Source organism: Spongiactinospora sp. 9N601, from assembly GCF_044326295.1.
Taxonomy (GTDB): domain Bacteria; phylum Actinomycetota; class Actinomycetes; order Streptosporangiales; family Streptosporangiaceae; genus Spongiactinospora; species Spongiactinospora gelatinilytica.
The window spans coordinates 332651-447993 of sequence record NZ_JBIRBB010000008.1; the positions used below are offsets into that span (position 1 = coordinate 332651).

The 115343-nt window shown below is 70.5% G+C and carries 107 protein-coding genes and 2 pseudogenes (1 of these 109 cut by a window edge); 57 read left to right on the plus strand and 52 right to left on the minus strand.

All coding sequences use genetic code 11. The features are described 5' to 3' along the window. The 4 genes from ACH34R_RS21505 to ACH34R_RS21520 all read right to left on the minus strand — a co-directional run. On the minus strand, positions 1-92 hold the 5' end (the start) of the coding sequence (locus tag ACH34R_RS21505; RefSeq protein ID WP_397563240.1) for a serine hydrolase domain-containing protein. It extends 1015 nt beyond the left edge of the window; 92 of the gene's 1107 nt are visible here — the first part of the coding sequence; the start codon lies at positions 90-92; its stop codon lies off the left edge, out of view. A 233-nt stretch (positions 93-325) separates the two neighbouring features. Then, a complete protein-coding gene (locus tag ACH34R_RS21510; protein ID WP_397563241.1) occupies positions 326-1021 on the minus strand; it encodes a response regulator in 696 nt (231 codons plus the stop codon). A gap of 14 nt (positions 1022-1035) precedes the next feature. Beyond that, positions 1036-2238, minus strand: a complete 1203-nt coding sequence (locus ACH34R_RS21515; protein WP_397563242.1) for a sensor histidine kinase — start codon at positions 2236-2238, stop codon at positions 1036-1038. A gap of 73 nt (positions 2239-2311) precedes the next feature. Then, complete coding sequence (locus ACH34R_RS21520) at positions 2312-3877, minus strand: PucR family transcriptional regulator (RefSeq protein WP_397563243.1); 1566 nt, start codon at positions 3875-3877, stop codon at positions 2312-2314. A 120-nt stretch (positions 3878-3997) separates the two neighbouring features. Here ACH34R_RS21520 and ACH34R_RS21525 point away from each other — a divergent pair, with 120 nt between their 5' ends. From ACH34R_RS21525 to ACH34R_RS21550, 6 genes are all read left to right on the plus strand, one after another. Beyond that, positions 3998-5083: a DUF917 domain-containing protein gene (locus ACH34R_RS21525; RefSeq protein ID WP_397563244.1), complete on the plus strand. Its 1086-nt coding sequence runs from the start codon at positions 3998-4000 to the stop codon at positions 5081-5083. Further along, complete coding sequence (locus ACH34R_RS21530) at positions 5080-6384, plus strand: hydantoinase/oxoprolinase N-terminal domain-containing protein (protein WP_397563245.1); 1305 nt, start codon at positions 5080-5082, stop codon at positions 6382-6384. Before ACH34R_RS21525 ends, ACH34R_RS21530 begins: the two co-directional genes overlap by 4 nt. A 45-nt stretch (positions 6385-6429) precedes the next feature. Continuing rightward, positions 6430-7989, plus strand: a complete 1560-nt coding sequence (locus ACH34R_RS21535; protein ID WP_397563246.1) for a hydantoinase/oxoprolinase N-terminal domain-containing protein — start codon at positions 6430-6432, stop codon at positions 7987-7989. Between the two features lie 2 nt (positions 7990-7991). Continuing rightward, entirely contained in the window at positions 7992-9071 is a 1080-nt protein-coding gene (locus ACH34R_RS21540) for a DUF917 domain-containing protein (RefSeq protein WP_397563247.1), read from the plus strand. A gap of 121 nt (positions 9072-9192) precedes the next feature. After that, entirely contained in the window at positions 9193-10194 is a 1002-nt protein-coding gene (locus ACH34R_RS21545; RefSeq protein ID WP_397563248.1) for a zinc-dependent alcohol dehydrogenase family protein, read from the plus strand. A gap of 146 nt (positions 10195-10340) precedes the next feature. Further along, a complete protein-coding gene (locus ACH34R_RS21550) occupies positions 10341-11486 on the plus strand; it encodes an esterase-like activity of phytase family protein (protein ID WP_397563249.1) in 1146 nt (381 codons plus the stop codon). 25 nt (positions 11487-11511) lie between these two features. Here the strand turns inward: ACH34R_RS21550 and ACH34R_RS21555 are convergent, their stop codons facing one another. Next, positions 11512-12846 (minus strand): carotenoid oxygenase family protein, encoded by a 1335-nt coding sequence (locus tag ACH34R_RS21555; protein WP_397563250.1) that lies wholly within the window; start codon positions 12844-12846, stop codon positions 11512-11514. Next, a complete protein-coding gene (locus ACH34R_RS21560; protein WP_397563251.1) occupies positions 12843-14096 on the minus strand; it encodes an MFS transporter in 1254 nt (417 codons plus the stop codon). Before ACH34R_RS21560 ends, ACH34R_RS21555 begins: the two co-directional genes overlap by 4 nt. 114 nt (positions 14097-14210) lie before the next feature. Here ACH34R_RS21560 and ACH34R_RS21565 point away from each other — a divergent pair, with 114 nt between their 5' ends. Continuing rightward, positions 14211-16844, plus strand: a complete 2634-nt coding sequence (locus ACH34R_RS21565) for an ATP-binding protein (RefSeq protein ID WP_397563252.1) — start codon at positions 14211-14213, stop codon at positions 16842-16844. A gap of 162 nt (positions 16845-17006) precedes the next feature. Here the strand turns inward: ACH34R_RS21565 and ACH34R_RS21570 are convergent, their stop codons facing one another. Genes ACH34R_RS21570 through ACH34R_RS21585 form a run of 4 tightly spaced genes read right to left on the minus strand, consistent with a single transcriptional unit; the run spans position 17007 to position 19366 of the window. Further along, positions 17007-17459 carry an SRPBCC family protein gene (locus ACH34R_RS21570; RefSeq protein ID WP_397563253.1) on the minus strand — a complete coding sequence of 151 codons (453 nt, stop codon included), beginning with the start codon at positions 17457-17459 and terminating at the stop codon, positions 17007-17009. Continuing rightward, the gene (locus ACH34R_RS21575; protein ID WP_397563254.1) at positions 17456-17698 is read right to left on the minus strand and encodes a hypothetical protein; all 243 of its coding nucleotides are present in this window, start codon (positions 17696-17698) and stop codon (positions 17456-17458) included. Before ACH34R_RS21575 ends, ACH34R_RS21570 begins: the two co-directional genes overlap by 4 nt. 22 nt (positions 17699-17720) lie before the next feature. After that, entirely contained in the window at positions 17721-18554 is an 834-nt protein-coding gene (locus tag ACH34R_RS21580) for an LLM class F420-dependent oxidoreductase (RefSeq protein ID WP_397563255.1), read from the minus strand. After that, positions 18551-19366, minus strand: coding sequence for an SDR family NAD(P)-dependent oxidoreductase (locus ACH34R_RS21585; RefSeq protein ID WP_397563256.1), 816 nt, complete (start codon positions 19364-19366; stop codon positions 18551-18553). Before ACH34R_RS21585 ends, ACH34R_RS21580 begins: the two co-directional genes overlap by 4 nt. Positions 19367-19464: 98 nt before the next feature. Here ACH34R_RS21585 and ACH34R_RS21590 point away from each other — a divergent pair, with 98 nt between their 5' ends. Next, positions 19465-20235 (plus strand): carboxymuconolactone decarboxylase family protein, encoded by a 771-nt coding sequence (locus ACH34R_RS21590; RefSeq protein WP_397563257.1) that lies wholly within the window; start codon positions 19465-19467, stop codon positions 20233-20235. A 47-nt stretch (positions 20236-20282) separates the two neighbouring features. Here ACH34R_RS21590 and ACH34R_RS21595 read toward each other — a convergent pair whose 3' ends face one another. The 11 genes from ACH34R_RS21595 to ACH34R_RS21645 form a co-directional block, all read right to left on the minus strand. Further along, positions 20283-21008, minus strand: coding sequence for an ABC transporter ATP-binding protein (locus ACH34R_RS21595; RefSeq protein ID WP_397563258.1), 726 nt, complete (start codon positions 21006-21008; stop codon positions 20283-20285). After that, a complete protein-coding gene (locus ACH34R_RS21600; RefSeq protein ID WP_397563259.1) occupies positions 21001-22734 on the minus strand; it encodes an ATP-binding cassette domain-containing protein in 1734 nt (577 codons plus the stop codon). Before ACH34R_RS21600 ends, ACH34R_RS21595 begins: the two co-directional genes overlap by 8 nt. A gap of 107 nt (positions 22735-22841) precedes the next feature. Further along, a complete protein-coding gene (locus ACH34R_RS21605; protein WP_397563260.1) occupies positions 22842-23708 on the minus strand; it encodes a branched-chain amino acid ABC transporter permease in 867 nt (288 codons plus the stop codon). A 121-nt stretch (positions 23709-23829) separates the two neighbouring features. After that, positions 23830-25014 carry an ABC transporter substrate-binding protein gene (locus ACH34R_RS21610; RefSeq protein ID WP_397563261.1) on the minus strand — a complete coding sequence of 395 codons (1185 nt, stop codon included), beginning with the start codon at positions 25012-25014 and terminating at the stop codon, positions 23830-23832. A gap of 354 nt (positions 25015-25368) precedes the next feature. Next, positions 25369-26175 carry an IclR family transcriptional regulator gene (locus ACH34R_RS21615; RefSeq protein ID WP_397563262.1) on the minus strand — a complete coding sequence of 269 codons (807 nt, stop codon included), beginning with the start codon at positions 26173-26175 and terminating at the stop codon, positions 25369-25371. Then, the gene (locus tag ACH34R_RS21620; protein ID WP_397563263.1) at positions 26172-26594 is read right to left on the minus strand and encodes a cobalamin B12-binding domain-containing protein; all 423 of its coding nucleotides are present in this window, start codon (positions 26592-26594) and stop codon (positions 26172-26174) included. Before ACH34R_RS21620 ends, ACH34R_RS21615 begins: the two co-directional genes overlap by 4 nt. Further along, positions 26591-28156, minus strand: a complete 1566-nt coding sequence (locus ACH34R_RS21625; protein ID WP_397563264.1) for a methylmalonyl-CoA mutase family protein — start codon at positions 28154-28156, stop codon at positions 26591-26593. The genes ACH34R_RS21620 and ACH34R_RS21625 overlap by 4 nt, the downstream gene beginning before the upstream one ends. A 1-nt stretch (position 28157) precedes the next feature. Beyond that, positions 28158-28598 (minus strand): Zn-ribbon domain-containing OB-fold protein, encoded by a 441-nt coding sequence (locus ACH34R_RS21630; protein ID WP_397563265.1) that lies wholly within the window; start codon positions 28596-28598, stop codon positions 28158-28160. Then, positions 28589-29767 (minus strand): thiolase family protein, encoded by a 1179-nt coding sequence (locus ACH34R_RS21635; protein ID WP_397563266.1) that lies wholly within the window; start codon positions 29765-29767, stop codon positions 28589-28591. The genes ACH34R_RS21630 and ACH34R_RS21635 overlap by 10 nt, the downstream gene beginning before the upstream one ends. Beyond that, positions 29760-31310 (minus strand): AMP-binding protein, encoded by a 1551-nt coding sequence (locus tag ACH34R_RS21640; protein ID WP_397563391.1) that lies wholly within the window; start codon positions 31308-31310, stop codon positions 29760-29762. Before ACH34R_RS21640 ends, ACH34R_RS21635 begins: the two co-directional genes overlap by 8 nt. A 62-nt stretch (positions 31311-31372) precedes the next feature. Continuing rightward, positions 31373-32782, minus strand: coding sequence for an amidase (locus tag ACH34R_RS21645; protein ID WP_397563267.1), 1410 nt, complete (start codon positions 32780-32782; stop codon positions 31373-31375). 73 nt (positions 32783-32855) lie between these two features. Between ACH34R_RS21645 and ACH34R_RS21650 the strand changes: the two genes are divergently transcribed. From ACH34R_RS21650 to ACH34R_RS21670, 5 genes are all read left to right on the plus strand, one after another. Beyond that, entirely contained in the window at positions 32856-33740 is an 885-nt protein-coding gene (locus ACH34R_RS21650; RefSeq protein ID WP_397563268.1) for a carbon-nitrogen hydrolase family protein, read from the plus strand. A gap of 1 nt (position 33741) precedes the next feature. Continuing rightward, complete coding sequence (locus ACH34R_RS21655; protein WP_397563269.1) at positions 33742-34728, plus strand: aldo/keto reductase; 987 nt, start codon at positions 33742-33744, stop codon at positions 34726-34728. 49 nt (positions 34729-34777) lie between these two features. Beyond that, a complete protein-coding gene (locus ACH34R_RS21660) occupies positions 34778-35326 on the plus strand; it encodes a DinB family protein (RefSeq protein ID WP_397563270.1) in 549 nt (182 codons plus the stop codon). Positions 35327-35545: 219 nt separating this feature from the next. Continuing rightward, positions 35546-36430: an ATP-binding cassette domain-containing protein gene (locus tag ACH34R_RS21665; protein WP_397563271.1), complete on the plus strand. Its 885-nt coding sequence runs from the start codon at positions 35546-35548 to the stop codon at positions 36428-36430. Then, positions 36427-38019 (plus strand): ABC transporter permease, encoded by a 1593-nt coding sequence (locus ACH34R_RS21670; protein ID WP_397563272.1) that lies wholly within the window; start codon positions 36427-36429, stop codon positions 38017-38019. The genes ACH34R_RS21665 and ACH34R_RS21670 overlap by 4 nt, the downstream gene beginning before the upstream one ends. Positions 38020-38029: 10 nt before the next feature. On the opposite strand, the gene ACH34R_RS21675 is transcribed toward ACH34R_RS21670, so the two are convergent. Together ACH34R_RS21675 and paaI are read right to left on the minus strand one after the other, a co-directional pair. Next, positions 38030-38194 carry a hypothetical protein gene (locus ACH34R_RS21675; protein WP_397563273.1) on the minus strand — a complete coding sequence of 55 codons (165 nt, stop codon included), beginning with the start codon at positions 38192-38194 and terminating at the stop codon, positions 38030-38032. Positions 38195-38265: 71 nt separating this feature from the next. Continuing rightward, on the minus strand, positions 38266-38649 hold the full coding sequence (gene paaI / locus ACH34R_RS21680; RefSeq protein WP_397563392.1) for a hydroxyphenylacetyl-CoA thioesterase PaaI: 384 nt from the start codon (positions 38647-38649) through the stop codon (positions 38266-38268). A 191-nt stretch (positions 38650-38840) separates the two neighbouring features. Between paaI and ACH34R_RS21685 the strand changes: the two genes are divergently transcribed. Then, positions 38841-40058, plus strand: a complete 1218-nt coding sequence (locus tag ACH34R_RS21685; RefSeq protein WP_397563274.1) for a thiolase family protein — start codon at positions 38841-38843, stop codon at positions 40056-40058. Positions 40059-40111: 53 nt separating this feature from the next. Here the strand turns inward: ACH34R_RS21685 and ACH34R_RS21690 are convergent, their stop codons facing one another. Beyond that, positions 40112-40669, minus strand: a complete 558-nt coding sequence (locus tag ACH34R_RS21690) for a TetR/AcrR family transcriptional regulator (protein WP_397563275.1) — start codon at positions 40667-40669, stop codon at positions 40112-40114. 20 nt (positions 40670-40689) lie between these two features. Here ACH34R_RS21690 and ACH34R_RS21695 point away from each other — a divergent pair, with 20 nt between their 5' ends. Continuing rightward, on the plus strand, positions 40690-41052 hold the full coding sequence (locus tag ACH34R_RS21695) for a pentapeptide repeat-containing protein (RefSeq protein WP_397563276.1): 363 nt from the start codon (positions 40690-40692) through the stop codon (positions 41050-41052). A gap of 54 nt (positions 41053-41106) precedes the next feature. Next, positions 41107-41655 carry a GNAT family N-acetyltransferase gene (locus tag ACH34R_RS21700; RefSeq protein WP_397563277.1) on the plus strand — a complete coding sequence of 183 codons (549 nt, stop codon included), beginning with the start codon at positions 41107-41109 and terminating at the stop codon, positions 41653-41655. A 66-nt stretch (positions 41656-41721) separates the two neighbouring features. Here the strand turns inward: ACH34R_RS21700 and ACH34R_RS21705 are convergent, their stop codons facing one another. From ACH34R_RS21705 to ACH34R_RS21720, 4 genes are all read right to left on the minus strand, one after another. Then, complete coding sequence (locus ACH34R_RS21705; protein WP_397563278.1) at positions 41722-42180, minus strand: dihydrofolate reductase; 459 nt, start codon at positions 42178-42180, stop codon at positions 41722-41724. Then, positions 42177-42974, minus strand: a complete 798-nt coding sequence (locus ACH34R_RS21710) for a thymidylate synthase (RefSeq protein WP_397563279.1) — start codon at positions 42972-42974, stop codon at positions 42177-42179. Before ACH34R_RS21710 ends, ACH34R_RS21705 begins: the two co-directional genes overlap by 4 nt. Positions 42975-43116: 142 nt before the next feature. After that, entirely contained in the window at positions 43117-43266 is a 150-nt protein-coding gene (locus tag ACH34R_RS21715) for a hypothetical protein (protein ID WP_397563280.1), read from the minus strand. Beyond that, a complete protein-coding gene (locus tag ACH34R_RS21720) occupies positions 43263-44243 on the minus strand; it encodes an ABC transporter substrate-binding protein (protein WP_397563281.1) in 981 nt (326 codons plus the stop codon). Before ACH34R_RS21720 ends, ACH34R_RS21715 begins: the two co-directional genes overlap by 4 nt. 124 nt (positions 44244-44367) lie before the next feature. Between ACH34R_RS21720 and ACH34R_RS21725 the strand changes: the two genes are divergently transcribed. Genes ACH34R_RS21725 through ACH34R_RS21735 form a run of 3 tightly spaced genes read left to right on the plus strand, consistent with a single transcriptional unit; the run spans position 44368 to position 48655 of the window. After that, positions 44368-45168, plus strand: coding sequence for a siderophore-interacting protein (locus tag ACH34R_RS21725; protein WP_397563282.1), 801 nt, complete (start codon positions 44368-44370; stop codon positions 45166-45168). A 33-nt stretch (positions 45169-45201) separates the two neighbouring features. Then, entirely contained in the window at positions 45202-46920 is a 1719-nt protein-coding gene (locus ACH34R_RS21730) for an ABC transporter ATP-binding protein (RefSeq protein WP_397563283.1), read from the plus strand. Next, complete coding sequence (locus tag ACH34R_RS21735) at positions 46913-48655, plus strand: ABC transporter ATP-binding protein (protein WP_397563284.1); 1743 nt, start codon at positions 46913-46915, stop codon at positions 48653-48655. Before ACH34R_RS21730 ends, ACH34R_RS21735 begins: the two co-directional genes overlap by 8 nt. Here the strand turns inward: ACH34R_RS21735 and ACH34R_RS21740 are convergent. The 4 genes from ACH34R_RS21740 to ACH34R_RS21755 form a co-directional block, all read right to left on the minus strand. Then, on the minus strand, positions 48619-49704 hold the full coding sequence (locus ACH34R_RS21740) for a FecCD family ABC transporter permease (protein ID WP_397563285.1): 1086 nt from the start codon (positions 49702-49704) through the stop codon (positions 48619-48621). The two genes, ACH34R_RS21735 and ACH34R_RS21740, sit on opposite strands and share 37 nt — an antisense overlap. Then, positions 49701-50756: a FecCD family ABC transporter permease gene (locus tag ACH34R_RS21745; protein WP_397563286.1), complete on the minus strand. Its 1056-nt coding sequence runs from the start codon at positions 50754-50756 to the stop codon at positions 49701-49703. Before ACH34R_RS21745 ends, ACH34R_RS21740 begins: the two co-directional genes overlap by 4 nt. A gap of 558 nt (positions 50757-51314) precedes the next feature. Then, positions 51315-52958 carry an amidase gene (locus ACH34R_RS21750; protein ID WP_397563287.1) on the minus strand — a complete coding sequence of 548 codons (1644 nt, stop codon included), beginning with the start codon at positions 52956-52958 and terminating at the stop codon, positions 51315-51317. Between the two features lie 146 nt (positions 52959-53104). After that, complete coding sequence (locus tag ACH34R_RS21755) at positions 53105-54424, minus strand: helix-turn-helix domain-containing protein (protein ID WP_397563288.1); 1320 nt, start codon at positions 54422-54424, stop codon at positions 53105-53107. Between the two features lie 145 nt (positions 54425-54569). Between ACH34R_RS21755 and ACH34R_RS21760 the strand changes: the two genes are divergently transcribed. Genes ACH34R_RS21760 through ACH34R_RS21770 form a run of 3 tightly spaced genes read left to right on the plus strand, consistent with a single transcriptional unit; the run spans position 54570 to position 58894 of the window. Next, positions 54570-57152: a PEP/pyruvate-binding domain-containing protein gene (locus ACH34R_RS21760; RefSeq protein ID WP_397563289.1), complete on the plus strand. Its 2583-nt coding sequence runs from the start codon at positions 54570-54572 to the stop codon at positions 57150-57152. A 27-nt stretch (positions 57153-57179) separates the two neighbouring features. Beyond that, positions 57180-58151, plus strand: coding sequence for an ABC transporter substrate-binding protein (locus ACH34R_RS21765; RefSeq protein ID WP_397563290.1), 972 nt, complete (start codon positions 57180-57182; stop codon positions 58149-58151). Then, positions 58148-58894 carry a tyrosine-protein phosphatase gene (locus ACH34R_RS21770; protein ID WP_397563291.1) on the plus strand — a complete coding sequence of 249 codons (747 nt, stop codon included), beginning with the start codon at positions 58148-58150 and terminating at the stop codon, positions 58892-58894. The genes ACH34R_RS21765 and ACH34R_RS21770 overlap by 4 nt, the downstream gene beginning before the upstream one ends. A 47-nt stretch (positions 58895-58941) precedes the next feature. Here ACH34R_RS21770 and ACH34R_RS21775 read toward each other — a convergent pair whose 3' ends face one another. Then, positions 58942-59211 (minus strand): hypothetical protein, encoded by a 270-nt coding sequence (locus ACH34R_RS21775; RefSeq protein ID WP_397563292.1) that lies wholly within the window; start codon positions 59209-59211, stop codon positions 58942-58944. 598 nt (positions 59212-59809) lie between these two features. On the opposite strand from ACH34R_RS21775, the gene ACH34R_RS21780 reads away from it, so the two are divergent. Continuing rightward, a complete protein-coding gene (locus ACH34R_RS21780) occupies positions 59810-62350 on the plus strand; it encodes a S8 family serine peptidase (RefSeq protein ID WP_397563293.1) in 2541 nt (846 codons plus the stop codon). 112 nt (positions 62351-62462) lie between these two features. Here ACH34R_RS21780 and ACH34R_RS21785 read toward each other — a convergent pair whose 3' ends face one another. Together ACH34R_RS21785 and ACH34R_RS21790 are read right to left on the minus strand one after the other, a co-directional pair. Then, the gene (locus ACH34R_RS21785) at positions 62463-63497 is read right to left on the minus strand and encodes a hypothetical protein (protein WP_397563294.1); all 1035 of its coding nucleotides are present in this window, start codon (positions 63495-63497) and stop codon (positions 62463-62465) included. Between the two features lie 96 nt (positions 63498-63593). Next, positions 63594-64079 carry a hypothetical protein gene (locus ACH34R_RS21790; RefSeq protein WP_397563295.1) on the minus strand — a complete coding sequence of 162 codons (486 nt, stop codon included), beginning with the start codon at positions 64077-64079 and terminating at the stop codon, positions 63594-63596. 444 nt (positions 64080-64523) lie between these two features. Here ACH34R_RS21790 and ACH34R_RS21795 point away from each other — a divergent pair, with 444 nt between their 5' ends. Continuing rightward, complete coding sequence (locus ACH34R_RS21795) at positions 64524-65120, plus strand: DUF6230 family protein (RefSeq protein WP_397563296.1); 597 nt, start codon at positions 64524-64526, stop codon at positions 65118-65120. A 31-nt stretch (positions 65121-65151) separates the two neighbouring features. Then, positions 65152-65613 (plus strand): DUF6114 domain-containing protein, encoded by a 462-nt coding sequence (locus ACH34R_RS21800; RefSeq protein ID WP_397563297.1) that lies wholly within the window; start codon positions 65152-65154, stop codon positions 65611-65613. 65 nt (positions 65614-65678) lie between these two features. On the opposite strand, the gene ACH34R_RS21805 is transcribed toward ACH34R_RS21800, so the two are convergent. Next, positions 65679-66299: a TetR/AcrR family transcriptional regulator gene (locus ACH34R_RS21805; RefSeq protein WP_397563298.1), complete on the minus strand. Its 621-nt coding sequence runs from the start codon at positions 66297-66299 to the stop codon at positions 65679-65681. 119 nt (positions 66300-66418) lie between these two features. On the opposite strand from ACH34R_RS21805, the gene ACH34R_RS21810 reads away from it, so the two are divergent. Both ACH34R_RS21810 and ACH34R_RS21815 read left to right on the plus strand, forming a co-directional pair. Then, entirely contained in the window at positions 66419-66613 is a 195-nt protein-coding gene (locus tag ACH34R_RS21810; RefSeq protein ID WP_397563299.1) for a hypothetical protein, read from the plus strand. Next, complete coding sequence (locus ACH34R_RS21815) at positions 66610-68220, plus strand: carboxylesterase/lipase family protein (protein WP_397563300.1); 1611 nt, start codon at positions 66610-66612, stop codon at positions 68218-68220. Before ACH34R_RS21810 ends, ACH34R_RS21815 begins: the two co-directional genes overlap by 4 nt. 111 nt (positions 68221-68331) lie before the next feature. On the opposite strand, the gene ACH34R_RS21820 is transcribed toward ACH34R_RS21815, so the two are convergent. Then, a complete protein-coding gene (locus ACH34R_RS21820; RefSeq protein WP_397563301.1) occupies positions 68332-68445 on the minus strand; it encodes a hypothetical protein in 114 nt (37 codons plus the stop codon). Positions 68446-68609: 164 nt separating this feature from the next. On the opposite strand from ACH34R_RS21820, the gene ACH34R_RS21825 reads away from it, so the two are divergent. Further along, entirely contained in the window at positions 68610-68756 is a 147-nt protein-coding gene (locus tag ACH34R_RS21825) for a hypothetical protein (RefSeq protein WP_397563302.1), read from the plus strand. Between the two features lie 258 nt (positions 68757-69014). On the opposite strand, the gene aroQ is transcribed toward ACH34R_RS21825, so the two are convergent. Then, positions 69015-69557 (minus strand): gamma subclass chorismate mutase AroQ, encoded by a 543-nt coding sequence (gene aroQ / locus ACH34R_RS21830; RefSeq protein WP_397563303.1) that lies wholly within the window; start codon positions 69555-69557, stop codon positions 69015-69017. Positions 69558-69867: 310 nt separating this feature from the next. Here aroQ and ACH34R_RS21835 point away from each other — a divergent pair, with 310 nt between their 5' ends. Next, entirely contained in the window at positions 69868-71181 is a 1314-nt protein-coding gene (locus ACH34R_RS21835) for an aspartyl protease family protein (protein WP_397563304.1), read from the plus strand. Between the two features lie 161 nt (positions 71182-71342). Here the strand turns inward: ACH34R_RS21835 and ACH34R_RS21840 are convergent. The 4 genes and pseudogenes from ACH34R_RS21840 to ACH34R_RS21855 form a co-directional block, all read right to left on the minus strand. After that, positions 71343-72298: pseudogene (locus ACH34R_RS21840) on the minus strand (LLM class F420-dependent oxidoreductase); the annotation flags it as partial. 33 nt (positions 72299-72331) lie between these two features. Then, positions 72332-72538: pseudogene (locus ACH34R_RS21845) on the minus strand (AMP-binding protein); the annotation flags it as partial. Between the two features lie 9 nt (positions 72539-72547). Beyond that, positions 72548-72970 carry an AMP-binding protein gene (locus ACH34R_RS21850; RefSeq protein ID WP_397563305.1) on the minus strand — a complete coding sequence of 141 codons (423 nt, stop codon included), beginning with the start codon at positions 72968-72970 and terminating at the stop codon, positions 72548-72550. A 78-nt stretch (positions 72971-73048) separates the two neighbouring features. Next, on the minus strand, positions 73049-73825 hold the full coding sequence (locus ACH34R_RS21855) for an AraC family transcriptional regulator (RefSeq protein ID WP_397563306.1): 777 nt from the start codon (positions 73823-73825) through the stop codon (positions 73049-73051). Positions 73826-74159: 334 nt separating this feature from the next. On the opposite strand from ACH34R_RS21855, the gene ACH34R_RS21860 reads away from it, so the two are divergent. Then, positions 74160-75089: an NADP-dependent oxidoreductase gene (locus ACH34R_RS21860; protein WP_397563307.1), complete on the plus strand. Its 930-nt coding sequence runs from the start codon at positions 74160-74162 to the stop codon at positions 75087-75089. A gap of 218 nt (positions 75090-75307) precedes the next feature. On the opposite strand, the gene ACH34R_RS21865 is transcribed toward ACH34R_RS21860, so the two are convergent. Both ACH34R_RS21865 and ACH34R_RS21870 read right to left on the minus strand, forming a co-directional pair. Then, positions 75308-75910: a hypothetical protein gene (locus ACH34R_RS21865; protein ID WP_397563308.1), complete on the minus strand. Its 603-nt coding sequence runs from the start codon at positions 75908-75910 to the stop codon at positions 75308-75310. A gap of 283 nt (positions 75911-76193) precedes the next feature. Then, on the minus strand, positions 76194-77177 hold the full coding sequence (locus tag ACH34R_RS21870; protein WP_397563309.1) for an AraC family transcriptional regulator: 984 nt from the start codon (positions 77175-77177) through the stop codon (positions 76194-76196). Positions 77178-77264: 87 nt separating this feature from the next. On the opposite strand from ACH34R_RS21870, the gene ACH34R_RS21875 reads away from it, so the two are divergent. Next, complete coding sequence (locus ACH34R_RS21875) at positions 77265-77921, plus strand: GNAT family N-acetyltransferase (protein ID WP_397563310.1); 657 nt, start codon at positions 77265-77267, stop codon at positions 77919-77921. 25 nt (positions 77922-77946) lie between these two features. Here ACH34R_RS21875 and ACH34R_RS21880 read toward each other — a convergent pair whose 3' ends face one another. The 3 genes from ACH34R_RS21880 to ACH34R_RS21890 all read right to left on the minus strand — a co-directional run bounded on the left by ACH34R_RS21880 (position 77947) and on the right by ACH34R_RS21890 (position 82968). Then, positions 77947-79179, minus strand: coding sequence for a cytochrome P450 (locus ACH34R_RS21880; RefSeq protein WP_397563311.1), 1233 nt, complete (start codon positions 79177-79179; stop codon positions 77947-77949). Between the two features lie 135 nt (positions 79180-79314). Continuing rightward, positions 79315-81564, minus strand: a complete 2250-nt coding sequence (locus ACH34R_RS21885; RefSeq protein WP_397563312.1) for an alpha-N-acetylglucosaminidase TIM-barrel domain-containing protein — start codon at positions 81562-81564, stop codon at positions 79315-79317. Between the two features lie 195 nt (positions 81565-81759). Continuing rightward, positions 81760-82968: an ROK family protein gene (locus ACH34R_RS21890; protein ID WP_397563313.1), complete on the minus strand. Its 1209-nt coding sequence runs from the start codon at positions 82966-82968 to the stop codon at positions 81760-81762. Between the two features lie 598 nt (positions 82969-83566). On the opposite strand from ACH34R_RS21890, the gene ACH34R_RS21895 reads away from it, so the two are divergent. From ACH34R_RS21895 to ACH34R_RS21945, 11 genes are all read left to right on the plus strand, one after another. Further along, positions 83567-84889 (plus strand): MFS transporter, encoded by a 1323-nt coding sequence (locus ACH34R_RS21895; protein ID WP_397563314.1) that lies wholly within the window; start codon positions 83567-83569, stop codon positions 84887-84889. Positions 84890-85419: 530 nt separating this feature from the next. Then, complete coding sequence (locus ACH34R_RS21900) at positions 85420-85857, plus strand: hypothetical protein (RefSeq protein WP_397563315.1); 438 nt, start codon at positions 85420-85422, stop codon at positions 85855-85857. Positions 85858-86228: 371 nt separating this feature from the next. Continuing rightward, a complete protein-coding gene (locus tag ACH34R_RS21905) occupies positions 86229-86417 on the plus strand; it encodes a hypothetical protein (protein WP_397563316.1) in 189 nt (62 codons plus the stop codon). Positions 86418-86452: 35 nt separating this feature from the next. Further along, positions 86453-87586: a hypothetical protein gene (locus tag ACH34R_RS21910; protein ID WP_397563317.1), complete on the plus strand. Its 1134-nt coding sequence runs from the start codon at positions 86453-86455 to the stop codon at positions 87584-87586. Next, positions 87583-90039 carry a lantibiotic dehydratase gene (locus ACH34R_RS21915; RefSeq protein WP_397563318.1) on the plus strand — a complete coding sequence of 819 codons (2457 nt, stop codon included), beginning with the start codon at positions 87583-87585 and terminating at the stop codon, positions 90037-90039. The genes ACH34R_RS21910 and ACH34R_RS21915 overlap by 4 nt, the downstream gene beginning before the upstream one ends. A gap of 2 nt (positions 90040-90041) precedes the next feature. Further along, entirely contained in the window at positions 90042-90941 is a 900-nt protein-coding gene (locus ACH34R_RS21920) for a thiopeptide-type bacteriocin biosynthesis protein (protein WP_397563319.1), read from the plus strand. Then, positions 90892-92247 carry a YcaO-like family protein gene (locus ACH34R_RS21925; protein ID WP_397563320.1) on the plus strand — a complete coding sequence of 452 codons (1356 nt, stop codon included), beginning with the start codon at positions 90892-90894 and terminating at the stop codon, positions 92245-92247. The genes ACH34R_RS21920 and ACH34R_RS21925 overlap by 50 nt, the downstream gene beginning before the upstream one ends. Positions 92248-92264: 17 nt before the next feature. Further along, on the plus strand, positions 92265-92927 hold the full coding sequence (locus ACH34R_RS21930) for a hypothetical protein (RefSeq protein WP_397563321.1): 663 nt from the start codon (positions 92265-92267) through the stop codon (positions 92925-92927). Then, positions 92924-94633: a hypothetical protein gene (locus tag ACH34R_RS21935; RefSeq protein WP_397563322.1), complete on the plus strand. Its 1710-nt coding sequence runs from the start codon at positions 92924-92926 to the stop codon at positions 94631-94633. Before ACH34R_RS21930 ends, ACH34R_RS21935 begins: the two co-directional genes overlap by 4 nt. Beyond that, entirely contained in the window at positions 94626-95366 is a 741-nt protein-coding gene (locus ACH34R_RS21940; RefSeq protein ID WP_397563323.1) for a hypothetical protein, read from the plus strand. Before ACH34R_RS21935 ends, ACH34R_RS21940 begins: the two co-directional genes overlap by 8 nt. Positions 95367-96108: 742 nt before the next feature. Beyond that, a complete protein-coding gene (locus tag ACH34R_RS21945; protein ID WP_397563324.1) occupies positions 96109-96420 on the plus strand; it encodes a winged helix-turn-helix domain-containing protein in 312 nt (103 codons plus the stop codon). A gap of 236 nt (positions 96421-96656) precedes the next feature. Here ACH34R_RS21945 and ACH34R_RS21950 read toward each other — a convergent pair whose 3' ends face one another. Next, on the minus strand, positions 96657-98552 hold the full coding sequence (locus ACH34R_RS21950) for a CocE/NonD family hydrolase (protein WP_397563325.1): 1896 nt from the start codon (positions 98550-98552) through the stop codon (positions 96657-96659). 440 nt (positions 98553-98992) lie between these two features. Between ACH34R_RS21950 and ACH34R_RS21955 the strand changes: the two genes are divergently transcribed. Genes ACH34R_RS21955 through ACH34R_RS21965 form a run of 3 tightly spaced genes read left to right on the plus strand, consistent with a single transcriptional unit; the run spans position 98993 to position 100000 of the window. Then, on the plus strand, positions 98993-99319 hold the full coding sequence (locus tag ACH34R_RS21955) for a PadR family transcriptional regulator (protein WP_397563326.1): 327 nt from the start codon (positions 98993-98995) through the stop codon (positions 99317-99319). Continuing rightward, complete coding sequence (locus ACH34R_RS21960; RefSeq protein WP_397563327.1) at positions 99316-99672, plus strand: DUF1048 domain-containing protein; 357 nt, start codon at positions 99316-99318, stop codon at positions 99670-99672. Before ACH34R_RS21955 ends, ACH34R_RS21960 begins: the two co-directional genes overlap by 4 nt. A 1-nt stretch (position 99673) precedes the next feature. Further along, a complete protein-coding gene (locus tag ACH34R_RS21965; RefSeq protein ID WP_397563328.1) occupies positions 99674-100000 on the plus strand; it encodes a DUF1048 domain-containing protein in 327 nt (108 codons plus the stop codon). A gap of 401 nt (positions 100001-100401) precedes the next feature. Here the strand turns inward: ACH34R_RS21965 and ACH34R_RS21970 are convergent, their stop codons facing one another. From ACH34R_RS21970 to ACH34R_RS21980, 3 genes are read right to left on the minus strand one after another with little or no spacing between them, the layout of a single operon-like run. Beyond that, positions 100402-101853 carry an aldehyde dehydrogenase gene (locus tag ACH34R_RS21970; RefSeq protein ID WP_397563329.1) on the minus strand — a complete coding sequence of 484 codons (1452 nt, stop codon included), beginning with the start codon at positions 101851-101853 and terminating at the stop codon, positions 100402-100404. 11 nt (positions 101854-101864) lie between these two features. Next, a complete protein-coding gene (locus tag ACH34R_RS21975; protein ID WP_397563330.1) occupies positions 101865-102710 on the minus strand; it encodes a class I SAM-dependent methyltransferase in 846 nt (281 codons plus the stop codon). 26 nt (positions 102711-102736) lie between these two features. After that, positions 102737-103675: an alpha/beta hydrolase gene (locus ACH34R_RS21980; RefSeq protein WP_397563331.1), complete on the minus strand. Its 939-nt coding sequence runs from the start codon at positions 103673-103675 to the stop codon at positions 102737-102739. A 147-nt stretch (positions 103676-103822) separates the two neighbouring features. On the opposite strand from ACH34R_RS21980, the gene ACH34R_RS21985 reads away from it, so the two are divergent. The 11 genes from ACH34R_RS21985 to ACH34R_RS22035 all read left to right on the plus strand — a co-directional run bounded on the left by ACH34R_RS21985 (position 103823) and on the right by ACH34R_RS22035 (position 113824). Beyond that, positions 103823-104410, plus strand: coding sequence for a TetR/AcrR family transcriptional regulator (locus ACH34R_RS21985; protein WP_397563332.1), 588 nt, complete (start codon positions 103823-103825; stop codon positions 104408-104410). A gap of 13 nt (positions 104411-104423) precedes the next feature. After that, the gene (locus tag ACH34R_RS21990; RefSeq protein ID WP_397563333.1) at positions 104424-105179 is read left to right on the plus strand and encodes an SDR family NAD(P)-dependent oxidoreductase; all 756 of its coding nucleotides are present in this window, start codon (positions 104424-104426) and stop codon (positions 105177-105179) included. A gap of 48 nt (positions 105180-105227) precedes the next feature. Beyond that, positions 105228-105746: a MarR family winged helix-turn-helix transcriptional regulator gene (locus ACH34R_RS21995; protein ID WP_397563334.1), complete on the plus strand. Its 519-nt coding sequence runs from the start codon at positions 105228-105230 to the stop codon at positions 105744-105746. A gap of 150 nt (positions 105747-105896) precedes the next feature. Then, on the plus strand, positions 105897-106688 hold the full coding sequence (locus ACH34R_RS22000) for an SDR family NAD(P)-dependent oxidoreductase (RefSeq protein WP_397563335.1): 792 nt from the start codon (positions 105897-105899) through the stop codon (positions 106686-106688). Then, a complete protein-coding gene (locus ACH34R_RS22005; RefSeq protein ID WP_397563336.1) occupies positions 106685-107833 on the plus strand; it encodes a thiolase family protein in 1149 nt (382 codons plus the stop codon). The genes ACH34R_RS22000 and ACH34R_RS22005 overlap by 4 nt, the downstream gene beginning before the upstream one ends. Further along, positions 107820-109139 (plus strand): OB-fold domain-containing protein, encoded by a 1320-nt coding sequence (locus tag ACH34R_RS22010; RefSeq protein ID WP_397563337.1) that lies wholly within the window; start codon positions 107820-107822, stop codon positions 109137-109139. Before ACH34R_RS22005 ends, ACH34R_RS22010 begins: the two co-directional genes overlap by 14 nt. Next, on the plus strand, positions 109121-110296 hold the full coding sequence (locus ACH34R_RS22015) for an acetyl-CoA acetyltransferase (RefSeq protein ID WP_397563338.1): 1176 nt from the start codon (positions 109121-109123) through the stop codon (positions 110294-110296). The genes ACH34R_RS22010 and ACH34R_RS22015 overlap by 19 nt, the downstream gene beginning before the upstream one ends. Before the next feature lie 25 nt (positions 110297-110321). Then, positions 110322-111860 (plus strand): AMP-binding protein, encoded by a 1539-nt coding sequence (locus tag ACH34R_RS22020; protein WP_397563339.1) that lies wholly within the window; start codon positions 110322-110324, stop codon positions 111858-111860. 26 nt (positions 111861-111886) lie between these two features. Then, a complete protein-coding gene (locus ACH34R_RS22025) occupies positions 111887-112732 on the plus strand; it encodes an SDR family NAD(P)-dependent oxidoreductase (protein ID WP_397563340.1) in 846 nt (281 codons plus the stop codon). A gap of 19 nt (positions 112733-112751) precedes the next feature. Further along, positions 112752-113279 (plus strand): cupin domain-containing protein, encoded by a 528-nt coding sequence (locus tag ACH34R_RS22030; RefSeq protein WP_397563341.1) that lies wholly within the window; start codon positions 112752-112754, stop codon positions 113277-113279. Next, positions 113276-113824, plus strand: a complete 549-nt coding sequence (locus ACH34R_RS22035; RefSeq protein WP_397563342.1) for a TetR/AcrR family transcriptional regulator — start codon at positions 113276-113278, stop codon at positions 113822-113824. The genes ACH34R_RS22030 and ACH34R_RS22035 overlap by 4 nt, the downstream gene beginning before the upstream one ends. Before the next feature lie 171 nt (positions 113825-113995). On the opposite strand, the gene ACH34R_RS22040 is transcribed toward ACH34R_RS22035, so the two are convergent. Then, on the minus strand, positions 113996-114130 hold the full coding sequence (locus tag ACH34R_RS22040) for a hypothetical protein (RefSeq protein WP_397563343.1): 135 nt from the start codon (positions 114128-114130) through the stop codon (positions 113996-113998). Between the two features lie 671 nt (positions 114131-114801). Here ACH34R_RS22040 and ACH34R_RS22045 point away from each other — a divergent pair. Further along, the gene (locus tag ACH34R_RS22045; protein ID WP_397563344.1) at positions 114802-115272 is read left to right on the plus strand and encodes a hypothetical protein; all 471 of its coding nucleotides are present in this window, start codon (positions 114802-114804) and stop codon (positions 115270-115272) included. Positions 115273-115343 lie beyond the last annotated feature (71 nt).

Here is a 115343-nt window from a genome sequence, read left to right on the forward strand (position 1 = left end):
GTCGCCGCCGACGCCCCCGGCGCCACTCCGGCCGACATCGTCCCCACAGCCGCGGTCACTGCCAGCACCGCGGCGAGTCTTGTCATCTTCATGCCCTCAGTGTGTCGATGACCTGCCCAAATCCGCCTCGTGCCGGAGGACGCACCCGCTCCTCCCCCAGGGCCATCCGATTTTCGCGGCCTCAGCCCAGGATGCGATGCGGTCCGCGGAAGGCCGGCGCCCCGGGAAAGCGGCGGAAGTGCCCGGGCATCGAGGTCGAGGCGACCACCGCCCCGGCGAGAGGCGGTCGCGGATCATCCTGCCGTGCCATCGCCGCCGCCGCGCCCTACGCCCTGGGGCGTACCTCCCCGGCGCGCACGACGCCGTTCTCGTAGGCGGCGATCACGAGCTGGGCCCGGTCGCGCACGCCCAGCTTGGCCATCAGATGCCGGATGTGGGTCTTCACGGTGGCCAGGCTGATCCCGAGCCGGATCGCGATCTCGGGGTTGGCCAGTCCGCGCGCGATGAGCACCAGGACGTCGTGCTCCCGCCCGGTGACGCCGGTCAGGTCGGTCTCCGGCACGCCGGGGTCGTGCGGCGCGTGCCGGGCGAAGTGGGCGATCAGCCGCCGGGTCACCGTGGGGGCCAGCAGGGCCTCGCCCGCGGCCACCACGCGCAGCGCGTCGAGCAGGGCGTCGGGGCGGGTGTCCTTGAGCAGGAAGCCGCCGGCCCCGGCCCGGAGCGCGGCGTACACGTACTCGTCCAGGTCGAAGGTCGTGAGGATGAGGACCTTCACGGCGGCGGTGGCGGCGTCGGCGCGGATCAGCCTGGTGGCCTCAAGACCGTCGATATCGGACATGCGGATGTCCATCAGCACGATGTCGGGCCGAAGCCGCCTGGCCAGCTCGACGGTCTCGCGCCCGGTGCCCGCCTCCCCGACCGTCTCCATGTCGGGGGCGCTGTCGATGAGCATGCGGAAACCGACGCGCAGCAGGTGCTGGTCGTCGGCGATGAGCACCCGGTACGGCCTGCCGTTCGCCATCTGTGCTTCCACTCTCATCGTGGGCCGCCCGACGCGCCGCGGCCACTCTCCTCGGTCTGGGCGGACGGTGGCGGCGCGTCGCGGGGCCAGGCGGGCAGCCGGGCCTCCACCAGGAAGCCACCGCCCGGTCGCGGTCCGGCCGACAGCGTCCCGCCGTACAGGGCGGCGCGCTCCCGCATCCCGGCCAGCCCGTGGCCGCCGCCACCGCGCCCGGGGCTTGCGGGCAGGGCCGGCCCGCCCTCGTCGGCCACCGTGACCACCACCTCGCCGGGGTCGCCGCGGGCGACCTCGACGCGGCATCTGACCGGACCCGCGTGTTTCATGACATTGGTCAGCGACTCCTGGACGATCCGGTACACGGCCATCCCCACGCCGTCCGACACCGTGAGCTCCTCGTCCAGGTGCGCCTCCACCTCGGCGCCGCCCGCCCGCGCCGCCGCCACGAGACCCGCGATCGCGCCGAGCCCCGGCGCCGGATCTCCGCCGGGAGCCCGCTCCTCCGGTCCGTCCGCCTCCGGGCCGACGCGCAGCACGCCGAGGAGGTGGCGCATCTCCGCGAGGGCGGCGTGGCCGGTCTCCTCGATCAGCGTGAGCGCCCGGCGGGTCTCGTCGGGCCGCGACTCCGCCAGGTGGTTGGCGATGGCGGCCCGCGTGGTGATCAAGCTCATGCTGTGGGCGACACTGTCGTGCAGGTCGCGGGCGATGCGCAGCCGCTCCTCGGCGACGGCCCGCCGGGCCCTCAGGGCCGCGCGGCCACGCTGCTCGCGTGCGGCCACGCCGAGGCTCCAGGAGAAGCCCCCGAGCAGCCAGGCGAACGCGACCGGTAGGGCCGCCTCCTCCCACGTCGGCCAGCCGACCCCGTGCAGCACCATCACGGCCAGTGCGGCGACGAGGCCGACGACCGCGCGCCGCCGGGACTCCAGCGACGCCACGGTGTACAGGGCCAGGGCCGACGCGAGGTACGTCTCGCCCACCTTCATCAGCGCCCCGACGGCGGCGGCGGCCAGCACCACGCCGAGGACCGGCCATGGCCACAGCCTGCGCGCCGCGACGGGCAGCCAGACCGCGAAGATCACCGCGGCCACCGCGAACCTGCCGTCCAGCAGCGCCGGCCAGGCCAGGCCGACGCCGAACAACAACACCGCCACGGCGACGTCCACGGCCAGCCAGTGCCCAGGCCGCCATCGGCGCTCGATCGGCGATCGCTCCTCGTCCACCTCTGGACCTTATCCACCCGCGGAGCCTCCCAGAAGCGAGCGCACACGCTCGACCAGGCACCTTGCCGTGGGCCTAGGGTGCCAGCCGCAGGGCGAGGCGCAGGGCGAGCCGGTCCCCGGGGTCGTCGAGGTCGACATCGAGCAGGGACCGGATCCGTTGCAGCCGCTGGATCACGGTGTTGCGGTGAATGTGGAGTACGGTCGCGGTCTTGGAGACGTTCGACTCGTTGTCGAGGAACGTCCGCAGGGTCACGATGAGCTGGCCCGCCGGGTCCGCGGCGCGGATCGGGTCGGTCAGGCTCGCGACGACGTCACGTGCGGCGCCGTCGGGGAGCCAGGTCCGTACCAGGCGGTTCGCGGTCATCGTGGCGGAGCGTTGCACGACCGCCCGCCCCTGCTGTGACTCGGCGAACGCCAGCGCGTGCCGGGCGTCGTCGAGCGAGAGGGCGATCCCACCCGGGCCCTCGTGCGGGTCGCCGATCCCGGCGCGCAGCCGGAGCCGGGGGTACCCCCGGGCGACCTCCTCCAGCGCCGCCCGGACGCCATCGGCCAGCAGCGCGAGCTGTTCCGTGCCCGGCGCCGCGGTGGTCGTCGTCCAGAAGACGACCGCCTGCCCGGTGTCGACGGGCTGGGCGGGCACCGAGTTGGCGTGCAGGGCCTGGGTGAGCGATCGCGCGAGGGCCGCCGACGGCAGGTCGGCGAGGCCGCTGCCGGCTCGTACCTGCACGGCGACATGCCAGCCCACCAACTGCCAGCCGAGGGCCGCGGCGCGTTCGATGTCGGCGAGCCCCACGTCGTCACCCTTGCGGAGCAGCTCGTCCAGCAGGACGCCGGCCTCCCGGTTCTCCCGCTCGTAGGCCAGCGAGGTCTGCGCGAGATGCGCCGAGAACGCCAGGGACGCGATTCGCAACGACGTGAGGATGTGCCCGGACGGCACGTCCAGGCCGTGCGGCACCCGCGCGCCGAGCCACAGGCGAGGCGGGCCCGTCGCCAGCGGGAACGCGGCGACGGCCACGACGCTCTCCCGCGTCCCGCCCTCCACGACCGCCCCCCGGAAGCCGGCCTGCCTGCCGAACGAGTGCAGCGCGCGGGCCAGGTCGTCGGCGGGCGCCAGCACGGGACCGGCGATCGGGTGACCGTCGAGGCCGATCAGGGCGACGGGGAACGCGATCACCTGTGCGAGGCGGTCCACCAGTTCGCCGACATCGCGGGCCGGGCGCAGCATGACCTCGCTCACCCGGCGGACCACCCCCGCCCCCACGAGCTCCGGATTCTGGACGAGCTGCTCGATGTCCGACCGCAACCGCCTGGGGTCGAGCCCGGGCTCGCGCCAGAGCGCGATCTGGAACCGGTCCGCCAGCCGTCGCGTGGGCGAGGGCAGGTCGCCGCTGCCCGCGTCCACGACCACGCAGCTCACGCGGACGGCCGCCGCGCGGCGCAGCAGCAGGTCCAGTGCGACATCACCGCTCGCCGCGACCTCCCTGGGCACGATGACGAGCGAGCCCGGTCGCTGTGTCTCGATCTCCTCGATCCGGAAGACGATGGCGACGGAGCCGACGGGCCGCCGCAACGCGGCATCACCGCCGCTCAAGGTGTCGCGGACGTCCGGCGAGGCGAACGTCTCGACGATCGCGCGCACGTTCACCATGGTGCTACCCCCGGCATAGTGCCCAGTGTCTCGGAAAACTATAGGCACCTTGCACAATGACGGCGTGCATCTGGTAAGCGATGCTTCCACACAAGCTAAGGAGAGCCGGCCATGAGATTCACGGCTGATGACATCGCCCCTATGGCGCGCGGCGCCGCGGTCCTCGGCGGAGGCGGAGCCGGTGACCCGTTCATCGCCGAGGTGATGCTCGGTGAGGTGCTCCGCGACAGGGGGCCGATCGAGGTCATCGGCCCGGACGAACTCGACGACGACGCCGACGTCGCCCCTCTCGCCCTCATGGGCTCCCCGCACGCGCTGTCGGAGAAGCTGCTCGGCACCGCCGAACTGCCGATCCTCTTCTCCGGCAACGCGCTCAGAAGCCGGCCGCCGGCGGCGGTGATGCCCTATGAGATGGCGGGCATGAACGCGCTGTATCCGCTCGCCGCCGCGGCGCTGCTGGAAGTGCCATGCGTCGACGGTGATTTCGCCGGGCGTGGTGTGCCGAGCCTCGACCTGGTGACGCTCGAACTCGATGACGCGCAGCCCGACGCCTACATCCTGTGCGATCCCAACCGCCGTACCGTGACGATCCAGAAGTCGGGCGCGCTGTCCGCCGAGCGGCTGGTGCGTCCGGTCGTCGAGACCATGGGCTGGCTCGCGGTGCTGAGCACCTCTTCCCTCAGCGCCGAGTTCTGCCGGGCCCATGTACTCCGCGGCTCGGTCAGCCGGTGCCTCGAACTCGGCCGCGTCTTCGGCCGCCTGTCGGCGCTCGGCGAAGCGGAGGCCGCGGCGGTGCTCGCGGGCTGCGGCGGGGCCGTCATCGGCAGCGGCGTCATCACCGACCGCCTGTCCTTCTCCGACGCGCTCGGCCCCCGCTCCTCGCTGGCGATCGAGTCCGACGACGTCACCGAGGCGCCGCTCCGGGTCGAGCTGCGAAACGAGTTCCACCTCGCCGTCCGGGCGGGCGAGATCCTTGCCGCGGCGCCGGACATCCTGCTCGTCGCGGACCGGGACACCTGGCACCCGCTGTCGACGGAGGACGCCACTCCGGGCCGCGACGTCCATGTCATCGCCCTGCCGGCCGACGACCGCTGGCGTTCGGAGCGGGGCCTTCGGCTAGCGGGCCCGAGGGCGCTCGGCTACGGGGTCGACTACGTCGACTTCTCGACCGCGGCGCAGGCAGGTGCCGCGCGATGAGCGCCGTTCACCGTTCCATGCCGCTCCGCCTCGGGATCTCCGTCGCCGGGCCGCTGGTCACCGCCGTGGTCATCGACGACCGGGACCACATCGTCTCGGTCGGGACGTCGGACGACGGAGCCCTCGCCACCGCCGTCGCAGCGGCCCTCGAACCGGTCGGCCCCGGCGCGATCGGGCCGGTCATGCTCGCGACGACCGCCTTCGCCGACCTGCTCGAAGAGCACCGGACCATCGGCCGGGTCGCGGTGCTCCGGATCGGCGCGACGCCGACGACCGCGGTGCCGCCGTTCGCCGGGTGGCCGCGAGCCGTCGCGGAGCGGGTCGCCGGCCCCTGGCTCACCACCGGGGGCGGCACCGACATCGACGGTTCCGTCAACGGCGAACTGGACGCCGATGCCATCCGCGCGTTCGCCGGGCGCTGCCGCGACGACTGCGACGCCATCGCCGTCTCGGGGTCCTTCTCCTACCTCGACGATGGGCCCGAGCGGGCCGCGGCAGCCCTGATCGCGGATGCCCTGGGCACGGAGGTCTCGATCACGCTGAGCCACGAGGTCGGCGGATTCGGGCTGCTCGAACGCGAGAACGCCGCCATCCTCAACGCCGCGCTCAGCGGGCATGCCCGGGGCATGCCGGCCGGGCTGCGGTCGGCGCTTGGCGAAACCGGTCTCGAAACCGAGCCGTTCCTCGCGCGCAGCGACGGCACCCTCGTCTCCGCGTCGCGCGCGTCGGCCCTGCCCGTCCATCTCGTCGCGGGACGCCTGGCGACGTCCGTGCAGGGGCGCGCCCGGCTGGCCGGGACCACCGACGCCATCGTCGTGGACGGCGACGGCCGGAGCCTGAACGCCGGGGTAATGCGCCACGGGCGCCTGGTACTCGAACCGGCTTCGACGCTCGCGGGTGTGCGCACGAACCAGCCGATGCCGCTCGGTTTCCCCAAGCCCGCGCCCATGACCGAGGACCGGCTCATCGGCAGGCTCCGCCGCCGCGTCGGCGACCTGCCCGTGCTCGGCCCGCCGGCGTCCGCCCCGGGGGTCGCGTCCGCCGTGGGCGCGGCGCTGGCCGCCGTCTCGGCGAGCGTGTGGAGCTTCGCCGGGGCCGAGGGCGATCGGGCGGTACGGCTCGCGGAATGCGAGCGGCGGGCGATCGACGAGGCGATCCTCGCCGGCGCCGACCCGTCCGACACGGAAATCCGCCAGGTCGTCGACACCCAGGTGACCTACATGTCCGGCGGGCCCCTCCGGCTGTTCGTCCAGGCGGCCGGCCGCCCGTTCCACCCGATCGCCGAGTACCACGAGACGTGAACCACCCAGGGCCGTAGGGGCCCATGAACCAACAGGAGGATCAACGTGCCGCTGCGCGTCGGAATCGATGTCGGTGGGACCAACACCGACGCAGTCGTCCTCGATGGGAGCCGGGTCGTCGCCGCCACGAAGGCCCCGACGTCGGAGGATGTGACGTCGGGCATCCTCACCGCGCTCAGCGAGGTGCGGAAGGCGGTGGCCGTTGACGACGTCGCCTCGGTCTTCATCGGCACCACGCACTTCATCAACGCGATCGCGCAGGGTCGTGACCTGGAACGCGTCGCGGCGGTACGGCTCGCCACGCCGCCCCAGTCCCTGATGCCGATGATCGACTGGCCCGACCGGCTGCGCGAGGTCGTCGACGGGGGCACCTTCGTGTGCGCCGGTGGAGCGCAGTTCGACGGCACGCCGCTCAACGAACTCGACGAGGCGGGCCTGCGCGAGATCGCACGGCGGATCGCCGCCTCCGGCGTCCGGAACATCGCCCTGAGCTCGGTCTTCTCGACGGTCAACCCGGACCCGGAGACGCGCGCGGAGGAGATCCTGCGCGAGGAACTGCCGGGCGCGTCGATCACCCGCTCCACGCTCGTCGGCAGGGTCGGACTCCTCGAACGCGAGAACGCGACGATCCTGAACGCCGCGCTCCTCGACCTGGCGGGCCGGGTGATCGACGGCCTGGAGGAGGTCGTCGCCGGCGTCGGCATCACGGCCCCGATCCTGCTGTCGCAGAACGACGGCACGGTCATGACCCTCGATCGGGCACGCCGGTTCCCCATCTTCACGATCGCGTCCGGGCCGACCAACTCGATGCGGGGAGCGGCGCTCCTGACGGGCCTGGACCACGGGGTGGTCATCGACGTCGGCGGGACCACCTCGGACATCGGAATGCTCCAGCACGGCTTCCCCCGGGAGTCGACCGTGGCGATGAGCCTGGCCGGCGTGCGGAGCAACTTCCGGATGCCCGACGTCCTGTCCATGCCCCTCGGCGGCGGCACGAAGGTCACCGGCGACGGGGCGGTGGTCGGCCCGGAGAGCGTCGGCTTCCGCATCATGTCCGAGGCGCGGGTGTTCGGCGGCGACACGCTCACGTTCACGGATGTCGCGGTCGCGGGCGGCGCGGCCCCGATCGGAGATGCCACTGCGGTCTGCGGCCTCCCCGCCGCCACCGTCCGCCGCGCACTGGACATCGTGACCGATCGGCTGACAGGGGCCATCGACAAGGCCAAGCTGACGGCCGGGGACACCCCCGTGATCGTGGTCGGAGGCGGCGGGCCGCTCCTCGCCGCCCTCCCCGGTTTCGCGGACGTCATCATCCCGGAGCACGCGGGCGTCGCGAACGCCGTCGGCGCCGCCTTCGCGGAGGCGGGCGGCGAGGTGGACCGGGTTTACACGCTCGACGGGACGACCCGTGCGGCCGCACTCGAAACCGCCAAGGCCGAGGCGGTGGAACGCGCCGTCGCGGCGGGCGCCGACCCGCGGTCCGTGCGGATCATCGACGCCGAGGACGTCCCGCTCACGCACCTGCCGGGGGGCATGGCGGTGCGCATCAAGGTGAAGGCCGTCGGCCCGTTCCGCGACCTCGTCACGACCCCGGAAGGACGCTGACCATGCGACTCATCGACGAATCGGCCCTCGCCGACATCACCCTCGGCTCGACGGTGCTCGGATCCGGCGGAGGAGGCGACCCGTACATCGGCATGCTGCTGGCCCGCGAGGCGATCCGGCGGCACGGCCCGGTCCCGCTCGTCGACGTGGAGGAGGTTCCCGACGACGCGAACGTGGCCTTCATCGCCGGGCTGGGCGCCCCGGGCGTCCTCATCGAGAAGCTTCCGCGCGCGGACGAGTACGTGCGGGTGCTCCGGGAGCTCGAACGGTTCACCGGGCGGACGTACGGCTACGTCTGCGCGGCCGAGGCGGGCGGGCTCAACGCGGTGACGCCGTTCACCACCGCGGCGGCGGCGGGCGTGCCGATCGTCGACGCCGACGGGATGGGCCGGGCCTTCCCCGAGCTGCAACTGGTCACGCCGACGCTCTACGGTGGCCGCGCCACTCCGATGGTCATGGCCGACGAGCACGGCAACATCATGTACCTCACCAGCGCGACGAACGCCTGGTCGGAAGCGTACGCCCGGGCGGCCGTGGTGGCGAGCGGGGCGAACGCCGCCACGGCGCTGTACCCGATGACCGGGGCCGAGGCGAAGGAGCGCCTCGTCCACGGCGCGATCTCGCTCGCCGAAGACCTCGGCCGGACGATCCGGGAGGCACGTGCCGCGCACACCTCCCCCGTGGCGGCCGTGCTCGCCAAGCAGCGGGGCGTGCTGCTGTTCACCGGCAAGGTGGAGGAGGTCGAGCGGCGCAACGAGCGAGGCTGGACGATCGGGAAGGCCCATCTGAGCGGACTCGACGAGTACCGCGGGCGCCGGATGACCGTGCACTTCCAAAACGAGAACCTCGCCGCCGAGCGCGACGGGCAGGTGGTCGCCACCAGCCCCGACCTCATCATGTCGATGGAGATCGACACCGGCGAGCCGATACCGGCCGAGGAGATCCGGTACGGCTACCGCGTCGCGGTCGTCGGACTGCCCTGCGACCCCCGCTGGCGGACCGAGGCGGGCATCGAACTCGCCGGACCGCGCCACTTCGGCTACGACATGGAGTATCGCCCGGTCGAGGAGATGTCGCGATGACACGGACGGTGGGGTGCGCGTCCGCCGGGCCGTCATCCGCACATGACTCCGAGAAAGGAACAAAGGAGTACATCATGCCCAAAGCACCGGACTTCCGCGTCGAGAGAGAGATCGTCTAGTCATGCGCGCCCTCATGTTCGATCGCACCGGCGACGGCGACGAGTCCGAGCTCGGCCTCGTCATCCGCGATATCGAAGCTCCGAAGCCCGGTCCCGGCGAAGTCGCCATCCGGGTGTCCGCTTACGGCCTGAACCAGGCCGACATCCTGCTGATGAACAACCGTCACTACACGCGTTCGGATCTGCCGATGCGGCTCGGGTACGAGGCGAGCGGCGTCGTCACGGCGGCCGGGCCGGGCGTGACGCGCTTCGCGGTCGGCGACCGGGTGAGCACGGTCCCGAACATCGACGGCCCGTACTCGTGCGCCAACGAGTACGCGCTGGCCCGCGAGGAGTTCACGACGCCATGGCCGGAGGGCTGGTCGGCAGCCGAGGCGGCGGGCTTTTGGATGCAGTACCTGACGGCGTACTACCCGATGAAGGAGATCTTCCCGGTCGCGGAAGGCGACTGGGCGCTGATCACGGCGGCGTCCGGCGGCACAGGTCTCGGCGCGATCCGGATCGCGAAGCTCCTCGGCGCCCGGGTCATCGCGACCACGCGCACCTCGGTGAAACGCGATTTCCTCATGGAGCAGGGCGCGGACGCCACGATCGCGACGGCGGAGGAGGACGTCACCGCGGCGATCATGTCGATCACCGGCGGAGAGGGCGTCCGGCTCGTCTCGGACGGCGTGGGCGGCGGGTTCGTCGCCGAGTACGTTGAGGCGCTCGCCTTCAACGGGATCGCGTACGTCCACGGGGGCCTGTCGGGAACCAACGACGTGAGCTTCCCGATCCTGGCGCTCGTGCACCGCAGGGCGGGCCTGTACGGGTACTCGCTGATCAACGAGCTGCGCGACCCCGAATCCCTCCGGCGCGGGATCGGCTTCGTCACCGAGCGGATCGCCGGCGGGTCACTCGGCCGCCCGGTCATCGACCGGGTGTTCCCGCTGGAGGAGGCGGCCTCCGCGTACGAACGAATGAAGGCCGGCCGGCAGCGTGGAAAGATCGTGGTCACGCTCTGACGGGCACATGCCTGTTCCTCACGCGACACAACACCATCTCGGATGCAGATAGTCATGGATCGAACACCCTCGGCTACAACTGAGGGTGTTCGCCTGCGCGGCCCAGCAGGCCGGCCCCCGCGTTCTCCCCGGCACAAGGAGAAGACATGAGCATCCGAGCGACAACCCGGCAGACCGCGGCGTTCGTCATCGCGATCCCGCTCGCGTTGGCGACGACCGCGGCCACCGCCCCCTCGCTCGACGTCTCCACCCAGTTCGCCATCACCCGCCTGCTCGGCGAGCAGACGATCCCCTACGGCACGAAGCTGGAGGACACCGACGTGGGCTCGTTGTCCGGGCTCGACTTCGATCCGGCCACCGGCACGTGGTACTTCCTCGCCGATGACCATTGGAGCAAGCAGGCCCCGCGCTTCTACACCGGCTCGTTGACGATCGACCCCCAGGCCGAGGCGTTCACCGGCGTCAAGCTCACCAAGCACACCTGGCTGAAGCAGCACGACGGCTCCGACTACCCGAAATACGGCGAGAAGGAATCACCCGATCCGGAGTCGATCCGCTACGACCCGGCCACCAAGCGACTGCTGTGGGCCAGCGAAGCCCACCAGCCCTCGGCCCACAACCCGAACGCGCTGTCCCAGCCCGCCGTCCACTGGATGACCCCGGACGGCAAGGAAGACCTCAACGGCAAGCCGGTCATCCCCGGCAACCTCCTCCTGGGCACCGGCAACACGAAGGGAACCCCGTCCAACGGCGGCTTCGAGGCGCTGACCCTCACCCCTACCGGCATCGCCGCGATGATCGAGCACCCGGCCTACCAGGACGGGGTGATCAACGAGAAGCAGGGCGGCCCGCTCCGCCTGACGATCTGGAAGCGCGACGGCACGGCCAAGGCCCAGTACGCCTACCCGGCCGAGAAGCAGCCCACCGACAAGCCCGGCGACGGTGACAGCGGCGTCTCGGAGATCCTGGCCATCGATGACACCCGCTTCCTGGCGCTGGAACGTTCCTACACCAAGAGCACGAAAAACTTCAGAAACCGGCTGTACGAGTTCGACATCACCGGCGCGGACGACATCCTGAAGCGCGACGGCCTGAGCACCGGTGGCGCCTACAAGCCGGTCACCAAGCGCCTGGTGCACGTCTTCGATGTGAACGAGAACCTCGAAGCGCTGGCCTTCGGCCCCAAGCTGAACAGCGGCGAGTGCACCCTGATCGTCGGCGCGGACAACAACTTCCGCGAGGAGCAGAGGAGCCTGTTCCTGGCCTACGCCGCCACGGGCTGCGCTTCGTGAGGGCCGCCTGGCCGATGGAAGTCGATCACTTCTGATCCTCGATCCAGTGGCCGTGGATGCCCGAGGGCACCCTGCGGGGCAGTTCCACGGCGGCGATGGTGCTGAGGTCGGTGGCATCGAGGACGAGCAGCTCGGAGGCGTCGGCCTTGAGGTCGCTGACGATGGTCATCAGGTAGCCGTCGTCCTCGGCCGTGCCGTTCGCGGCGGGCGCGAACACGGCTTCGCCGGGCATCCGCCCCTCGCCGTGGGCCAGCAACATCCGCTCACCCCTCTGGTTGTCGAACTTGAACGTGTGGTAGCCGGTGAGCCCGGCGCCGGGGAAGGCGATGGCGTAGCTGTAGCGGTTGACCGCGCCGGTGCGGGCGTCGTTGATGGACGGGAACTCGATGGTGAGCTGGTCCAGGGCCTGGCCGGTGGCCTTGCCGGTGGCCGGGTCCATGATCCAGCGATGCAGGGTCGAGCCGGTGACGGGGCCGGTGCCGTACCCGGGCGAGCCGACCCACCACTTCCACGAGCTCCCCCAGGACGCCTGGTCGAAGCGCGGCCCTTCGAGCACCACCCGGCCTCGGGCGTCGACGTAGGAGTTGGTGACGTGCAGAATCGCGGCGTGGTCGTCCAGGTCGAACCACGTGATCTCGCCGGCCCCGTCGCGCGGCAGGACACCGATGCGGAACGGCACGTCGTCGTGCCAGCGGTACGGGATGCCCGAGCGCTCGGCGTGGTCGAAGACGACCGGGGAGTTGATGAAGACGGCGTGCTCGCCGGTGATGGCGAAGTCGTGCATCAGCGACGGCCCGGAGCCGTCCACCACCTGGGAGCGGACGATCTCTCCCGAGGCGTCGGCGACGTAGTAGGTCAGGTAGGGCGGGAGGGGGCTGTAGCCGAAGAAGTGCAGTTCGCCGGTGACCGGGTCCTCCTTGGGGTGCGCGGTCATCGCGCTGGTCAGCTTGCCGCCGAAGTCGTACGCGCCGATGGTGTCGAGTTCGGCGCCGACCTCCCAGGGCAGGTTGGCCTCCTGCAGGGCCAGGTAGCGGCCTCCGTGGAAGATGATGCTGGTGGCCGCGGCGCTGACCGCGAGCTCCGTCCCGGTGAAGGGCACGCCGTCCAGGTAGGGGGTCTTCACCCAGCGGTTGCGGTACCACTCGGCGCGGCCGTCGGCCAGCCGCACGCCGTGGAGCATGCCTTCGCCTCGGAACCAGTGGCTGGGGGTGATGCCGGGCTTGGGATTGTGGCCGTTGCGGAAGTAGCGGCCGTTCAGCTCGGGCGGCAGGGTGCCGCGGACCTTCAGCTCCGTCGCGGTGATCTCGTCCGCCATAGGGGTGTAGTGACCGGTGATGTACGGCTTGGCGAGGTCGGTCATTTCTGCAGCGCCTTTCCGGCTAGGAGGAGGGAGATGACGGCGCAGGCCAGGAACGGCCCGCCGTACGGTGGAAGCAGGGTCAGGAAGGACAGGCCGACGGCCCCGCCGACCTGCCTGGTGGCGTTCATCAGCCCACCTGCCAGGCCGCTGTCCGCGGCCGGCACCCCTGCGGCCGAGGCCGCCGTGAGCTCGACGAAGGCCACGCCGAGTCCCGCGCCGATGAGCATCGTGGCGGCGATCAGCGGAACCAGGCCGGACGGCGTGCTGGACAGCCAGGCCAGCCCTCCGGCCAGCAGCGCCAGTCCGGCCGGCAGGACGTACCGGCCGCGCAGCCTGGGGGTGACCCAGGACACGAGAGTGATCATCAAAGCCAGCGGGAGCTGGGTGAGCCCGGCTTCCATGGGTGTGTAGCCCAGTTCTCGCTGCTGATAGAGGGGCAGGAAATAGAACAGCCCCAGCCAGACCGCGCCGAGCAGGGCCATCAGCACGTTGGGGAGCAGGACGATCTTCATCCGGGCCGGCAGCAGCGGATCGGATGAACGTCGCTGGGTCATGACGAACACGCCCAGCAGCACCAGCCCCGCCAGGGCTGCGGGCCAGAAACCCGAAACGCCTTGGCTCAGCGCGACCAGGCCCGCGGTCACCGTGATCGAACCCACCACGTCCAGGCGTCCGCCGCGCGGCTTGTCGGGCGCCACCAGGAACCAGGTGGCCACCAGTACGAGCACGGTGATCGGGACCAGCACCGAGAACACCGAGCGCCAGCCGTACAGGCCGGTGAGCAGTCCGCTGAGCAGGACCCCGGCCGCTCCGCCGGCGCCGGAGACCGCGCCCCAGACCCCGAGCGCGGTGCCGCGCGCGGGCGGGTCCGGATACAACGTCAGGACCAGCGCCAGCGCGGTCGGGGCCAGCAGCGCCGCGCCCACTCCCTGAGCGGCCCGCGCCACTATCAGTACGATGGCGTCGGGCGCGAGCGCGGCGGCCAGCGAGGCGGCGGCGAACAGCGCGGTACCGGAGAGGAAGACGCGGCGCAGGCCCAGGACGTCGCCGGCGCGGCCACCGAGCAGCAGGAGCGCGCCGAACGGCAGCACGTAGGCGTTGATCACCCAGGACAGGCCGGCGTCGGAGAGGTCGAGCCCGGTACGGATCTGCGGGAGGGCCACATTGACGATCGAGGTGCTCAAGACCACGAGGAACTGCGCCGTGGCCAGGACCGCGAGCGGCGTCCGTGTGGTGGTCCGTGTCTTCACGCCCATCACGTTCGCAGCGGAGCCGCGCCTTCGCATCGGTGGTTCTTACCTATATGTCTGCGCGGTCCAGGGCTCAGGGTCGCGACCTGCGGCGGGCAGATGATCGTGACCCGGATGAACGCGCTCGTGGGGCGCCGGAACGAGATCGCCCGGTTCGACGCCCTGCTGGAGGCCGCCAAGAAGGGCCGGGGCGGTGCCTTGGTGCTGCGTGGCGAGCCGGGCATCGGTAAGAGTGCCCTGGCGAGCCAGGTCGCGCAGAGCGCGAACGGCTTCCTGGTGATGCGCGCGTCGGGGGCCGAATTCGAGATGGAGCTTCCGTTCGCCGCTCTGCACCAACTGTGCGCGCCGATCCTGGGGCACATGACGGCGATGCCCGCGCCGTATCGCAGGGCGCTTGAGGTCGCCTTCGGCCTGGATTCCGGCGTTCCTGATCCGCTGCGCGTGGGGGTCGCGACCCTGAGTCTGCTGGCCGAGGCCGCGCGCGACCGCCCCGTCCTGTGTGTGATCGACGACGCCCACTGGCTGGACCGCGCTTCGGCCACGACCCTGGCGTTCCTGGCCCGCCGGGTCTCCGCCGAGCGGATCGCCGTGGTGTTCGCCGCCCGCGAAGACGGGCCGCAGCTCGGTGACCTGCCCGTCCTCACCCTCGGCGGGCTGAACGAGAGCGACGCCCGCGCGCTCCTGGCCGGCGCGATCCGGGGGCCGCTGGACGCCCGGGTGCGCGATCGCATACTGGCCGAGTCCCGCGGCAACCCGCTGGCGCTGCTCGAACTGCCCAGGACCGCGGGCCTGGCGGGCCTGGCGGGCGGCTTCGACCTGCCGGGTCCCGGTGTGATCGAGCAGAGCTTCCGCGCCCGGTTGCAGGCCCTGCCGCCGCACGCCCGGCTGCTGGTCACGATCGCCGCGGCCGAGCCGCTCGGGGACGCCGGCCTGTTGTGGCGGGCCGCCGGGCTGCTCGGCCTCGATCCGTCGGCCGGCGCCCAGGCCGCGTCGCTGGTCGAGTTCGGTACTCGGATCCGCTTCAGCCACCCTCTGGCGCGCTCCGCTGCTTACGAGACCGCTTCGCCGGAGGATCGCCGGCGCGCTCACCGGGCTCTGGCCACGGTCACCGACCCGGTGGCCGATCCTGACCGGCGGGCCTGGCATCGCGCGCGGGCCGCGGCCGGGCCGGATGAGGAGATCGCGGCCGAGCTCGAAGGTTCCGCCACCCGCGCCGAGGCTCGCGGCGGGATCGCGGCCGCCGCGGCCTTCCTTGAGCGCTCCGCGGCGCTCACGCTGGTGCCCGAGCTGCGCGCCGAGCGGATGATCGCGGCGGCGCAGGCGAAGCTGTCGGTGGGTGAATTCGACGCCGCCGCCGAGCTGATATCCGCCGTGCGGTCAGGTGATCCGCGGCAGGCCGCCCGTATCGACCTGCTGCGCGGCAGGCTCTCTTTTGCCCGCCATCGGGGTGGCGAGACCCCCGCGACACCGGTGCTCAGCGCGGCCTCCCGGCTGGCCGAAGTCGATCCCGCCTGGTCACGGGCGTGCTTCCTGGACGCGTTCGAGATGGGCGTCCTGGCCGGTGACCTCGGCCAGGTGGTGGCGGCGGCACAGACCGCCCCACCGGCGGCCGAGCCCCCCACCGGCTCCGACATCGTCCTGGACAGCCTGGTCGAGATGTTCACCAGGGGGCACGAGGCCGCCGCGCGCCGCCTGGGGCCGATCGTCGGAAGCGATGACGAGGTGTGGGCCGGGCGGCCGTCCCTGGGCTTCGTGCTGGCCGGCGAGCTGTGGGATTCCGGCGCCATGTACGGCATCGCCTCCCGGACCGTCGCCGCGGGGCGGGACTCGGGTTCCTTCCACCTGCTGCCCATCGGGCTGGCGATGCTGGCCACCGTCACCGTCCACAAGGGCGACTTCGGCGCCGCGATGGAGATGATCTCCGAGGAGGAGGCGATCGCCGAGGCGACCGGCGCGGCCCCCCTCATCTACCCGCGCATCCACCTCGCGGCGCTGCGAGGCCGCCGGGAGGAGGCCCTGAAGCTGTTCGCCTCGGTCCCGGAGCACATGACCCTCAGCGTGCAGTGGGCAACGGCCGTACTCCACAACGGGCTTGCCGACTACCAGGCCGCGGGCGAGGCCGCGCGGCTGGCGATCGCGCGCGGGTACGTCGGCCTGTCTGCGCTCGCGCTCCCCGAGCTGGTGGAGGCGGCCATGCGCGGCGGGCACGTGGCGGAGGCGCGGGCCGCGCTCGCCGCCCTGGGCGAGCGAGCGCGGGCGGGGCGGCGGCCCTGGGGGCTGGGCGTGGAGGCGTACGCACGGGCCCTGGTCACCGGCGACGAGAAGTGCTACGAGCAGGCCGTCGACCTCCTCGACGGTTGCTCGATGGCGATCTACGGGGCGCGGGCGTACCTGCTCTATGGCGAGTGGCTGCGGCGGCAGGGGCGGCGACGCGAGGCCAGGAACCGGCTGCGGACGGCACACGAGATGTTCGCTGATCTCGGGGCGGAGGCGTTCGCCGAGCGCGCCGCGGGCGAGCTGCGCGCCACCGGCGAGCACGCGCGCAGCCGTACGGCGCAGGCATCGGACCGGCTCACGATGCAGGAGGTGCACATCGCCCGCATGGTCGCGGAGGGCGCGACCTCCAAGGAGGTGGCCGCCAAGCTGTTCCTCAGCCCCCGTACGGTGGACGCGCATCTGCGCAACATCTTCCGCAAGCTGGGGATCACCTCACGCAAGCAACTCCGCGGCCTCCCGGGGATCCGCTAGCCACCGGGTGACGGCGCTCCTGGTCTGGGACGCCGACCTGGCTCGCACGTTCGACGAGGTGCGCGGCCGGGGGGAAGCGAGCCGCTGACCTCGTGAGCTGGAGTCCGCGCTCTCCGAATCCGGCGCCCACGCACCATGGCGAGCGAGGCCCGCCGGGGCGCGCTATGGCCGTGGCTCGGGCCCGAGGTGGCGGGCGATGTCCATCTCCCACGACCGCAGGAAGTCCCGATAACCCTCGGCGAACTCACGCAGTGGGCCCTGGCCCTCCGGCGTGAGCGCGGTGAGTTCGTACGTGACCTGTACCGTGCTGCCGCCCCGCCCATCCGCGTCCAGCTCGACGGTGACGGTCCCGGCGCGGGAGCCGGGCGTCACCCTGGCGTACGAGACGCGCCGTCCAGGATCGCGCGCGATCACCGTCCAGATGGTCGGCTCGTCGTGCGCGCCGGTCTCGAAGACCGTGCCGGGTGCGGAGTCGTCGCCGGTCTCCGCCGCGAAACGGGGCCGCCATCCGGCCACCCAAGGCTCCTCGCCGCGCGGCGTGAACAGCGTGAACGCCGCCTCGGGCGGCAGTGCGACCGCCGGCCGCCCGGTGAGCGTGTACTGCGCGCCGCTCATCGCTCGGTCAGCCGGTGCGCGTCGGCGGATGTCAGCGTCAAGCCGTAGACGGCCTTGAGCTGCTCGATCTTGGCCAGGGTCTCGGGCGTGAAAGGCGCCTTGCCGTCGAAGGAGTGCAGCGCGATGCCCTCCACCAGGTCCCCGAGCGAGACGTCCAGGTACTCGGCCAGCCCCTTGAGCACCTTGAGCACGTTCTTCTCAAGCCGCAGACCCGTCTGAGCGCGTTCGACTGTTACCATGGTAACAATGTACAGCCAATCGTCAGCCGAACCGCGCGATGGCGTCCGTGACCTGGTCCAGAAAGCGCAGGGTGTCTGACGAGGCATCGGCGGACGGAGCCAGCGTGAAGGTGACACCTTCGACGTCGATCGCGGCGAAACGCTCGATCTCGGCCGCGTCGGGCCGAAGGCCGCAGACGGTGACGGTGATCGTTCGGCCCTGATCGGCCAGCCGGGCCCGGGTGCGGCTGATCTCCTCAGGTGCGGTCCTGACCCGCGGCAGCCACCCGTCGCCGAACCGGAGCAGTCGCCGTACGGCCGGGCGGCTCTCGCCGCCGATGAGGATCGGTGGGTGCGGGCGCTGCACCGGCTTCGGCCACGAGAAGATCGGATCGAAGTCCACGAAGTCACCATGAAACTCCGCCTGGTCGTGGGTCCAGATCTCCTTCAGTGCCGCGAGTTTCTCGTCGAGCACCGCGCCACGCCGCTCCGGTGGAATCCCGTGGTTGCGCGTCTCCTCCTTGTTCCACCCGACGCCGACGCCGAGTACCACCCGGCCGTCGCTGACCCGGTCGAGGGTGGCCACCTCCTTGGCGAGATGGATGACGTCTCGCTGGGCGGCGAGCGTGATCGCGGTCCCCAAGAGCAACCGCGATGTCGCCGTGGCCGCGGCGGCCAGGCCGACGAATGGATCGTAGGTCCGGTAGTAGTGCGGCGGAAGCTCCGGCCCTCCCGCCCATGGCGTCTCGCGGCGGACCGGGATGTGCGAATGCTCGGTGACCAGCAGTGTGTCGAGGCCACGCTCCTCGACGGCGCGGGCCAGAGCCGCGGGGTGCATGGTCTGGTCGGTGATGAAGGTGTCGATGCCGAATCTCACTGCGCTCCCCCGTCGTGCGCGGGCTGTTCGTCGGGATGGGCGTCCCGCCCGAACCACGGATTGCCCGCCAGGAGACCACCGTCGACCGGCAGCGTGGCGCCGGTGATCCAGCTCGCTTCGTCCGAGGCCAGGAACAGGACCGCGGCCGCTATTTCCTCGACCTCGCCGATCCGGCCGGTCGGGTACCAGTGCGCGAGCCGTTCCAGGATGTCCGGGTGGCGTTGCCGCCGTAGCTCCCATGCCTCGGTGGCGAACGTCCCCGGGATCACCACGTTCGATCGGATGCCGTGCCGGGCGTACTCGACGGCGATGCTGCGGCTCAGCGACTCCAGGCCGGCCTTGGCCGCGCTGTACGCTGATGCGCCCACATATGTGTGGGCGTTGACCGTGGACAGGCTGACGATCACGCCGCGCCGTCGTTCCAGCATCGCCGGCAGTACGGCGCGGGCGCAGAGAAAGGCGCCCTTGAGAATGACGTCCACGTCACGCGTCCAGTCGTCCAGGTCGGCCTCCAGGATCGAGTCCGGGCACGACGTGAACGCGTTGTTGATGAGGATGTCCGGATCGCCGAAAGCCTTGGAGACCGTCTCGGCCATGGCCTGGACCTGATCCGGTCGCCGTACGTCAACGGTGATCGCCAGCGCTTCGCCGCCGGCGGCGGTGATCGCGGCGGCGACGGACTCCGCCATGTCACGATCTCGATCGGCCACCGCGACCCGAGCGCCTTCCTTGGCCAGGCTGCGCGCTATGGCGCCGCCGAGGCCGTGGCCTCCGCCACCGGTCACGATCGCGGTCCGGTCCAGGAACCTCATCGCACGCCCCTTTCCTGGTCTTGTCGCACTATGGCGGCATGGATATCATGCTACGAAATATGCATACTGCACAATGAAATAGGCTGGTGGATCTTGGTGTGAGCAGGACGACTGCGATCGACAACGACGACCCCGGCGAGGCGGCGGCCGCCCTTCGATCACGTTGCCGTGCGGCGCTCGGCTCATGGGACGCGCGTCTGGACGCGGTCATCGAGCGAGACCCCGGTTACGCCGGCGCCTTCGTCGCGCTGGCCGAGGAAGCGGCGACCGGCCCGCTCGGCGCTCAGGCGAAAACGCTGGTGCTGCTGGCCTGCGACGCCGCGATGACCTACCGCAACCGCGATTCGCTGCCCGCCCGGATCCAGGGCGCGCTCGACGCCGGCGTCCCGCCGGAAGGCGTGCTCGAAGTACTGGAACTGGTCAGCGTGCTGGGCGTGCACGCCCTGAACGTCGGCCTGCCGATCGCACTGGAGGAATACGCCGACGGGGAGCGTCCCGAGTCGCCGCCCGCCCTCCAGTCCCGGGTCCGGGAGCGATTCGAGCGGCTGCGCGGCTACTGGGACGCCGGGTGGCAACCCGTGCTCGCGCACGCGCCGGGCTTTCTCGACCGGTACGCCGACTTCAGCGCGGCATCCGCGCGGCACGGTGCGCTGGACGCCAAGACCCGCGAGCTGGTCCTGGTCGCGATCGACGCGTCCAGCACGCACATGTACGCGCCCGGTGTCCGGATTCACGTGCGCAACGCGCGCGCCCACGGAGCGACCTTCGATGAGGTCGTACAGGTGCTCCGGCTGGTCAGCCTGCTGGGCGTCGAATCGTGCCTGCTCGGGGTCCCGCTGCTGGACGCCGCGGACCGGGCGGTCGATTGACGATCTCTCCATCGCGCCGCGCCTGCCTGGGGCCTGCCCGTCGTCGATCAGTCCGCGGCCTGCTCGACGACGCCGAGGTAGGCCGCCCGGACCCGATCGTCGCTGGACAACTCCTGCGCCGACCCCTGGATGACCACTGAGCCCGCCTCCAGCACATAGCCCCGGGAGGCCAGTTCCAGCGCTGCCGCCGCGTTCTGCTCGACCAGGCCGATGGCGATGCCCCGCTGGTTGATCTCCCCGACCACCCTCATCACCGTCTGCACCAGCAGCGGAGCCAGCCCCAGCGAGGGCTCGTCGAGCAACAGCAGCCGGGGCTTGGCCATCAAGGCCCGCCCGATCGCCACCATCTGCTGTTCACCGCCGCTGAGCGACCCGGCGTACACCGTCCGCTTCTTCTTGAGCGCCGGGAAGATTTCGAGGACCTCGTCGATCTGGGCGGCGATGGCCGAGCGGCGGATCTTGCGGGAGTACGCGCCGAGCATCAGGTTCTCCCGCACGCTCATCTGCGGGAACAGGTGCCTGCCCTCCGGGCAGAGCACCAGGCCGCGGCGTACGATCCGGGCGGCCGACAACCCGTGGATCCGTTCGCCCTCGAACCGGATCTCCCCGCCTCGTATCGGGGTGAGCCCCGCGATGGCCTGGATCAGTGTGGACTTGCCGGCCCCGTTGGCGCCCAGGACCGTCACCGCCTCGCCCTGCTCGATGGACAAGGACACGCCCGTGAGCACGGTGCTGTTGCCGTAACCTGCGGTGATACCGCTGACCTCAAGCATTCTTGGTCCCCAGGTAGGCCGAGATCACCCGTGGATCATTGACGATCTGGTCCGGTGAGCCCTCGGCGATCAACTGCCCTGAATCCAGTACGTACACATGGCTGCACAACGACATCAGGACGCGCATCTTGTGTTCGACCAGCAGGATCACCATGCCCTGGTCCCGAAGCCATTCGAGCAGCCGCATCAGCCGGGGCGTCTCCGACTCGCGAAGCCCGGCGAACGGTTCGTCCAGGAGCAGCATCCGCGGACGTACGGCCAGCGCCATGCCGACGCCGACCAGCTTCTGCTCCTCGATGGACAGGCCGCTCACCACCTCGTTGGCCTTCGCGCGCAGGCCGGTGAGGTCGAGGATCGTGTTCAGGAAGCCGTCGTCCGGATCCGCGGACCGAGACCCCCGTGCAGAGCGATGCAGGTAAGCGGCCGTGACCAGGTTCTGCAACACCGTCTCGTCGTTGAGCAGCCGGTTGGTCTGGAACGTACGGCCGATGCCCAGCCGCGCCCGCTCGTGTACCGCCAGCCGCCGCAGATCCCGCCCGGCGAAACTCGCGGTTCCCGACCACCCTCCGACCACGCCGGAGATCAGGCCGAACAGGGTGCTCTTGCCCGCGCCGTTGGGGCCGATCACGCCGATGATCTCCCCTTCGCGGGCGACCAGCGAGACATCGCTCACCGCGGTCACTCCACCGTACTTCTTGGTGAGGGAGCGGGCCTCGAACAACACCTTGCCCGGCCCGGCCGTCCCGCCGCGATCCGCCGGGCTCAGGTGGGGCAACGCCACGGGACCGAGACCGGCCGCGACCTCGGGTACCTCGGCGGGCTCGGGTCCACGCCGGCGGGCCGCCACCCGGGACCAGGCGCGGGCGACACTGCCGACGACGCCGCCCCGGAAGAACAGGAGGACCAGGAAGACGATGCCGCTGAAGATCAGGGTCTGGTAGAGCTCGGTGAACCGGAACGCCTCCGTCACCCCGACGACCAGGGCCACCCCGACCAGCGGTCCGGCCAGTGTCGCCGACCCTCCGATGATCACGTAGACCAGGAGGTTGAAGCCCTCCATGATGCTGGCACTGCTGGGGGTGATGTAGGAGATCCAGCTCGCGAACAACGGCCCGGCCAGCCCGACGATCGCCGCGCTCACCGTGAACGCCTTCAGTTTCGTGGCGACGACGTTGATGCCGAGCGACGCCGCGAGTACCTCGTCGGCGTGGATGGCACGGAGGTTGCGTCCGAGCGTCGACCGGGTGAGCAGGAACATCGCGACCAGCACCGCGGTCAGCACGATCAGGCTCAGGTAGAACAGCGAGATCGTCGAGTCGAACCCGGGTGGCGTGGGAATGGCGTAGATTCCGCTCGCCCCGTTGGTCAGGCTCGTCCACTGGGTGATCACCACGACCGTGACCGCGGCGAACGCCAGACTGCTGACGGAGAAGTAGTGTCCCCTGCTGCGCATCGTGATCCCGGCCAGCAGCAGCCCGGCGAGGGTGGTGACCCCGACCCCGGCGAGCGCCGCCCACCAGTAGCCGACACCGTACTTGGTGGTGAGGATGACCAGGGTGTAGGCACCGACGGTGAGCAGCGCGGCGTGCGCGACGGACACCAGGCCGAGGTGGCCGAGGACGAGGTCCAGGCCGTAGGCCGCGATCGCATAGATGAGGATCAGGGTCATGACGCCGACCTCGTACCGCCCCTGGATGACCAGCGGCAGCAGCGCGCAGACGGCCACGATCGGAACGATGATCAGCCATTCCCGGCGACCGGGCTCGCGCGATCTCAATCCGGCGCTCAAGCCGCTTGCGGCACGGGTCAGGACGGCTTTACTCATTACGGACATCACCGCACCAATACGCTCTTCGTAAACAGCCCGTTGGGCCGTACCATCAGGGCAATGATCAAGAAGATGAAGGCGTATGCGTCCGCGAAGCCCAGGCTCAGGTAGCTCGCCCCGAAGCTCTCGGCGATGCCCAGCAGAAGCGCGGCACTGATCGCGCCGAGGCTGCTGCGCATGCCGGCCAGCACGATGACGATCAAGCCCTTGATCAGGATGGCGTCGCCCATGGTCGGGTAGACCAGGTACATCGGCCCCAGGAGGGCACCGGCCACACCGGCCATGCAACTACCGAGCAGCATGGCGATCAGGGCCGTCTTCGCGGGCGAGATGCCCACGATCTCGGCCCCGCGCCGGTCCTCCAGCGTCGCCCGCATGGCTCGGCCGCCCCTCGTTCCCCGGAGGTAGGCGTGCAATGCGGCGATCAGGACGAGCGCCACGACCCCGGCCAGCAGCCGTTGCTCGGTCATCCTGATACCGGCGAAATCCAGGATTTGTGACTCGTACGGGCTCGGCAGCTTACGGAAATCGGCGGTGAAAAGGAGCTGCACCGTTATCTGGGTCGCGGTGAGAAGCACCAGTGCGCCGATGAATCCGCTCAGCAGGGGGCGGGGGGTGTTGCGCAGCCATCGGTAGACGGCGAGTTCGCTCACCACGCCCAGCAACCCGGCGGCCAGCGCGGCGGCGACGACCGCGATCCAATAGTGCAGGCCCAGGCTTTCGGCGACGAAATAGCCCGCGTATCCGCCGACCATGATTCGGCCGCCCAGGGCGAAGTCGGGAATCTCAAGAATCCCGAAGATGAGCAACAGGCAGGATGCGACGAGAGCGTAGATCGCTCCGAGCGCCAGCCCATTCGCGAGGACTTGCATACGTGTTACCCGATCCACTCGGCGAGGTGAGACGCGTGCTCGGTGTGGGGCGCCGTGCCGGGGATGCCCCACATCGTCGCGGCACTGCCGGTACGCGGGGCGAAGGCCGGCGGGAGGGGCACTATTTCTGGCCGCCCAGCGGGTCGAACGACTGACCATCCGGTTTGGTCTGGGCCAGATAGGTCGTCATTTCTATGTCGCCGGTTTCCGGGAAGTACTTGGTGATTCCCAGGATGTTGGGTTGCAGAGTCTGCAGGGCGGGTTCCAGCGCCGCGTGCACCTTGGCGGAATCAGTTGTGGTGCCCGCGGTGCTCACCGCCTTGGCGAACCACTCGACCCCGAAGTAGCCGAACTCGAAAATCTGCTGCTCGATGGCCGACTTGTACTTCTCGTCGCTGTACTTCTTGTGGAAGGCCCCGACCACCGGGATGCTGTCGAAGGCGTTTGTCTTCACCGTGGCGATATTGCTGCCGATGATTTCGCTGTTGCCCATGTACTTGGTCATTCCGGTGCCACCGGCGCACACCGCGTTGATGAACGTCCCCTTGAAGCCCAGGTGGCGAGCCTGATCCATGACCAAGGCCGCCGACTGGCAGACCGTGGTGATGGCTATCGCGTCCGGATTGCCGCGCAGCAGACTGGTGAGCTGGCTGGTGAGGTCCGTCGTCACGGTGTCATAGGAGGCGGTGCCGGTAATGGTGCCGCCGCCCGCTTTCCACGCCTTGGAGAAGGCTTCGGTGAACGCCGGCCCGAAGTCGCTGCCGACCTCCATGATCGCGACCGACTTCAGCGTGAGCTTTTCCTTCTTGGCGTATTCGCCGACCAGCCGGGCCAGGTCCGGGATCTGCCGTTCGAGATTGTAAGTGGAACGCACCACCAGTTTGTTGCCCTGCGATGTGAACGCCGGCGTCTGGGAGGTGGACATAAGGATGAAGTCGTCCTTCTGATTGAAGCCCATCAGCGGGAACGACGACTGGGTGGCCGGCGTGTAGATCATCAGTGATTCGCTGAGCTTCTGTCCGCAGGAAACGGACTTGGACGGCACGAACTGGTCGTCGCAGACGGTCGCCTGCACCTTGTGACGTTTTCCGTTGACGAGGATTCCGCCGCTCTTGTTGATCTCGTTCTCGGCGGCCTGCACGCCGAGCCAGAAACCGCTTCCGTAAGCCGCCGCGTTGCCGGTCAGCGGAGTGATGATCCCGATCTTGATCGGTTCGTCGTTTCCGGCGCTCCCACCACCGCCGCAGGCGGTGAGCGAACCGAGGAGGCTGAGGACCAGACCGTAGCCGATCGCGCGTTTCTTCATATGGGGGGCCTTCCTGGTGAGTCAGCGGCTCAAAGGCGATCCTTCAAGAAAACGGGAGCCCGACTCGGCAACCGATCGTTTCACGATATGACCCCGCCGTTTCATTGTCAACGTTTCAGCCGCCTGGAGAGCCCATGCCGTTAGCCCATATTTCATGATCGTTATAACGGGGCCGGATCGCCGCTCACTGGCGTGTTCACGCAGGCGGGGGCCGACTCTCGTTGACTCAGGTAACGCCGTTTCCGGCGAACGGCGCAGGCCCACCAGCGCGCGGCGGCGAACCGGCCGCCATCCGGTTCCATACCGTGAACCGGCAGTCTCAGCCGCCAGGGGGTGGAGCCTCCCTACAGGCGGTCAGCGGGTGCGGATGCGCTTGGAGATGTCCTCGCCGGTGCGGGCCACCAGCCGTTCGAACTCACGGCGGCGGTCGTCGTTGACGCGCGACGCGGGGCAGAGCACGCTCAGGGCCGCGACCACATGGCCGCGATCGTCGAACACCGGCGCGCTGACGCCCACCGCGCCGACGACCCGCTCCCCCGCGCTGTACGCCGTCCCGCGCCGGCGTACGGAATCGAGCTCCTGGCGCAGCACCTCAAGGTCGGTGATCGTGCTCGGCGTCATCGGCCGCAGATCGACGGTGCGAAGCACATCTTCCAGCTCGTCGGAGGGCAGGAACGCCAGCAGCACCTTGCCGGCCGATCCGATGTGGATGCCCGTGGCCACGCCCAGCCCGGCGGTGTAGCGGATCGGTTGCGGGCTCGGCAGCTCCTCGATGCACATCCGGGACAGGCCCGCGCGCACGTGCACCGTGATCGTCTCGCCGGTGGCGGCGCGCAGCGCCTTCAGGTCGGTGTCCGCGTCGAACGGGAATCCGGCCCGAAGATCGATGAGGCCGGACATCATGTGGAAGCAGCCAGGACCGAGCCGGTACTCGCCGTTCGACGCCTGCAGCACCATGCCCTTGTTCTTCAAGGTCGTCAGGATGCGGTAGGTGGTGGCCTTGGACAGCAGGGCCGCCGAGCTGATCTCGCTCAACTGCCCGGGCCCGTCACCGAGCGCCATCAGGATGTCCACAGCCCGCGCGACCGATCGGACAGGGGCGACACTCTGCCCCTCGGCCCCCGTCGAGGACGACTCTTCGTCGATTTCGTCCACGTTCACCCCGTCCACGCTCCCCTGCCATCCTGTCCTGCCGCGACGAAGGCGGCTACCACATCCTCGGTGGCAGAGCCGGGACCAAAGTAGCGGTACACACCCGCGTCGAGCATCCTACTGATCTCGTCCGGTTCGTCGATCCCACCCGCGATCACCGGGATGTCCCCGGCGTCGCTCGCGCGCAGCCTGCCGACCAGCCCCGTGGTGAAGTATCCCAGACCGCCGCTGAGGCAGCTCACGCCGATGACGTCGGCGTCCTCCGCGATGGCGGTCGCGACGATGACATCGTTGGGCACCCGCTTGCCCAGGTACACCACCTCGAACCCGCCGTCCCTCAGCGCCCTGGCGATCAGGTTGACGCCCACGTCGTGCCCGTCCAGGCCCACCTTGGCCAGGACCACCCGGAGCGGCCGGGCGGCGGTCACCGGGCGAACCCCCGGCCGGTGGCCTCGATGATCTCCTGCCCGGTGGCCCCGGCCCGCAACGCCGCGACGGTCGGCGGAACCAGGTTGTCCGTGGTGGCGGCCGCGGCCTGCACCTGGTCCAGCGCCGCGCGCACGAGTCGTTGATCACGATCGCGGCGGTGCGCGATCACCCGTTCCCGGGCGGTCTTCTCGACCTGCGCGAAGTCGATCTCACCGGTGCTGTTACCGCCGAACAGCTTCGGACCGTGCGCGCTGCGCAGCATGTTGGCCCCCACCATCGCCCGCTCGCCCCGGGCCAGTTGACGTTGCCGGGTGCCGCGCAGCTCGTCGATGCGGGCGCTGATGTAGCCGTCGTGCAACGCCCCCAGGCCGCCGCCATGATCGTCGATGCGCTGTAGTTCGGCCGTTATGCCCGCCGCGACGTACTCGTCCAGGTGGGCGAGCTTGTGGCTGCCCGCGAGCGGGTCCACGCTGGCCATCGCACCGTGCTCGTAGGCCACGACCTGCATGGTGCGCAACGCCAGCGCCGCCGCGTCGACGGACGGGATGCGCAGCGCCTCGTCGTAGCCGCTGGCGCACAGGTAGTCGACCCCGCCGAGCATCGAACCGAGCACGCTCAGGGTGATCCGGGGGACGTTGACCAGCGGCTCGTCCGCCGACTCCAGCCCGTGCGCGTAGCCCATCAAGGTCATCGCCGGCTGCTCGCGGACCGGCAGGCCGTAGCGCTGTTCGACCAGCTCGGCCCAGACCGTCCGGGCGGTGCGGAACAACGCCGCGGAGACGTAGAGGTCGCTTCGCTCGTTGAGGAAGAACATCATGTGCGTGAGCGCGTCACGTACCGTGTACCCGCGCCCGACCAGCTCGTCCAGGTAGACCTGCGCGTTGGCGAAGGCCATCGCGGTCGCGACGACAGGCCCGGCGCCGGCGACGTCGAGGTGGTTGGAGCACACGGTCAGCGCGGCGCCGGGCAACCGGTTGTCGATGGCGAAGGCGACGCAGTCGCAGGCGATGCGCACCGCCTGTTCCGGCGTGAAGATCTCCGTGCCGCGCGCGGTGAACTCCTTGAGCGGGTCGTTCTGCATGACCAGGCGCACATGGCCCGCGCCCGCATCGGTGAGCACACTGTGCACCATGCCGAGCCCGATGTGCCCGATCGAGTTGGCCAGCAGCCCGACGCTGTCCACCCGGCCGAAGTCCAGCCGGGAGCAGATCTCGGCGAAGTCCGCCAATGTCGTGCAGGAGACCCCGGCACGGCCGACCTGGGCGTGGGCAAGCTCGTGGTCGGGATCGAAGCCGAGCTGGGCGGGCAGGTCCGCGGCCAGCAGGAACGATTCGGCTCCCAGGTCCTGGAGGATCGCCAGCCGCCGGGCCGTCATGTCCGGGGTGCCCAGCCCGGAGTAGACCATGAACCGCGGACGATAGGGCCCGGGGTCGGCGGCGAGCCGGTCGGCCCACTGATCCAATGCGGCCGATCCGCCGCTGCCGTACCTGCGCCGGATCGGCACCTCGCCGTCGTTGGCCCGGGTCAGCACCTCGTCGAGGCGTGCCTTGCCGTCGTCCATGTCAGCCGCCCGTTTCGTCCGACGATACCCTCGTTTCATCTTGCCGTTCGCCGGTCGGCTCCTGCAAGCCCGCGGGTGTGAACCAGTACCGGTCCGCGCTCACCTGCACGATCACCGGACAGGGCAGAGCCTCCGCGTCGTCCAGGCCGAGGATCTGGCCGAACACCACCGGACCGTCGTCGAGCCGTACCTGGCCCAGCATGTAAGGGGCCTCCAGCCCGGGACGGGACACCGTCACGAGGGTGCAGCTCACCAGCGTGCCCGCGCGGGCGAAGGTACCGAGTCGCACGTCGGCGCCACCACAGCGATGACAAACCGCGCGGGCCGGCCACGCCGTGGCGCCGCAGTCCGCGCAGCGGCCCCCGACCAGTGCGCCCGCCGCGAGATCGAAGCGCGGGCGCTCGCCGGTCGGGGCGCGGTCGAGCGCATCTGCTAGGTCCATCGTTGCGTCCGTTCCAGGAGGTGTACGTTGACCGCGGCCGATTCGCCCTCCAGCCAGCCGCCGCTGTTCTGCGCCAGCGCGATGCGCGGCCGGTGAACCTGCCGCTCGCCGGCCTCGCCGCGCAACTGCCAGGTCAGCTCGGCCAACTGGCCGAGCCCGGTGGCCCCGACCGGATGCCCGCGCGAGGCCAGCCCGCCGCTGGGATTGATCGGCAGGCGGCCGTCCAGGGCGGTCGCGCCACTGCGGAAGAAGCGGGCCCCGTCGCCTGGCGGGCAGAAGCCCAGTTGCTCGGCGTAGAGGAGTTCGGCCGGCGCCATGGCATCGTGCACCTCGGCGACATCGACGTCGCCGGGGCCGGCTCCCGCCTGTTCGTAGGCGCGTTGCGCGCACAGGGTCGCACCCGACGGGCCGCCTGCCGGGTCCAGAGTGAAGCCGGACGTGGATGCCGAGGCCAGGACGCGTACCGTCGGGCGTCCGGGCTGCGGCAGCGCCCCGCCGCGGGCCAGCACCACGGCCGCCGCGCCGTCGCAGATCGAACTGCACATCAGCAGGGTGAGTGGGTCGGCGATGGTGCGCGACTCCAGGACCTGGTCCGCGGTGACCTGGACCCGATGCTGGGCGTACGGGTTGCGAGCGCCGTTCGCGTGACTCTTCACCGAGACGTCGGCCAGGTCCTGCCGGGTGATCGACCCGTCGGCGAGCCGTACCCGCAGCCGCATCCCGTACACCGCCGTGAACTGGATGCCCAGACCGGCGACGACGTCGAGGTCGGCGGCCGACTCCAGCGCGTCCAGCGTGCGGGAACGGTCGGCGACGAACATCTTCTCGAACCCGATGGCCAGTACGACGTCGGCCGCGCCGGACCGGATCGCCATGACCGCCTGGGCGAACGCGGTCGAGCCACCCGCGCAGGCGTTCTCGACGTTGACGACCGGCACGCCCTCGATGCCGATCTCGCGCAGCACGGTCTGCCCGCGGACCATCTCCTGGCCCTGCAACATGCCGGCCATCGCGTTGGACGAGTACACCATCTGCACACCCTGCGGCCCGATGCCGGCGTCGAGCAGCGCGCGCAGCCCGGCGACCCGGGCCAGATCCTTGAGGGACCTGCCGGAATGCCGGCCGAACGGGTGCATGCCCACACCGGCGACCACCACGTCCTCAGCCATGGGCCGACTCCGTCGGCTGGCCGGGCCCGTCCAGGGCCGCGCGGATGGCGTTGCGGTCCACCTTGCCATAGGCGTTGCGCGGAATGCGCGGCCAGACCGCCACCCGTCGCGGCACGCGGATCCCCAGCCGCGGCCGGGCGAAGGCCAGCAGCTCATCGACGTCGAGCCGGGCGCCGGCGGACGGGCGTACCACCGCGGTCACCGCCTCCCCCCAGCGCTCGTCCGGCATGCCCAGCACCACGACCTCCTCCACGTCCTGGAAGGCCGCCAGTACGTCCTCGACCTCACGAGGCGCCACGTTGAACCCTCCCGTATTGATCATTTCGTCGCGGCGCCCGCGCAGGTACACGAAGCCGCGTTCGTCGGCGATCGCGAGGTCCTTGGTGCGCAGCCAGCCGTCGCGCAGCACCTCGCCGGTCTCGGCCGGCTTGCCGTGGTAGCCGCTCATCAGATGCTTGCCACGCACGTAGACCTCGCCCAGGTCACCGGGGGCGACGGGGGCTCCATCGCCGTCGCGGATCTCCACCGCGACGCTGAGCCAGGGCCGACCGGCCGACAGGCGCGCCGACGGGTCGAGGTGATCGCGTTTTTGCAGGCAGGTGATGGTGACCGGCGCCTCGGACTGGCCGTAGTCCTGCACGAGTGTGGGGCCGAAGCGCTCCATCGCGAGGTTCAGCAGCGCGGGGGCGATGCCGGACGCGCCGTACACGATGGACTGAAACCCCCAGCCCGCGACGCGCCCGGCGGCAGGCTCGGCGGCCAGAATGGCCTCAAGCATGGTGGGCACGGCTTTCAGGGTGCGCATGGCCGGGTTCTGCGAGAGGTGCCACACCTGTTCGGGATCGAATTGCCGCATGACGTACACGCCCGCGCCGGCCATCAGGTACGGCAGCACGAAGTACCCGGCGCCGTGGGAGATGGGCTGGGTGAGCAGGATCTGCTCGTCGGGGGCGACCGGGCCGACCTCAAGGAGCAGGTTGAGGGCGACCTCCCGGATCGCCCGGTGGGAGAGCATGACCCCCTTGGGGCGGCCGGTGGTGCCGGAGGTGTAGGAGATCCAGGCGATGCCCTCAGGATCGGGGTCGCGGACCCGGGCGTCCGAGGGCGCGTCCGCGACGAGTGAATCGATGCTGTGCCCGCCGCCCGGCCCGTCGGCGACGGCGTCGAAGGCGATGGGCAGCACGCCCGACTCCTCGGCCAGCGCCGCGGCGTGCTCGGCGAACTCGGCCGAATAGAACAGCGCGGCCAGGCCGGCGTCCGCGGCCATGTACCGGAAGTCCTCCAGATGCAGCCGCGCGTTGAGCGCGACGCGCACCCTCCGGCCGAGTGCCAGGGCGACGTCCGCCTCTACGTATTCCGTACGGTTCCCGGACAGGATGCCGACCGCTGCGCCAGGCGGGACGCCCAAGCGGTCCAGCCCGTTCGCCAGGCATTCGCCTCGCCGGATGAGCTGCGCGTGGGTGCGGACGGTCCGGCCGTCGTCGACCGCAAGCGCGTCCGGGTACATCCGGGCGGCTCTGCGCAGTAGGTACGCGATGTCCAGGACGGCCCCCTCGTTTCATTGTGCAGTCTGGCGATTTCGCATAACGATACTGGCGAGTCCGCTCAGGCACAATCGCCGGTCGCGCCCGCCGTGGAGCCAAGCGCCTCCTCGACCGCGGCGCCGACGGCCAGTACCAGGTCCTCCGCGTGCCGGGCCCCGACGATCTGCAACCCCACCGGCAGGCCACGAGAGGTCAGCCCGGCGGGGACGCTGAGCGCCGGTTGCTGTGACAGGCTGAACGGCAAGGTGAAGGGCGTCCACTCCGGCCAACCGCGCGCGGCGCCGCCCGGCGGCACGTCGTGGCCCGCCGCGAACGGCTCGATCGGCACCGTCGGGGTGAGCAGCACGTCGTACTCGCGGTGGAACGCGCCCATCGCGGTACCGATGTCGAGCGCGGCCCGGCGCGCGGCGAGATAGTCGGCGACCGAGTAGCGGGAGCCCGCTTCGATCAGCTCCGCCAGACCTCGATCGATGCCGTGCGGCGAACCGCCCAGTTGCGAATGCAGCAGCGGCGTCATGCCGGTGGACCACAGCACGGTGAAGACGTCCAGCGGGTCGGAGAACGGCGGATCGACCGCCCGGATCTCGACGCCCGCCTCGCCCAGCGCGGTCACCGCGGCCTCGACCACCTTCGCGACCTCGGGCTCGACCTGGGCGTACCCCAGCGTGGCGGAGTAGGCGGCGCGCAGCCCGCGCACCGGGCGCCGCATCCCGGCACGGTAGGAGCCGGTGGGCGGCGGCATCGCGTTCGGGTCGCGGTCGTCGGGGGCGGCCAGAACGTCGAGCAGGGCGGCGACGTCGCCGACGGCCCGCGCCATCGGCCCGGCGCACCCGAGCCGGTCGAGGTCGCTGACCGGGTAGAGGGGGATGCGTCCGTAGGTCGGCTTGAGGCCGACCACCCCGCAGAACGCGGCGGGAATGCGGGTCGAGCCCGCGGCGTCGGTCGCCACCGAGAGCGTTCCCATCCCGGCGGCGAGGGCGGCGCCACTGCCGCCGCTGGATCCCCCCGCGGTCAGGCCGGGATCGATCGGATTCCTGGTCACCCCGTCGATGGGGTTGTCGGTGACCGCCTTCCACCCGAACTCCGGAGTGGTGGTCTTCCCCAGCAGCACGGCGCCCGCCTCGCGCAACCGCGCCGCGACCGGGCTGTCCACCGTCCACGGCTGGTCGGGGTCGACGCGCGGGGAGCCGCGCCGGGTCGGCCAGCCGGCGGTGAGGAACAGGTCCTTGATCGATGCCGGCACTCCGTCCAACGGGCCGAGTGCCGCGCCGTGCCGCCATCGCCGGTGGGACGCTTCGGCCTGGGCGAGTGCGCCGTCCTCGTCCACCAGGCAGTAGGCGCGCAGCGCCGGGTTGTCCTGCCTGATGCGTTCGAGCGCGGCCCGCGTCACGTCGATGGGGCTCACCCGGCCGCTGCGATAGGCCGCGGCCAAGGTGTCGGCCGAGGCACGCACCACCTCTTCGGGCTGCATCGGCGCCTCCTCCCACTAGACCACTAGATGAAATGAAGGTATCGCGATATGGTTTTTTGAAGAAGGGGGTGCAGTGAAGGAGAACGTTCAGGTCTCGCTCGTGCAGTTCAGCAGCGAAATGCTCGCGCCGGAGCGCAACGCCGAGCGGATGGCGGAGCTGGTGCTCGCCGAAGCGAGCGGGCACCGCGCCGAACTGGTGGTCTTCCCCGAACTGAGCAACACCGGATACGTGCAGTCGGCACGCGACGACGACTATGCCCGCCGCCTCTACGCCGCCTCCGAGACGGTGCCCGGTCCGACCACGGAACGGCTGGCCGCCGCGGCCCGGCGGTCCGGAGCGCACGTGGTGGCCGGGATCTCGCAGCGGCACCCGCGGATCCCCGATCTGCTGTACAACGCGGCCGTGCTCATCGATCCGGACGGCGAGATCGCCGGGGTGCAGCACAAGGTGCACGCCTGCCGGGACGAGAAGGAGTACTACGTGCCCGGCGACCGCGTCGCCACCTACCCCACCTCGCTCGGCCGGATCGGGCTGCAACTCTGCTACGACGTGCGGTTTCCCGAACTGGCCCGTGTCCAGGCGCTCGACGGCGCCGAGATCATCCTGTCGCTGTGGGCGGCCGCCGTACAGCCGGGCCGGGTCCCCGAGGGCAGCATCATCGCCCGGTGCGAGACCCGGGCGATGGAGAACGCGCTGTTCTTCGCCGGCTGCAACCGGACCGGCACCGACAACGGCCAGGTCTTCTTCGGGCACAGCGCCATCGCCGGCCCGGATGGCGGCACCCTCGCCGCTTCGGCCAGCGACCGTGAGGAGAGCATCCGCGCCACCCTGGTGGCCGAGCGGCTCTCGGCACAGCGCCGGTACCTGACCCTGTTCCGCGACCGCCGGCCGGAGCTGTACGCACCGATCACCGCGCCGTTGTCGGACCCTGCCACGACCCTGACCGGGACGACCTGACATGATCATGCCGCTGCGACGCGTCGGCCCTCTCGAAGTCAGCGCCCTCGGCCTGGGCTGCATGGCGATGAGCGACTACTACGGCGCCCACGACGAATCCGAATCCCTCGCCACCGTCCACCGCGCGCTGGACCTCGGTGTGACCTTGCTCGACACCGCCGACGCGTACGGGTCGGGCGCGAACGAGGAACTGGTCGGCCGGGCGATCAAGGGCCGCCGCGACCAGGTCGTGCTCGCCACCAAGTTCGGCGTGGTCCGGCACGGCGGCCGGACGACCGGCGTCTGCGGCCGGCCCGACTACGTCCGCTCGGCCTGCGAGGCATCGCTCAGACGCCTCGGCGTCGAGCACATCGACCTGTACCAGCAGCATCGGGTGGACCCGGCCGTACCGATCGAGGACACCGTCGGCGCCCTCGCCGGCCTCGTGGCCGAGGGCAAGGTGCGCCACATCGGCCTCTCGGAGGCCTCCGCGGAGACGATCCGCCGCGCCCACTCGATCCACCCGATCACCACGCTGCAGAACGAATGGTCCCTGTGGTCGCGCGACATCGAAGACGACCAACTTGGAGTGTGCCGCGAGCTGGGCATCGGCATAACGCCCTATTCGCCCCTGGGCCGCGGTTTCCTCACCGGCAAATACCGGTCGGTCGGCGATTTCGACGGCGACGACTTCCGCCGGGTGGCCCAGCCCCGCTTCGCCGAAGAGAATCTGCGGCACAACCTGGCGATCGTCGATGCCCTCACCGAGCAGGCGACACGCCTCGGCATCACCCCGGCCCAGCTCGCCCTGGCCTGGCTGCTCGCCCAGGGCGAGGACGTGGTACCGATCCAGGGCGCGACCACCCGCCCCCACCTCGAAGAGAACCTGACTGCGGCCACGATCACCCTCACCCCCGCCGACATCACAGCCGCCGCCGACGCCGCCCCGGCCGACGCCATCCACGGCGAACGCTACGCACCGGACCGCATGAAGCTACTGGACGATTGAGCGCCACGCGCCTGCCGACCCGCGCCCGGGTTTGCCTAGGGTCACTCCCATGACCGAGCTTGATCGCATTCGCTGGCAGTTCGACATGTCCTGGTCGTTGCTGACCCTGCATCTGGACAAGGTCACCGACGGAGAGGCCCTATGGGAACCGGCCGCCAACTGCTGGACCGTACGCCCCCGGCCTGACGGGACCTGGGCCGCCGACTTCGCCCTGGAAGAACCCGATCCGATCCCCGTGCCGACGATCGGCTGGGTGATGTGGCACATCGGATTGTGGTGGACCGAGACCCACTCCGCCTGCTTCGGCGGCGGCGGGTCCGGCTGGTCGGCGGCGGCTGCGGCGACGCCGTGGCCCGGCACCGCCGGTGCGGCGGTGACCTGGCTGACCGGCTGCCATGACCGCTGGAGTGCCGCGTTGCGGTCGCTGACCGGCGACGACCTCGATTCGACCGAGCGCAGCGCCTGGTTCGGCGACGGCGGCCTGTCGCTCGGGCACGTACTCGCGTGGGTGAACGTCGAACTCACGAAGAACGCGGCCGAGATCGGCAACCTCCGCCTTCTGCACGTCAACCGGGCTTGGCCACCCGGGCGGGCATAGCCGTTGTGCCCTGTCTGTGGCTCCGCTACCTCGCGTGACCCGCCGAAGGAGCGCGGGCGCATCAGCACTGCTCGCCTCAGTGGCCATCTGGTCAACGGCTCGGCAAGAAGGCGTCAGGAAACGTATGGCATGGCGGCTCCGCCGCTGTTACCGTCGATCCAGGAGCGCCGGGAAGTCTGGTCGGCAACGTCATATCGATCTTGGCTTCAGGGGGCGCCCATGCCTGCCGTGCTCATCAGTGGCCTGGTCAAGCGCTACGGCAAGGTCCGCGCGCTGGACGGGCTCGACCTCACCGTACGCACCGGCGAGGTGCACGGATTCCTCGGCCCGAACGGCTCGGGCAAGACCACCACCCTGCGCATCCTGCTCGGCCTGCTGCGCGCCGACGAGGGACGAGCCGTGCTGCTCGGCGGTGACCCCTACCGAGACGCGGTGGAACTGCACCGGCGGCTGGCGTACGTGCCCGGCGATGTCGTCCTGTGGCCCACCCTGTCCGGGGGCGAGGCCATCGACCTGCTCGGGCGGCTGCGCGGCGGCCTCGACCCGCGCCGCAAGGCCACCCTGCTGGAACGCTTCGCCCTGGACCCCACCCGCAAGGGCCGCACCTACTCCACGGGCAACCGCCAGAAGGTGGCCCTGATCGCCGCCCTGGCCTCCGACGTCGAACTGCTCATGCTCGACGAGCCCACCTCCGGGCTCGATCCGCTCATGGAGGCGGTCTTCCGCGAGACCGTCCGCGAAGAGCGCGCGGCGGGCCGTACGGTCCTGCTGTCCAGCCACATCCTGTCGGAGGTGGAGGCCCTCTGCGACCGGGTCACCATCATCCGCGACGGGCGCGCGGTCGAGAGCGGCACGCTCGCCGAGCTGCGCCACCTCACCCGCACCTCGATCAGCGCCGAACTCGACCGGGTCCCCGGCGATCTGGCACGGCTGGAGGGCGTGCACGACCTCACGGCCGACGGCTCGCGGGTCCGGTTCCACATCGACACCGAACACCTGGACAAGGCGCTGAAGCTGCTGACGGAGTCCGGGGTACGCGGGCTGACGTGCCGGCCGCCCACGCTGGAGGAGCTGTTCCTGCGGCACTACGAGGCCGGGCGATGACCGGCACGCTGACGCTGGCGCGGCTGGCGCTGCGCCGGGAGCGCGTACCCGTGCTCGCCTGGATCGCCGTCATCAGCATGATGGTCGTGGCCGGCGCCTCGGCGATCGCCGAGCTGTACCCGCAGGCGGCCCAGCGCCTCGCGCTCGGGGTCACCGTCGGTTCCACGCCCGCGTTACAGGCGCTGACCGGGCCCGTCTTCGATCCCACCTCGGTGGGCGGGCTGACCGCCTGGCGGGTGACCACGATGGCCTCGGTGCTGGCCGCGCTGATGAGCATCCTCATCGTGACCCGGCACACCCGGGCCGAGGAGGAGGCGGGCAGGGCCGAGCTGGTCGGAGCCTGCCCGGTCGGCCGGCACGCGATGCCCGCCGCGGCGGTGCTCATGGCCGCGGGCGCCAACCTGCTGACCGGCGTGCTCATCACGCTCGGACTCGCCGGGCAGGGACTGCCCACCGCCGGCGCGCTCGCCTTCGGCGCGGCGGTGAGCGGGGCCGGGTGGACCTTCACCGGGGTCGCCATCGTCGCGGGCCAACTGACGGCGCACGCCCGTACGGCCAACGCCATCGCGGTCGCGACCCTGGGCGCGGCCTTCCTGCTGCGCGCCCTCGGCGACGCGGCGCGGATCGAAGCGCTGTCCTGGCTGTCCCCGCTCGGCTGGGCCCAGCGGGTACGCGCCTTCGCCGGCGAACGCTGGTGGGTGGTGGCCCTGTTCGCGGCGAGCGGCCTGATCCTGGTCGCGGCGGCGGCCCTGCTGGCCAGGCGACGCGACCTGGGGGCGGGGTTCGTCGTTCCGCGTCCGGGCCCGCACGAGGCCGCCGCCTGGCTGCAGAGCCCGGTCGCGCTGGCCTGGCGGCTGCAACGCGGGACCCTGCTGGGCTGGACGGCGGCATTCGCCGTCGCGGGCGCGCTGTTCGGCGTCCTGGCCCACAGTGTCGGCGACGTCGTACGCGACAACCCGCAACTGGCCGACCTGCTCTCCCGGATGGGCGGCGGGGCCGATGTGATGACCGATACGTTCCTGGCCGCCGAGCTGGGCGTACTCGGCCTGGTCGCGGGCGGCTACGCCGTCCAGGCCACGCTGCGATTGCACGGCGAGGAGTCCGCGATCCGCGCCGACCCCGTGCTGGCCACTGCCGTCCCCCGCCGGCGCTGGGCCGCCGGCCACCTGGGCATCGCGCTGGCCGGCAGCGCCGCCGTGCTGGCCGTCGCCGGCCTGGCCGCCGGGCTCGGCCACGGCATCGTGATCGGCGACCCGGCCGGGCAGGTTCTGCGGCTGCTGGGCGCCGCACTCGTCCAGGTGCCCGCCACCTGGACCTTGGCCGGGATCGCCATGCTGCTGTTCGGGCTGCTCCCCCGGCTGACCGGGCTCGCCTGGACCGCGCTGATCACCTTCGCCCTGCTCGGTCAGCTCGGCGAACTACTGCGGCTGGATGACTGGATCCAGGGCCTGTCGCCCTTCGCCCATGTGCCACCGGCCCTGACCGGACCGGTGGACCCGGCCCCGCTGCTGGGGCTCGGCGCTGTCACCACGGCGCTCGCCGTGGCCGGGCTCCTCGCCTTCCAGCGGCGCGACCTGCGCGGAAACTGACAGTGCGCGCTCAGGCGGCGATCCGGGCTGGCCTGCCGATGATGTGCGGATACAGGCCGATGTAGCGGGCGAAGTCGTCCGCCGTGAAGAACCGGCCCGTGCAGAACTCGGTGTCGTTGACATCCTGGTAGTAGGGCAGGTCGTCGTTGACGGCGAGCAGCGCGCGGGTGTGCACGGTGGTGGGGCGGCCGGGTGAACCAACCCATCCCGAGGATAGGGCACGCCGGCCGAACCGCCCGCGACGGGCTACGTAGGGGGCCGCTCGGCGACGCGGCTTCGTCCGCGGAACTCGGCGATCACTGCGTCGTCGCCCTCGCGGCGGACGGTGACGTCGTAGATGCCGTTGCGGCCGAACCGGGTGCGCTCCTCCGCGTACGCGACCAGCACGTCGCCGAGCCGGGCGGGGGCGACGAAGGAGATCTCCGCCCCCGCGGCGACGGTCACGGGCCCGTGGCTGTTACAGGCGCAGGCGAACGTGGTGTCGGCGAGCAGGAAGACGTAGCCGCCGTGCGCGATCCCATGCCCGTTCACCATCGTTTCGCCGATCGTCATCCGGGCCCGCGCGCGCCCCTCCCCCGCCTCGGCCACTTCGATGCCGAGCGCGCCGGACGCCTTGTCGGCGTCGAGCATCCGCGCGACCGGGGCGGCGATGTCCTTCGTGGCACGATTCACGCTCTCCCACCTTGCTTACTTACCGAATGGTTGGTTATTAATGTGATGCCAAGTAAAGCAGCCGCCCGCGGGCGGTCAAAGCCGCACAGGTGACGCCAGAACGCGTCGCCCGCCGTCACGCACGGCGCTCCCATCGTCTCGGAGGTCTCATGCAGGTGTTTCTCGTCGACGGGGTGCGCACCCCGCAGGGCCGCTACGGCGGCGCGCTCGCCCAGGTCCGCCCCGACGACCTGGCCGGGCTGGTGGTGGCCGGGGCGGTACGGCGCGCGGGCGTACCCGCGGACGCGGTGGACGAGGTGATCCTCGGAGCCGCCAACCAGGCGGGTGAGGACAACCGCAACATCGCCAGGATGGCCGTGCTGCTCGCGGGGCTGCCGGACGAGGTGCCCGGCCACACGGTCAACCGGCTGTGCGCGAGCGGGCTGACCGCGGTCGCGAACGCGGCGCAGGCGATCCGTGCGGGCGAGGCCGACGTCGTCGTGGCGGGCGGCGTGGAGTCGATGACCCGTGCGCCGTGGGTGCTCGCCAAGCCCGGCACCCCGTGGGCCAGGCCGGGAGAGGTCAGTGACACCGCTCTGGGCTGGCGGTTCACCAACCCGGAATTCGCCCGGGCCGATCGCGAGGTCCCCGCGGGCGCGGGCCCGGAGACCCGCAAGATCACGCTGTCGATGGGCGAGACGGCCGAGGAGGTCGCCGCGCTCGACGGGATCACGCGTGCGGAGTCCGACGCGTACGCGCTGCGCAGCCACATGCGCGCGATCGACGCGATCGACGCGGGCCGCTTCGCGCCGGAGGTCGTGCCCGTCCCCGTGGGCGACGGCGAGGTGGCCGTCGACGAAGGGCCGCGCCGCGGCACCACGGCCGAGCGGCTGGCCGCCCTGAAGCCGGTCTTCCGCGCGGGCGGGATCGTCACCGCGGGCTCATCATCGTCGCTGTCGGACGGCGCGGCGGCGCTCGTGCTGGCGAGCGAGGACGCGGTACACCGCCACGGACTCACGCCACGGGCGCGCGTGGTGACGAGCGCCGCGGCCGGTGTCGCGCCGAACCTCATGGGCCTCGGGCCCGTACCGGCGACCCATAAGGTCCTCGGCCGCGCGGGATGGAGCATCGACGATCTGGACGCCGTCGAGCTGAACGAGGCCTTCGCCGCGCAGAGCCTCGCCGTCATCCGCAGGCTGAAACTGCCCGAGGAGATCGTCAACGCCGAGGGCGGCGCGATCGCGCTCGGACATCCCCTCGGATGCTCGGGCGCGCGCATCCTGGTGACCCTGCTCGGCCGGCTGGAGCGCACAGGCGGCGCCCGCGGCCTGGCGACACTGTGCGTCGGCGTGGGCCAGGGCGTTTCCATGCTGGTGGAACGCGTGTGATGGCGATCGGGCGCCATTCCGAGTCCGCACCCGGCCAGCCTCCGCCGCCGACGTCACTGCCGAGGAGGGTCCTCTGTGGCGGCCTGCGTACGCAGAACGCGGGACAGCAGGGCCTCTTCAAGGTCACGAAGGGGGAAGCTCGCATCTTCGGCGGCCAGGGACAGGCCGCCGCGGATGCCGGCGAGCAGGAGTAGGCGGTCGCCCTCGGGGTCGGGCGAACGGCAATCCCGCAGGGCCTGGTCCAGGGAGTCGAGGAGGTCGGCCGATTCCTCATCGGCCTGGGCGGCGCGCAGCACTTCGACCTCCTTGGGAGAGGCGTCCAGGCCCAGCAGCGCCGACCGGACCAGCAGGCGCAATGTGGTGGCCGGTTCCGCGTCACGGTGGGCGGCCAGTGCGGCCCGGGTCCGGTCGCGCCAGCCGTTGGCCACGTCCAGGAGCAGGCCGTCCTTGCTGCCGAAGTAGTGCGAGGGCAGCCCACCGGCCACTCCGGCCCGCGCGGCGACCTGCCGCAGGGTGGTGGCGTGGTAGCCCTGCTCGGCCATCAGCAGCACCGCCGCCTTGCGGATGCGGGCGCGGGTCCGGCCCGCCCACCACCAGCACCGTCGGCACATCGCGATGGCAGGCCGAGCGGTTGGACGGCGAGCGGTTCGACAAGGTCTTGTTCGTCGATGTCGACATGAGGGAACTGGCCGACCGCGGGGCCGTCTTCAACGAGTGCACCTTCCGTGGCGTGCGCTTCAACGTGTCCTCACATGAGAACGCCGCGTTCATCAACTGCACGTTCATCCGCTGTTCGTTCTTCGACGCGGTCTTCAGGGACTGCAAGCTCATCGGCGGCATGTTCGACGGCTGTACCTACGGCCTGCTGACGGTCGAGGGCGGCGCGGTCATCGACCCCGCGCAGGCCACCGTGCTCGTCACCGCACTGGGCATGCGGGTGCGCCCCGAAGCGGACGACGAACCGGGGGTACCCCGCCCTGCGGCCCGCGGTTGAAGGCGACCGCCCACCGTGCGGCGGTCACATCACCACAGGTCCTAACGTTGGTCCATGTCCCACATGCCATCACGGGTCGAACTGCGCCCACTCACCCTCTCCGACCAGGACGAGTTCTGCTCGCTCGCGCAGGCCAGCACCGAGCTGCACCTGCCATGGATGCGGTTGCCCGCGACCGCGGAGGAGTTCCAGAACTGGATGCGCCGCTTCGACGATGGCACCGACCTGGGCTTTCTCATCCGTGTCCGGGAGACCGGCGCAGCCGCCGGCATGGTCAACATCAACTCGATCATCCGGGGCCGCTACCAGGGCGCGTCCCTCGGCTACGCGGCCTTCGCCCCGTTCGCAGGACAGGGGTACATGACCGACGGGCTCACCGTCGCCCTGCGGCACGCCTTCACCGACCTGCGGCTCCACCGGCTGGAGGCCAACATTCAGCCAGAGAACAGAGCGTCCCTGGCCCTGGCCCGGCGCCTGGGCTTCCGTTACGAGGGACTGTCGCCCGCCTACCTCTACATCGACGGCGCCTGGCGCGACCATGAACGCTGGTCCATCACCGCACCGAACCCATGGAAACCTGATCCTTCCCTTCCCGAGGTGTGAGCCCTCATGACGCCATCGCCGGCCCGCTCGGCAGGTTCCGGCCGCGACCGCTGAGGCCGGCCGGCCTCAGTCCCAGGTCAGGAACCGATAGTGCAGCCCGGTCGAAGACTCCTGCCACGCCCCCACGGAGTCCGGTGAGCGTCCAACCTCGGGGGCGCGCGTGTCACCTTCGAAGGACTCCTCGATCTCGGTGACGACGATTCGGTCCGCGATGGGCAGTGTCGCCCGATACACGGTCGCGCCACCGATCACCCACACGTCCTCGGACGCCGCGGCGAGCGCCTGCTTCAGGTCGGGGAACGTCTCCACGCCCTCCTGCGGCGTGCGCGACAGCACAAGATTTCGCCTGCCCGGCAGCGGCCGGAACTGCGGCGGCAACGACTCCCACGTAAGGCGGCCCATGAGCACGGTCGTGCCCGCGGTCAGGGAGCGGAAGTGCTTCAGGTCCTCCGGCAGGTGCCACGGCAGCATGCCGTCGCGGCCGATGACGCCGTTCGCCGACTGCGCCCAGACCAGCCCGATCACACCGCCACCTGTGCCCTGATGGCAGGGTGCGGGTGATAGCCGTCGAGGGTGATGTGCTCGTAGGTGTAGTCGAACAGGCTGCCCGCCGGCTTCAGGCCCAGCCTGGGGAACGGCCGCGCCTCGCGTGCGAGCTGCGTGCGGACCTGCTCCTCGTGATTGTCGTAGATGTGACAGTCGCCCCCGGTCCAGACGAAGTCACCGACGTCAAGGCCCACCTGCTCGGCGATCATGTGCGTCAGCAGGGCGTAGCTCGCGATATTGAACGGCACGCCGAGGAACAGGTCCGCGCTTCGCTGGTAGAGCTGGCAGGACAGCTTGCCCTCGGCGACGTAGAACTGGAAGAACGCGTGGCAGGGCGGCAGCGCCATCCGCGGGATGTCGGCGACGTTCCACGCGGACACGATGATCCGCCGAGAGTCGGGATTCTCGCGCAGCGTGCGCAGCACCTCGCTGATCTGGTCGACATGCCCGCCGTCCGGGGTCGGCCACGACCGCCACTGCACGCCATAGATCGGGCCGAGATCACCGTCCGGCGCCGCCCACTCGTCCCAGATCGTGACGCCATTGTCCCGGAGCCACGTCACGTTCGCGTCGCCGCGGAGGAACCACAGCAGCTCATAGGCGATCGAGCGGAAGTGGACCTTCTTCGTCGTGATCAGCGGAAAGCCGTCGGACAGCCGGTAGCGCAACTGGTGGCCGAAGATCGACCGCGTCCCCGTACCGGTGCGGTCCTCCTTACGGGCGCCCGTGTCGAGCACGTGGCGGAGCAGATCTTCGTACTGCGTGTCCGGCATGCCCGCAAGCCTAACCAAGGGGCCCGGAGTGCCCGGCCACCGCGGTCAGGAGTTCGCCGGCCGCCGGCACCTGAACGCTGATCGTCGCCCCCGACCCGGAGATCCTTGTCCGCGGCCCCTCCGCCTGGGGGCAGAACCATGATCAGGTGCCGCTCAGCCGACCGGCCGCCTCCTGCACCGGGCGGGCGATCACCTTCATCACCTTCACCCGCCTGCCCGGTGGGCAGAACGTGAAGCCCACCATGCGGCCTGCCTGCGGTTCGCCGCCGAGGGGACGGCGGGGAGCGTTCACAGTTTCTTGAGCGCGGCCTCGATCTCGTCCACCGCGCCGAGCGCGAAGGTGTAGGAGGCGATGATGTAGTGCTTCACCGGGAAGGCGCGGCCCGCCTTCACCGCGGGCACGTCCTTCCACAGCTCGTTCTTCAGCAGTTCTTGGGTGGGCGGCGTGGCCGTGCCCTCGAACTGGCCCGCGTACAGCACCACCGTGCAGTCGTTGAGGACGTCGAGTTCTTCGTAGCTCTTCTCGACGAAGCCGGACTCATCGGCGGGAATGCCCGCGCCGATCTTCAGGCCGAGGTCGCGCATCACCGTCAGGAGCGGCGAGCCCAGGTACACCTTGCCGCCCTGCCCGCCGCTGAGCGAGACCCAGGTCGAGCCCTCGATCTGCTTGCGGTAGGTGGCCGACACCTCCTCAAGGCGCGCCTGATACCTCTGCTTGGCGGCGGTGAGCCGGTCCTCCCGGTTCACCGCTTTGGCGATCTTGGCGATCTGCTGGTGCCAGAGCGCGCCGCTGTCGGCCCAGTTGAAGAACGCCACCGGGGCGATGGTGGCGAGCGGCGTGGTCTTGTCCTTGTAGAACTGGTCCAGGATCAGGTCGGGCTTGAGGGCGGCGATGGCCTGGGCGTTGGGCGCCCCGGCGGCGCCGATGGTCTTGACGTCCTTGAGCCGCTCGTACGCGGCGGCGGGCATCAGGGTCTTCTGGGCCGTACCGTCCGGCACTCCCACGGGGACCAATCCGAGGTCGAGCAGCATCAGGGCGTCGTAGTTGACGGTCGCGATCACCCGCTCGGGATGCTCGGGAACGGTGACCGTGCCGTTGTCGGTGGCGATCTGCCGACCCACGGCCTTACCGGCGCCACCGGCCTCGGCGGTGTCCCCCTGCCCGCTCACGCCGCACGCGGTCAGTCCGAGAGTGGCCGCCGCGGCGGCGACCCCGCCCAGGAAGCCTCTGCGGCCGAGGGTGGCCGGCATGGCGTCCGGATATGGCATGTCCCGTCTCCTCCGTAGGGGTCGGGTACGTGGCGCACCCGCAACGATGGTTAGGCTTGCCTAACTTATAGCCCCCATGCGGACCGCCGGCCGATCGGGGCCCTAGTAGCGAGGAGATCACGAGATGAGCGGGCCAATCGCCGGACGCGCCCCCCACGGCCGCAATCCGGGACGGCTTCACGTCACCACGGTGCACGCGGTGCGTCACCTCACCCCCCGAATGGTCCGCATCACCTTCGCCGAGCCCGGCCTCGGCGGGTTACTCAGCAACGGCACCGACCAGCACGTGGCGCTGTACTTCTACGAGCCGCACGTCACCCTGCCGCGCCCCTTCACCACCGAGGCGGCGCGTGACCTGCTCCCGGTCGCCCGGCCGCGGCTTCGCCGCTACACCATCCGTCACCACCGCCCCGACCTCGGCGAGGTCGACATGGACTTCGTCCTGCACGGCGGCGACCAGCTCGCCTCCGGCTGGGCCGCCCGGGCCCGCCCCGGCGACGAGGCCATCTGGTTCGGTCCCAGCCCGGCGTACCCGCTCGATCCCGAGGTGTGCTGGAGCGTCCTGCTCGGCGACGAGACGGCGATCCCGGCCATCGCCGTCATCCTTTCGGAACTGCCCGCCGGGCACCCGGTGACCGTACTGCTCGAAGTCGCCGACCCGGACGAGGAACTCCCCCTCCCCACCGCCGCCGACGCCCAGGTGACGTGGCTGCACCGCCGGGGCCGGCCCGCCGGGCGGCTACTGGCCGAGCACGCCATGGAGCTGCCGCTGCCCCCCGGGCGCGGGCGGATCTGGGGCGGCGCGGAGCGCGAGGTCATCCGCGGACTGCGGCGTCACTTCATCGAGGGGCGGGGGGTGGACCGCGCCGACACCCGTCTCACGGCCTACTGGACGAAGGGCGTGACCCAGGACAGCGAGGTCTGACCCGCCCACTCCCCCCTCACCCGAAAGGGACGCATGCCCACCACCCACCGGCCCGCCCGGCCCGCGAACCCGCCCCGCACGGCCGACGGGCTTCGTCTCCTCGCCGGTTCGGTACGCCACCGGGCCGGGCCGCTCGTCCTCGCCCTCATCAGCGGCCTGGTGTACCAGGTCGCGCTGATCGCGATGCCGTGGTTCATCGAGAACGCCGTGGACCGGGGCATCGTGAACGGCGGGCACGGCGCCCTGTGGGGCTGGGCCTCCGCGGTCGTGGCCGCCGGTGTCCTCGCCGCGCTGGCGGAGATGGCGCTCGGCTGGTTCTCCACCGTCTCCGGCACCTTGGAGGGGAACCGCCTCTACCTTGCGCTCGCGGACCGCGTGGCCGCGCTCGACGGCCACGTCCTGGACCGCTTCGGGGAGGGCGACCTCGGCATGCGCGGCACCCGCGACGTGGATCTGGTGCGCACCTGGCTGATGGGTTTCCCGTCCCTGGTCACCGGCGTCGCCGGATTCGTGCTGATGGTCGCCGCGATCGTGCGGCTGGATCCGCTGCTCGCGCTGGTCTGCCTGCTGTGCCTGCCGTTCCTGGTGTTCATCAACACCTACTGGTTCCCCAGGCGGTTCGGCGCCGCGAGCGCGGCGTTGTCGGCCGCCCACGGCGGCCGGGCCGACGCGGTCGAGGAACTGCTCTCCGCCAGCGTGGCGGTACGCGGTATCGGCGGCGAGGCCGCCCTGGTACGCCGGCACGACGCCCGTAGCGCGGAGGTCACCACCCACACCCTCGCCACCGCGCGGATCTCCGCGAACTGGGCGGCCCTGTCCCCGTTCGTCCCCGCCCTCGCCGTCGGCGCGGGCCTCGCCTTCGGCGGGCTCGCGGTGCTTCGCGGCACGATGTCCGTGGGCGGCATCGTCGCCTTCACCGGCTGGATGGGCATGCTCGTGATGTGGGTCGGCGTGCTCACCATGCGCCTGGGCCAGTTGAGCCAGGCCACCACCGCCGCCCGCAGGCTCCAGGAACTGCTGCTGCCCATGCCCGGCGAACGGGCCTCAGGCCGGACCGTCGCGCTCCCTGAAAGCGGCGTCCTGTCCGCCGAAGGCGTCGGCGTGCTCGCCGGGGGACGTACCGTGCTCCCGCCGATCGACCTCAGCGTCAGCCCCGGCGAGTTCCTCGCCGTCACCGGGCCCATGGCCTCCGGGAAGACCACCCTTCTGCGCGTACTCGGGCATCTGACCCACCCGCAGCAGGGCACGGTCCGTTTCGGCGGCGTCCCGCTCGACGACGCGGACCCCGGCCAGGTGCATCGGCGCATCGGTTTCGTCCCGCAGCGCCCGGTCACCATCAGCGGCACCATCGCCGACAACCTGGGGCTCGGCGCGGACCACACCGACGACGACCTGCACGCGGCGCTGCACGTCGCCGCGCTGGACGACCATGTCCGCTCGCTCCCCGATGGACTGCGCACGGAGGTCGGCGAAGGCGGCACCACCCTGTCCGGCGGCCAGCTCCAGCGGCTCGCCCTGGCCCGGGCGCTGCTGCGCCAGCCCGCCGTCCTGCTCCTCGACGACGTGACGTCCGCCGTGGACGCCACGACGGAACGGCTCATCGTCGAGCGCCTGCGCGCCTGGGCGGGAGCGACCGCCGTGGTCTGCGCCACGCACCGCCCCGCCCTCTTGGAGGCCGCCGACCGAATACTGGCGTTGCCGGACACGGCGGCGCCGGTCGGCGAGGAAGCGCGGGTGGCGTCCGGTGGCTGAACAGCGGCGGCTGTCGCCGTCCCCCGACCAGCGCCGCGTCCTGCGCCGCGCCTGGCCGCACGCCCGCGGGCACCGCGGCCGGATCGCGGTCGCACTGGCCGTCAGCGCCGCCGCCACCCTGACCACCGTCGCGGTGCCCGCCGTCGTCGGCGCCGGAGTGGACCGGCTGCTCGAAGGCGACGAGGGCGGGCTGCTGGCCGCCGCGGGCGGCCTGGTGGCGCTCGCGCTGCTGCGGCTGGTGCTGTTCCGGCAGTCGGAGATCCTGCTGACCGCCACCGGTGAACGGGTGGTGCGCCACCTGCGCGACCTCGCCGTCCGGGGCCTGTCCCGGGCGCCGCTGCGGTTCCTGGAGGCGCACCCGGCGGGCGACCTGCTGCGGCGTACCACGACCGAGATCGCCGACCTGGCCTCCTTCGTACGCGGCCAGCTTCCCGACGTGCTGAACGTGGCCGGCTACCTGGTCTTCACCTTCGTGCTGCTGCTCAGCCGGTCCTGGCAGCTCTCCTTGATGTTGCTGGTGGTCTACGTCCCCGCGATCCTGTGGGTCGTGAGCCGGTTCAAAAAGGCCGCGCCACCGGCGTTCGCCGCGGAGGCGACCGCCGCCGGCCAGGTCGCGGCCGGCTACCACGAGCTGGTCCGGGCCGGCGAACTGCTGCGCACCGGGGGCGGGACGGAGTTCTGGCGGCGGCGGTTCCTGCGCCAGAATGACGAGCGCTATCACGCGGCGCGGCGCACGCAGCGCAGCCTGTTCATCATCAGCCTGTCCCGGGTGGTGCAGGGGATCACGACGGCCGCGCTCCTCGGCCTCGGCGGGCTGCTCGCCTCCGGCCGCGTGGTCAGCGTCGGTGTCGTGGTGCTGTTCGTGCTGGCGACGCGCCAGCTCTTCGACTCCGCGACGCAGGCGTCCAACCTGGTGGGCCAGGTACAGCAGACCTTGACGGGCCTGGCCCGGCTCCTCGACCTGCTGGCCGCCACGGACGCGGACCCCCGGCGGGCCGCGGCCCCGAGCGCGCCGGCGCGTACGGCGGAGCGCGGCACGCTGGAGGCGCACGACGTGCACTACGCGTACGTCAACGGCGTGGAGGTGCTGCACGGCGTCTCGTTGCGGGTGACGCCCGGGGAGCGCGTCGGGCTGGTGGGCCCGACCGGCGCCGGGAAGACCACCCTCGCCAAACTCCTCGCCGGTCTCTACACCCCGGACCGCGGCCAGGTCCGCTACGACGGCGTGGACCTGCGCGAACTGGACCCGCTTGAGCTGCGCCGCCGCGTCGTGCTCGTGCCGCAGCGCGTCCACATGATCGCGGGCACCCTCCTGGACAACCTCGGCCTCGTCCCCGGCGACCCCGATGACCGGGCGATCCGCCGCGCCGTGGGCGACCTCGGCCTGACCGGCTGGGCGGACGGGCTCACCGGCGGGCTCGGTACCGAACTCGGCCGTGACCGAGCCCGCCTGTCGGCGGGCGAACTCCAGCTCGTCGGCCTCGTCCGGGCCGCGCTGCTCGACCCTGCCGTGCTCGTGCTGGACGAGGCCACCGCCGACCTCGACCCGGACACCGCGCACCGGCTCGAAACCGCGCTGGACCGGCTGCACGCGGACCGCACCCTGATCGTCATCGCGCACCGGGAGTCGACGATCCGGCGCCTGCCCAGGGTCGTACGGCTCGACGCGGGCGCCGCCGAGGCCCGTCCCGCCGAGCCTCAGCGGCGCCTGCGGAACAACATCCAGGCCAGGTAGCCGCCGCCGAGCACCGCCGTCGTCACCCCCACGGGAAGCTGCGCGTCGCGCTGGTTCTCCGCCACCAGGCTCAGCCAGGAGAAGACGTTCATGGCCTGGTTCGACACGACGTGGGCCGCCAGCAGCAACGCGGCCCCCATCGCGCCCGCCGCGGTCACGCCCACACCGGGGCCACGGGTCAGCATCAAGGCGAGCTGGGGCGCGACGAGCGCGACGAAAGGGATCGGCCCGGCGCTGGCCACCGCGACCCCGGCCAGGGCCACGCCCAGCAGGATCAGCCCCACCCGGGCCCGGTCCACCTCCACGCCGAGCGCCCTGGCCGCGTCGTCGCCCATCTCCAGCATGCGCAGTTGACGTCCCAGCAGGACGGCGATCGGGAACAGTACGGCGAGGAACACCGCGATGGTCTGCACAGAGCCCCAGGAGCGGCCGTGCAGGGTGCCGATCAGCCAGATGTGCGCGTCCTGTGCGAGGTGCAGGCGGGAGCGGGTGAGCAGGTAGGAGTTGACCGAACCGAGCATCGCGGTGACGCCCAGGCCGATCAGCACCAGCCGGACCCCGTGCGGGCCGCCCTTGCTGGACAGCGCGAACACCAGCGTGGCCGTCGCCAGCCCGCCCCCGATGGCGCCCGCCGCGGTCAGCGCCGCGCCGCCGCCGAGGACGATCGCCGTGATCGCGCCGGTCGCGGCTCCGCTGTTGAACCCGATGACGTCCGGGCTGGCCAGCGGGTTTCTGGACACGCTCTGGAAGATGCAGCCGCTGATGCCCAGCGCGCACCCGACGAGCAGTGCCAGTACGGCCTGCGGCAGCCGTTCGTGGTTCACGAAGTGGACGGCGAGCCGGTCGCCGGTGCCGTAGAACAGCGCACGCGCGACCTCCGCGGGGCCGACCGCGTAGGCGCCCGTGCACAGGCTCACCACCACCAGCAGGAGGATCACCGTCACCGCCGCCGCGCACACCGCGATGGCGCGGCGGTACACCCGAAACGACAGCCCCGCCCAGCGAAGCGTCCCGGGAGCGGCGGGCCGGGTCGCCCGGGAGGCCGTCACAGCGCCACGTCCTTGCGCCGGCGCACCATGGCGATGAAGAACGGCGCGCCGATCAGCGCCGTCACGGCTCCGACCTCCAGTTCGCCCTCGGGGAGCACGACGCGGCCGACGATGTCCGCGGCGAGCATCAGGATGGGGGCCAGGAGCATGCAGTACGGCAGCGCCCAGCGCAGGTCGGGCCCGGTCAGCCAGCGCGATATGAGGGGCACCACGAGCCCGACGAAGCCGATCGGGCCCGCCGCCGCGGTGGCCGCGCCGCACAGCAGGGTGACCACCGCGACCGTCCACGCGCGGGTGCGGGCGACGTGTACGCCGAGGCCCCGGCCCATCTCCTCGCCGAGCGCCAGGGAGTTGAGGGGCCGGGCGAGCAGCAGGGCCCCGAGGAGACCGGCGAGCACGAACGGCACCAGTTCCAGGACGAGTTCGGGACGGCGGCCCGCCAGCGAGCCGACCATCCAGAAGCGCAGGTACTCGTAGGTCGCGGCGTCGAACACCGTGAGCCCGGCGATGACGCCGCCCAGGCCGGCGCTGACGGCGGCCCCGGCTAGCGCGAGCCGTACCGGCGTGGGCCCGGCCCGGCCGGACGCCCCGAGGACGTAGACCACCACCCCGGCGACGGCGGCGCCGAGGAAGGAGAACCAGACCAGCGACAGGAAGTCGCCGAGCCCGATGACGCCGATGGCGAAGACCACCGCGGCCGAGGCCCCCGCGTTCACTCCCAAGATCCCAGGGTCGGCCAGCGGATTGCGGGTGAGGGTCTGCATGAGGGTGCCCGCGACGCCGAGCCCCGCGCCCACCAGCAGACCCACCAGCGTGCGCGGGAGCCGCAACTGGCGGACGACGTTGGCGACATGCGAGCCATCGTCGCGCCACAGCGCGTGCCAGACCTGCCCCAGGGAGGTGTCCTTGGTACCGATCCAGACGCTCAGCAGGACCAGTCCGCACAGGACGCCCCCGGCCACGAGCAGCCCGCCGCCGCGCAGCAGCGCACGCACGGCGGGCCGGCCCGCTTCCGGGGCGACACGGGCGGGGGCACGTCCGGTCGTGTGCATGACGACCCTTCACTCGGCCTACGTTAGGTAAAGCTAACCTTATTTACCGCGGCCGGCTGATCCATCCCCGCCCCCAGGCGCGACGGTTCGACTTCCCGGGCGACGCTGACTTCCTGGAAGACCTGGAGGCCCGGCGGCAACGCAGCGCCGAGCTGTCCTATGACCATCTGCGCGCGCACGTGGCCCAGTACTGGCACTCCTATCGTGAGCACCTGCCCGAGATGGTGGTGATCTTCCAGGCGTCGATGGCCGACCAGGCGTTCTTCGCGCGCTGGCGGAAGTTGCGCGACGTCGCACGGCGGGCGGCACGAACGAGCCCGCCTGCCCGGGCGTCTCGATCGGCCCTGCCTCCTCCAGCTCCCGGTAGACCCGGCCGACCGTGTTGACGGCCAAGCCGAGGTCGGCCACGGAGCGCGGGCTTGCGGCCAGGCTCAGGACCAGGTAGGCCACCGCGGCGGCGCGCCACGCATCCACCATCGACACCGGCCTGGCCGCCTCGTCCGTACGCGCCTTGCCCTGGAGCTCCTTCGGCGGCGTACGTATCGACGGGCTGCTCCGTCAGTTCAGAGGTGGGGTGCTCGTCGGTGGCCGGCGGTGGTGGGTGGCTTGCTGGTAGTCGAACCCGAGCCCGAGCAGGGTCGGCTCGCTGAACGGCCGTCCCAGTAGCTCGACTCCCACCGGCATGCCGTCGGGTGTGAACCCGGCCGGGATCGTCAGGGCGGGGAACCCGGTGTTGGCGGCGAGGAAGCAGATCCTGAGTCCCTCCTGAGGTTGCCCGATCAGCGCGGCCTGCTGTGAGACCGCTGGGTAGACCAGTGCGTCCAGGTCGTTGTTCTTCAGCAGCTCGTGGAGCAGCCGTTGCGCCTCCGCGCGCCGGGCCAGCCGCTGGTGGTAGGCGTCCTGCGGGCCGGTCGAGGTGCCCAGCCGCTCCTTGAGCCGCTTCAGTACCGTGGGCGTGACCTGGCCGGAGGTGACGATGTCGGCCAGGGTCACGATGTCGGCCGGTGGCTCCAGCCGGGCCAGTGAGCGCGGGAATCGTGTGCCCGGCGTCGCCAGGTAGCGGTTGAGGTCGCGTTCGGTCTCGTCGGCGAACACGCTGGAGGCGTCCACCGCCGCCATCAGCGCGGGTTGGGCCGGCAGATCGACGATGGTCGCGCCCTGCGCGGCCATGTCCTCGGCGGCGGCCCGGACCAGCGCCGTCGTCACCTGCGCGGGCCCTGACGTGCTCAGGTAGTCGGTGAACACGCCGATGCGGGCGTTGACCAGAGCGGTGTCGTCCAGTGCGGCGGTGTAGGTACGGGGTATGCGTCCGATGGACGCCTGGGTGGACGGGTCGTCCGGGTCGTATCCGGCGGTGGCGTCCAGGATCAGTGCGATGTCGCTGACCGATTTGGCCATGGGGCCGCCGACGTCCTGGGTGTCGGAGAGAGGCGCGATGCCGTCGCGGCTGGACAGGCCCTGGCTCGGCCGCAACCCGACCAGGCTGTTGTGCGCCGCCGGGCTGCGGATGGAGCCGCAGGTGTCCGAGCCCAGACCGGCCGCGCCGAAGCCGGCCGCGATGCCGGCGCCCGTGCCGCCGCTGGAGCCGCCCGGGTTGCGGGTCTGGTCGTAGGGGTTGCGGGTCTGGCCGCCGAGCGAGCTGATGGTCTCGACGCCGGAGGCGAACTCGTGCAGGTTGGTCTTGGCCACGATGATCGCGCCGGCCGCGCGCAGCCGCGCCACCTGCTCGGCGTCATCGGCAGGACGCCAGCGCCTCAGCGCCACCGAGCCGCTGGAGGTGGGCATGTCCTCGGTGTCGTAGTTGTCCTTGATCAGGAGCGGGATGCCGTGCAGCGGGCCTCGGACACTCCCCCGCCGGCGTTCGGCGTCGAGCCGGGCGGCATCGGCGATCGCCGTCCGATCCTCGCGAATGACCGCATTGACACCCGGCTGGCCGGCATACGCCTGCTCGTAGGCATCGATGCGGGCCTGGTACGCCTTGACCAGTTGGACCGAGGTGACCCGGCCGCTCGCCAGTAGTTCGCCCAGCTTGGTGGCGTCCAGGTCCACGACCCACCTGGCGATGTCGGCCGGTGCCGCCCGGGTGCCTGCGTCGCCGAGCGCGGCACCACCACCCGTCGCCGAGCCGAGCGCCGTCAGGACGACGACACCGGCCGCCAAGGCCGCTGCTCGGATGTGCCGGTTCCGCCTTCGTCCTGCCACATCGGCCTCCTCGGCACCGATCGGCGCCTCGACGTACAGCACGCGAGATGTGTGCTCGGCCCTGGAGAGCGTGAACGGCCGCTGACCGGGTCGCCTAGATTATGGCTCGCGGTGCCGGTGGCGGCTACCCACCGGAGGGGGCCGCGTCATTTGAGCCACGTCTCGACGCGTGAAGCCACCATCGCCCGGAAGTCGGGACACTCTTCGAGTGGCTCATGCGTGCACGTGAGCAGGTGGCTCAAGTACGTTCGGGCGGCGTTGAGCCGTTCGGCCTGCTCGTTGATGGCGTCGATCCGGTCTCGCACGGTGTGGTGCCAGTTCTTCCTCTCGTGTTCGGTGAGGACGGTCGCGATGTCGTCGATCGTCAGCATTCCGGTCTCGCGCCACAACTGGACCAGCGCGATCCGGCGGATCTGAGCGGCGTCGTAGAAGCGCTGCCCTTGCAGGCGGTGCGGGGTGACAAGCCCTTGGCGTTCCCAGTAGTGCAGGGTCGAGAACGGGATGGCGAAGCCGTCGGCGACGGTCCGGATCGGGACGATCTCCCCGTGGTCCGGCCTTGGGGGCGCTACCGGAGCAGGGGGCTGGTCGACCCAGACGAAACCTCGGCAGGCGGCGCGGATCTCGCGGCAGGCGGCCTGCCCTTCGATGAGGCCGAACCAGGTCTCGGCAAGGCCGGTCCACCGGTGTGCCGGAACAACGTGCACCCGGATGCGGGGGTACGCCGCCGCCCAGACGCGGATCTCGCGCGCCTGCTCAGGTTCGAGCGCAACGCACAACACGAGCCTGCCGCCGGCCTCCGGACGGGCGTGCGCGACGCGTTCGAGGAAGTCGAGGAGCCCGCTGCCCTGATGAGGCGTCGCGACCGGCCCTTCCGAAGTGCTCCGCAGCGCGGCCAGGAGGGCCGCGACACCGGTCCTGTGCGGGCCCGCCGACTCTCCGGCATCATCCTCCGCCCGCAGCACGATCGCGTTCCCGGACGGGCCGAGGTAGAGCCCGGCGACGTCGGTGATCCTCGCCACCAGTTCGGGGCTCGTGGCGAAGGTGAAACTTCCCGGGCCATGGGGGCGGACACCGGCCGCGTGCCACGCGCGTGCCACGGTCGCGGATCCGATGCCGAGGTGGGCCGCGAGCCGCCGGCTCGACCAGTGCGTGACGCCCAGGTCGGCGGGCGGTGGCCGCAGCGTCGCCGCGATGATCGCGTCATGGTCGACCTCGCGCGGCCGGCCCTGCCGGGGCCTGTCCTCCAGCCCGGTCAGCCCTGATCTCTCGTAGTGCCCGCGCCACTTGACGACGGTCTTCCGGGTCACGCCGAGCCGATCGGCGATGGCGGTGTTCGTCACCCCGTCGGCCGCCATCAGGATGATCTCGGCCCGTTGCGAGATCCGCGTGGGAATGCCAGGGGCGCCGGTCAAGGACGCCAGCCGTGCTCGATCGCCCTCACGCAGTACCAAGGCAGCGGCAGCCATGCCCCGACCCTCCGATCGTCGCCCGTGTAGTGACTAATGAGACGTACTTGGGAATTGCACTCAACCCAAGTTGAGAAGTAAGGCTTGGCTAACCATACCCGTGACGGTTGCGCACGGGCATTTTCGACGTCTTGGAGGGTGCGGTGTGTTGACAACCGGCGGCGTGATGGGCGCAAAGGCCCCCGCGCCTGATCACGGTCAAGGTGAGCCGGTCGGCCTGGGCTCGGTCGATGCCGACATGTTCGACCTGGTCGGCGGGAAGGCGGTCGGCCTCGGAGTGATGATGGCGGCCGGGTTCCCGGTGCCCGACGGGTTCTGCATCCCGACGTCCGCGTACCGGAAGTCCGTACCGCTCGATGACGTCCTGGACGAGTTCGACCGAGCCACCTCGGACGACGACCTGGTAAGGCTCGCCGGCGACGCACGCCGGCGGATCATGAGCTCACCGGTGTCACCAGAACTCGACGAGGCCGTCACGGCCGCCTATCGGCTGCTGGGCGAAGAGAAGGACGCGGCCGTCGCGGTGCGCTCGTCCGCCACGACCGAGGACCTGCCCGAGGCGAGCTTCGCCGGGCAGCACGACACCTACCTCGGCATCAGCGGGGTCGACGACGTGATGGACGCGGTCCGCCGGTGCTGGGCATCGCTGTGGTCCGACCGCGCGGTGCTGTACCGGGCGGCGAACGGCGTCGGCCAGCGCGACGCCGAGATCGCGGTGATCGTTCAGCTCATGGTCGACGCCCGGCAGGCGGGTGTCCTGTTCACCGTGGAACCGACGACGGAGCGGCGCACCGAAATGGTGGTCGAGGCGGTCGCGGGTCTCGGTGAGGGCGTGGTCTCCGGCACCGCCCGGCCGGACCAGTACCGGATCGGCCCGGGAGCCGCCACCGTCCACGGTTCCGGCGGGCTGGGGCGCGGGCAGCTCAGGGAGTTGTGGGCACTGGGCCGATGCCTGGAGGAGTTCTTCGGCTCACCGCAGGACGTCGAATGGGCGTACGACGCCTCCGGGCGGCTGTGGATCACCCAGTCCCGGCCGATCACCACGCTCTTCCCGGTGCCCGAGGCGGCTCAGGAGCAGCCACGGGTGTACTGGTCGCTCAACGCCTACCAGGGCCTGACCCAGCCGTTCACGCCGATGGGCGCGCACATGATCCGGCTGCGGCAGATGTCCTTCCAGCCGGGGCTCGCCGGGTCCGGCATCGCCGCCCGGATCCCCGGCGTGCACGGCTGGCTGTACTGGGACGTCACCGACGGTGCGTACAGCGAAAGCCGGCGCGCCCGGCTGGCTCACCTCATCGACGCCTTCACCGCCCCCGCCGGACGGGCGCTGCTCGACCACGCGGACGAACTGCGTCCGTCCTCGGGGATCGACCCGCTAGCCTTCGCCCCGCCCCGCAAGATCAGCGAAAGCCGGTCACGCACCCTCTTCGCGCTCGCCTTCCCCAAGCTCGCGCGGGCGAGCATCGTGGCCCGGTCGGAGAAACTGGTGCGACGGTACGCCGGTCCGGCGCGGGCGAGCGCGGAAGAACGGCTCGACTTCGTCGAAGCGGTCGCGGCCAAGGTCGCCCGCATCGAGCTGGACCTGCCGCACGAGCACGCCGGCCGGCGCGCGGCCGAGATCGGCGCGCGGCTCCTGTCCGGGGTGGCCGACCAGGCCGAGATCCACGCCGTCTTTCGCGGAGTTCCCGGAAACCCCACCACCGAGATGGACCTCGCCCTGTGGCGGCTGTCCCGCCGCATCCGCGACGACGCCGACTCCGTGGCGCTGTTCGCCGAGCTGCCGCCTGCGGAACTGGCCGTCAGGTACGCGAACGGGACCCTTCCGGACGTGATCCAGCAAGGACTGGCCCGATTCCTGCGAACGTACGGGACCCGGGTCCGCGCGGAGATCGACCTCGGAGTCCCCCGCTGGTCGGACGATCCCGAGCCGGTCTTCACGATGCTCGCCAACTACCTGCTGACCACCGACCCCGCCCAGGACGCCGAACGCCACTTCACCGACGCGGCCGGCGCGGCGGAGAAGCTGATCGGCGAACTCGGCCGGCGACTGCCCCGGTGGCACTTCCCGCGTGCCATGGCGGCCAGGTTCATGCTCCGCCGCTCCCGTGCGCTGCGCGGGCTGCGTGAGCACGGAAAGGTCTACCTCATGCGCGGATTCGCCCACGTCCGCGAACAGCTCCTGCTCATCGGCGAGGATCTGGTACGGCATGATCGGCTCGCCCGGCCCGAGGATGTGATGTTCCTCGTCCCTGCCGAACTGCGCTCGGGGCTGCGCGGCGAGGACCTCCGAGCCACCGTGGTCGAGCGGCGGGCGCGTTACGAGCGAGAGTGCAAGCGGCCACGGGTACCGTCGCTGGTCCTGTCCGACGGCCGGGCCCTCGAACCCCGCGGACGACCCGCCGAGGCCGGCAGGACCCTCCGCGGCCTGGCCGCCGCGACGGGCGTCGTGACGGCCACCGCGCGCATCGTCCACGATCCGAACACGGCGCGGCTCCGGCCCGGCGAGATCCTGGTCGTCGCCTCCACCGACCCCGGCTGGACCCCGCTGTTCCTCACCGCCGGGGCGCTGGTGTCGGAGACGGGCGGCCTCACCTCGCACGGGACCACGGTCGCGCGGGAGTACGGCATCCCCGCCGTCGTCGGCGTCAGTGACGCGACGCGCGCCATCCGCACCGGCGACACGATCACCGTCGACGGCTCGGCCGGCACCGTCTCCATCCACGACTGATCACCACGACTGAACGGAACGACCCCGGTGGACAACACGATAACGACGAGATCCGGCCCGGCCGGCGCCATGTCGCGAGCCCGGTTCGTGCGGGGTGCCGGCGCGCTGACGGCCGCCTTCGCGCTCGGCGCCTGCGGCTCGACCGCCCCGCGGGCGAACCCGGGCACGCCCCGGGTCGTCTCTCTCGGCTACATCAAGGACACCGACGCCGCGCTGGCCGTGGGTGTGACCCCCATCGCGATGCCCAGGCCGAGCGAACTCCGGGAACCGGAGCCGTGGACCCGGGCCGCGATCGCGGCGCTGGGCGGGAGCCGCCCGGAGTATCTCAAGGTCGACACCGAGCTGCCGATCGAACACGTCGCCGCCCTGCGACCCGACCTGATCCTGGCCACCGGCTACTACTCCATCGCCAAGTTCCAGGAGCGGCTTGCGCAGGTCGCCGAAGTGGTCCTGCCCGTGGCCGGCCCCAACCTCGATCCCTGGCAGGACACCGCGGTACGGATCGGGCGCGCACTCCATCGAGAGGCGGCCGCCGCACAGCAGGTCGCCGAGACGGAGACCGCGGTGGGACGGGCTCGCGACATGTATCCCCGGCTGGCCGGCAAGACGTTCACCTTCAGCTCCTACAGCGCCACCGGCGGCTTTTGGACGAAGAGTTCTTCCGAGGACGTCATCGCCCGCGGGCTGGCCGCCTATGGGATGAGCCTCGCCCCCGCCGTGGCCCGGCTGCCCCCGTCCGAGGTGCGGGGCATGTCCCCGGTCAGCAACGAGCTGGTCGATGTCCTCGACGCCGATGTGACCATCGTCGTCGCGCAGTCCGAGGAGGAGCGGCGCGCCTACGAGACCGGGCCGCTGTTCGCCGGCCTCCGCTCGGTACGCCGAGGGTCCTACCTGCCCATCGACCCGGCCGACGGCAAAGCGCTGGCCTTCCCCTCCGTGCTCTCCGTACGCCATGCGGCCGGCAACGTCATCCCCCGGCTCGCGGCGGCGATCCGATGACCCCCGCCGACGCGCACCGGCCGGCGCTGCAAGGCGCCGACAACTTCAGGGACGTCGGCCGCCCGGCCGGGTTCGGCCCGCGCCCCGGGCGGCTGTACCGCAGCGGCACCCTACAGGCGATCACCCGGCACGACACCCGCGTGCTGGCCGGGGAACTGGGCATCACGGCCGTACTGGACCTCCGGACGGCGGAGGAGAGCACCACCTACGGACGGCCCGTGCTCGGCCCCGCCACGCGCTACGCGAACGTGCCGTTGCACGACATCCACGAACTTCCACACGACACCGGAGATCTTCTCGGGCGCATCTACCGCGAGCACCTCAGGAACGACCCGAACCTTCCCGTCGCCCTGGATCTGCTGGCCATGTTCCTCTCCCACGGGCCCACGATCGTTCACTGTGCCGCGGGCAAGGACCGAACCGGAATGGTGACCGCCCTCGCCCTCGGGCTCGCCGGAGCGTCGCGCGACTTCATCGTCCACGACTACATGCTGAGCGGGCCCGAGATGCCCCGCGTTGTGAAGAGACTCCGGCGCCTGCCCCGATATCGCCACAACATGGAACGGCTGCCCGCGTCGATCTACGAATGCCGCAGATCCTCGATGCTGATGCTCCTCGACTCCATCGAGACCGAGTACGGGTCCTTCCACGGCTGGGCCCGCTCGGCGGGCCTCTCCCACATGACGGTGACGGCGCTGCGGGCCGCGCTCATGCCGGAACCGAGGATAGCTCACGGTGAGTGAGGGACCTCCGGCGCGGTCTCGGGGCGGCGGCGGGACGACGAAGAGCTTCAAAAAATCGGGTGTGACCATTCTCCGATGAGTGTGGTCTCAATCCATCGCCGCTCGAATCGATGCTCCACATCGATACTGAACAGGGAGTCTTTCGAGGTGGCCAGAAACGTCATCCCATCGGTCATCTCATCGAGCGATCCGGCCGCCAGAGCCGGCAGACCTCCAAGCGGCGCTCGCATGAAACCGACATCCGCGTGATCCATCATCAAGCAGAAACAGTCGCCCATTCCGGGGGTGGAGGCGGCGCGCCGGAGCACGTCTCTCAAGGCGGCGGAGTCGCTCCACGCTTGGATCACCCGATCGGGGTCACGCCCCATTTGGATGCATCGCGTACGCGGGTTCCACTTCAGGTCAGCGGCTGGACCAAATGGGTCTTCGACGACCACACCGCCCGGTCATCGGTGGTGAGCACCAGCTTGAACCGGTCGCCGCCACTCGCCAGGACCGAGCCGGCCATCGGCGGCGGTGGCGGTCGAGGCGGTGGACGCGGAAGCCTGGGCCGGTTGTGTCAGTGCGCCGGCGGCCACCGGGTCGGCGAGCAGCGAGCCTGCCACGATGGCGATCGCGGCCTTCTTGTTGATCGCCGGTCAGCCGCTTCTGGCCGTTCCTCGCGTTCGCCGATATGCGCAATCCGCCGGTACGGCCATCGCGGATTTACGACCTGACGGCGAGTAGGTGGAAACCCGGCCGCCATCCCGAAGTCCGCCCAGCTCCCGGCCCCGTTTCACACCCGACCTGACCGGCTCGCGTTTCGGTGCCCAAACTCTTTGTCAAACCGGACCCCTTGCTTTTTCCGCGCTCCTTCTTCACCCTTCTCGGCAGAGGCATGAAGATCACGCTCACCCATGGCGAGAAGGAGAACGCGTGCCGACCACCTTCACCCGGCGTGCGGTCCTCGCGAGGATCGCCGCCATCATGTGCCTGTTACTCCCGAGCGGCCTGCTGTCCCCCGGCATGGCCCAGGCCGCCCCCGGGCCCAGTAAGATCGACAAGACCGTCCAGGCCCGGCTCGACACGGCCGGCAAGGCCACCTTCCTGGTCTATCTGAAGGGCGACGCCGATCTCGGGCCCGCCCGGCGGGCCGTCGCCAAGGCCGACAAGGCGACGCTGGTCTACCGGGCCAAGACCGAGCGGGCCGCCGCCTCCCAGGCGAACCTGCGCAGGCTGCTGAAGTCCGAGCACGCCGACTTCACCGCGTACTGGATCGTCAACGCCGTGAGCGTGACCGCCGACAGCGAGCTGACGGCCGAGATCGCCAAGCTGCCCGAGGTGGAGCGCATCACGCCCATCGCCCTCCTCCCGCTGCCCAAGCCCATGCCCGGCCGGGCCAGGCCGCAGGTCAACGCCGTCGAATGGAACGTCGAACGGACCAACGCCCCCCGCGTCTGGAACGAGCTCGACGACCGCGGGGAGGGTGTCGTGGTGGCCACCGTCGACACCGGCGTCCAGTTCGACCACCCGGCCCTGGCCGCCTCCTACCGCGGCAAGAACGCGAACGGCACGCTGACCCACGACTACAACTGGTTCGACGCCGTCAACAACTGCCCGGACACCGCCGTGCCGTGCGACAGGACCGGTCATGGCACGCACGTCACCGGCACCATGACCGGTGCGAACGGCATCGGCGTGGCGCCCGGCGCGCGCTGGATCGCCGCCAGGGGCTGTGTGACCCGCGGCTGCTACCTCGACGACGTGCTCGCCGCGGGCCAGTGGATACTCGCCCCGACCGACCTGAAGGGCGCCGGCCCGCGCCCCGACCTGGCCCCGGACATCGTGAACAACTCGTGGGGCGGCCGGGGGGAGGACGACTTCTACAAGGAGATCGTGGACGCCTGGATCGCGGCCGGGATCTTCCCCGTGTTCGCCAACGGCAACGAGGGCTATCGGTGCAACACCTCCGGCAACCCCGGCAACTACCCGCAGAGCTACAGCGTGGGCGCGTTCGACACGAACAACGTGGCGGCCGAATGGTCCGGCAAAGGCCCGGGCGAGAACGGCGAGCTCAAGCCGAACATCGCCGCCCCGGGAGTGGACGTGCGCTCCTCCCTCCCGGACGGCAAGTACGAAGTCAACAGCGGCACCTCCATGGCCGCGCCGCACGTCGCGGCCACCGTGGCGCTGATCTGGTCGTACGCGCCGGCACTGAAGAACAAGGTCGCCGCCACCCGGCAGGTGCTCGACGGCAGCGCGGCAGACGTGAACGACACCAGTTGCGGTGGCACCGCGGCCGACAACAACGTCTGGGGCGAGGGCCGGCTCGACGCCTACGCCGCCGTGAAGGCCGCGTACCGCGGCCCGGTCGGCGACCTGCGCGGCACCGTCACCTCGGGCGGCACGCCCGTGCCCGACGCGAAGATGACCATGCGCGGCCCGATCCCGCACACCCTGGTGAGCGGTGCGGACGGCACGTTCGCCGTACCGCGCCTGCCGGTCGGCGATTACCAGATCAGCCTGGCGAAGTTCGGTTACGACACGACCACCGTGAACGTCACGATCAGCGCCGGCCAGAGCACCACCGCCGACATCGTGTTCCCGCGCCGGCCCACGACCGTGGTGTCGGGGACCATCGCCGTGGCGGGCGAGCCCGAGCCCGGCGCGACGGTCGAGGCCGTGGGCACACCGGTCAGCACGGTGGCCGACACCTCCGGCCGGTACCAAGTGACAGTGCCGCAGGGCTCCTACACCCTGCGGGTCGTGGGGACCTTACGCTGCTCGGGCAGCACGAACGTGCCCCTCACCGCGACCGGCGCGGCTATGACCAAGGACATCGCCCTGCCGCGGCGCAGCGACGGTTTCGGCTACACCTGCGCGCACGGCCCGCGCGAGTACGTGGCCGGCACCGAAAAACTGGAACTGACCGGCGACGATGCCGGCGCGCAGGTCACCCTGCCCTTCAGCATCCCGTTCTACGGCAAGGACACCAGCAAGGCGTGGATCACCACGAACGGATACCTCACCCTCGACTCCGCTTCGCGCGCCGAATACAACAACGCGATCCCGGATGCCTGGGAGCCGAACAATGGCGTCTACCCGAACTGGGCCAATCTCATCGTGGACACCCATGGCGGGGTTTACACGGGGGTCACCGGCACCGCGCCGCACCGCAAGTTCGTCGTCGAATGGCGCAACGTGGTCATCCCTGACGAGTTCAGGTCGCGGACATCGTTCTCGGCGCTGCTCGGCGAGGACGGTTCGATCGGCTTCCGCTACAAGGACATCAACTGGTACGGCGAAGAGGGCGTCAAGGCCACGATCGGCATCGAGAACGCCGACGGCACCGACGCGCTGATGTATTCCTACAGAGAGCCGGTCCTCTCCAACGGACACGGTGTGGACATCACCGCGAGCACGCCCGGGCCGGCCGGCGGCGTGGTCACCAGCGGTGCCAAAGCCCCGACCGGTTAGCCGGCCATGGCGGCACCGGCGTGGCACCGGCCGCCTACGCCGTCACCGCGGACCAGGGCCGGCCCGGTGTGAGCCCGGCAGGCCCTGTGCCGCACGGCCGGGGGAACGCTCCTCAACCGGCGGCCAGCCATTGCGGGGTGCCGTCCCCGTCGAGCAGGACGAGTTCGCCCGCGCTGGTGTACGCCGCGGACAGTACTCCAGGATGCCTGGCCACGACCCGCCCCGCCTGGTCCACCACCTCGGCCGCCGTGCCGTACGTCAGCACGAAGCGTGTGCCGGACGGATGGGCTCTGACCTGTGCTTCGGCAGCGATGTCGCGGGCCCAGGTCTGGGCGCCGGTGGCGTCCAGACCACGGATCGCCGTGTGCGGCGCACCCGCCTGGTCCCGCCATCGGGCCAGGACGACGGCACCCGAGCGGCCCGCGGCGCACTCGCCGGTCACCGCGAGGTCCGTCGTGATCGTGATCGTACGGGTACGGTCCAGCAGCAGCGCGGGCCGCTCCCCGACGATCACGGCCAGTTCGCCGTCACCGGCCGTACACGCTCCCCACGCCGCGCCCACCGGCACCCGGGCCTGCAAGGGCCGCCATCCGCGCTGATCACGCCGGAACCACAGCGCCTTGCCCGCGATCACCGCGAGGGCCAGCGTACGCTGCGGGTTCTCGGCCCAGGCGACCTCGGCGGCCGAGGGCACGGCGAGGCTGGTCGGGGCGGCGCCGGTGCGCAGGAGACGCAGCCGCCCCGCGCCGTCCCGCGGGCCTTCGGCGATGACGGCGTCGGTGGCGGAGCGCGCGCTCAGCACCCGGTAGATCGGCGAACCCGGGCCGGGGAACGCCTGCACGCCCGCGGGGCCCGGTCGCCGGGGAGAGGGGTGCGGGGGTTCCCACGCGCCGGAGAAGACGGCATCGGGGCAGCGGCTCAGGCAGATCGCCGTCGATCCCTGCTCGTAGGCGACGGTGTCCCGCCAGGTACGCAGGCCCGTCCGGGCGACCCCGCTGAAGGAACGCTCACGCGGGTCGAGCACGATGACGCCCTCGGGGGACGCGGCGACCAGTTCGGGGCCGGGACCCTGCTCGCGCGCCTTCTCTCCCGGAGAGCAGGCGCAGATCGCGAGGATGAGGGCGAGGACGGTCAGCGCGGATCTCATCGGGGCCTTCCCTGGGTGGAAACCGTGGGGCCTGCGCATGTGCGGTGATGGCGGGGCTCATCGCCGTCCGCCATCACCGCCGTCAGCGCGCTTTCGTCACGCGCTGTTCGTCCGGCCGTGGCAGCGCGGGTCGGACCCGCTGCGGTCGAACACGAACGTGAAGTCGGCGTGGACCTTCGCCCGGCGCGGTACGGCTTCGTTCAGCGAGACCCCGCCGGTTCCGCGCCGCACGTTGTCACGGGACTGCCAGCGCCAGAGCGTCCTGTCCGGCCGGAGGTTGAGGTGCTCACGGAGTCTCAGCGTGACGTTGTTCTTGTTCCGGAGCCCAGGACCGGCCAGGTTCCAGTTCATCCGGTTGAAGATGTCGTACCTGCCGCGTGTGTAGTAGTAGGCCTTGAGGTTGCCGTAGTTGCCGCGGCGCGCCCGGCAACTTCCGCTGAGGTTGAAGGCGGCGGCGGAGACCGAGACGCCGTCCGTGGTGCCCCCGTTGGCCGTGCCGCCGCCGAGCGCGGCGGCCGGTGTGCCGGTCGCCAGGGCCACACCGGATACGGCGGCGGCCAGGGCGAGCGAGATGCGTGTCACATGCATGAATTCCTGCCTTCCGAATGGATGGACCGCGCGGTCGCGATGATTTCTTCAGGCGAGCTGCCATGGCCCGCCGCAAAGGCCCCCGATACCGCCGGCGGTCGAGCGAGAACAAGGTTCCCCGCTTGTTCACGTGCACCCCGAGGGGTTCGTCAGCCATATTGCCCCTCGGCGGATTGACCACCAATCCCCTATCTCGGCTTTTCAAAGCGGCCTGTTCGGATGCCGGGATCGACAGCGCGCATCCCTGCCGATCGGTCCAGGGCGGGTGTCTCCGGCTTTCGGCAAATTTGTCCAGGGGCAAGCCATGAGTGCCGCGGCGTACGGCGTGTACGCCGACGAACGCCGCAGACCTGCCGCATGCTCGGCAACAGAGCGGACTGTGACCGCCTGTGAGAGAGTCACCGGGCCCCGCGGGGCAGACGTGAAGGGAAGCGCATCATGGCCGAACAGGGATGCGTGCGCTGGAAGCGCTTCGGCCTGATCCTCGTTCCCGTCGCGGCGATCACCTCCCTGCTGATCGGCGCCATGGCGCAAGGAGTCATCGGCGCCACCTTCGTGGTGTCCGGCAACAGCTTCAAACTCTTCGCCAAGGAACTGCGCGGCCAGGGCTTCACCCTGGCCGGCGGCCTGGACCGCACCAGGAAGGGCCGGGTCATCCCGGTCATCGTGTCCGGTATCCGGCGTGCCGCGGTCACCGAACTGTGCACGAGCACGCTGGTGCGAACGCCCATGGGCACGGTGACGATGCGGCTCACCGGCGGCCGGGGCGGCAACGAGGTGGACATCGACAACCTGGTGCTCGACGTGCAGGAGGGACAGACCGCCGCCTCCATCCGCGACCTTGAGCTGGGCCGGGACGCCGGCACCCTGGACCAGGTACCGGGCGGCGGCGGGCCGGCCGGCACCTTCGGCAGCCAGGCCAGAGTGGTCACCCTGCGCAACGTGAGGCTGGGCGCGTGGGCCGTGACGGCCGCGACGTTCAGCCTGCCCGACCTCGACCTCAGGGTGCTGCGCGGCGCGCACGAGTGCTACTGAAGCGCGGTGCGAGACGAAGGGGCGGTAGATCATGAAGTCATGGCGGCGTTCCCGGCCGTTCTGGGGCGGACTGTTCATCGTGGCGGCGGGCATGGAGCTGATGTCCATCCCGCTCGCGCTCGACGCACTGCTCGCGGCGGTCATCTTCGGCACGGTGGGAGCCGGCTATCTCATCGCCATCGCCCTGATCATCGCGGGGGTGCTCATCTGGCTGCAGCCCGGCCAGCGGGTCTTCCTCGGCCTGATCGCGGTGCTGCTGTCACTGGCGTCCTTCGTCTACTCCAATCTCGGCGGCTTCCTGCTCGGCATGGCCCTCGGCCTGCTGGGCGGCATGCTGACGGTGGCCTGGACCCCGGTCAGCCGGCCCGCCGGCCGCCTCGACACGGTCACGGTGCGAGGCGTCCTGTCCGCGGCCCGGTCCTTCGCCTCGCGCCTGAGCGCGGTGCGCTGGAGGACGGCCATCGCCACACTGCGGCCCCGGTCATGGCGGTGAGCTTCGCGCTGACGGCCACCGGGACGCGGCCGGGATGACCAAAGGCCATGGACAGGTCCGGGGGCTCATGAGGCGGTGGTGGAGAGCCGGTCGAGGTACTCGTCCAGGATGGCGAGTGCCGTCTGCGGGTCGCGGTGCCCGATGAGCACCTGCATGCCCAAGCCCTCGGCCAGTGCGAACAGCGCCGCCGCCGTCCGTTCGGGATCCAGGCCGGCGGGCATCTCGCCGGCGTCCTGGGCGTGACGGATGAGCAGGACCAGCACGTCGTACAGGGAGTCGTAGCCCGCACGCAGATGGTCGGCCAGCTTCGGGCTCACCAGCGAGCGGGCGGTGAACGCGGTCGCGATGCGCAGTTCGGCGCGGCGCTGGTCGTCGGCGGGCACCAGTTCGGCCAGGATGTCGCGCAACACCGCGCGCGGTGGCTGCTCCCCCTGGCCGAGGCTCTGCCGTACCCTCTCGGTTCCGCGCTCGCTGATGTAGTCAAGCGCGAACAGCAGGATCTCATCCTTGCTGCGGAAATAGTGCTGGACGGCGCCCAGCGAGACCTCCGCGCGGGCCGCGACGTCACGCAGGCTCACCGCGTCGAGCCCGTGGAGGTCGATGATCGCCAGCAGTGCCTCCGCGATCTGCCGCCGCCGCTCCTCGTGCCGGGCCCCCAGCCCTCGCGTACGACTGCCCTTGCTCACAACACTCTCCCACATATCGATACAACTGACTTGTTCTGCTACGCTCAACCACGATATGACCGTACAGACGTATTGATTTACGTCCTCGGGGTGCCCCGAGAGATCGGAGGATGCACGTCATGATGATCGTAGGTGCGCTGCTGGCGATCCAGGGCTTCGGCAACGCCCTGACCAGGTGGCTCTGGGGGACCGACTGGGGACTGCTGGCGGTGGCCGAGCGCAGCGCCGACCTGCCCCCGTGGACCGGGGCGGCCGTGGGCCTGCTCGGCCTCGTACTGGCCGCGGCGGCCCGGCTGAAGGGCCGCCGCGCGTGAACGGCCGGTGCTGGGTGGCGCTGGCCGCCTGCGTCGCGCAACTGATCTCGGCCGCGCCCGCCGCGGCGGCCGTCCATCAGGACGCGCTGGTCCGCACGGATCTCGGCTGGGTGAAAGGCGCCCAGGCTAGCGACCACCGCGTCTTCCGCGGCATTCCCTACGCCGCCGCCCCCACCGGCGACCGGCGCTGGCGCTCGCCCGCGCCCGCCCGGCCATGGCCCGGTGTCCGCGACGCCGCCGAACCGGGCCCGCGCTGCGCCCAGCCCGCGACCCCGGGAGGGCCGACCGGCGCGTCGGAGGACTGCCTCTACCTCGATGTCACCGTCCCCGGCACCGCCAACGGGCGCAAACCGGTGATGGTGTGGCTGCACGGCGGAGGATTCGTCGAGGGCGCCGGCAGCGACTTCGACGCCCGCCACCTGGCCACGGCCGGGGACGTCATCGTCGTCACCGTCAACTACCGGCTGGGCGTCTTCGGGCTGTTCGCACATCCCGGTCTGGCCGGCTCCGGCGGCTTCGCCCTGGAAGACCAGCAGGCCGCCCTGCGCTGGGTGCGCCGCAACGCCACCGCGTTCGGCGGCGATCCCGGCAACATCACGCTGTTCGGGGAGTCCGCCGGAGGCAAGAGCGTCTGCGCGCACCTCGCGTCACCGGGGGCGGCCGGCCTCTTCCAGCGCGCGATCATGCAGAGCGCCCCCTGCACCGGTACCGTGCCGGCCGGCACCATGTTCCCCGGCGTGCCCGCCTTCCGTCAGTGGCCGTCCGTCGCCGACCGGCAGCCCGACGGCGCTCGCCTGGCCGCCGGCCTCGGCTGCGGCGACCCGGCGACCGCCCTCACCTGCCTGCGCCGGGTGCCTACCGAGCGCCTGCTGCCGCTGCACGACCAGTTCATCACTCCCGCGGTCGGCAGCCAGGTGCTTCCGCGAGATCCCGAACGTGCCCTGGCCACCGGCAGATTCCACCGCGTACCGGTCATCTCGGGCACCACGCGCGACGAGATGCGCTACATGGTCGCCCTTTTCTACGAGTTGCCCGGCACACCGATCACCGCCCGGACCTACGCGCGACTGCTGCGGCGCGCGTTCGGCGCGCGGGCCGGCCGCGTCGCCCGCCGTTACCCCCTGGACCGGTACGCCTCCCCGGGGCTGGCCTGGGCGACGCTGACCACCGACGTGGTGTTCGCCTGCCCGACGTACGAGCGGAACCGGAGTATCGCCCAGTGGGTTCGCACGTACGCGTTCGAGTTCGCCGGGGACGACGTCACGACCAAGATCCCGAACTCGGACTTCCCACTCGGCTCCGCACACGGCGCGGAACTGGCGTACCTCTTCCCCGTACCCGGGCTCGACGCCCGCCGGCGGCGGCTGTCCGCGACCATGATCGGATACTGGACTGCGTTCGCCCGCACCGGCGACCCCAACGCGCCCGGCCTGCCCCGCTGGCAGACCTTCGCCCCAGCCCGCCCCAGCACGCAGTCGCTGGCGGCCCCGCCCGACCCGACGGGGCCGATCAACGTCGCCGCCGACCACCGGTGCGCGTTCTGGGCCAAAGAGCTCAGCCCTGCGACTGTCGTCCAGATACGCCGACGACTCGCCGACGAGCCCTGATGAACCGCTCCCGGCTGTGCGCACCGCCCGTACGCCGGGCAGTTCGACGCCGCCTGCGGCGGCACCGGGCGCGTCGAGCGCATGATGTCGGAGGCCCTCTCAAACCACGGACTAGTCCGCGGGTGTGACCCAGTCCACGAGCTGGATCACCACGCCGTTGGGGTCGGTGACCTGAAACAGCCGCTCTCCCCATGGGTCCACGCGCAGCGGCATGGTGATGGCCACGCCGGCCGCCCGCCAGGTAGATCAAGGCCAGAGCTTCGAGCCGGTTTTGAGCACCATCGTCAATGACGAATGGCGACGCCACCGGGGCGGTGTACTACAGTTCCGTGCGCCCACCTGGCTGACGGCCCCCGTGCTCGCCTGGTTGACAGCTCATTTCGCGCCCGTTGCGCGTGGAATTTGCGGCGCACTCCGACCCCGAGACCGAGGAGCCGCGTGAGGTCTGCCGGGACACCCTGGCGGAAGCACGACGGTTGGGCGTCTCGGTACCGCGGCTGGAGGCGGCGGTACCGAGCTTCGCCCGCGACGGGTAGTAACCCTTGAGTTCCTGGTGGCTCTTTTCGTCAATCCGTGAGATCGCGCGCAAGCTTGGCCGTGCGTCCGGCATCGCGCCGCCGAACCGAGCATTCAGGACCACCTGCACCAGCAGGGCCACGGCGAGGTGGCCGCGCTGTGCCGGTGGCCGCGGAACTGGGCGCCACGCCGGCGAGCGAACGCATCGGAATCGTGGTCGCCGCGGCGTGGTACGGGCGTTGCGCCTCGCCTGCCCGGCTCAACGAACCAGCCGCCGCTCATGAGCAGACTGTCCGCATCGCCGGAACAAGCGCGTCTTCATGTACTTCGTCCAGGTGGTGCACCACGATCGCGGACCGTTCCGCCAGCTTCGCCTGCACCTCGCAGCTCACTGCGGGACGACGCAGCCGTTCGGTTTCCCGCAACTCCACCAGCAGCTCCGTGGTGAGCCGGTCGAGTCGCTGCCGCACGTCGGTGAGGAGGTCGGGCCGTTCGTCAGGCACCTCGTCCGGATGCCGCATCCACCGCGCGTACAACCCACGCTGAACGGCCTTGTTCGCCTCGATCTGTGCCCGGAAGAACCGTACCGCGGACTCTGGATCGAGCCCCATCGCCGCCGACCGGGCCCGCACGCCTTCCAGGACCTGCCGCTCACGCACGGGATCGTCGATCGGCCGCGGCGTCCCGAACTTCGCAGCCGCCACCAGATCGCCGACCCGCATCCGTCGCACCATCAGGTCTGTCAGCTCGCCCAATGGCCCCATCGAGCCACCCGGCATCAGCGCCAGCGCCAGCGCGAGGGCCAATGCCTCTACCCGCATGGCTGTCGATGGTAGACCCGCTTGAGACCCTCCCAGGCCCGCGTCGCAGCACCCGCGAGCCGTCCGACTGTGACACAACCATGACACGGCGCGAACGAAGTGGGGACGCCGCCAGACGACAGTGGACGGGTCGACCGGCGGGCGAGTTGCAGAGCGGCTGCGAAGCGATCCGGACGCCCGCATCGGGACGACGCCGTACGGCCCGGCGGCCCCGGCACCACAGCGTCGCCATCGAGCGGGGCCGAGACGAACCGGCCGGAGCTGCTGGGACGAAACGTTACGACAAAGGCGATCGTGAAAAGGAGAAGGCGTGGCTAAAGACGGAAAGTGGGACCGGCGTTCGCTGTTTCGGGGCGCCGCCGTGGTGGCCGGCGCCGCCGTGGCCGCCCCGCTGGTGGGCAAGGCGGCCACGGCGCTGGCCGACAGTGGTGACGCCGACGCCCTGTTCAAGGCCGGCGAGTTCGAACAGGCCGCCCGCGCGTACGAGGAGATCCTGAGAAAGGACCCTGCGAACCTGCACGCGGCCCGCCAGCGCGGCTATGTCGGACTGTTGTCCAATCGGTTCGCCGACGCCGAGAAATACCTCAAGATGGCCTTTGAGCTGGCACCCGACGACAAGGAAACCAACACGTTTCTGGGCGACTGCTACATCCGGCAGGACAAACTCGCCCTCTCCGCACCACATTGGCAGGCAGCGGGCGAGAGCGGCTACGCCAAGTGGTTCGCGGCGGTCAGCGGTGAGCCATATCAGGTCCACGGTGACATCGCGCGGGTGCCGTGGAAGCAGATGGACCCGATGCCGCTGGTAGAGGCCTCGGTCAACGGCGGGCCGGCGAAACGCTTCACCTTCTACACCGGCGCCCCGAATCTGAGCCTGCGCGCGTCGGTGGCCAAGGAGGCCGGGCTGAGCCCCGTCGTCAGTGAGAAGACCGAGTTCGAGGGCACCATCATATGGGTGCACTTCGGAGTGCTGGACTCCTTCAAGCTGGGCGATATCGAACTGCGCAATGTCCCGGTCGCCTGGTCGGCGACGGAGTCGGGCGGAGATGTCGGCACCGACAGCGACGGAATGATCGGTATGTGGGTCTTCTACCACTTGCTGACCACCTTCGACTACGCGGGCCGGTCGCTGATCCTGCGCCGCCGGACCCCCGAGGTGGCCAGAAAGGTACGCGCCGACGCTGTACGGGCGGGCGCCACCCCCCTGCCTCTGTGGCTGGCCCGTGACCACAACATGCACAGCCTGGGCAGCATCGCCGGGTCCGGCCTGCGGGTGGTGGGCGTGAACTTCGGCGGATTCGGCGAGACCGCCGCGGGCCTTCTGGGAGAAACGGCCAAGCGGTTGCGGGTCCGCACCGACTACGACCGCCCGATCGAGACATTCGCCCACAGCCATCCGACCGTCACCTACCCCTGCTACCCGAAGGAGATCCGCCTCGGCGACGCCGTCGCCAAGGAGGTCTACTGCGAAACGGACCCCAGCCACCCGGTCAACGTGCCCTGGCCCCACGGGACAGGGATCGACACGATCGGCCACTTCCCCCACAGCTTCTTCAAGCCCTACAACGCCACCGTCGACTTCACCGACATGAACCTCTACATCGCCCGCGGGAAGGCGGCCTGATCTTCGCGCCCGCACGGGTGCCATAGGAACCGCCTGGCGTACCGGACGTGCCCTGGAGGCGGAATGTGTCGGGGCTGTACCGATGTTCCTCAACCCCCGATTCCACCGCCTCCGGCGTACGTGACCCGCCGACGCACCCCGTACGCCGGGTCCGGCAGGCGTCAGGCCACCCACTCCTTGAGCCGGCGCACGAGCCCGGCGGGGTCGTCGCCGGCCGGGGTCACCTGGAGGTTGGTCACACCAGACTCGCGGAATGCCTCGATCCGCTCCTTGACGTACGACGCGGGGCCGACGAGGTTCACCTGCTCCAGCAGTTCGAGCGGGACCTTGGCCTCGGCCTCCTTCTTCTTGCCGTCAAGATAGAGGTCCTGAATTTCCTTGGCCTCCGCCTCGTAGCCGTACCGGCAGGCGAGGTCGTTGTAGAAGTTCCTGCCACGGGCGCCCATGCCGCCGATGTACAGGGCGAACATCGGCCGCGCGAAGTCGAGCATCCCCTTCACGTCCTCGCCGACCGCGACGATGCCGCCGGCCACGACCTCCAGCGGCGCCAGGTCCTCGGGGCGCTCGGCGGCACCAGCGGCAAGCGGGCCGCCCCAAACCTTGGCGGCGCCCTCGGGAGAGTAGAGGAACGGCAGCCAGCCGTCGGCGTACGCCGCCGCGCTTTCAACCGACCTGGGTCCCAGCGCGGCGACGTAGAGCGGGACCGAGGAGCGTTCCGGCTTGGCCGGCATCTTCAGCGGCCTGCCCAGGCCGGTGCCCTGGCCGGCGGGGAGGGGAAGCTGGAAGGAGTGGCCGCTGTACTCGATCACCTCGCGGCGCAGGGCGCACGGATGATCTTCACGGTCTCCTTCGTCCGGCCGACCGGCCTGGTGTAGGGCAGGCCGTGCCAGCCCTCGACCACCTGCGGGCCAGAGGCACCGAGACCGATGATGGCGCGACCGCCGGTGACGTTGTCCAGGCCGGCCGCGGTCTGCGCGAGCAGGGCCGGGATGCGGGAGTAGACGTTGAGGATCGCCGAGCCGATCTCCACGGTCGAGGTGCGGGCCGCGAGGTAGCCCATCAGGGTCGGTGAGTCGAAGCCGTACCCCTCGGCGACCCAGACCGTATCGAGCCCGGCGGCGTGGGTGAGCGGAGCCGAGGCCAGGTACCGCGGCAGGCGCGGATGCTCGAAGTCGGCCAGGTGCGCGTAGACCATCTGCACCATCGACCGGTGCGGCTGCATCACGCCCTTGGGTCTCCCGGTCGTCCCCCCGGTGGACTGCAACCATGCGACGTCCGCCTCGGTGGCCGGGCCGGCGTCAAGAGGCCGAGCCCCGTGGGACTCGCCCTCGGGCAGGCCGCCCGCGGCCGAGATCACCAGCAGGTCTCACAGCGAGCCGGCCTCCGCGAGAACGTGGCGGCCGTGCTCCTCCAGGGGCTCGGTCACCACCAGCACCGTGGCCTCCGCATCCGCGCAGACGACGATGTGGTCCTCGACCGAGGCCAGGGCCTGAAGGCCGGTGAAGCGCCCGCCCAAAAGGTACGTCGCGGCCTGGACGATCCACGACTCGGGCATGTTCGGGCTGAGCATCGTGACACCCGCTCCGAGCCCCACCCCGCGGCGGGCCAGCGCGGTCGTGTACTGCGAGACGAGACCTTCGACCTGAGCGTAGGTCAGTCGCCGATCACCGGCGACGAAGGCCTCGGACGAGCGGTGCCGGGTGAGGGCCTGCACGATCAGGTCGCCCAGCGTCGCCCCCGAGGAGGCCGCGGAAGCGGGAGCGCGCTGCACGTTGACGGGCTGAGACATGCCTCAACGATGGGTGTTGCACGACGGACGTGCCACCGATGTCCCGCCGGAAACTACGGGTAACCCGCCACGCTGACGCTAGTCGTGAGCCGCGCGCGCCATCGCGCGGTAACGACCGGGAGTCTGGCCGACGAGATCGGTGAAGGCTTCGATGAAGCTGCTCGGGTTCGACCAGCCCAGTCGCGTCGCCGTGTCGGTGACGGAGGCGCCTTCGCAGAGTTCGATCAGTGCCCGCTGAATACGCAGCAGCGTACGCCACTGATGAAAGCTCATCGACAGGTCGCCGCTGAACAGACGGCTGAGGGTTCGTTCGCTCGAACCGGTTCTGCGCCCAAGCTCCGCCAGCGTCGCCGGGCAGGCCGGGTCGGCGTGCAGCAGGTCGGTGACGGCCTTGAGGCGGGTGTCGCCCGGCTCCGGGAGGCGCAGTGATTCCTGCGGGGCGCGGGCGAGTTCCGCGATGACGACCTCCAGCAGCAGACGGGCGCGGGGGCCGTCGGCCGGGTCGTGGTCGCTGATCAGCGCCAGGTACGCCTCGCGCAACAGCGCACTGGCCATGAACACCGAGGGCTCCGCAGGCAGTCGCCCGGCCAGTGCCGCCGTAACCCGGAGCAGCCGGACGTCGGTCTCGCCGTACGAGCGACCGCTGTGCACATAGCAGGGTGGCACCCAGGTGATGCGGTTCGCCGGCGCCACCCATGTGCCGACCTGGGTCACAGTGACCAGTGCTCCGGAGACGGCGTACCTGAGCTGGCCGAAGTCATGGAAGTGCGCGGCGATGTCCTCGCCGTGGGCCATGGGCTCGCAGACCGGCGAATCGTCGGTCCAGAACACCGGCTCGTGGACAAGTCCGGTCATGGGCACTCACCCTAACCCGCGTTCGCGGGCTCTGGGCATGGCCGCCGGGGCCGAGCGTCGCCGGCAATACGGGGGCTCAGGCCCATCAGGGCCGGAGCTTGTGGCCCCGACATGTTGGCGGGTTATCGGAATATTCTGGCGTGACACCGGTGGTACGCCTGAGTCATGGCGTTCATCGTTGAGGTAGGTCGCATCGGATGAATCTCGAGGGTGCGATCGACTCGACCAGCTCGCCATGGCGTGCCAGGCCCTTGCCAAGGCCGTAGAGCACGACCATCGTGCTGGCCTATCGGAAAAGCAGGTCCCCTTCCCACACCCCGAAACCAGGAGAGTCGTGCGAGCCATCACCCAGCATGCATTCGGCGGCCCAGAGGTCCTCACCATCGTGGACGTGCCCGAGCCCCGCGCCCTTCCGACGGAGGTCCTCGTCCGGGTCAAGGCGATCGGGCTGAACCCTCTGGAACCGCGCCTGCGCGCCGGCGAATTCCCGCTGCTCGGCCGGCCGCCGTTCATCCTCGGCTGGGACATCAGCGGCGTGGTCGAGGCGGCGCCGCAGACGTGGCGGTTCAGGGCCGGCGATGAGGTGTTCGGGATGCCGATGTTCCCTCGGGCCGCCAACGCGTACGCCGAGATCGTGGCGGCGCCCGCACTGCACCTGGCGCGCAAGCCGGCGTCGCTCTCACACGTCGAGGCGTCGGCGTTGCCGGTGGTCGGCCTGACGGCGTGGCAGGGCCTCGTCGACCTCGGCCGTGTGACCGAGGGCGACCGCGTCCTGGTCCATGGCGGTGGCGGCGGGGTCGGCCATGTCGCGATCCAGATCGCGAAATCGCTCGGCGCGCACGTGATCGCAACCGCCGGCGGGAGCAAGCGGGAGTTCGTCGAGGGGATCGGCGCAGACGAGGTCGTCGACTACACGGCGGTCGACTTCACCGAGGTGGTCAGCGACATCGACATGGTCCTCGACACGCTCGGCGGCGACACCGCCGAGCGCTCGCTCAAAGTGCTCCGCCCGGGGGGTCACCTCGTGACGGCGGTCGCCGACGAGGACACGGAACTCGCCGCCAGGTTCGAGGCGGCCGGCATGCACTTCAGCGGCATCGCGGTCGACCCCGATCCGGTCGCCCTGCGACGCCTCGTCGAACTCGTCGAACAGGGCAGGCTCCGGGTCCATGTGCAGGAGACCTTCCCGTTCGAGCGCATCGCCGACGCACACCGGCTGATCGAGAACGGTCACCTCCAGGGCAAGGTCGTCCTCACCGTCTGATCCTGCGGCCACGGCGCCGAATCGATCAGGCGTTGGCCACGAGGTCTCCAAGGGCAAGGTCTCCCGCATCTACGCCGATCTGGATGAGTCTGCGGGAGCTTCCACACCCGACGCCTGGATCACACGAGGTCGGCGCCGACAGATGCCCCGGCCTGGACATCGGCGATGGCGAAAGCGAGGTGCCGAGCCCCCACCCATGCCGGCCAAGCGCCTCGGTGTCATTCGGCCGGCTGATACTCCTGCCCCTTCCAACGCAACGTCACCTCGGCGGTGACGCCTTCAGCACAGCTTGGGTCGCACGAATTCTCATAACGAGTGATCGTGTATCTGCCGTCTGCGCCGGGACCGACGAGCTTTGCGTTGTAATAGGCGAACTTCCCGCCCGAGTAGTGGTCGTCCGGGTTGCTCCAGCCGATGTCCTCGAATCCGCCCGCGTTGGGCACGAGCGCCAGCACCCCGTCGTAGCGCCCGGGATTGTAGATCACGAAGGTGTTCTTGGTGGCGTCGGTCGCAGGGTCGGCGAAGCGCAGGGATTTTTCGTCGTGGACGTCCACGTCGGTGGAGGCCAGTACGTTCCCGCCGCCAGTGACGGCCGCGACGCACCCGCTGGGCTCCTGGGAGGCCGGCCGCCGGACCAGGAACACACGGACCGCCCCGAGATTCGGATGCTGGATGTCACGGTGATCGAGCACCTTGCCGGCACACCGCGCGGCAGTGGGCGGGCTCGATGGAAAGGAGGCGGCCGAGGACGGAGAGGCGGCGGGCGATGCCGCCGCCCGGGTGGAGTCGCCTGTGCCGCCGCATCCGCTGACGAAGACCACCGCAAAAGCCGAGACCAGCAGCGCGGTCCGAGCCTTGGCCGATCCGGGTCGACGCCAAAGGCCCTGTCGACGTGGACATGGGGATTTGCTGGGAGGCATGGCATTTCCCTCCGCGTCGAAGTGGACCGATCATCGGGTTGAACAGCTCTGGACTCTACCGCCCGTGGGGTCCGCACGGGGACGAATGCGGGTCGGCTCCGCCAGCGGACCGGCACCGGACCGCCGCCGTACCGCCGCCGGTAGGAGCGAGGCGCGGGCGGGGGAATCGTGCTCCCGGAAGTGATCATCCTTTCAGGAACTCCATGGCCCACTTCCTGTCGGGGAGGTGCTCGTGGCTCGGCGCTCCTCCTTGCCCCGCGTGGAGGAGTGCACGGTGGGCCTTCGGTGTGGTCTGCTTCACCTCGCGAAATCGCCGGTTGAAGTTCGAGAGGTTGCCGAAGCCGCATCTCGACGCGATGGTCGCGATCGGCAGGTCCGTGTCGTGCAGGAGGCGGCATGCGGCGTTGAGCCGCACGACGGTGATGAACCGGGTAAGGGTGAATCCGGTCGACCGGGAGAAGAGCCGGCTGGTGGCGCTCGGGTTCATTTGCACGGCGTCGGCGATGTCCTGGAGGGTGATCTGCGAGCGGTAGTGTTCGTACACGTACGCCACGATCGTCTCGATCCGGCGCGCGCCGGCCGTGTCGGGCGCGGACTGGCCGGGGGCGAGCCGGACGTAGGGTCCGCGGCTGAGGGCGACGAGGATGTCCAGCAGCGCGACGGTCTTCTCCGCGGGCGCGAGGTCATCGAGGGTCGCCAGCGCGGGCGGCACCTCGGCGAATCGGAGTCCATCGGCCGAGGCTTCCAGGAGCGCGGCCACATCGGCGAACACCGGCTGATCGAAGAATCCTGCGCCGAGAACGTCCCTCGTGAACTGCACGACGATCGCCTCGACCGGCCCGCCTTCGGGGATCGATGCGTACGTGTGGGCCAGATGGGGACCGATAAGTACAAGGTCGCCAGGCTCGTACTGCTCGATCGAGTCTCCGATGAGCCGGGTGCCTGCTCCGCGCACGATGTACGTCAGCTCGAATTCGGGATGGGCGTGGCTGCTGCGCAGCGGGAGCCAGGGCACCCGAAGCCGGAAGTACCGCCAGCCGAGCGGGTAGAGCGGCTCAAGGTGCTCGTAGACGACCGGCATCCACGCCCTCCTTGATTGGCAAAAATCGTACCGATTCCGACAAACCACAGCGTTGTCGCAAGACCTCGGATCCTCGACGCTGAACACACGGTGGTCCATGGATGCATAGGACGCTACCCGGCTCGCACCGCGATCACCCAGTTGCTCCCCTCACCAGAAAGGTCGGCAATGGTCATGAACGACATCGAACAAGCAGGGCCCAGCAGGGGGGACGGGCTGACGATCCGCCCGTACCGGCCGGCCGATCGCGATGATGTGGCGAACGTCTGCCTCCGTACGGGGGCGAGCGGCGCCGACGCGACGGGGATGTACTCCGACGACACGCTCATCGCCGACGTGGCCGCACTGCCGTACCTGGAGTTCGCGCCTGATCTCGCATTCGTCGTCGACGACGGGGAACACGCCCTCGGCTATGTCATCGGCGTCGCCGACACCGCCGCGTTCATCACCTGGTGGGAACGGAACTGGGCACCCGGGTTCGCGGAGAGGCATCCGGAACCGGGTCCCCCGACCGGCCATACGCCCGCGATCAGCGAGGAACTGCTCGTCTGGGTGGGACTGCATCCCGAGGTGACCCGTATCCCCGAGATCGCCGACTACCCGGCGCACCTGCACATCAACCTCCTGCCCGAGTTGCAGGGCCGGGGCTTCGGCAGGCGTCTGGTCGACACGTTCCGCGGGGCGCTCGCCGAGCGCGGGGTGCCGGCGCTGTACCTCGGCGTCGACTCCTCGAACACGGGGGCATTGGCGTTCTACACTCGCCTCGGCTTCCACGAGCTGGGATCGAGCACCCCGGAACATCCGCTGCTCGGCATCGCAACGACATCGTGACGCCGGCGAGCCGCAGCCGCCTTGCTCACCCCCGTTCGGATCGCCGGTCCCAGGCGACGCGGACGGTCCCCGGCGCGTAGGTCGGCAGGTCGCCGGCGAACGCCATCGGCGCCTGCTGTTCGGCCTCGACCAGGCGCAGTGCCGGCAGGCGCGCCAGCAGTAGGGTGATCGCTTCGGCGATCACCACACGAGCGAGCTGCTGTCCGATGCACGCGTGAACGCCATGGCCGAAGGCGAGGTGGCCGGACGCCTCACGCGTGACATCAAAGGTGTCCGGGTCGGGGAACCGCTCGCCGTCGCGGCTGGCGGCCACTGTGGACACCCAGACCGGTTCGCCCTTGCGGAAGTCGATCCCCTCCAGGGTCAGGTCCTCCGCCACGGTTCGCGGGTGGGTCGAGACGAACATCGCGTGGAACCGCACGAACTCCTCGACCGCGGCGGGGATGCGCTCGGGCTCGCGCCGCAAGGTCTCCAGTTGGCCGGGATCCGACAGGAGCGACACCATGATCGTTCCGATCATGTACGCGATCGCGTCGCGCCCCGAGCCCATCAGCACCGTGACGATTCCCAGCCGCTCGGGGCCGGTGAGCTCCGAGCGCAGGAGGTCGCTGATCGTGTCCTCACCGAGGTCGGACGCCTTCAGGTCGAGTACGTCGGCCGCGAACTCCATCATGTCGCCGAACCTCAGTTCCTCGGTGGCGAAGATGGCGGTGAATTCCTCGACCTTGGCGTCCGGGATGCCCAGGACCCGGCAGTGGGCGAAGACCGAAACCGGGACGGCGAAATCCTCGAACAGATCGGCGGTGGGCCCGGCGGCGAGAATCTCGTCGAGTCGCCGTTCGATGAACTCGCCGATCGCCGGCCGTTGCCCCCGCACCGCGCGGACCGAGAAGCGCCCGACCGCTGCCCGGCGGATCCTCGTGTGCTGCGGCGGGTCGAGGCCCAGGACGTTGCCGACCATCAGGGCGTGCACCCGCTCCGCGTCGATCGGCTTCCCCATCGGCAGCGGTGTGGGTCCCAGCGGGGTCCGCCGGTCGGACATGCTGAAGCGGGGGTCCTGGAGCACCTGGCGGGCCAGGTCGTAACCGGTGACGAACCACCCGATGTTCCCGTCCTCGGCGGTGAGCCGGGTCGCCGGTGCCTCGGCACGCCACTGCGCGAACTGCGGGGAGGGCTGGAACGGGGTACCGTCCCTGGGCATCACCGGCGGATGCTGGTATGGACATCCCATGTCCTGGGTGTTCAGATGCGTCGTCATGGGGTGAAGCGCCTTTCTCCGATATCCGGTGCCCCGGACGTGAACTGTGCCGCGCGGTGCGGAATGCGCGCAGTCCGGGGCGTAGCGGATTCCAGCTTGATCTCCGGCTCCGAAAAGGGCCTGTTTCCGCTCGGCCTATTTCGCCGAGGTGAGCCGTTCGGCGATCTCCAGAACTGCCTGCGCGGCCGTCTTCAGCTCGCCGTGCGGGCGGCTCGGGTACCGGGTGCCGCCCTGGATCCACTGGTCGGCGAACCGGTACCAGTCGATGGGCGTCGTGGCTTCCCCGGTGAGGACGTTGCGGATCTGCGCCAGCCAGGCGGTCCACCGGGAGCGGTAGTAGTCGCCGACCAGGCCCGCCCAGCCGCGGTTCCCGTAGTCGACCAGGAAGGTGGAGTCCTCGTAGCCCCAGGACGTCAGCAGCCGCTTGGCTTCCTCCGCGAGGTAGGTGCTCTCCTCCGCCGTCGAACCCCATGCGCGGGCGTCGTCCAGCCATCGCCCGAGCAGGAAATGCTCATTGGTGCGCAGAACCGCTTCCTGGGCGTCGATCAACTCCAGGTACTCGGCCACGCGCTCGTCGTAGGAACCGAGGTCCTTCGCCTCGGCCGCCTCGGCGATCGCCCGCAGTCCCGCGCGGGCGGCGTCGTCGGCCACCTGGCGGGCGACATCGGCGAGGTCGTACGCGAACCCCGTGGTGTGCAGGGAATCGGCGGCGGCCAGCAGCTCCCGCAGGGCGGGGATGAGTGCGCCCTCTGAGTAGGGCAGCGCACGCGGCCCCACCATGCTCGCCTGGTTGGCCCGCAGGCTGGGGATGGCCGCGATCACCGAATCGGTACTCCCGTACGGCATGGCGAAGGTCCCCAGCGAAGGATCGGCGACCTCCATCGCCGCGAACGGTCCCCCCGCGACGGGCTCTTTGCCGGCGTCGGTCACGTCGACCGCGTTGCCCGCCATGGCCTGCTGCGACTCGGCCGGAGTGGCGTCCGTGCCGTCGTGCCGCCACGGCCCGTAAGCGGTCTCGATCAGGGTCTGCCATGCGGCCCGCGCGTGCTCGTCGGCAGCGCCGTACCGGGCGGTCGTCCACTCGTCGAGCCACGGGCCGATCTGGATTTCGCCGTCGGCCCACGCGAGGTCGCTGAACAGATCCCACAGCACCGGGTTGTTCCCGACGCCTTCGGCCATATTGGTCAGACCGGCCAGACTGGACGGTTCGCCGTCCACGGCCCAGCGCTTCGGCGTGGCGGCGACCGCCGCCACGTCTCCGTACAACACCGTCCGGCCACCGTAATTCGGCAGGATGCCCAGCGCCCACTTCGCGTCCAGGAAGCCGCCGTCGGCGTCGGCGGCCTCACCGGTCAGGTCGAGCACGAGCACCTGGGACAGGTCGATCGCCTCAAGCAGTTCCCGGCGAGGGTTGCCGATCCAGGCTTGCAGCACCCACTTCGATTCCGGGTCGGCGGCGATCATGGCCCGCTGCACCCCGCGCGCGGCTTCCGCGAGGTCGACCCCGCCGGTCGTTCCGCCCTCGTGCAGCAGGTCCACCGCCCACATCCCGCTGGCACCGAACGCGGATCGTTGCGCCGCGTAGAACGTCTCGGCGACCGCGGCGTACGCGTCCGAGGTCGTGTCGAGCCAGTCCGGCCGCTCCGGGCCGGCGACGTCCAAGAACCAGAGCCCTTGCGGCACCACCCGGGCGCCTTCGTTGCGCTCACCGAACTTCGGCGGGACGGCGCCGCTGAAACCCGGGAAGATCGGAGTGATATCCAGCTCGCGCATTCGCTGGACGACCCTGCGGGCCAGCTCGACACGCTTCTCGACCAGCGTGCGTGTCGTGCCCTTGCCGAAGCTCTGGATGCTGTTCAGCCACAGCCACGGCTGGTGCGACGGCGGCCCGAGCCATCGGAGGACCTCTTCCTCCGTGTACCCGAACCGGGTGAACGTCTCCAGGTAGGCGACTTCCTGGCCGAGCGTGATGTGTGCGGCATTGACCCCGCTCGCGGCGAGCAGATCCAGTTCGGCTTCCCACTGCGCCCAGTCGAAGTACGGCGTCGTGTACCCCGACACCGTGAGGTTGTAGGCGACGCGCAGGCCGAGCCGTGCCCGCCGCTCGACCACCACGTCCGCGGGAAGATCACCGGCAACCGGACGAGTGCCGAACCGCGACACATGGGCCACTCCGGTCCGGCGGGCGAACGCGGCGTACCCCGCGATGGCCGCCCCCGCACCCGAGGCGGTGACATGCAGGTCCCCATCGGCGGCCCAGGCCCGAAACCCGTCGCCGATACCGGGATCGACGATCACGTGGATGCGGTCGGCGGTGAGACCGCTGAGTCGCCGGATGGCCGCAGTGGCGCTTGTGGTCGCCGTGTGCGCGGATACGTCGTTCACCGAGGTTTTCTCCTATCGAGGATGGGTCGTGGCCCAGTGGGAGCGCCCACCTCAACCCTCACGGTCGGCGACATTGTGAACAACGCCCTCGATGACGGGTTCCGATACTCCTTTTGCCCGGGAGACGTGCCGACCGGCGAGGAAATGGCCAGCGAGGCGGTCGCGACTCACTCCACGGCGAGCCGCCTGTTCACGTCAGCCGGAGAAAGCGGTACTTCCGCTCGCGACGAGCTTGTCGATGGCGTCCACGTGCAGCGTGCGGTCGAGGATCAGGTCGACGCCGCCGAGGATCTCGGCGTCGGCACCGGCGGTGCCGACCCGCACGTCGAGCGCATCGGTGACCACGGGAAGACACTGCTGGAACACCGCGCCGCGGATCGCGGCGACGAACGGCGGTACCACCGAAAGCTGCCCGCCGAAGGTGATCAGGTCCGGGTTGAGGAAGTTGACGACGTAGGACAACACCTCGCCGATCAGCCCACCGGCCTCGCGAAGCAGTTCGATCGTGCGCGCGTCGCCGGCGCTGGCGAGGGTGACGAGGTCGGTGGTCTCGCCGATGTCGTACCCCTCCTGCCGGAGCCGGGCGACGACCGCCGCGCCTCCGGCGACCGACTCCAGGCAGTCCGGAGTGCCGCACCAGCAGTGGATCGCCGAACGACCGGACGAACGGGAGTGGCTGACCTCGCCGGCGGCGCCGCTCGCGCCCGGATACAACCTTCCGTCGACGACGACCCCGGAACCGATCCGGCTGCCGACCTTTATTCCGAGCATGTGCCGCAGGCCGGGCGCGACGGTGCGGAATTCTCCGAGAGCCAGCAGGTTCGCGTCGTTTTCGATCGCCACCGGGAGCTCGGTGTGCTGCTTGATCAAGTCGTAGAGGTTCTGCTGGTCCCAGCCCGGGAGCTGGGCCGAGGACGTCACGGTGCCCAGCCGGGAGTCGATCGGAGCCGGCACGCCCAGCGTCATCCCGCGCACAGAGCCAACGTCAATGCGCGCGTCACCGAGCGCGATCAGGGTCCGTTCCCAGATAGCGCGCATCGCCGCGCCCGGACCGAGTGTCACGTCGATCGGGCATTCGGTCACCTGCAGCAGCCGCCCGACCAGGTCGGCGATCGCGAGGCGGAAGTGGTGCGTGCCGAGCGCGACCGAGACGACCGCGCCGGCGTCTCCCCGCACGCGCAGCGAGCGCGGCTGCCTGCCACCGGTGGCTCGGCCGCTCGTGGTCTCCTCGACGAGGCCGGCCGCGATGAGAGAATCCACCCGCAGCGAGACGGTGGACGGTGCGAGCGCGGTGTGCCGGGAGATCTCCCGCCGGGTGTTGGCGGTCCCGCGACGGATGAGGTCGAACACGGATCCGATCGACGCAGGCGGTTCGATCCGCGGCGAGCGTTGACGGTCGGTCATCCCCTCACCCTAGTTGCCGACCGGGCTTTGGATGAAAATCGGCCATAAATCAGCGAGCGATGGAAGATGCCGTGCCGACGCGGCCACAGCGACATGACCGCCGGTTCCGGCGTCCGCTGGACCGAGGCCAGGAGCAGGGCGCCCAGTTGTCCCGCTGCGGGTCCGGTCACGAATCCCTCGAATCCGCCGCGGGCACCGCCATGGCAACCGCTCCGCCTCGTCCGCGCCCGCGGCGGAGACGGCAGTGCTGCGCCGGCGGTCGATGCGATCGGCGTTCATCGCCCCCGCGCCGAGTGGCCTGAGTCCACCGGAACGCTGCTCCCGGCGCCCGATCTCGGACGCGAAGGCGTATCTCTCCAGGCACGATGGCCACCGCACCCCGCGACGTGAATCGGCTGCCGCCGCCCGGGAGTCGAGTTCGATGGTGACCGGCGTCCACGATGCCAGGCTCCGCCGCCTCGATTCGATTGGCCGAAAATCGAACTTCTATGTTCGCACTTTGGAGGTTATAGTGCGATTCTCATGCGAACGGTGCCCGGCCCGCGGCTCGGTGGATGACCACCACGACGGAACGGCCCTCGATCCCGGAGGTGTGTTCGTGACCACCCCCCATGCCCCTCGACAGGACGAACTGCTCGCCGACGCCCCCGCCCGGGAGGTCCGAGTCTGGCCGATCCTGCTTGCGATGTTCGTACTCAACGTCTTCGCCTACGCGGCGATCGTCGGGGCTCTCCAGGTCCTGCTCCCCACGCAGGTGCGGCTCATCGCCGGCGACGGCGCCCCGTCCGCGCTCGCTCTGATCACCGGTATCGCGGCGATCGCCTCGTTCGCCGTGCCGCCGTTCATCGGGATCCTGTCCGATCGCACCCGGAGCCGGTGGGGCAGAAGGGCGCCATGGATCTTCTTCGGCGGCCTCGGCACCGCCGGCTCACTGATGATGCTCGGCTCGGCCGGAACCGTCGCCGGACTCGTCGTCGGCTGGTTCCTGATGCAGGCGCTGGTGAACATCGGGCTCAACGTCATCCTCGCGGCTATTCCCGACCGGATTCCCGCGCACCGGCACGGGCTCGCGAGCACCGTCCAGGGGCTCGGGTTGCCTGTCGGCGCCATCGCCGGGGTGCAGATCGGTGCCTACTTCGTCGATTCGATCTTCGCCGGGTACCTGGTCCTGGCCATTATGGTGCCGCTCGCCTCACTGGTGAGCGCCTGGCTCACGCGCGAGGCGCGCAGCGTCGCGACGGAGGTCCGCGAGCGGCGGCCGGTGTTCACCGAACTGCGCCAGACGTTCGCCAGCCTGCGGTTCCGTGACTACCGCTGGGTCTTCATCTCCCGAGCCGTGCTCTACCTCGGCTTTGCCATGATCAACAGCTTCGGCCTCTACATCATGCAGGATTACATCGAGCTGCCGTCCGGGATGACCGCCGCGCAGGCGGTCGCGATCGGCTCGTCGTTCCTGCTCCCGCTCACCGTGGTCGCCACCGCCATCGCCGGGCCGCTGGTCGACCGGTTCAAGCACCATCGGATGTTCGTACTCGGGTCCGGGCTGGCCAGCGCGGCGTCGATGCTGATCCCGTTCGTGTGGCCGACGTGGACCGCTTCGCTGATCAGCGGTGCCATCAGCGCCTTCGCCATGGGGCTGTACCTGGGCGTCGACCTGGCGCTGGCGACGCTGGTCCTGCCCACGGACGGCGACACCGGCCGCGACCTCGGCGTGTTCCACATCGCGATCACCGCGCCGCAGGTCGTCGCCCCGTTCCTCGCCGCGATGGTCGTCAGCTCCCTCGGCGGCTACTCCCCCCTGTACCTGATCAGCGGAGCGATCTCGCTCATCGGGGCCGCCGCGGTACTGCGCGTTCGCAGCAACGCCACCACGGCGGCCACCGAACGGGCACCCAGGCTGCTCCCCTCAGACGCGACCTGACCTGACGGTCACAACAGCGCGGCTCACTCCCTCCGGCGACAGGCGGTACCTGTCGCCCGGCATGGCACTCTCCGCGCCAGTGGACGGCCCCGTACGGTTGACCTCGATGAGCCGCCGGCTCGGGTTGTACCCGTGCTCCCAACGGAACCGCCCCCCACCCAAACGTGTCCGGACGTTCCGTGTGACCGCCGGTCACACGGATGATCACCACGTGACCACAAGGCACACCAAAAGAGGACAAACCCTTCGGCCCCAAAGCCGGCAACGCCGACGGCAAGGACGCCGGGGACGGGGTACCGTCGCCCGGCAGGCACGCGTAGCCCAAGAAGGACGAGGACAAGAAGTAGCCCCGTGGCCCCCTTCATCGGCCGGCGGATCGACGGCATGATCGCCGACCTCCCCGACCCCCTCAGCCCGCAGGTGCAGGCAGCGCTACGCGCCGTACCACGCCACCTGTTCGTGCCCCTGATCGCTGTCGCCGACGAGTCGCCCCGCCACGTCATCGGCCGCGACACCGACCCAGACGAGTGGTGGCGCACCGTCTACACCAACGTGCCGATCATCACCCAACCGGACGACGGCGCCTCCCCGCCGGCCGGCGGCATCGGGCGGGCCACGTCCTCCACTTCCACACCTGGTACCTCACCTACCTGCTCGACCCGCGCATCGTGTGGCAGGCACCTCCAGGGGCGCACCTGGCCATCGCCGCCATCACCGGATTGCGCTCCTACGCCGAGGAAGACGACCCCGACACCCCGGGCCGGTGGGTGGCCACCCGGTCCGCGCCCGGCGATGTCGGCGAGTTCGCCACCTATCAGGTCGGCGACCGACCGCTGTGGGACGAAGTCGTTGACGCCTACCGCCGGTGGGTGGCATGGGGCGAACCCGGCCGGGACCGGTCCGGGATGACCGTCACCCCGGACGGGCAGCAGGTGTGGCTGGACACACCTCAGCAGGTAATCGGCTAAGGGACTGCGGCCCACGGCCACGGGCGCGGTCCATGCTCACCGCCCAGGCACGATCAGCCACAAGATCACGTCCTCGTGCCGGACCGGGTTCGGTACGCCTTCGCGAAAACCCGGTACAGCGGCTGGTGCATCGGAGCCGTGAACGGCCACCGGGCCGACCGGGAACAACCGGAGAACTGTCCGCCGTCAGGTGCGACCGCCTCGGCAAATCATTTGATCTCCCCGATTCATTTAGTTTCCAGGGAGCAACCATTTTCCCCTTTTTGAATATGTGATCCACGTCACATTGCGTTTGTCTTCACCCCGCTAATCGGCGCATGCGATAGTCGCAGCGTCACAGGGAATGGCAATACCGAAAGAAGGGATTCACCATGCAGGATCACGGCATCGCGCCGGATTTCGCCGCGGATTTCGAGCTCTTCGCTCGCGAGCTGTCGGGTGACGAGATGGAGGCCGGCCGCTCGTTCGGTTCCAGCCTGAGCAGCGCCTTCACCTTCTCCACCGGCACCTGCAGCAGCGCGGGCACCGTCTCCACCGCAGGTTCCTCCGCCACCGGCTGAGCTTGAGGAACTGAAAGAGGGGAGGTCCCAGTCCGATGCCGCACCCCAATGCCGCATCCGGTTTGGTGGATGACGAGCAGCCGGCCTGGGATCTCCCGGTCGCCTTCGCCGCAGAGGTGGAAATCGTCCCCGGAGACAATTCCGGTGTGCTGTTGTACAGGAAGGACACCGGGCGGTATTTCCAGCTCGGCCGCAGCTCGCGGATGTTCGTCCCGCATTTACAAAAGGGCACCACTCCGCGCTTTCTGATTCAGCGGGTCTCCGATCTGTTCCAGGTCCAGGAGTCCGCCGCGGCGCGTACGGTCACGAGATTCCTGTCGGAGATCCGTGAGATGGGGCTGCTCGATGTCCCTCCCCCGGCGAAAGGCCTGCGTGGGCGGGTCGCACGGGCTCTGGCGGAGATACCCATGGGGCGGCTCGTGCTGGTGCGTGATTCCTCGCCACCGGCGGCCTCCGGCAGACAGGCGGCATGGGGGAGCCCGGCGCGGATCGCCGCAGGAGCCTTTGTGGGCGTGATCGCCCTGCTGGCGGTCGGCGTGGCCGTACTGGCGGCGACCCGGCTGCTCGACGTCAGGGCCCTCGGGGGCGCCTCGATCGCCATCCCGCTGATCCTGTTGCTCCATCTGACGATGCATGAGGCCGGCCACTGGCTGGCCTGCCGATACTACGGGGTGACGGTTCCCGAGGCGGGAATCGCCTTCTGGTTCTGGATCCTGCCCCGGCCCTATGTCGATCGTTCACACGCCTACCGGCTCAACCGCCGTACACCGCTCATCATCATCACCACGTCGGGGATCGTCATCGACGCGCTGAACGCCGGCATAGCGGGAGCCCTGGCCTTCGCCGCGGACGACCCCACACTCCGCGCGCTGGCCGCGGCGGTCGCGTACATCCTGCTGATGACCCTCGCGAACGACATCAACCCGTTGTTGCCCAGCGACGGGCTGCACGCGATCGAGGCGGCGACCGGTCAGCACGCGTTCCGTCGCAGGGCGATCCAGTACCTGCTCACCCTCGTGCTCCGTCTTCCGTCATCGCATCACCACGAGTTCGCCGGCGGCAGGCTTCGCCTGCTGTACCTCGGATACGGCGTGCTGTCCCTCGCCTACCTGGCCGCCGTGGCCTTGCTCGTCGCTCGTCTCGTCGCATCGGTGGGGGGATTGGAATGAGATTCCGGGAATCCGCGACCATCGCGCCCTTCGTCCTCGTGCGCTTCTCCGGATACGCGGCGACGGGGCCGCACCGGCTCCGGGCGGACCGCGCGGTGGCCGGGCTGGACGAGGTTCGCGAGTGCAGGCTCCAGTTGGCGGCGCTCACGGACCCACTGTCCGACGCTCTGTACGAACTCGTGCCCACGCTGCCCGCCGAGGAGCGCCGCGCGGCGGTCGGTCTCCGGAGGGATGTGCACAATGGCCGCGTCCCGCGCATCTCCGAGGAGGCGCGAAACCGGATAACGGCCCGGCTCGCTCCGGACATGCGGCTGACGCTGGCACGATGGCTGGCAGTCCTCGAACGCTCCGAGGCCGCCATGACGGCCTACACGGAGATCTTCGAAACGGAGCTCGCCGAGGCCGAAGCCGAGCTGATCGAGCAGGCCGGCACGGATGAGATGATCAAGGCCCTCTCCCTCGCCGCGCCGGAGGTCACGGCCGCCGTCCTGCGGGGAGATCCGGACCGTACGGCGGCCAAGGCGAGGCGGAAACTGGTCCGCACGCTCTTCAACTACTTCGTGCGGGCGACGGTCAAGACGAGCCCGCTCGGCTGGTTCAGCCCGGTGGCGGTGTGCTCGATCGGCGGCGAAGGCCCCGAAGGCAGCGCCGAAGGCGGTTCCTACCAAGCGGTCGCGTCCCTGCCGCAGGCCCTCTACCTGCGGCTCCTCCAGCGCTTCTGCGCCCACGAGTCCGCCGGCCGCCACCTGCGCTTCCACCCCGTCCGGCGGCTGAACGGCACCCACATGGTGCGGGCCGGCTACCTGCACACACGCACCAACAGCTTCTTCTGGCGCGAGGATCTCCTGACGGATCTGACCGCCCACCGCGAACAGGCACGCACGGTGCCCCACGGCATGTCCGGTGACCAGGTACTCGCCGCACTGCACCGGGACGACTCGGAGGCGTCCTGGTCCCGGGTGGCCCGGCTGACCGACTCGGGACTCCTCCGGCTGGAGTCGGCGTGGGCTCCGGGCGTCTACGACGCGCACCACGCGATGACGGCGCTGGCCGAGTCGCCCGGCGTGACGGATGCGATGGGCACGGAGGTGGCCGGCGCGCTGCGTGACCTGGGAGAGGGCATGCGCCGCATGTCCGAGGCGGCGCCCCGGAGCCGCGCGGCTCTCGCCTCGCGGATCACGCGCCGGGCCGCGGAGCTCGACGAGGCCACCGCCACCGCCACGGCGCCACGCGTCCCCGACCTGGCCGTGCGCGAGGACGTCGTCAGGAACGAACCCCTGCCCGCGTTGCCCGCATGGGTCGAGAACGCCTTGTCCGGCTACGGCCGACGGCTGTCGTCCCGCATGAGCGTCCTGCCGCAGTACGCGAGCACGCTCGAGTTCTGGCGACGGCACATCGCGCCGGGCCACGACTGCCTCCCGCTGCCGGCGTTCCTCTCCCGCTACATGACCACGCCCGGCCCTCATCTGCGGCACAACGCCGACGTCCGGTTGCCCGGCACTCCGGACCTCGGCATCGGCATGGGGCCCTCGATGCTCCGGCCCGCCTTCGCGATCCTGTTCCAGCTCGCCACCCTGGAAGACCAGGAACAGGTGATCGTCCTCAACCAGATCATGGACGGCAGTGGAGGCGTGACCGCCCGTTTCCGCGGACTGCTCGCCCCCCGCTTCCTCGAAGACCCGCTCCGGAGGTGGCTCGACCACCTGGTGCCGGAGGGTTCGCGGCCTCTGGAACTCCCCGTGTCCTCGGACTGGAACCCCGTCCAGGCGCGCTGCGCGGGCCGTACCCGCGCGCTCGACATAGGCGGCGGACTGGTCCCCGCGGGAGAGCCGGTGCCGCTGGACCGGTTGCGGATCCGGCTGGACGAACGCTCGGGAACGCTGGTCGTGGAGGACGAGCACGGCCCGGTCGTCCCCTTCTACTCCGGTCTCGTTCCCCGCCGCATGCTGAACGGGCCCGCCAACCTGCTGTCCACCATCGCCAGCCCCTGGTACTGCGCGGCTCCCGAGGTGTGGGGAACCGCCTCCCTGTTGCTCCGCCTCGAACGGCCGGCCGGGGTGGTGCACACACCCCGCGCACGCGTCGGCGCCGTGGTCACCCGTAGGGCGCACTGGACGGTGAGCGCGGCAGAGCTGCTGGCCGAGGTGAGGGCGCCCACCCCGGCCCTGACGTTCGCCGCCTACCGTGACTGGGCGCGGGCCCATGGGGTCGCGGACGAGCTGTTCGTCCGCCGGGGAACCACGGAGCCCGATCTGTTCGCCAAGTCCCGCAAGCCGCTCTGGCTGTCCGGCGACGTGCCCCTCTCGGTCTCGGGCCTCCTGGACTCGCTCTCGGCGAAGGAGATCCTCATCATGGAGGAAGCCCTCCCCCGGCCCGGCGCGGACTCACCCGTGATCGACGGACATCCGCGCACCGCGGAGTACGTCGCGCACCTGAGCTGGGACGGGTGCTGAGCATGCGTTCCTGGCTCTACTGCGCGATATATCCCGGCACCTTCGATCGGCTCGACGGCGTGATCCAGGAGCTGGTGGCGGGGACACGCGGCCTGGCCGAGACCGGAACCGAGCGGAACCGCTGGTTCTACCTCCGGTTCTTCGACGTCGGCGGCCCGCACGTCAGGCTGCGCGTCCAGGGGCCGGCCGGGCTGCTGGACGAGGTCCACGCCGACCTCGTCAGCCGCTTTCCCGACTTCCTGCGCAAGGCTCAGACGGATTCCGGCATCCCGGCCGCGACCGTGCCGGGCACGTCTCCCACCGACTACTGGGAGGCCGTCGACTTCCGGCTTTACGAGCCCGAGCTGCGCCGTTACGGAGGCGCCGAGGGCGTCCGGGTGGCCGAGGACAATTTCATGATCTCCAGTGCGATCGCGCTGCGGGCGGTCAGCGAGGGCCTCGATCACCTCCAGCGCCAGGCTCTCGCCGCGCTGACGATGGAGAACGCCCTCCGGCACTGCCTGCCCGGCGCAGAGGAGCAGTTCTGGTCCAAGTACCTCTGGTACTGGACGGGCAGGGACGAACCCTTCGCACCCGCCGGCCGTACGGCAGCGGCGGCGTCGGCCGCCCGCCTGGCGCCCGCCATCGACGCCGCCGGCGACGATCTCCCACCGCCCCTCGTTGCGGACGCCGACAGGTACGGCGGCGCGATCCGGGCGACCGCCTCGGAGGCGATCGCCGCCGGTGTGCCGCTCACCACCTGGCAGTGGGTGTTCCACCTGCTTCACCTGCACAACAACCGGCTGGGAATCACGCCGGGTGACGAAGCCGTACTCGCCGCCCTGCTGGGTGGAACACCGAAGGAGAATGCCGATGCGAGTGAGCAGCGATCCGATGGCCGACCCACCGCCGACCACCGTTGAGGACGCGCTGCGGCGGCTGGATCCGCTCATCGACGCCCGCGGCTCCCTGATCAACCTCGTCACCCGGATTCCGATGACCACCGGACGGCAGCGCTTCCCGGTGTACAGCGCGGGCCTGGGCGATCCCGGGGCGATCCTGCCCGGCACGGCGAACGCGCGTGGGCTCATGAAGTGGGCCGCCCTGGACGGCGCGGGCAGCGGGCTCGTCGAGGAGACCGCCCGGCTGACCGCCACGGTCGAGACGATCGAACGCTACTCCAGTTGCCTGTGGGACTCGGAGCAGTTCCGGTGGGCCAGCGCGCGCTCCCTCGGGGACGAGGCACTGGACCTGAGCCGGGTGCCACGGTGCTCCGAGTCCGAGCTGGCCTCCCCCGCATGCCCGGTCCTGGCCCCCGACCTGGACGCGCCGATGCGCTGGGTGCGCGGTGTGGACCTGGCCACCGGGGAACCTCGATGGGTGCCGGCGGTCATGGTCTACCTGCACATCCCCGTCGTGAGCCGCGGCGAACGGTTCTGGCTGCCCATCTCGACGGGCACGGCGGCGCACTTCGACTACGACAGCGCGCTGCTGGGCGCCGTGCTCGAGTGTGTCGAGCGGGACGGCATCGCGCTCACCTGGCTGCAGCGGCTGGCACTGCCCAGGATCGAGATCGACGTCTCCGACCCGGAACTGGACCAGGCGCTGGAGGTCTCCGCCCGGTCCGGCCTGCGGACCTTCTTCTTCGACGCGACGACCGACCTGGGCATTCCGACGGTCTACAGCGTGGACATAGATCCCCAGGCGACGAAGGTGCGCACCTACGTGATGTGCGCCACGGAGCTCGATCCCCGGCGTGCCGTGCTCAAGGTGATGCGCGAGTCGTCCTCCGGACGGCTGGCCATGCAGTACAAGAAGCCGCACGACAAACCGCTGGACGACTACATCGACGTGTTCGACGGCGCGGTTCACATGGCGGCGGCGGAACGTGAGCACGCATTCGACTTCCTCCTGGACTCCCCGCACCGCCGGCGGCTCTCCGACCTCGCCCCGGCGGTCCCGGACTCCCCGGCCGAGCGCCTGTCGTGGGTGGTGGGCAGGCTCCGGGACGCCGGGTGCACGGTCTACGCCGTGGACATCACCTCCGACGAGGCCCGGGCGACGGGTCTGCGCGTGGTGCGGGTCATCGTCCCCGAACTCGTCCCGCTGAGCTTCTCCTACCGTGCGCGATTCCTGGGCACCGCCAGGCTCTACACGGCCCCCGAGCGCATGGGCCTGCCGGCGCACGCCGAGCCCGACCTCAACCCGTGGCCACAACCCTTCGCCTGACCAGTCCGGAGAAAGAGATGAACACGACACATGTCATCGCCGTCGGGCCGTTCGCGGCCGATGTGGCCACGGTGCTCCAGCGCCGGGAGGTGGACGGCGAGCCGACTCTCTTCGCCCAGGGGCACGGCGTACTGAGCGGCCTTCTGCCACCGGCGGACACGTACGTGCTCCTGACCTCGCGGCACGACTCGAAGCTGGTGGCGGAGGTCGGCGATCTGGTCTGGAGGTGGGGCGCGTCCTTCGTCCCCGTGGTGCACGAGACACGCTGGCTCAGGGCCGGTCCCCTGATCCTCCCCGGAGAGACCGGCGCGTGTGCCGAATGCTTCGAACGCCGGTCCATACAGCATTCGACCATCGGCAAGACCATGTCCGACCTGCACGCCTTCTACGCCGGGGACCCCGCGGGGCCTGGCGGCCATCTGCCCTCCCAGGTGCTTTCGGCCGCCGGGCTGGCGCAATGGGGCCTGGCCACGCTGCGCCGCGGCGACCCCGGGACGCACGGCGCCCACCGGGCCGTGAATCTGGCGAAGGCCCAGTTCTTGCAGGGGCGGACGGTGGGGGTGCACGGATGCACCCGCTGCTACCCCGCCTCGACGTCGATCTCACGGCAGGACCGCTCGTGGCGCGGTCTCGCCGACCATCTCACTGGTGCGGGTACCGGGTCGAAGGGGGACATGTGAACACCGAAAGCACCATGGACTCACGGCATATCGCCGCCGCCATCGCCCGGGACCCGCAGCTGTCGCTTCCTGACCACCTCAAGGTCGTGGACGGGCTCGTGATCGCGGAGGTGCGCAAGGGCGAACTGCTCGTCGAGGGCACCGCCAAGCCCCAGCTCTTCAGCGGCCGGCACGTCGCATTCGTACGGCGGCTGCTTCCCCTGCTGGACGGGCGGCGATCCGCGGCGGAGGTGGCCGAGTCGCTCGGCCTTCCCTCGGTGGACATCGTCAAGACGGCACTTTCGCTGCTGTACTCCTGCGGCATGCTGGAGCAGGGTCCGACGCCCGAGGAGACGCACGCGCTGGAGCGCACTTCCGTGCCCGCGAACGTGCTCGGCTACCTGAGCAGGAATGTGGACTCCACCCGCAACAATCCCTCCGGTGTACACGCCGCCCTGAAGCTGGCGCGGCAGCCGGTCGTGGTCGCGGGTCCCCCCGGCACACTGCGATCGACCCTGGTACGGGCGGTCGGCGAGTGCGGCGTGACATCGGCGCGGGAGGCGGAGGTACCGCTCGGCCCCGCCCCGCTGCCGTCCGCTCCGATCGCCGTCGTGATCGACGACGGCACGCTGGACCTGGACCGATTGACCGCCTTCGACGCATCGGTGCGAGCGAGCGGCGGACGCTGGTTCCTCGTCTCCATGACCGGCTCGGGCGCCGTGATCAGCCCGCTCTTCGAGAACGGCTGGTCCGGCTGCCTGCCGTGTTATCGCGCGCAGCATCCGCTGCCGCGATCGGACGACGCCGCGGCGATTCCCGCCTGGCAGGAGGACCTGCTGGCCGGAATGGTGGGCGGTGAGGTGTGCCGGCTGGCGACAGGAGTGGAGCCGCTGTACGACGAGTCGGCCGTCACGATCATCGACTTCGCCGCCTGGACGGCCGAGGTCGAGACCTTCGTCCAGCTTCCCGGCTGCGCGGCCTGCCGGCCGGGCACCGAGCCGATCGAGCGGGACGACCTGATCGCGGTCGCCTTCGAACACGAGGTCACCCTGCCGCCTCGCCGGTACATCCCGCCCGGCGCACACCAGAACCACTACAGTGCCTCGAACATCGAACTCCACTTCTTCGACCGCCCGCGTGACTGGCAGCCGATCGACGCCGCCGGCGAGGCGGGCTCGGAACTGAAGGCGCTGCTGGAGTACTCCTTCGGCATCCGCGAGTTCATTCCCGCGACGGCGTCACGGGGAGCCACCCGTCGCCGCTGGGCTCCCACAGGCGGCAACATGGGCTCCCAGACCGCCTACCTGCTCCCCCTGGAATCCAACCGGGCGCGGCTGGAACCGGTGGTGCACGTCTACGATTCGGTGGCCAACCTCCTGCTGCGAAGCGGGATCGCGGTGCCCGCGAAGCGGCTCGCCGACGCCGTCCCGGGTGCCGGGGCCCTGGCGGACGCCGTGCTGGTCCTGGTCGGTGACAGCCTGAAGTTGGAGAACAAGTACCAGAGCCTGGGATATCGGATCGCCAACCTGGACTCCGGCGTCGCCACCTGGCAGCTTGCGTTCCAGGCCGCGCATCTCGGCTGGACGGTCAACGCGCTCGCCGAGTGGGACGACGGCCGGCTGGTCGACCTGCTCGACCTCGATTCCCGGCAAACGCCCGTCACCACCGTGCTCACGCTCCGCCGTACGAGCGGCGGTCCTGAACGAGAGGGCACCGCCCATGACTAGCTGGACTCCCGGTTACCGGCCGCAGGAGATCGTGAACGACCTCATCACGCGGACACATCGCGCGGGCGCGACCGGCCGGGCACGGCGGTGGGACCCTCCTGCGGAGCGAGCCCACGAGCACCGCCTTCCCCCGGCGAGCCCGACCACGGTCGACCCGATGACCGTACTGGCCCTGCGCCAGGCCACCCGCTTCTATCGTCCGACCGGCATCGACCAGGCCACGATGGCCGGAGTCCTGCAGGCTCCGTCCTCGGCGCGGGCGGCTCTGAGCACGGCGGAAACCGTCCCTCATGTCCAGATCCTGGCCGCCGCCTACCGGGTGGAGGGCCTGCGGCCCGGACTCTATGACGTGGACGCCGCCGGCACGCAGGCCACCTTCCTTGTCGACCTTCCTCCCGCCCGCGAGTGGCTGCTGCAGGACGAGTTCGCCAACGCGCCCCTCGTGACCGTGGTCACCTGCGATCTTCCCGCCGTCGCGGCGGCCGGCGCCCATGCCCACAGGATGGTCATGCACCAGGCGGGAGTGGCCGCGCACAGCATGTGGCTGGCCGCGGGCGGGCGCGGGCTCTCCGGGTCCATCTTCGGCGGGCTGGTTCCCTGGGGCATGCCGCTGTCCGGTTTCCGGCCGGGCGGCACCCGAAGCCCGCTCCTGGCGTTCGCCTGTGGTTTCCCCATGTCCGACCCGGCCATCAGCCCCTGGGGTACAGCGGGCGGGTGGACGGGAGGCTCCTGAACCTGTCGTCACGCCCCTCGGGACGGCAGAAACCTTCATCCCTACTTTCTCAGAGGTGGTCATGAAATACGCCCTCGTAGCGCTCCTAGCCCTCGGATCGTCGTTGGTCGCGGGCCCTGCCCATGCGAATTCCCCGATCAATTCATCTCCATCGGTCATCGTGTCCGATGAGATGCCGTGGCCGCCGCCCTTGCCGTGGCCCAAGACGCCTCGTTGCCCGGAACAGGCTCCGGCCGGCGCGACCTTCGTCGGTTTCGTCCAACCGCCGTACGGCCTCGGCTATGACCTCTACAAGTCGCAGCGGGAGGATGGTTCCACGATTTATCACCGGGTCTACTGCAGGCCATAAATCGTCGGTCGGGTCGCGAAGCCCGCTCCGTCGTTCACGGCCATCGCCTCCTTCGGGCTCGATGTCACGATCACGAAGGATCAGGCGATGGCCGTCCTCGTGTCTCAGTGCCATGCCCCTTCGGCGGGTTCGGCACACCCGAGACGGATCGCCCGGTCCCTACCCGTGCGACGTTGGTCGAGGCTGTTCGAGGGCCGTCCGGGACAGTTCGGGACAGCCGAAAATCTTGGTTCTGCCGCCCTGATCCCCTTCAATGAGGATCGTTCGTGTCGCAGGGTTCTGCGCACTGCCCGCGTGGCGGATCCGCCCGTCCCTGCGTCAGAACTCCGGATCATTCCGGATCGCCTCCAAGGCATCTGTACGTATCAGTTCGGATGAAAGTAGGATCTTCCAGTGAGCGGCCCTGTCGCACATCCCCGCCTAGAACTCGACGCCGTGATCCATCCGCCCATTCGCTTCTCGGTCCTTGCGATTCTTTCCAGAAGCAGAACATTAGAGTTCGGCAAGATGCGCGATGCGGTCGCCGTCAGCGCGGGTGCGTTATCGAAGCATATGAAATCACTGGAGCTGGCCGGCTACATTCAGGTTCAGAAAGGATATGTGGGCAGGCGGCCACGCACCTGGCTCGCCATAACACAGCCGGGGCTTGACGCGTTCGAACGGCACGCGGCAGCCCTGCTGGCGATCTCGCGAGGACAGTCCTGAGCGAAGGACCGTCCTGTGAAAAGGCGAGCCCGTAGGGACATACCGCATCCCGGCGGGCGAGGAACACCGCTTCGTGGACATCACCGAGGATCTGGCACTGCTGGTCGTGTCCGGCCCGGCCTGCGACTCGCGCGTGGACTCCCGGTCCTGACAGGTGCCGGCGACTGATGCCCGAGACGTCATGCGTATGGCCGCGGCCACCCGGGCCGCGACCGTACGGATGATCGGCTTTGCTGTTATCTGATGGACTTGCCGTTGACCAGTGGCAGTGAAATCGACGTGCCGGTCAGCTCGACGGTGACCTTGGCCCCGGTGCCGGGTTCGACGTCGGTGCCGGAGCCGGAGCCGCTCTCATCGAGGTTGAAGTCGTCATTGGTTCCGGTCAGTACCAGGCCCAGCCGGTGCCCCGCCTTGAACTCGTAGTCCTGCGGCAGCATCGACCAGGTGATCTGGTATGACTTGTCCGGCGTCAGGGGGGTCTGGCGGCTGAGCGACTTGTGGTTCTGGGCGTCCAGGATCGCTCGGGTGACCACGTTGAAGCCGGAGGTCGCCGTGTTGTCGACGGCCTTGAAGTAGCAGCCGTCGTCATCGGCCGTGCTCTCGCCGACGCAGTCCTCGCCGCCGATGATCTTGAGACCTTCCCCGGACGCGGCACCGCGTTCGCGGTGGTTGATCCGGGTGTCGGTGCCGTAGTCGACGAGCAGGGCGCCCAGGTTGGCGGTCGGCTTGTCCAGCTTGAGGCGCAGGCTCACCGACGGTGTCCCGGACAACCGGACCGCGTTCTTCAACGGCGGGGTCAGGAATGCCAACCGGTGCCGGTTGGGGGTGGCGGGATCGGTCGCCATCGCGATCTCGGTCTGGGCGATGTCGAGGTAGCCGCCGGTGCCGGGCGACGGCTTGCGGCCCAGGGAGCCGTCCTGCTGCGGCCGCAGGGTCGTCGCCCGCGCCGCGGGTGCCGGCCAGGCGTCCTGGGTGATCCAGCGGCCGGGACCATGCTGCACGTCGACGCGCGGCCGCTGCATGATGTCGTTCCGGACGCCCATCAACTCGTGGTCGAACCACTTGTTGAGGGTGGTGAGCCACACGTCGCGGCGGGCCCAGAACGGGTCGAGGTGACCGTACTGCGTCACCCATGCCTTGCGTTCCACCGTGCGGGGCAGTTCGGCCCACCACTGGGAGAACTGGCTGCCGATCACATTGCGATCCTGCATGCCCATCACCGCGAAGACGCTGGCATGGACGTTGCGCGCCTTCGAGATCGGCCCGGTGCGGTAGTCGCGCTCGTGCCAGTAGGCGTTGTAGTTGCCGGTGTCATCGCCGGATTCGGCGTCCATGCGCCGGCGCAGCGCCTCACACTTCGCCGCCGGATCCTTGTCGACGTGCTCGGACTGCCACCTCGCCCCGCCCTTGAACCAGGTGAGGACGCCGTTGACGTGCCCGTTCTCGTAGCCGCTGGTGTAGGCCGCGAGCGGAACGATCGTCTCCAGCCCTGCCACGCCGGTGCCGGCGACGCCGACGCCGAGCGCTCCCTCATAGGAGTGGCCGATCATCCCGGTGCGTCCGGTGGTCCAGGTGGCTTTGACCGGGTCGCCCTTGTCGTCGAAGGCGGTCGCCCGGCCGTTCAGCCAGTCGACGACCGCCTTGCCGCCGAGCACGTCGGAGGCGCCGTAAGAGGCCGGGCAGCCGTCGGACAACCTGGTGCCGATCATGTCGACGGACACGAACGCATAGCCGCGCGGCACGAAGTAGTTGTCGTAATACATCGGGAATTTCGTCACGTTCCCGTTCGCGTCGTACTTCTTCTTCTCAATCTCGAAGCCGACGCCGGGGTTGTCGTAATACGGGCTCTCATGCATGATCACCGGGACCTTGAGCCCGGAACCGGACTCTTTCGGCCGGATGATGTCCACCCTGACCAGATCCTTCTTGCCGTCGCCGTCGCTGTCGACCGTCGACTGCACCCGGACGTGCTCACGGATGGCGTCCTGGTAGGAGAAGACGGGCTGGGTGAGCCCGCCGGAGACTTTGATCTTCGGCTTCGCCGTCGCGGACGCGGCGGGAGCGCCGGCGACCGCGAGCGCGGTCGCAAGTGTGACCGCGGCGAGAAACCCTCGCCGCTGGGAGTTCGACATGTGTTCCCCTTTTGGGCTGGATACTGCGATCGGTGGTCTCGCCATGGCGTCAACGAGGTGCCATGGCGAGGCCGTGACGAGATGGCGCGAGCGCAGCGGGCGGCCGGTGAAGAACGCTTCGCGCTGCGTATCTCGGGCCTGGCGGCGTCGGCAACGGGACCTGGCGCCGGCCGGGAAGCCCGACCACTCACGGCATCCACCGTTGCCGACCGCACCGATATCGGGCCGTCACCGTGCTGACATGGCCGCTGACGCGGAACCGCGTCAGACCCGCTCGCCACCGGACCTCCGTCGCCCTGACCGCGCTCTCCCCGGCATCGCCCGGACCGGCCCCTGACAGAGGAGGCGGTGCGCCTCGCGCGCAGATGCCCACTACTCCGTGATACTGTGTACTAGTACTCAGTGCCACCGAGTACCAGGGAGGACGGAAGAGGCCCACAATGGACCACCTGACGGAGATGCTGAAGGGCACGCTTGAGGGCTGCGTGCTTGAGATCATCGACAGCGAGGAGACCTACGGGTACGCCATCACACGTCGGCTGAACGAACTCGGCTTCGCCGACGTCGTCGAGGGGACCGTTTACACCATCCTGCTGCGACTGGAGAGAAACCGGCTCGTCCAGGTGACGAAACGACCGTCCGGGCTGGGCCCCCCGCGCAAGTTCTATGCGCTCAACGAGGCAGGGCGCCAAGAACTCGCGACGTTCTGGGCGAAATGGGAGTACATCACATCACGGATCGACAGGCTCAAGGAGGGCAGGAGATGAACTTCTGGGAGACCATCACAGGCAGCGATCTCACCAGGGAATGGAAGGCGTTCGAAGCCCGAGCCGCGGCATTGCCGGCCGACTACCAGGCGGCGTGGGAAGAGATCAAGGGTCATCTTTTCCCCTACACGGATTTCACGGGCCGAAACCTGATGCCGATTCTCGACGGCGCTCTGGGGCTGCTAGAGGAGACAGCGGCCGATGGGCAGAGCATTCACGAGGTGCTGGGTGACGACATCGGGGGCTTCTGCGCGGCGCTGGCCGGCGGGCAAGGGGCCCAGAGTTATCGCGACCGGTGGCGCGAGCAGTTGAACAGGAACGTCGCAAGGAAATTGGGCCGGCTGGGAGGCTGATATGGGCATCCAGGACATCATCGAGGGTAAGAAGCAATGGCGGGCGCACGTGGCGCGGGTCAAGGCGCTCCCGCCGGACTACCAGATCGTCTACCAGGAAATGCAGCGCTACTTCTTCAAGGTCGGACCGGTCGACCTGCCTGACGGGCATCTGCTCTCAGGGATCGTCGATTTCTTCGAGGAGGGCGTCGCGAACGGCAAGGGGGTCCTCGAACTCATCGGCAACGACGTCGCCGCATTCTGCGACGACCCGATCAAGGACTCGCAGACCTACGCGGACATCTATCAGCAATCCATCAGCGGCAAACCCGGTACGGCCGACAAGTAACACCCACCACCCGGCAAGCCCGCACACGAGCACCGGTGACATGGTGCTCCCGGTCTCTGCCCGGCGACTCCGGCGACTCCGGCGAGCCACAGGGCAACGCGGACAGAGACGAGGACCATGACCGATACGAAGTGGACCGGCATGGCGCCGGTATCCCTGTGACCTGCTGCAATGGGCGGTCCGCCACCCAGAGGTACCGGCGCCGGGACATCGCCGAGCCGGGGCGGGCGGGCGGCACTCACCTATGACATGCGGGCTCGCGGCAGGTCGAAGCGTTCGTCACGGCGCACCGGGCCGGCCGCGACCCGCGCCGTGCCGATCCCCGGCCGCGCACACACCGGCACGATCCTCATGCGGACCCGCCCCCTCGGCGGGTCCGCTGACATGCCGAGCACGTGACACTAGCGTCGGGGCTTCACGATCGACCTGAGCTCCAGATACTCCTTCAGGCCCTCTCTGCCCAGTTCCCGCCCTATCCCCGACTGTTTGAAGCCGCCCGCGGCCGTTCCCCGCGCCGGTGTGCTCGCGTTGATGTTCACCGTGCCCGCCCTGATGCGCCTGGCGAACGCGAGCCCCCGGTGCTCGTCGGCCGTCCAGACGCCGCCGTACAATCCGAAGTCAGAGTCGTTGGCCAGGTAAGCGGCGTCGTCGTCATCGTCGTAGGGGATGACGGCGAGCACCGGCCCGAAGATCTCCTCTCTGGCGATCCGCATCGAGTTGCGCACGTCGTAGAAGACGGTGGGCTCGATGTACCACCCGGAGGGCAGGTGAGGCGGCCGTCCCCCGCCCGTGGCGATCTTCGCTCCTTCCTCCAGGCCCGAGCGGATATAGCCCTCCACCCGTTCGCGCTGCCGCTCGGCCACCAGGGGGCCCACCCAGGTCGCAGGCTCCGAGGGGGCGCCGACGACCTGGGCGCGGGCGGCGTCGCTCACTGCGCGAACGATCTCGTCGTAGCGTGAGCGCGGGGCCAGGATTCTGGTCTGGGCGATGCAGATCTGCCCCGACAGCATCATCGCGCCCGTCACCATGGGCGCGACGACGGTGTCCACGTCGGCGTCGTCGAGGATGACGGCGGCCGACTTGCCGCCGAGCTCCAGGGTCACCCTGGCGATCCTGTCCGCGGCGATGGCCATCACCCTGCGCCCGGCGGCGGTGGAACCCGTGAAGCTCACCTTGTCCACGCCTGGGTGCGCGACGAGCTGTTCGCCGGCTTCCCGGCCCGCCGGCACAACGCTGAGCAGGCCGTGCGGCAGGCCGGCCGCGTACAGCGCCTCGGCCAGGAAGTAGGAGCTGAGCGGCGTCTCGGGGGCGGGTTTGAGCACGACCGCGCAGCCCGCGACGATCGCGGGAGCGATCTTCGCGATGGCGACGAGCAACGGCGCGTTCCACGGGGTGACGGCCACGACCACGCCGGCCGGTTCGAGGGTGGCCAGCGTCGAGCCGGCCTCGTCGGTCAGCTCCCGCTCGAAGTCGAACGTGCTCGCCAGCTCGGCGTAGTAGCGCAGGCAGTCCAGCACCGGGCCCACCTGCAAGGGGCCGCCCAGCACCACCGGCGAGCCGTTCTCCAGCGTGATCAGCTCGGAGATCTCGTCCGCGCGCTCAGCGAGGATGTCGGCCGCGCGCGCCAGGATCGCGCCCCGTTCCGCGGGGGTGCTGTCGCGCCAGACTCCGTCGTCGAAGGCCTTGCGTGCCGCCCGCACCGCGCGGTCCATGTCCGCGGCACCGGCCGCGGCGGCCCGCCCGACGACCTGTTCGGTGACGGGCGAGACGACCTCGATCTCGTCCTGGCCCAGCGGCGACACCCATTCGCCGCCGACGAGCAGCTTGGGCCGGCTGGGAGTGTCCGTGGCCATGCGAGGCCCCCTCATGATCGATCGAAGGTGTACTTGAGCATGCCCTTGTCCAGCCTGGCCAGGCCGGGGACCGCCCGCATGATGGCGCAGCGGATCTGCTCGCCGCGGGGCATCTTCGCGACTTCGGGCGAGCTGATCAGCCGCTCCTGAGCGGTGAAGCGCAGGTTGGGGTTCCAGCGCTCGACGTCGTACGGGTCGTCGAAGCCCTGGCTCACGGGGACGCCGAGGGTTTTGACGGCGGGGACGACGGTGCGCATCATCCGCGAGGAGAGCTTGGAGAAGCCCAGCAGGAGGATCTCCCCCCTGTCGAAGTGCGCGGTGATCCGCCGCAGGAGGGTGATGAAGTCGGACTGGGCGATCCACGGGTACAACCCGTCCATGACCGCCACGACGGGCCGGTGGGCCGGCAGCGCCTCCAGCCAGCCTTCGTCGCTGAGCGAGGAGCCCAGCATGTGGATGTTGGCGGTCTCCTGGTACACCTGGGCGCGAATGGCGATCATCTTGGGCAGGTCCACGTCGTACCAGTCCACGCCCGACGGCGGGTCCACGCGGTAGCCGCGGCTGTCGAGCCCGCAGCCGAGGTCGAGGACGATCGCGTCGGGGTTGCCGGCGATGAACCGGCGTACCCATCTGTCGAAGTGGGTGGCCCTGACGGTGACGTTGAGCCGTTCCTTCTGCTCCAGCTTGGGGCTCGGCGCAAGGCGCTCCCAGTCGTAGTCGAGCGCCTGGGCGACCCGCACGGCGTGCGGGTCGCCCAGGATGGGCTGTGCGGCCTTGGCGTCCACCGCGCGGGCGTGCAGGGTGATGAGCGCGGTCTCCTCCTGGCCGCTCAGCCCGGCGGTGCTGATTCCGGACATGGTGCCGCCGCCTCCTGTCGTGGCCTTCATCGCCGCATCGCGTCGACGGTCTCGACGGTGGGCGCGGGTGTGGCGTCCGGCAGCCTGCGCCGGCGCAGGTACCGGTCGAACCAGTCGACGGCGAGTTCCATCGCCTCCTCAAGCCCGGGGCCCGTGTAGAGACCGAGCACGTCGTAGGGCAGGATCTCCAGCCGCTTGGGCTCGCCGGCCTTGGCGAACGCGCTCTGCGCCTCCTCAAGCACGTGGTAGGGGTCGTAGTGGCCGTTCGCGATCATGAGCAGCGGTGTCGGCGCGAGCCGGTGGATGAGGTTCTCCGGGGCGAAGGTGAGCAGGTGCTCGGCGGAGTCGAGCGTCTTCTCGTTGCGGTAGGTGGGATAGATCCGCGACGACAACTCGTGCGCCTGCCTGGCACTGTCGTGGTCGAGGCTCAGGTGCGGCACCCGCAGGCTGGCGCCCGTCTCGTAGCGGCGCTGCCAGTCCTCGTCGAGCTGGTCGCGCATCGCCTGAAGCCCCTCGCGGCCGAGGAGCCGTTCGAGGTAACGCCAGCCGTTCCACACGCTGGGGCTCTGCACGACCACGGCCTTGACGCGCCGGTCCATGACGGCGGCCTGGACGGCCACGGAGCCGCCGATGCTGACCCCCCACAGCCCGATGCGCTCCGCCAGCACCTCCGGCCGGCTCTGGAGGTAGGAGACGGCGCTGCGGAAGTCGTCCACCTGCCAGTCGGGGTATTCCAGACCGCGCGGCTCGCCCTCGCTTGAGCCGACGGTGCGGTAGTCGATGGCCAGGACGGCGAAGCCGGCGCTGACGAAGTAGGGCGCGAAGTACGCCAGCGCCTCCTTCACCATCACACCGCTGTGGCCCAGCACCAGCGCGGGTGCCGGAGTCTCCTCCGGGAGGTACAGATCACCCGCGCAGGTCGTGCCGAGGCTGTTGAACGTCACGTGTTCCGGTTGAAGGGCCACGGCATCCACTCTCCAATCATGTCGGTGGCTACGGAAGCTACTAGCTGACGTTTACCAGCATTAGCATCTTCTTGGCAAGAGAAGGATATTTCCCTGTACACAAGGGACAGCTAGCGCTTCGATGCGACAGTCGGTTAACATGGCGAGGTGGCTGACAAGGTGAGGACAGGAAGCCGGCGCGACGTGATCTTGCACCGGGCCGCCAGGCTCTTTCACGAGCAGGGCTTCCATGGCACGAGCATCGGCATGATCGGAACGGCGGCGGGGCTGAAGGGGCCGAGCGTCTATCGGCACTTCCGCGACAAGAACGCCGTGCTGGTGGCCCTGATCGAGGAGAGCGCGGGCCGGGCGGAAGCGGACGTGGCCAAGGTCCACCAGGCGGGCGGCACCCCCGCCGAGCTGCTCACCCTGCTCATCCGCCTCCAGACGAGGCAGGCCGTCGACGACGGCCCGCTGACCGCCGTCGCGGCCCGCGAGGTCCACAGCCTGCCCGCCGAGACGCGCGAGCCGCTGCTGCTCCGGGCCCGGCGCAACAACGAGGAGTGGACGAGGCTGGTCGCCGACGCCCGGCCCGAGCTGACCGAGGACGCGGCGCGAGCACTGGTGATCGCCGCGAAATGGCTCGTCTTCACGGTCGCGACCTCCCCTTCGGGCCTGGAGGCGGACCGGCTGCATCGGTTGATCACCGGCATGGTGCTGGACCTGCTGCTGCCCGATCGCCCTGCCGACCTGTGAAACGGGAGATCGCATGGACATCGCCGGGACGACCGCGCTCGTCGCGGGCGGCGCATCGGGGCTGGGGCTGGCGACGGCCAGGACACTGGCAGAGGCGGGGGCCGGGGTCGTCATCCTCGACCTGCCCACCTCATCGGGGGCGGCGGCGGCCGAAAGGATCGGTGCCCGCTTCGTGGCGGGCGACGTCACGGACGCGGACGCCGTGAGCACGGCATTGGACGCCGCCGCCGAGTCCGGCCCATTACGGGTGGCCGTCGCCTGCGCGGGCATCGGGACCGCCGCACGCGTGCTGGGCAGGGACGGGGTCCACCCCCTCGACACGTTCGCCCGGATCATCACGATCAACCTCGTCGGCACGTTCAACGTGGTCCGCCTGGCGGCCGAGCGGATGGCCGCCGCCGCGCCGCTCGCCGGCGAGCGCGGCGTCATCGTCACCACGGCCTCGGCCGCGGCCTTCGACGGCCAGATCGGCCAGGCGGCCTACGCCGCCTCCAAGAGCGGCGTGGCCGGCATGACCCTGCCGATCGCCAGGGACCTGGCCGACCGGCTGATCCGCGTGGTGGCCATCGCTCCGGGCCTGTTCGACACACCGCTGCTGGCCACCGTTCCCGAACGGGCCAGGCGGTCGCTCAGCCGGCAGGCGCCGCACCCGTCCAGGCTCGGCAGGCCGGAGGAGTTCGCCGCCCTGGTCGCGCACGTCGTGTCCAACCCCATGCTCAACGGGGAGGTGATCCGCCTTGACGGGGCCATCCGCCTGCCCCCTCGTTGACCCGGGGCTGTATTACAGTGGGCCGCTGGATGAGGAGGAGCGTGCCCGTTGCCCTTTGACGTTGTGGAAGAGGCCGAGGACGCCTACCGCTCGCGCGGCGTGCCCGGACCCGCGCGGGCCGCCACCGGCATCGCCATCGAGCGAGCCTACAAGCTCCTCCAGGCGCACGCCCAGTCCAGCCTGCGCGAGCACAACCTGACCTGGGCGGGCTGGCAGGCGCTCATGTTGCTGAGTTTCGCCCGGCACAAGTCGCTGCCCCTGTCGCGCCTGGCCGCCAGGGCCGGCGCGCATCCGACCACGATCACCAAGACCATCGACCGTCTGGAGCGCGACGGCTTCGTGCGCCGCCGCGGCCTGGACGGCGACCGCCGCGTGACCGTTGTGGAGATAACGCCCGAGGGCGAGTCCGCCCAGGACGCCGTCATGCGGATGGAGGGCGAGTCCGGCTACGGTCTCGACGCGCTCGGCGACGACGAGATCGCGACTCTGCTCGCGCTGTTGCGCAAGCTGCGCTTGTCCCTCGGCGACATCTGGCAGGATGATCGCTCTCCCTCAGCGCACGGCTGACCCCCTTTCTGACCAGCAAGTACGCTACGCGGCCCAAATACTAGGTATGCCGACTTTTGCCTTGTAAATAGTCGGTACACCAACTAACCTCGGCCGCACCACGATGACGGGAGACCTGCCATGCCTGGACGAATGTCGGGACGAGTGGTCGTGATCACCGGAACCGGCGGAGCCATCGGACGGGCCGCCGCCCTGCGATTCACCGCCGAAGGGGCCACGGTCGTCGGCTGCGATCTCGACGCCGGCTCCGCGGAACGCACCGGGCGCGCGGTGCGGGAGGCAGGCGGCGACCTTCGCTCGCTCGCCCCCCTCGACCTGACCGACGAAGAACAGGTTCAGCGCCTGATGCGCGCCGCGGACGACCTCGGCGGCATCGACGTGCTCTGCAACAACGCGGGTGCCGTACGGCCCGGCGCGGCCCTGGACCTGTCCCGCCAGGACTACGAATGGACCCTGGCCACGACGCTCACCCAGTACTGGATGTGCGCCAAGCACGCGGCCCCGCGGATGAAGGCGGGCGGGGCCATCGTCAACGTCTCCTCCATAGCCGGCGGGCACGCCGGCACCGGCCTGGCCGGGAACCGGCCGCACGTGTTCGCCTACAGCCTGGCCAAGGCCGGGATCAACCGGCTGACCGAGCTTCTCGCCATCGAGCTCGCGCCCCTGGGGATCCGCGTCAACACGATCGCGCCCGGCGTCGTGGAGAACGCCGGCAACCGCGACCTCATCGGCCCCGAGGGGTCGCCGGCCCGGCAGGCGTACCTGGACTCGTTCCTGATCAAGCGCATCGGGCGGCCCGACGACGTGGTGAACGCGGCCCTGTTCCTCGCCGGCGCGGAAGCCGCCTACATCACCGGCGCCCACCTGACGGTCGACGGCGGCTGGACCGTCTCGGCCCAGCAGGGCTGGCCTGCCGCGGAGCCCACCAGGAGGGTGTCATGACAGACGTCGCCATCGTCGCCGCGAGCCGGACCCCGATCGCCAAGGCCGGACGCGCCTACCGCGACGTTCACGCCGCCGACCTGCTCGCCGCCTCCTTCCGCCACTGCGTCGACACGGCGGGCGTCGAGCCGGCCCACGTCGAGCAGGTGCTCGCCGGCTGCACGCACCAGGCGGGCGAGCAGGCGCTCAATGTCGCGCGCAACGCCTGGCTCGCCGCGGGGCTGCCATGGACGGCGGCCGGCACCACGCTCGACACCCAGTGCGGGTCCGGCCAGCAGGCCGTCAACCTCGCCTCCGCGCTGATCGCCGCGGGGCAGGCCGAGGTCGTGCTGGCCGGTGGGGTGGAGTCGCTCAGCCGGGTGCCCATGGACAGCCCCGCCAAGCTCGGCGGCGGCCTGCCGTACCCTCCGTCGCAGCTCAAGCTGTGGGACATGCCGCACCAAGGCGTCGCGGGCGAGCGGATGGCGGCCAAATACGGCATCGACCGCCGCCAGTGCGACGAGTACGCGCTGCGCTCCCACCTGGCCGCGCACGCCGCGTGGGAGGACGGGCGGTTCGACGGCGAGGTGGCCCATGTCCACGGGCCGGACGGCGTGTTGCTGAGCCGCGACGAAGGCATCCGCGCGGACTCCACCCCGCAGGGCCTGGCCGCGCTGAAGCCCGTCTACCGGCCTGACGGCGTCATCACCGCGGGCAACGCCAGCCAGGTGTCGGACGGCAGCGCGGCGGTGCTGCTGGCCTCGCGACGCGCCTGCGACAGGCTCGGCCTGCGTCCCCTCGCCTGGATCCGGCGTGGCCTGGCCGTGGGCGTCGATCCCGGCATCATGATGGAGGGCCCGATCCGCGCCACGACCATGCTGCTGCGCCGCGAAGGGTTGCGGCTCGCCGATATCGACCTGTTCGAGATCCACGAGGCCTACGCGGTCCCGGTGTGCGCGTGGCGCACCGTTCACCCCGTCGAGCTGGAAAGGATCAACGTCGACGGCGGGGCGGTGGGCATCGGCCATCCGTTCGGGGCCTCCGGTGCCCGCCAGCTCGGGCACCTCGTCCACGCGCTGCGCGCCCGCGGCGGCGGGATCGGGTTGCACGCGATGTGCGCGGGTGGCGGCATCGGCACCGGGACGATCATCGATGTCCCCGCCTGAGCCGGGCCGCGCGGCCATCCTCGGCTACGGGGCCTACCTGCCCCGATGGCGCGTGGGCGGCCTGCCGGGACCCCGCTGTTACGTGGACGAGGACACCACCACTCTCGCCGTGGAGGCCGCGCTCGAGGCCGTCGCGGGACGTGCCGGCGACCTCGTCGCCGTCTACCTGTCGACGACCAGGCCCGCGTACATGGAGAAGACCAACGCCTCTCTCCTGCACGCGGTCCTGCGCTGCCCCGAGCACACGGCCGCCTACGATGTCAACGGTTCGGCCCGCTCGGCGGTCGCCGCTTTCGCCTCCGCCGTACGGCAGCCACGCCCGTCGCTGGTCGCCATGGCCGGCATGCAGTACGGCCCACCGGGCGGCCACGAAGAGCTGCACGGCACCGACGCGGGAGCCGCGTTCCTGATCGGCCCTGACCAGGGCGGCGCCATCGCGCGGATCGCCGGACGGGCGTCGCTCACCTTTGAGCTGATGGACCTCTGGCGGCTGCCGGACGAACGTTGGAACCGCAGGTGGGACGCGCGCTTCGGCGCGAGCGTCTACGCCGGGCCGGGCGAGCGGGCGCTGACCGCCGCGCTCGCCGACGCCGGCCGCCCCCGCGACGACCTCGCCACGATCGTGGTCGCCGGGGCCAACACCAAAGCGACGCACGCCGTGTCCAGGCGGCTCGGCGCGGCCCTCCCTCCCGCCGAACTGGGCGACGCGGGCGCCGCCGCCTGGGGCCTCGTCCTGATCGACGCCCTGGAACGGGCCGCTCCGGGCGACCTCGTCGCGGTGATCCTGCTGTCCGACGGCTGCGAGGTGCTCCTGGCCGAACGCACCGGCACGCCGCTCCCGCGCCGCTCCACGCTGCGGGACAAGCTCGCCCGCCCCGCCCTGGCCGCCGACTACCTCGACTACCTCGCCTGGCGCGGCACACTCCCCCGGGAGGCACAGCGCCGCCCCGACCCCGCGCCGCTCTCCGCGCCCGCGGCGTGGCGCTCGGCCAGGTGGAAGTACGGCGGGCTGCGCCCGCCGTACCCGGGCGGGCTGGATCTGCACCGGACGCGTGGCGTGGTGAGCGAGTTCGTCGTGGACCACATCGCGTACGCGCCGCAGCCACCGCTCATCTCCGCGCTCATTCATTTCGACGACGGCCAGAACGCACAGCTCGACCTGACGGACGTGCCGTCCGCCCAGGTCGAGCGTGGCATGCGGGTGGAGGCCACCTTCCGCCGCCTGCACACCAGCGGCGGCACGCACGACTACTTCTGGAAGGTACGGCCCGCGTCGAAGGAGGACTCATGGCCATCCGGGGTGTGAAGGACAAGGTGGTGATCGCCGGCATGGGCTGCACGCGGTTCGGCGACCGCTGGGAGTGCTCGGCCGACGATCTGATCGCCGAGGCGGCCGGTGCGGCGCTGGCATCGGCGGGCATCGGCATTGAGGACGTGGACGCGTACTGGCTGGGCACCTTCTCCAGCGGCAACAGCGGCCTGACGCTGACCTCCGCGCTCGATGTCGGCTACCGGCCGGTCACCCGCGTCGAGAACTACTGCGCGACCGGCTCGGACGCCTTCCGCAACGCCTGCTACGCGGTGGCGGCCGGCGCGTACGACGTCGTCATGGCGATCGGCGTGGAGAAGCTCAAGGACACCGGCCACGCGGGGCTGGTGGTGCCGGGGCCGGGCGGCGACGGCACCGCACCCGGGTTCAGCGGGCCCGCCCCGTTCAGCATGCTGGCCCCGGCCTACGCCCACCGCTACGGGCTGAGCGAGCGGCAGATCCGCACCACGCTGACCCACATCGCCTGCAAGAACCACGCCAACGGGGCGCGCAACGAGCGGGCGCAGTTCCGCGTGCCCGTCCGGCCCGAGCAGGTCGAGAACGCGCCCCTGGCCGCGGGCATGCTCGGCGTCTACGACTGTTCCGGAGTGGCCGACGGCGCGGCGGCGGCCGTCATCACCCGCCCGGGGCTCGCGGCCGACCCGCTCTACGTCAAGGCCCTGTCGCTGTCGGCCGCCCCCGCCGACGGGGCCACGGCCCCCGGCTTCGACTACACGAGCATGCCCGAGGCCGTCCTGTCGGCGCGCGCCGCCTACGCCGCCGCCGGGATCACAGACCCGCCGGCCCAGCTCGCCATGGTCGAACTGCACGACTGCTTCACGCCCACCGAGCTCGTCCTGTACGAGGACCTGGGCCTGTCGCCCAGGGGCGCGGGCTGGCGCGACGCGCTCGACGGCCGCTTCGACCTCGACGGCCCGATACCCGTCAACCCGGACGGCGGCCTGAAGTCCTTCGGCCACCCGATCGGCGCCTCTGGCCTGCGCATGCTCTACGAATGCTGGCTTCAACTGCGCGGAAAGGCCGGCGGACGGCAACTCGAAGGCGGCCGGGGCCTCGCCCTGACCCAGAACCTGGGCGGTCGCCCGGGGGCCTCGGTCAGCTTCGTGTCCGTGGTCGGTGCCGAGGCGGGCTGAACCGCTTGGATTGGAGGAGGGACACATGCCACTGCTGACCGCGCTCGACAGCGCCTTCGCGCGCTATCGCGACCACGTCTGCTTCACACTCGCCGACAAGTCCCGGAGCTGGACCTACGGGGAGATCCACGAGCTGAGCCACCGGGTGGCCGCGGCCTTGCGGGCACAAGGCGATGGTCCCGGCGCGCGCGTCGCGGTGCTCAGCGCCAACGACCCGGTCGCCTTCGCCTGCCAGCTCGGCGTGCTACGCGCCGGCGCGGCGTACGTGCCGCTCAACGTGCGCTCACAGCCCGGGGAACTGGCCGCGCTGCTCACGATGACCGGCTGTGCCACCCTGTTCTACCAGGAAGCGCTCGCCGCCGACGCCGCGCGCGTCCTGGCCGCGGCGCCGGGTGTACGGCAGGCCGTCTCGATCGGCCCCGAGCTGCATGAGTGGATGGGCCCGGCCGGCGTACGCTGCCCGCCGCCGGACGCCGGCCGGGAGGCGCCGGCCTGGATCATGGGGACCGGTGGCACGACGGGAGCGCCGAAGGCCGTCGTCCTGTCCCACCGCTCGATCGCCACCATGGCGCTCGGGCTGGCCGCGCACATGCCGGAGGAACGGCCGGTCCAGATCGCCGCCGCGCCGCTGACCCACGCCGCGGGAGGGCTCACCTTCCCCCTGCTCCTGCAGGGCGGCCGCACGGTCGTGCACCAGGGCGTCGACCCCGGCGCGATCCTGGAGTCGATCGAGCGCGACCGCGTCACCCGCCTCTTTCTGCCGCCCACCGCGATCTACTCCCTCCTGGACCACCCCCGGCTGTCCGCGCACGACTACTCGACGCTGCGCTATTTCCTGTACGGCGCGGCCCCGATGTCCACCGGCAGGCTGCGCGCGGCGCTCGACGCCTTCGGCCCTGTCATGGCCCAGTTCTACGGCCAGGGCGAGGCGCCGACGATCTGCACCTGGCTGAGCCCGGCCGACCACGCCGAGGCCGTCGCCGACCCGGCCAGGTCGGTACGGCTGGCCAGTTGCGGGCGGCCGTCCCTGGTCGCCCGCGTGGCCGTACTCGATGAGAAGGGACGCCCGCTGCCGCCCGGCGAGGTCGGCGAGCTGGCGGTGCGGACGGACCTGCGCATGAGCGGCTACCTGGACGACCCTGAGGCCACCGCCGAGCTGGACCGCGGTGATGGCTGGCAGGCCACCGGCGACCTGGGCCGCCTCGACGACGACGGATTCGTCTACATCGTGGACCGGCTCCGCGACCTGATCATCACCGGCGGCTTCAACGTCTTCCCCAGCGAGGTCGAGCAGGTCCTGTGGGGGCATCCGGCGGTCGGTGACTGCGCCGTGATCGGCCTGCCCGACGACCATTGGGGCGAGGCGGTCACCGCGGTCGTGGAGCTCAAGACCGGCGAGAGCGTGCCGGAGCACGAGCTCATCGAGTTGTGCCGGGACGCGCTCGGGAGCGTGCAGGCGCCCAAGCGGGTGATCTTCCGCGACCTGCCGCGCAGCCCTGTCGGCAAGGTGCTGAAGAAGGAACTGCGCGCCCAGTACTGGGCGGGCCGATCCAGGTCCGTATGAATCCCGACCATCGAAAGGGGACGACCATGTCCGCCGACATCTTGCCCGACGAAGCCCTCGGCCGTACGCACGGTCGCGGCCGGCTCCAGGACCGGCGCGTTCTGGTGATCGGCGCCGGTCAGAAGGACTACCGGCTCGACCACGAACCACCCATCGGCAACGGCCGCGCGATCAGCGTGCTGTGCGCTCGCGAAGGCGCCGCGCTGGCCCTGTCCGACATCGACGAGGACTCCGTGCGCCAGACCGCCCGCCTCGTCGCGGCCGAGGGGGCGCGGGCCCACGTCACGGTGGCCGACTCCAGCGACGAGAGCGGCGTCGAGCGCGTCGTGCGCGAATCCGCGGCGGCACTCGGCGGCCTGGACGGGCTCGTCCTGGTCGTGGGCACGGGCCGGCCCGGCGACCTGCGCTCGACCAGTGTGGAGGACTGGGACTGGACGTTCGCCACCAACGTGCGCTCACACTTCCTCGCCGTCAAGCACGCGCTTCCGCTGCTGTCGCCAGGGGCGGCGATCGTCTTCGTGTCGTCGATCGCCGCCTACACGCCGATCCACGAGATCGTCGCCTACCACTCCTCCAAGGCGGCGCTGGAAGGGCTCAAGAACGTCGTCGCGAGGAAGGCCGCGGCCGGCGGCATCCGCGCCAACATCGTCGTCCCCGGCTTCATCGACACCGCCGCGGGCCGCTGGGGCTCCTCGATCAGCCCCGAGCGCAGGGCCGCCGTGGAGACGCGCAAGGGGACGATCCCGCTGCGCCGCCAGGGAACGGCCTGGGAGATCGCCTATCCGACGGTGTTCCTGCTGTCGCCGGAGTCGAGTTACATCACCGGCCAGACCCTGGTCGTCGACGGCGGCCATCTGTCCCTTCGCGCCTGACATCACCACGAGGAGTGCCATGAACGCCCGCAACATCCGCCGCGTCGTCACCGGAACCAACTCCGCCGGCCGCTCCACCATCATCTCCGACGGCCCGTCGCCGACCGTCGTCGGCGGCCCCGCCTTCACCGCCGTCCAGGCGTGGAGGGTGGAGTCCACCCCCGCCGACCTCGGGCCGGCCGAGACCGCCGAGACCGGCCGGGTGAACATGAACCCGCCGCGGGCGGGCGCGGTGTGCTGGGTCTGCTACATCGAACCCGACAGCGCGTGGCGCTCGGGCGCGGCGGGAACGGGCGCGGAGGCATTCGCCGACGCCTCGGGCGGTGCCGACCCCATGCACGTCACCGACGCGGTCGACTTCGTCCAGGTCATCTCGGGCGAGGTGTACGCGGTGCTGGAGGAGACCGAGACCCTGCTCGGCCCCGGAGACGTCCTCATCCAGCGCGGCACGCCCCACGCCTGGAGCAACCGCTCCACCGAGGTGTGCATACTGGCCTGCGTGGCGATAGGCGCGGATCCGGCGAGCCGCCGGCAGGAGGCAGGGTGACCGACCGGGCAACGATGATCACCTGGGAGGCGGCGCGCCTGTTCGTCGAGCGCGGCTACCACGCGACGGGCATGGACGAGATCGGCGAAGCGGTCGGGATCACCGGTCCGGCCCTCTACCGGCACTTCGCCGGCAAGGGCGAACTCCTGCTCGCCGTCGTGGAGGCCGACACCCGGGGCGCGGAGGCCGAAGTCGCCGAGGTGTACGCGGAGGACGGCTGCCCGGAACACCTCCTGCGCGCCTTGGTGGAAAGGCGCACGCGCAGGGCGCTGACCGACGCCCATCTCATGATCGTCGCCTCCCGGGAGGTGAACAACCTCCCGCCCGGCCGCCGCCCGGCCATGGTGCGCCGCCGTCGCCTCGTCCGCGAGGAGTGGGCCCACCTGGTCGCCGAATGCCGGCCCGAGCTGAACGACCCGGAGACCCGGGCGATGGTCGACGGCGTCCAAGCGATCATCTACGGGCTCGGCAGTGCCGAGGCGAAGAGCATGGTGCTCGATGTCCTGTTCCCCCGCAGGCACACCGGGACGTGCCCCTGCTCCTGATGATCAGGGGCCTCCGGCCGGGCTGGATCGCGTACGCCTCGTCGATCGTGAGCCCGGCGAATCGGCCGGTCAGTGGTTCTACCGGCCGGCCGGTGCGGTAGGCGTCCAGCAGCTCGCCGGCGAGCTTGTCACGCTCCGGCATGTCGATGACCGCACACTGGGCAGGAATCGTCACCATCGTGCGGGGGCGTGATGGATGGCGTCGGCCACCTCGGCCGGGGCGGTGGCGAAGACGGCGTGCCCCGCGTCCAGGGTCACCTGGGTGTACGCGGTCGCGGGGGCCGGTTCGTCGGCATGCCGGATCATCACGTCCTGGAGCGCGACGGGGAGGGCACGATCGCGGGTCGTGCGGCTGTAGGTCCGTGGCCCCGGTCGGCGAGGTGAGGAACGAGATCGGCTGGTCGGGCGTGAGAGCGGCGGCCATGGCGTTGTGTCGCGCGACCGGGAGGGGAGGCGCGCTCCTGGCGCTGCCGCAGGCGGGCGACACGCTGAAGTTCTGGAAGTCCGGCCGGTGGGGCCGCTCGGCGCGGCGTTCTCGCGATGTGGGGGAAGACCCGTATGTCCAGCTACACCGCCGAGCTCGCGCCCCAGACCAGCCCGCATCCCTCGGCCACGAGCCACCGATAACGAATCTCGGCGTGACCTACGGCATTCGCCGAAATAGTTTCACCTTCACATGTCGGCATGTGCAGCGGGGGACCCAATGTGCCGCTCCCGGTATTCCTCTGCTCACCTGGTCCAGCCGGCTACCTGACGGAGTGCCGAGGCGGCGTGGCCAGAAAGAGAAAAATATTCACTTATTGAGGCCGTGAGCTGTGACACAGATCACACTTTAGAATTTATGCAGATGTAAGGCCTAAACGCAGGGGTGATCATATTGCTGGAATGATTTCAAGGCCTTGAAAAGAGTGACCAGACAACATAGCCATAGGAGTTGATCACCGATTTTCATCCTCTCTCCCCCTTTTGGAGTCGTCGTGTCGGACAACCCCACCAGCCCCGTCGTACGCAACGCCGCCCCCATCCAGATCGCCACCATCTGGGGATCAGACCGCTTCACCGCCACCACCCCCAACACCTGGATCGATCTGCCCGGCGCCACCATCCCACTGAGCGTCGGCCAGGGGACTCCCAGCTTTGGCGCGCTGTTCATCGCCACCTTCTCCGCCGAATCCCTGGTCAAGATCCAGGGCGACAACGGAGTGGCCTTCCTGGACATCACCTTCGGCGGTCAGGATCCCCACCCCATCAGCGACAACCACCGCTTCGACTCCTCCATCGACCAGGCCAGCGAATGGCGCAGCATCACCACCGTCCGCGTCGCGGAGATTCCGCCCACCATCCCGGTGGTCAACGCCACCGCCCAGGTGCGGCTGCAGTACGCCGGCGGCACCATCGTCGAGGCCGGTGTGCAGAACTGGGTACTGACCATCCAGCGCTACGCCTGACCCGTCGATCCCCCGCCGTAAACAATCGGCGACCCGGCGCCTTTCCGGCAGTCAGACAGCCGACTGGGTGC

Bases quoted from the DNA above. Each gene is read 5' to 3' on its own strand.
- ACH34R_RS21510 (WP_397563241.1), bottom strand. From the start codon at position 1,021: ATGGCGAACGGCAGGCCGTACCGGGTGCTCATCGCCGACGACCAGCAC.
- ACH34R_RS21525 (WP_397563244.1), top strand. From the start codon at position 3,998: ATGAGATTCACGGCTGATGACATCGCCCCTATGGCGCGCGGCGCCGCG.
- ACH34R_RS21530 (WP_397563245.1), top strand. From the start codon at position 5,080: ATGAGCGCCGTTCACCGTTCCATGCCGCTCCGCCTCGGGATCTCCGTC.
- ACH34R_RS21540 (WP_397563247.1), top strand. From the start codon at position 7,992: ATGCGACTCATCGACGAATCGGCCCTCGCCGACATCACCCTCGGCTCG.
- ACH34R_RS21545 (WP_397563248.1), top strand. From the start codon at position 9,193: ATGCGCGCCCTCATGTTCGATCGCACCGGCGACGGCGACGAGTCCGAG.
- ACH34R_RS21550 (WP_397563249.1), top strand. From the start codon at position 10,341: ATGAGCATCCGAGCGACAACCCGGCAGACCGCGGCGTTCGTCATCGCG.
- ACH34R_RS21555 (WP_397563250.1), bottom strand. From the start codon at position 12,846: ATGACCGACCTCGCCAAGCCGTACATCACCGGTCACTACACCCCTATG.
- ACH34R_RS21565 (WP_397563252.1), top strand. From the start codon at position 14,211: ATGAACGCGCTCGTGGGGCGCCGGAACGAGATCGCCCGGTTCGACGCC.
- ACH34R_RS21570 (WP_397563253.1), bottom strand. From the start codon at position 17,459: ATGAGCGGCGCGCAGTACACGCTCACCGGGCGGCCGGCGGTCGCACTG.
- ACH34R_RS21575 (WP_397563254.1), bottom strand. From the start codon at position 17,698: ATGGTAACAGTCGAACGCGCTCAGACGGGTCTGCGGCTTGAGAAGAAC.
- ACH34R_RS21585 (WP_397563256.1), bottom strand. From the start codon at position 19,366: ATGAGGTTCCTGGACCGGACCGCGATCGTGACCGGTGGCGGAGGCCAC.
- ACH34R_RS21595 (WP_397563258.1), bottom strand. From the start codon at position 21,008: ATGCTTGAGGTCAGCGGTATCACCGCAGGTTACGGCAACAGCACCGTG.
- ACH34R_RS21605 (WP_397563260.1), bottom strand. From the start codon at position 23,708: ATGCAAGTCCTCGCGAATGGGCTGGCGCTCGGAGCGATCTACGCTCTC.
- ACH34R_RS21610 (WP_397563261.1), bottom strand. From the start codon at position 25,014: ATGAAGAAACGCGCGATCGGCTACGGTCTGGTCCTCAGCCTCCTCGGT.
- ACH34R_RS21625 (WP_397563264.1), bottom strand. From the start codon at position 28,156: ATGGACGACGGCAAGGCACGCCTCGACGAGGTGCTGACCCGGGCCAAC.
- ACH34R_RS21630 (WP_397563265.1), bottom strand. From the start codon at position 28,598: ATGGACCTAGCAGATGCGCTCGACCGCGCCCCGACCGGCGAGCGCCCG.
- ACH34R_RS21635 (WP_397563266.1), bottom strand. From the start codon at position 29,767: ATGGCTGAGGACGTGGTGGTCGCCGGTGTGGGCATGCACCCGTTCGGC.
- ACH34R_RS21645 (WP_397563267.1), bottom strand. From the start codon at position 32,782: ATGCAGCCCGAAGAGGTGGTGCGTGCCTCGGCCGACACCTTGGCCGCG.
- ACH34R_RS21655 (WP_397563269.1), top strand. From the start codon at position 33,742: ATGATCATGCCGCTGCGACGCGTCGGCCCTCTCGAAGTCAGCGCCCTC.
- ACH34R_RS21660 (WP_397563270.1), top strand. From the start codon at position 34,778: ATGACCGAGCTTGATCGCATTCGCTGGCAGTTCGACATGTCCTGGTCG.
- ACH34R_RS21665 (WP_397563271.1), top strand. From the start codon at position 35,546: ATGCCTGCCGTGCTCATCAGTGGCCTGGTCAAGCGCTACGGCAAGGTC.
- ACH34R_RS21670 (WP_397563272.1), top strand. From the start codon at position 36,427: ATGACCGGCACGCTGACGCTGGCGCGGCTGGCGCTGCGCCGGGAGCGC.
- paaI (WP_397563392.1), bottom strand. From the start codon at position 38,649: ATGCTCGACGCCGACAAGGCGTCCGGCGCGCTCGGCATCGAAGTGGCC.
- ACH34R_RS21685 (WP_397563274.1), top strand. From the start codon at position 38,841: ATGCAGGTGTTTCTCGTCGACGGGGTGCGCACCCCGCAGGGCCGCTAC.
- ACH34R_RS21690 (WP_397563275.1), bottom strand. From the start codon at position 40,669: ATGTGCCGACGGTGCTGGTGGTGGGCGGGCCGGACCCGCGCCCGCATC.
- ACH34R_RS21700 (WP_397563277.1), top strand. From the start codon at position 41,107: ATGTCCCACATGCCATCACGGGTCGAACTGCGCCCACTCACCCTCTCC.
- ACH34R_RS21710 (WP_397563279.1), bottom strand. From the start codon at position 42,974: ATGCCGGACACGCAGTACGAAGATCTGCTCCGCCACGTGCTCGACACG.
- ACH34R_RS21720 (WP_397563281.1), bottom strand. From the start codon at position 44,243: ATGCCATATCCGGACGCCATGCCGGCCACCCTCGGCCGCAGAGGCTTC.
- ACH34R_RS21725 (WP_397563282.1), top strand. From the start codon at position 44,368: ATGAGCGGGCCAATCGCCGGACGCGCCCCCCACGGCCGCAATCCGGGA.
- ACH34R_RS21730 (WP_397563283.1), top strand. From the start codon at position 45,202: ATGCCCACCACCCACCGGCCCGCCCGGCCCGCGAACCCGCCCCGCACG.
- ACH34R_RS21745 (WP_397563286.1), bottom strand. From the start codon at position 50,756: ATGCACACGACCGGACGTGCCCCCGCCCGTGTCGCCCCGGAAGCGGGC.
- ACH34R_RS21755 (WP_397563288.1), bottom strand. From the start codon at position 54,424: ATGGCTGCCGCTGCCTTGGTACTGCGTGAGGGCGATCGAGCACGGCTG.
- ACH34R_RS21770 (WP_397563291.1), top strand. From the start codon at position 58,148: ATGACCCCCGCCGACGCGCACCGGCCGGCGCTGCAAGGCGCCGACAAC.
- ACH34R_RS21785 (WP_397563294.1), bottom strand. From the start codon at position 63,497: ATGAGATCCGCGCTGACCGTCCTCGCCCTCATCCTCGCGATCTGCGCC.
- ACH34R_RS21795 (WP_397563296.1), top strand. From the start codon at position 64,524: ATGGCCGAACAGGGATGCGTGCGCTGGAAGCGCTTCGGCCTGATCCTC.
- ACH34R_RS21800 (WP_397563297.1), top strand. From the start codon at position 65,152: ATGAAGTCATGGCGGCGTTCCCGGCCGTTCTGGGGCGGACTGTTCATC.
- ACH34R_RS21810 (WP_397563299.1), top strand. From the start codon at position 66,419: ATGATGATCGTAGGTGCGCTGCTGGCGATCCAGGGCTTCGGCAACGCC.
- aroQ (WP_397563303.1), bottom strand. From the start codon at position 69,557: ATGCGGGTAGAGGCATTGGCCCTCGCGCTGGCGCTGGCGCTGATGCCG.
- ACH34R_RS21850 (WP_397563305.1), bottom strand. From the start codon at position 72,970: ATGTCTCAGCCCGTCAACGTGCAGCGCGCTCCCGCTTCCGCGGCCTCC.
- ACH34R_RS21855 (WP_397563306.1), bottom strand. From the start codon at position 73,825: ATGACCGGACTTGTCCACGAGCCGGTGTTCTGGACCGACGATTCGCCG.
- ACH34R_RS21875 (WP_397563310.1), top strand. From the start codon at position 77,265: ATGAACGACATCGAACAAGCAGGGCCCAGCAGGGGGGACGGGCTGACG.
- ACH34R_RS21880 (WP_397563311.1), bottom strand. From the start codon at position 79,179: ATGACGACGCATCTGAACACCCAGGACATGGGATGTCCATACCAGCAT.
- ACH34R_RS21890 (WP_397563313.1), bottom strand. From the start codon at position 82,968: ATGACCGACCGTCAACGCTCGCCGCGGATCGAACCGCCTGCGTCGATC.
- ACH34R_RS21905 (WP_397563316.1), top strand. From the start codon at position 86,229: ATGCAGGATCACGGCATCGCGCCGGATTTCGCCGCGGATTTCGAGCTC.
- ACH34R_RS21910 (WP_397563317.1), top strand. From the start codon at position 86,453: ATGCCGCACCCCAATGCCGCATCCGGTTTGGTGGATGACGAGCAGCCG.
- ACH34R_RS21915 (WP_397563318.1), top strand. From the start codon at position 87,583: ATGAGATTCCGGGAATCCGCGACCATCGCGCCCTTCGTCCTCGTGCGC.
- ACH34R_RS21920 (WP_397563319.1), top strand. From the start codon at position 90,042: ATGCGTTCCTGGCTCTACTGCGCGATATATCCCGGCACCTTCGATCGG.
- ACH34R_RS21925 (WP_397563320.1), top strand. From the start codon at position 90,892: ATGCGAGTGAGCAGCGATCCGATGGCCGACCCACCGCCGACCACCGTT.
- ACH34R_RS21930 (WP_397563321.1), top strand. From the start codon at position 92,265: ATGAACACGACACATGTCATCGCCGTCGGGCCGTTCGCGGCCGATGTG.
- ACH34R_RS21940 (WP_397563323.1), top strand. From the start codon at position 94,626: ATGACTAGCTGGACTCCCGGTTACCGGCCGCAGGAGATCGTGAACGAC.
- ACH34R_RS21950 (WP_397563325.1), bottom strand. From the start codon at position 98,552: ATGTCGAACTCCCAGCGGCGAGGGTTTCTCGCCGCGGTCACACTTGCG.
- ACH34R_RS21955 (WP_397563326.1), top strand. From the start codon at position 98,993: ATGGACCACCTGACGGAGATGCTGAAGGGCACGCTTGAGGGCTGCGTG.
- ACH34R_RS21960 (WP_397563327.1), top strand. From the start codon at position 99,316: ATGAACTTCTGGGAGACCATCACAGGCAGCGATCTCACCAGGGAATGG.
- ACH34R_RS21965 (WP_397563328.1), top strand. From the start codon at position 99,674: ATGGGCATCCAGGACATCATCGAGGGTAAGAAGCAATGGCGGGCGCAC.
- ACH34R_RS21970 (WP_397563329.1), bottom strand. From the start codon at position 101,853: ATGGCCACGGACACTCCCAGCCGGCCCAAGCTGCTCGTCGGCGGCGAA.
- ACH34R_RS21975 (WP_397563330.1), bottom strand. From the start codon at position 102,710: ATGTCCGGAATCAGCACCGCCGGGCTGAGCGGCCAGGAGGAGACCGCG.
- ACH34R_RS21990 (WP_397563333.1), top strand. From the start codon at position 104,424: ATGGACATCGCCGGGACGACCGCGCTCGTCGCGGGCGGCGCATCGGGG.
- ACH34R_RS22005 (WP_397563336.1), top strand. From the start codon at position 106,685: ATGACAGACGTCGCCATCGTCGCCGCGAGCCGGACCCCGATCGCCAAG.
- ACH34R_RS22010 (WP_397563337.1), top strand. From the start codon at position 107,820: ATGTCCCCGCCTGAGCCGGGCCGCGCGGCCATCCTCGGCTACGGGGCC.
- ACH34R_RS22015 (WP_397563338.1), top strand. From the start codon at position 109,121: ATGGCCATCCGGGGTGTGAAGGACAAGGTGGTGATCGCCGGCATGGGC.
- ACH34R_RS22020 (WP_397563339.1), top strand. From the start codon at position 110,322: ATGCCACTGCTGACCGCGCTCGACAGCGCCTTCGCGCGCTATCGCGAC.
- ACH34R_RS22025 (WP_397563340.1), top strand. From the start codon at position 111,887: ATGTCCGCCGACATCTTGCCCGACGAAGCCCTCGGCCGTACGCACGGT.
- ACH34R_RS22030 (WP_397563341.1), top strand. From the start codon at position 112,752: ATGAACGCCCGCAACATCCGCCGCGTCGTCACCGGAACCAACTCCGCC.
- ACH34R_RS22040 (WP_397563343.1), bottom strand. From the start codon at position 114,130: ATGATCCGGCATGCCGACGAACCGGCCCCCGCGACCGCGTACACCCAG.